This window comes from Clostridium sp. LIBA-8841, assembly GCF_057782475.1.
On sequence record NZ_CM173488.1, the window covers coordinates 2155487 to 2270829 of the forward strand.

The 115343-nt window shown below is 28.5% G+C and carries 80 protein-coding genes, 1 other RNA gene, 4 pseudogenes and 1 riboswitch (1 of these 86 cut by a window edge); of the genes and pseudogenes, 8 read left to right on the plus strand and 77 right to left on the minus strand.

Annotated elements, in window-relative coordinates; translation table 11 throughout:
• Positions 1 to 479 precede the first annotated feature (479 nt).
• Together AC2A4K_RS09400 and AC2A4K_RS09405 are read right to left on the minus strand one after the other, a co-directional pair.
• Entirely contained in the window at positions 480 to 1271 is a 792-nt protein-coding gene (locus tag AC2A4K_RS09400; protein WP_322502229.1) for an Ltp family lipoprotein, read from the minus strand.
• Positions 1272 to 2121: 850 nt separating this feature from the next.
• The gene (locus AC2A4K_RS09405; protein WP_322502230.1) at positions 2122 to 4128 is read right to left on the minus strand and encodes an oxidoreductase; all 2007 of its coding nucleotides are present in this window, start codon (positions 4126 to 4128) and stop codon (positions 2122 to 2124) included.
• A 414-nt stretch (positions 4129 to 4542) separates the two neighbouring features.
• Here AC2A4K_RS09405 and AC2A4K_RS09410 point away from each other — a divergent pair, with 414 nt between their 5' ends.
• A complete protein-coding gene (locus AC2A4K_RS09410; RefSeq protein ID WP_322502231.1) occupies positions 4543 to 5007 on the plus strand; it encodes a GreA/GreB family elongation factor in 465 nt (154 codons plus the stop codon).
• Between the two features lie 288 nt (positions 5008 to 5295).
• A complete protein-coding gene (locus AC2A4K_RS09415) occupies positions 5296 to 6351 on the plus strand; it encodes a transaldolase family protein (protein ID WP_322502232.1) in 1056 nt (351 codons plus the stop codon).
• A gap of 252 nt (positions 6352 to 6603) precedes the next feature.
• Here AC2A4K_RS09415 and AC2A4K_RS09420 read toward each other — a convergent pair whose 3' ends face one another.
• Positions 6604 to 11355: a discoidin domain-containing protein gene (locus AC2A4K_RS09420; RefSeq protein WP_322502233.1), complete on the minus strand. Its 4752-nt coding sequence runs from the start codon at positions 11353 to 11355 to the stop codon at positions 6604 to 6606.
• 1349 nt (positions 11356 to 12704) lie between these two features.
• On the opposite strand from AC2A4K_RS09420, the pseudogene AC2A4K_RS09425 reads away from it, so the two are divergent.
• Positions 12705 to 14657 (plus strand): annotated as a pseudogene (locus AC2A4K_RS09425) (glycoside hydrolase domain-containing protein); the annotation flags it as partial.
• 216 nt (positions 14658 to 14873) lie between these two features.
• Positions 14874 to 15146 (plus strand): annotated as a pseudogene (locus AC2A4K_RS09430) (fibronectin type III domain-containing protein); the annotation flags it as partial.
• A 438-nt stretch (positions 15147 to 15584) separates the two neighbouring features.
• On the opposite strand, the gene AC2A4K_RS09435 reads toward AC2A4K_RS09430, so the two are convergent.
• The 26 genes from AC2A4K_RS09435 to AC2A4K_RS09560 form a co-directional block, all read right to left on the minus strand.
• Positions 15585 to 16355 carry an ABC transporter ATP-binding protein gene (locus AC2A4K_RS09435; protein WP_322502234.1) on the minus strand — a complete coding sequence of 257 codons (771 nt, stop codon included), beginning with the start codon at positions 16353 to 16355 and terminating at the stop codon, positions 15585 to 15587.
• Between the two features lie 11 nt (positions 16356 to 16366).
• Positions 16367 to 17905, minus strand: coding sequence for an ABC transporter permease/substrate-binding protein (locus AC2A4K_RS09440; RefSeq protein ID WP_322502235.1), 1539 nt, complete (start codon positions 17903 to 17905; stop codon positions 16367 to 16369).
• A 283-nt stretch (positions 17906 to 18188) separates the two neighbouring features.
• A complete protein-coding gene (locus AC2A4K_RS09445) occupies positions 18189 to 18902 on the minus strand; it encodes a DUF434 domain-containing protein (RefSeq protein WP_322502236.1) in 714 nt (237 codons plus the stop codon).
• 291 nt (positions 18903 to 19193) lie between these two features.
• Entirely contained in the window at positions 19194 to 19784 is a 591-nt protein-coding gene (locus AC2A4K_RS09450) for a hypothetical protein (protein ID WP_322502237.1), read from the minus strand.
• Between the two features lie 276 nt (positions 19785 to 20060).
• Entirely contained in the window at positions 20061 to 24128 is a 4068-nt protein-coding gene (locus tag AC2A4K_RS09455; RefSeq protein WP_322502238.1) for a glycoside hydrolase family 2 TIM barrel-domain containing protein, read from the minus strand.
• Positions 24129 to 24726: 598 nt separating this feature from the next.
• Positions 24727 to 25077, minus strand: coding sequence for a hypothetical protein (locus tag AC2A4K_RS09460; protein WP_322502239.1), 351 nt, complete (start codon positions 25075 to 25077; stop codon positions 24727 to 24729).
• A gap of 381 nt (positions 25078 to 25458) precedes the next feature.
• On the minus strand, positions 25459 to 26793 hold the full coding sequence (locus tag AC2A4K_RS09465; protein WP_322502240.1) for an amidohydrolase: 1335 nt from the start codon (positions 26791 to 26793) through the stop codon (positions 25459 to 25461).
• 117 nt (positions 26794 to 26910) lie between these two features.
• A complete protein-coding gene (locus AC2A4K_RS09470) occupies positions 26911 to 28617 on the minus strand; it encodes an adenine deaminase C-terminal domain-containing protein (RefSeq protein WP_322502241.1) in 1707 nt (568 codons plus the stop codon).
• A 15-nt stretch (positions 28618 to 28632) separates the two neighbouring features.
• Complete coding sequence (locus AC2A4K_RS09475; RefSeq protein WP_322502242.1) at positions 28633 to 29679, minus strand: ABC transporter substrate-binding protein; 1047 nt, start codon at positions 29677 to 29679, stop codon at positions 28633 to 28635.
• 40 nt (positions 29680 to 29719) lie between these two features.
• Positions 29720 to 30751, minus strand: a complete 1032-nt coding sequence (locus AC2A4K_RS09480; protein ID WP_322502243.1) for an ABC transporter ATP-binding protein — start codon at positions 30749 to 30751, stop codon at positions 29720 to 29722.
• Positions 30752 to 30785: 34 nt separating this feature from the next.
• Positions 30786 to 31568 (minus strand): ABC transporter permease, encoded by a 783-nt coding sequence (locus AC2A4K_RS09485; protein ID WP_322502244.1) that lies wholly within the window; start codon positions 31566 to 31568, stop codon positions 30786 to 30788.
• A 1-nt stretch (position 31569) separates the two neighbouring features.
• On the minus strand, positions 31570 to 32340 hold the full coding sequence (locus AC2A4K_RS09490; protein ID WP_488458828.1) for an ABC transporter permease: 771 nt from the start codon (positions 32338 to 32340) through the stop codon (positions 31570 to 31572).
• A gap of 551 nt (positions 32341 to 32891) precedes the next feature.
• Entirely contained in the window at positions 32892 to 34040 is a 1149-nt protein-coding gene (gene fliB / locus AC2A4K_RS09495) for a flagellin lysine-N-methylase (protein ID WP_322502246.1), read from the minus strand.
• A 473-nt stretch (positions 34041 to 34513) separates the two neighbouring features.
• A complete protein-coding gene (locus AC2A4K_RS09500; RefSeq protein WP_322502247.1) occupies positions 34514 to 35479 on the minus strand; it encodes a tRNA dihydrouridine synthase in 966 nt (321 codons plus the stop codon).
• A gap of 111 nt (positions 35480 to 35590) precedes the next feature.
• Positions 35591 to 36961: an MATE family efflux transporter gene (locus AC2A4K_RS09505; RefSeq protein WP_322502248.1), complete on the minus strand. Its 1371-nt coding sequence runs from the start codon at positions 36959 to 36961 to the stop codon at positions 35591 to 35593.
• A 480-nt stretch (positions 36962 to 37441) separates the two neighbouring features.
• Positions 37442 to 38764 (minus strand): FAD-dependent oxidoreductase, encoded by a 1323-nt coding sequence (locus AC2A4K_RS09510; protein ID WP_322502249.1) that lies wholly within the window; start codon positions 38762 to 38764, stop codon positions 37442 to 37444.
• A 217-nt stretch (positions 38765 to 38981) separates the two neighbouring features.
• Complete coding sequence (cypC, locus tag AC2A4K_RS09515; RefSeq protein ID WP_322502250.1) at positions 38982 to 40241, minus strand: CYP152 family fatty-acid peroxygenase CypC; 1260 nt, start codon at positions 40239 to 40241, stop codon at positions 38982 to 38984.
• A gap of 492 nt (positions 40242 to 40733) precedes the next feature.
• Positions 40734 to 41213 carry a hypothetical protein gene (locus tag AC2A4K_RS09520; RefSeq protein WP_488458829.1) on the minus strand — a complete coding sequence of 160 codons (480 nt, stop codon included), beginning with the start codon at positions 41211 to 41213 and terminating at the stop codon, positions 40734 to 40736.
• Positions 41214 to 41707: 494 nt separating this feature from the next.
• Positions 41708 to 42355, minus strand: coding sequence for a cupin domain-containing protein (locus AC2A4K_RS09525; protein ID WP_322502252.1), 648 nt, complete (start codon positions 42353 to 42355; stop codon positions 41708 to 41710).
• 301 nt (positions 42356 to 42656) lie between these two features.
• A complete protein-coding gene (locus AC2A4K_RS09530; RefSeq protein ID WP_322502253.1) occupies positions 42657 to 43838 on the minus strand; it encodes a NupC/NupG family nucleoside CNT transporter in 1182 nt (393 codons plus the stop codon).
• A 543-nt stretch (positions 43839 to 44381) separates the two neighbouring features.
• Positions 44382 to 44723: a PqqD family peptide modification chaperone gene (locus AC2A4K_RS09535; protein ID WP_322502254.1), complete on the minus strand. Its 342-nt coding sequence runs from the start codon at positions 44721 to 44723 to the stop codon at positions 44382 to 44384.
• Positions 44716 to 46638: an OPT family oligopeptide transporter gene (locus AC2A4K_RS09540; protein ID WP_322502255.1), complete on the minus strand. Its 1923-nt coding sequence runs from the start codon at positions 46636 to 46638 to the stop codon at positions 44716 to 44718. Before AC2A4K_RS09540 ends, AC2A4K_RS09535 begins: the two co-directional genes overlap by 8 nt.
• A 788-nt stretch (positions 46639 to 47426) precedes the next feature.
• Positions 47427 to 50972 (minus strand): beta-N-acetylglucosaminidase domain-containing protein, encoded by a 3546-nt coding sequence (locus AC2A4K_RS09545; RefSeq protein ID WP_322502256.1) that lies wholly within the window; start codon positions 50970 to 50972, stop codon positions 47427 to 47429.
• A 367-nt stretch (positions 50973 to 51339) separates the two neighbouring features.
• Complete coding sequence (locus tag AC2A4K_RS09550) at positions 51340 to 52434, minus strand: S41 family peptidase (RefSeq protein WP_322502257.1); 1095 nt, start codon at positions 52432 to 52434, stop codon at positions 51340 to 51342.
• Positions 52435 to 52566: 132 nt separating this feature from the next.
• Positions 52567 to 52719 (minus strand): hypothetical protein, encoded by a 153-nt coding sequence (locus tag AC2A4K_RS09555; protein ID WP_322502258.1) that lies wholly within the window; start codon positions 52717 to 52719, stop codon positions 52567 to 52569.
• A gap of 227 nt (positions 52720 to 52946) precedes the next feature.
• Positions 52947 to 54338, minus strand: coding sequence for an MFS transporter (locus AC2A4K_RS09560; RefSeq protein WP_322502259.1), 1392 nt, complete (start codon positions 54336 to 54338; stop codon positions 52947 to 52949).
• 407 nt (positions 54339 to 54745) lie between these two features.
• On the opposite strand from AC2A4K_RS09560, the gene AC2A4K_RS09565 reads away from it, so the two are divergent.
• Positions 54746 to 55495 carry a GntR family transcriptional regulator gene (locus AC2A4K_RS09565; RefSeq protein ID WP_322502260.1) on the plus strand — a complete coding sequence of 250 codons (750 nt, stop codon included), beginning with the start codon at positions 54746 to 54748 and terminating at the stop codon, positions 55493 to 55495.
• A gap of 171 nt (positions 55496 to 55666) precedes the next feature.
• Here AC2A4K_RS09565 and AC2A4K_RS09570 read toward each other — a convergent pair whose 3' ends face one another.
• From AC2A4K_RS09570 to AC2A4K_RS09595, 6 genes are all read right to left on the minus strand, one after another.
• Positions 55667 to 56311: a helix-turn-helix transcriptional regulator gene (locus AC2A4K_RS09570; protein WP_322502261.1), complete on the minus strand. Its 645-nt coding sequence runs from the start codon at positions 56309 to 56311 to the stop codon at positions 55667 to 55669.
• Between the two features lie 168 nt (positions 56312 to 56479).
• Entirely contained in the window at positions 56480 to 57667 is a 1188-nt protein-coding gene (locus AC2A4K_RS09575; protein ID WP_322502262.1) for a M20 metallopeptidase family protein, read from the minus strand.
• Between the two features lie 454 nt (positions 57668 to 58121).
• Complete coding sequence (locus AC2A4K_RS09580; RefSeq protein ID WP_322502263.1) at positions 58122 to 60020, minus strand: FUSC family protein; 1899 nt, start codon at positions 60018 to 60020, stop codon at positions 58122 to 58124.
• A gap of 47 nt (positions 60021 to 60067) precedes the next feature.
• Positions 60068 to 60475 (minus strand): MarR family winged helix-turn-helix transcriptional regulator, encoded by a 408-nt coding sequence (locus tag AC2A4K_RS09585; RefSeq protein ID WP_322502264.1) that lies wholly within the window; start codon positions 60473 to 60475, stop codon positions 60068 to 60070.
• A gap of 206 nt (positions 60476 to 60681) precedes the next feature.
• Positions 60682 to 62514, minus strand: a complete 1833-nt coding sequence (locus AC2A4K_RS09590) for an ABC transporter ATP-binding protein (RefSeq protein WP_322502265.1) — start codon at positions 62512 to 62514, stop codon at positions 60682 to 60684.
• Positions 62515 to 62517: 3 nt separating this feature from the next.
• Positions 62518 to 64236, minus strand: a complete 1719-nt coding sequence (locus tag AC2A4K_RS09595; protein WP_322502266.1) for an ABC transporter ATP-binding protein — start codon at positions 64234 to 64236, stop codon at positions 62518 to 62520.
• Between the two features lie 426 nt (positions 64237 to 64662).
• Here AC2A4K_RS09595 and AC2A4K_RS09600 point away from each other — a divergent pair, with 426 nt between their 5' ends.
• The gene (locus AC2A4K_RS09600) at positions 64663 to 65130 is read left to right on the plus strand and encodes a DUF1097 domain-containing protein (protein ID WP_322502267.1); all 468 of its coding nucleotides are present in this window, start codon (positions 64663 to 64665) and stop codon (positions 65128 to 65130) included.
• A 191-nt stretch (positions 65131 to 65321) separates the two neighbouring features.
• Here AC2A4K_RS09600 and AC2A4K_RS09605 read toward each other — a convergent pair whose 3' ends face one another.
• The 9 genes and pseudogenes from AC2A4K_RS09605 to AC2A4K_RS09645 all read right to left on the minus strand — a co-directional run bounded on the left by AC2A4K_RS09605 (position 65322) and on the right by AC2A4K_RS09645 (position 75525).
• Positions 65322 to 66527 (minus strand): class I SAM-dependent rRNA methyltransferase, encoded by a 1206-nt coding sequence (locus AC2A4K_RS09605; protein ID WP_322502268.1) that lies wholly within the window; start codon positions 66525 to 66527, stop codon positions 65322 to 65324.
• A 229-nt stretch (positions 66528 to 66756) separates the two neighbouring features.
• A complete protein-coding gene (locus AC2A4K_RS09610) occupies positions 66757 to 67587 on the minus strand; it encodes a hypothetical protein (RefSeq protein WP_322502269.1) in 831 nt (276 codons plus the stop codon).
• Positions 67588 to 67661: 74 nt separating this feature from the next.
• Positions 67662 to 68225 carry a TRM11 family methyltransferase gene (locus AC2A4K_RS09615; protein ID WP_322502270.1) on the minus strand — a complete coding sequence of 188 codons (564 nt, stop codon included), beginning with the start codon at positions 68223 to 68225 and terminating at the stop codon, positions 67662 to 67664.
• Between the two features lie 303 nt (positions 68226 to 68528).
• Positions 68529 to 68884: pseudogene (tnpA, locus tag AC2A4K_RS09620) on the minus strand (IS200/IS605 family transposase); the annotation flags it as partial.
• 143 nt (positions 68885 to 69027) lie between these two features.
• On the minus strand, positions 69028 to 70923 hold the full coding sequence (locus AC2A4K_RS09625) for a DUF262 domain-containing protein (protein WP_322502271.1): 1896 nt from the start codon (positions 70921 to 70923) through the stop codon (positions 69028 to 69030).
• Between the two features lie 523 nt (positions 70924 to 71446).
• Positions 71447 to 73123 carry a hypothetical protein gene (locus AC2A4K_RS09630; RefSeq protein WP_322502272.1) on the minus strand — a complete coding sequence of 559 codons (1677 nt, stop codon included), beginning with the start codon at positions 73121 to 73123 and terminating at the stop codon, positions 71447 to 71449.
• Positions 73124 to 73727: 604 nt separating this feature from the next.
• Positions 73728 to 74194 (minus strand): annotated as a pseudogene (tnpA, locus tag AC2A4K_RS09635) (IS200/IS605 family transposase).
• Between the two features lie 72 nt (positions 74195 to 74266).
• Positions 74267 to 74627: a transfer-messenger RNA gene (gene ssrA, locus AC2A4K_RS09640) on the minus strand.
• 319 nt (positions 74628 to 74946) lie between these two features.
• Positions 74947 to 75525: a xanthine phosphoribosyltransferase gene (locus AC2A4K_RS09645; RefSeq protein ID WP_322502273.1), complete on the minus strand. Its 579-nt coding sequence runs from the start codon at positions 75523 to 75525 to the stop codon at positions 74947 to 74949.
• Positions 75526 to 75697: 172 nt separating this feature from the next.
• On the opposite strand from AC2A4K_RS09645, the gene AC2A4K_RS09650 reads away from it, so the two are divergent.
• A complete protein-coding gene (locus AC2A4K_RS09650; protein ID WP_322502274.1) occupies positions 75698 to 76678 on the plus strand; it encodes a tetratricopeptide repeat protein in 981 nt (326 codons plus the stop codon).
• Between the two features lie 84 nt (positions 76679 to 76762).
• On the opposite strand, the gene AC2A4K_RS09655 is transcribed toward AC2A4K_RS09650, so the two are convergent.
• The 29 genes from AC2A4K_RS09655 to AC2A4K_RS09795 all read right to left on the minus strand — a co-directional run bounded on the left by AC2A4K_RS09655 (position 76763) and on the right by AC2A4K_RS09795 (position 111231).
• A complete protein-coding gene (locus tag AC2A4K_RS09655) occupies positions 76763 to 77356 on the minus strand; it encodes a hypothetical protein (RefSeq protein ID WP_322502275.1) in 594 nt (197 codons plus the stop codon).
• Positions 77357 to 77596: 240 nt separating this feature from the next.
• Complete coding sequence (gene smpB / locus AC2A4K_RS09660) at positions 77597 to 78067, minus strand: SsrA-binding protein SmpB (RefSeq protein WP_322502276.1); 471 nt, start codon at positions 78065 to 78067, stop codon at positions 77597 to 77599.
• Between the two features lie 680 nt (positions 78068 to 78747).
• Positions 78748 to 81006, minus strand: coding sequence for a ribonuclease R (rnr, locus tag AC2A4K_RS09665; protein WP_322502277.1), 2259 nt, complete (start codon positions 81004 to 81006; stop codon positions 78748 to 78750).
• Positions 81007 to 81253: 247 nt separating this feature from the next.
• A complete protein-coding gene (gene secG, locus AC2A4K_RS09670; RefSeq protein WP_322502278.1) occupies positions 81254 to 81484 on the minus strand; it encodes a preprotein translocase subunit SecG in 231 nt (76 codons plus the stop codon).
• Between the two features lie 138 nt (positions 81485 to 81622).
• Positions 81623 to 82180, minus strand: a complete 558-nt coding sequence (locus AC2A4K_RS09675) for a tryptophan transporter (RefSeq protein WP_322502279.1) — start codon at positions 82178 to 82180, stop codon at positions 81623 to 81625.
• 1000 nt (positions 82181 to 83180) lie between these two features.
• On the minus strand, positions 83181 to 83486 hold the full coding sequence (locus AC2A4K_RS09680) for a hypothetical protein (protein ID WP_322502280.1): 306 nt from the start codon (positions 83484 to 83486) through the stop codon (positions 83181 to 83183).
• Positions 83487 to 83717: 231 nt separating this feature from the next.
• Complete coding sequence (eno, locus tag AC2A4K_RS09685; protein WP_322502281.1) at positions 83718 to 85013, minus strand: phosphopyruvate hydratase; 1296 nt, start codon at positions 85011 to 85013, stop codon at positions 83718 to 83720.
• A gap of 311 nt (positions 85014 to 85324) precedes the next feature.
• Positions 85325 to 85465: a hypothetical protein gene (locus tag AC2A4K_RS09690; protein ID WP_322502282.1), complete on the minus strand. Its 141-nt coding sequence runs from the start codon at positions 85463 to 85465 to the stop codon at positions 85325 to 85327.
• Positions 85466 to 85706: 241 nt separating this feature from the next.
• Positions 85707 to 87164, minus strand: a complete 1458-nt coding sequence (gene gadC / locus AC2A4K_RS09695) for a glutamate/gamma-aminobutyrate antiporter (protein WP_322502283.1) — start codon at positions 87162 to 87164, stop codon at positions 85707 to 85709.
• Between the two features lie 375 nt (positions 87165 to 87539).
• On the minus strand, positions 87540 to 88694 hold the full coding sequence (locus tag AC2A4K_RS09700; protein WP_322502284.1) for a DHHW family protein: 1155 nt from the start codon (positions 88692 to 88694) through the stop codon (positions 87540 to 87542).
• Between the two features lie 17 nt (positions 88695 to 88711).
• Positions 88712 to 90118: an MBOAT family O-acyltransferase gene (locus AC2A4K_RS09705; protein WP_322502285.1), complete on the minus strand. Its 1407-nt coding sequence runs from the start codon at positions 90116 to 90118 to the stop codon at positions 88712 to 88714.
• 14 nt (positions 90119 to 90132) lie between these two features.
• A complete protein-coding gene (locus tag AC2A4K_RS09710; protein ID WP_322502286.1) occupies positions 90133 to 90609 on the minus strand; it encodes a DUF4358 domain-containing protein in 477 nt (158 codons plus the stop codon).
• Between the two features lie 172 nt (positions 90610 to 90781).
• Positions 90782 to 91549, minus strand: coding sequence for a GDSL-type esterase/lipase family protein (locus AC2A4K_RS09715; protein ID WP_322502287.1), 768 nt, complete (start codon positions 91547 to 91549; stop codon positions 90782 to 90784).
• A 233-nt stretch (positions 91550 to 91782) separates the two neighbouring features.
• Positions 91783 to 93321 (minus strand): 2,3-bisphosphoglycerate-independent phosphoglycerate mutase, encoded by a 1539-nt coding sequence (gene gpmI / locus AC2A4K_RS09720; RefSeq protein WP_322502288.1) that lies wholly within the window; start codon positions 93319 to 93321, stop codon positions 91783 to 91785.
• A 125-nt stretch (positions 93322 to 93446) separates the two neighbouring features.
• Positions 93447 to 94193 carry a triose-phosphate isomerase gene (gene tpiA, locus AC2A4K_RS09725; RefSeq protein WP_322502289.1) on the minus strand — a complete coding sequence of 249 codons (747 nt, stop codon included), beginning with the start codon at positions 94191 to 94193 and terminating at the stop codon, positions 93447 to 93449.
• A 239-nt stretch (positions 94194 to 94432) separates the two neighbouring features.
• The gene (locus tag AC2A4K_RS09730) at positions 94433 to 95626 is read right to left on the minus strand and encodes a phosphoglycerate kinase (protein WP_322502290.1); all 1194 of its coding nucleotides are present in this window, start codon (positions 95624 to 95626) and stop codon (positions 94433 to 94435) included.
• Between the two features lie 111 nt (positions 95627 to 95737).
• The gene (gene gap / locus AC2A4K_RS09735; protein ID WP_322502291.1) at positions 95738 to 96739 is read right to left on the minus strand and encodes a type I glyceraldehyde-3-phosphate dehydrogenase; all 1002 of its coding nucleotides are present in this window, start codon (positions 96737 to 96739) and stop codon (positions 95738 to 95740) included.
• Between the two features lie 91 nt (positions 96740 to 96830).
• On the minus strand, positions 96831 to 97865 hold the full coding sequence (locus AC2A4K_RS09740) for a sugar-binding transcriptional regulator (protein ID WP_322502292.1): 1035 nt from the start codon (positions 97863 to 97865) through the stop codon (positions 96831 to 96833).
• A gap of 227 nt (positions 97866 to 98092) precedes the next feature.
• A complete protein-coding gene (gene rpoN / locus AC2A4K_RS09745) occupies positions 98093 to 99478 on the minus strand; it encodes an RNA polymerase factor sigma-54 (RefSeq protein WP_322502293.1) in 1386 nt (461 codons plus the stop codon).
• Positions 99479 to 99677: 199 nt separating this feature from the next.
• A complete protein-coding gene (locus tag AC2A4K_RS09750) occupies positions 99678 to 100451 on the minus strand; it encodes a hypothetical protein (RefSeq protein ID WP_322502294.1) in 774 nt (257 codons plus the stop codon).
• Complete coding sequence (locus AC2A4K_RS09755; protein WP_322502295.1) at positions 100438 to 100947, minus strand: ECF transporter S component; 510 nt, start codon at positions 100945 to 100947, stop codon at positions 100438 to 100440. Before AC2A4K_RS09755 ends, AC2A4K_RS09750 begins: the two co-directional genes overlap by 14 nt.
• A 411-nt stretch (positions 100948 to 101358) precedes the next feature.
• A riboswitch (cobalamin riboswitch) is annotated at positions 101359 to 101530 on the minus strand.
• A gap of 58 nt (positions 101531 to 101588) precedes the next feature.
• A complete protein-coding gene (locus AC2A4K_RS09760) occupies positions 101589 to 102656 on the minus strand; it encodes a BMP family lipoprotein (protein ID WP_322502296.1) in 1068 nt (355 codons plus the stop codon).
• A 103-nt stretch (positions 102657 to 102759) separates the two neighbouring features.
• Positions 102760 to 103599 carry a DegV family protein gene (locus AC2A4K_RS09765; RefSeq protein ID WP_322502297.1) on the minus strand — a complete coding sequence of 280 codons (840 nt, stop codon included), beginning with the start codon at positions 103597 to 103599 and terminating at the stop codon, positions 102760 to 102762.
• A gap of 14 nt (positions 103600 to 103613) precedes the next feature.
• Positions 103614 to 104075, minus strand: a complete 462-nt coding sequence (locus tag AC2A4K_RS09770) for a tRNA (cytidine(34)-2'-O)-methyltransferase (protein ID WP_322502298.1) — start codon at positions 104073 to 104075, stop codon at positions 103614 to 103616.
• Positions 104076 to 104163: 88 nt separating this feature from the next.
• Positions 104164 to 104997 carry a Cof-type HAD-IIB family hydrolase gene (locus AC2A4K_RS09775; RefSeq protein WP_322502299.1) on the minus strand — a complete coding sequence of 278 codons (834 nt, stop codon included), beginning with the start codon at positions 104995 to 104997 and terminating at the stop codon, positions 104164 to 104166.
• A gap of 146 nt (positions 104998 to 105143) precedes the next feature.
• Positions 105144 to 106634 (minus strand): VanW family protein, encoded by a 1491-nt coding sequence (locus tag AC2A4K_RS09780; protein ID WP_322502300.1) that lies wholly within the window; start codon positions 106632 to 106634, stop codon positions 105144 to 105146.
• 168 nt (positions 106635 to 106802) lie between these two features.
• Positions 106803 to 107768, minus strand: a complete 966-nt coding sequence (locus tag AC2A4K_RS09785) for a glycoside hydrolase family 25 protein (RefSeq protein WP_322502301.1) — start codon at positions 107766 to 107768, stop codon at positions 106803 to 106805.
• Between the two features lie 72 nt (positions 107769 to 107840).
• The gene (locus tag AC2A4K_RS09790; protein WP_322502302.1) at positions 107841 to 108746 is read right to left on the minus strand and encodes a D-alanine--D-alanine ligase; all 906 of its coding nucleotides are present in this window, start codon (positions 108744 to 108746) and stop codon (positions 107841 to 107843) included.
• A gap of 121 nt (positions 108747 to 108867) precedes the next feature.
• Complete coding sequence (locus AC2A4K_RS09795; protein WP_322502303.1) at positions 108868 to 111231, minus strand: sensor histidine kinase; 2364 nt, start codon at positions 111229 to 111231, stop codon at positions 108868 to 108870.
• Positions 111232 to 111422: 191 nt separating this feature from the next.
• Here AC2A4K_RS09795 and AC2A4K_RS09800 point away from each other — a divergent pair, with 191 nt between their 5' ends.
• Positions 111423 to 112286, plus strand: a complete 864-nt coding sequence (locus AC2A4K_RS09800; protein WP_322502304.1) for a DMT family transporter — start codon at positions 111423 to 111425, stop codon at positions 112284 to 112286.
• Between the two features lie 28 nt (positions 112287 to 112314).
• Here the strand turns inward: AC2A4K_RS09800 and nth are convergent, their stop codons facing one another.
• The 4 genes from nth to epsC all read right to left on the minus strand — a co-directional run.
• The gene (gene nth, locus AC2A4K_RS09805) at positions 112315 to 112944 is read right to left on the minus strand and encodes an endonuclease III (protein ID WP_322502305.1); all 630 of its coding nucleotides are present in this window, start codon (positions 112942 to 112944) and stop codon (positions 112315 to 112317) included.
• Positions 112945 to 112955: 11 nt separating this feature from the next.
• The gene (locus AC2A4K_RS09810; RefSeq protein ID WP_322502306.1) at positions 112956 to 113660 is read right to left on the minus strand and encodes a lysophospholipid acyltransferase family protein; all 705 of its coding nucleotides are present in this window, start codon (positions 113658 to 113660) and stop codon (positions 112956 to 112958) included.
• A 37-nt stretch (positions 113661 to 113697) separates the two neighbouring features.
• Positions 113698 to 114690 (minus strand): tRNA epoxyqueuosine(34) reductase QueG, encoded by a 993-nt coding sequence (queG, locus tag AC2A4K_RS09815; protein WP_322502307.1) that lies wholly within the window; start codon positions 114688 to 114690, stop codon positions 113698 to 113700.
• Between the two features lie 155 nt (positions 114691 to 114845).
• Positions 114846 to 115343 carry the 3' portion of a serine O-acetyltransferase EpsC gene (epsC, locus tag AC2A4K_RS09820; RefSeq protein WP_322502308.1) on the minus strand. The gene runs 12 nt beyond the window's last position, so the window shows 498 of its 510 coding nt (coding positions 13-510); its start codon lies off the right edge, out of view; its stop codon occupies positions 114846 to 114848.

Below are 115343 nucleotides of genomic sequence, written 5' to 3' on the forward strand. Positions count from 1 at the left end.
ACCAAAACTAATATGATGTAAAACTTATAAATAGTATGAAGAGAATATCTGGATGAACTTTAGAATTTAAGCTATTACGTAGAAGATTTTACGTTTAAAAGCGAAACTGTTTGACCGAAGGAAGTTTTTCGCTTTAGTAAAATCTTCGAAGTAATTGCTATAAATAAGGACTACAATGTAACTAACGTTCCATTGTATAAGTTCAAGCAACCAAATTAAAATTTGGACTTTCACTTAAAATCCAGTAATTCTCGGAATATATTTATAAGTTTTACATGTGAGTTTTGGTACAACCCTTTTGATCTATAATTTTATATTAATTTTTTATAAGTTTATAATGAAACCTATCCTATAATAATGATTTTATCTTCAATTAGTTGATTTAAATATTCCATTATTTCAATTATTAATATAAATCCTTTTCTACAAGCATTTAGTTTTATATAAAACTAATAGCTACTATTTAAATTAATAATAGCTTAGTCTAAGTTGTCCACAGCATATTGTGCTTCTTCTGCTGTAAATTTTTCTCCGTGCTCTGATACTAATTGATCATAGACTGCACTTGGAGACATTGCCATAGTCTCTTGATATGTTTTTGCTTTTTTTAATGCATTCTCTTTCCAATCTGCTTCTACATTATCTACTGCATATTGAGCTTCTTCCGCTGTAAATTTTTCTCCATGCTCTGATATTAATTGATCATATAAACCTGCTTTAGACATACTCATAGTCTTACTATATGTTTTTGCTTTTTTTAATGCATTTTTGTTCCAATCGGCATCTACATTATCTATAGCATATTGAGCTGCTTCTTCTGAAAACTTCTCTCCGTACTCTGATGTTAACTGATCGTATAATCCTGCTTTAGACATATTCATTGTATTGCTATATGTTTTTACTTTTTTTAATGCAGATTTATGTTCTGTTGGAACATTTTCATCACTCTTCTTTTCGGCTAAAACATCTTTTTCTGTATCTTGCTCATTGCTAGTTTCTTTTTCTTGATTCTCTCTATTTTCTGTTTCTTGCTTCTGATTAGGTTCTGTATTTTGATTTTGGCTAACTTCCTGTCCAGCTTCATTACTTGGTGTATTGGAATCCTCACTACCTGCTGCACCTATTGATCCAAGTACTATAAAGACTGCTACCACTATAAACCACGGTCTTTTGTATATTGCCTTTTTATTTTTTTCTCCACATTCTGGACAAGCCTTAGCATTAGGTGATATTTCTTTAGAACATTTTTTACATTTTGTCATTTTCGCCATTACACAATTCTCCCTTATTATAATTAATTTTCTATATTTTATAGGCATTTTACTCTTTACTTAAAACTTAATATTGCTCATTCATTTTTTTATGTGCTTTAGATTTTTATTTTCTTTATTGTTTCCCCTAACTAAACCTTAATAAAGTTTTTAACCTATAGATACCTGTTCCCCTATAAATATCTAATTTTAAAATACTAGCTATTACTCTCACAGATACTATTAAGTTTATAAATAAAAAATATTATCCCTATTAATTTAGAATTTTTTTAACAATTTAAAGTTTTTTCTTTAATAAAATATTAACATTAAAATTCCATTTCCATCTTTTTACTAGTACATATTTACATATTTATATTTATAAGTCAATCAACTTCAAATTAAGTTTAAATTCTATTAATAATGTTCAAAATTAAAGTATATATATTCAAATTTTACTATATTGAGTTATATTTTTTCACTAAATTTTCATTTTTTATATAGTATTTTTTCTTTTTTCATTATACTCATTTACGATGAACTCATTTAATAGTAATATCTTTATTTTCTCTTCTTAAAAATCTCTTTCCATTGAAAAACTTCATCCTCTAATATATTTCTAACTTTTCATTACTAATCATTATTATTCGTTTTTATATTTAGCTATACTTAAATGTAATTCTTATATTAAGAAAAATTTAATAAAAAAAGTAGAGATATATCAATTTAATAATATACCTCTACTTTTTTGTAATATTAATTTTGATAATTAACATTGCTTATTATGCTAATACCAATAACTCTTTATACTGAGTTATTGATTAATCATTCTCTCTTTAAGTATGATTTCTACTGCTATTTTTTCTAATTTTTAAATACTTCTTGCTACTTCGTAAGCATCCCATATAGCATACATAATATTATGGACCTCTCTAGCATCTCCAAGAAGATATATATCTTCGAAATTCATCTTCAATTCATTATATAACTTTCTATCTGGCTTATATCCTATTGCAAGAATTACAGTATCTGATTTTATTTCTTCTATATTGCCTTCTTTAGTTTTTACAATGGCAATATTTTCTTTTATTTCTTCAATTGATGTTTCAGTTTTAATTTCAACATTTTCAAAGGCTAATAAATCCTTAAGCATATCATAGTTCATGAAAGGCATGCTATGTTCTCCCCCTAAGATTTCCTTTGAAACTTCAACTATCTTAACCTTTTTACCCATCTTAGTTAAATATAAAGCTGTTTCGCATCCTACTAATCCTGCTCCTACAACAGTTACCTCTTCTCCTGCTAGCTCTGGATTTAATAATACCTTATCAGCTGTTACTACATTTTCACTATTAACTCCAGGAATATTTAGTATTATTGGTGTTGAACCAGTTGCAATTACCACAACATCGTAATTATTTCTATTTATATTTTCTTTCTTTATTTCAGAGTTCATAAATATTCTAACACCAGCATCTTTTATTGCTTTTTCATACCATTTAACTAACTTGTGATCATTTCTTTTGAAGTTAGGTGCTCCTCCTGGTATTAAATTTCCTCCTAATTTATCTAATTTTTCATATAAATCAACCTTATGGCCTCTTAATGCACTTACTCTTGCAAACTCAAGTCCTGCTACTCCGCCTCCAATAATTAAAACTTTCTTTGAATTTTCTGCTTTACTTATTCCATAAGTAACTTCTCTTCCACATGCCGGATTAACAGCACAGGATATTGATCCTACCTTTGCTATTCTTCCCATACATCCTTCATGACAGGATAAACAAGGTCTTATATCATCTATTTTATTAAGTCTTATTTTCTTAACAATATACGGATCTGCAAGAAGTGGTCTTCCTAAACTTATGCTATCTGCTTCCTCATTTTCTAAAGCACTTAAAGCTATATCTGGATCATCCATTCTACCTGCAAGTATTATAGGAACATCTATAACTTCTTTAATCATTTTACCAAACTTTCTATATAATCCCTCTTCAAAATACATTGGTGGGTGATTCCAATACCATGAATCATAAGTTCCTACATCCACATTTAAAGAATCATATCCTGCTTCAACTAATAATTTAGCAGCTTCTAATCCTTCTTCATAATCACGTCCTAATTCAACAAAGTCTTCTCCTGGAAGAGCTCCCTGTCTTAATCCCTTAATCATACTCTTTAGAGAATATCTTAAGGAAACTGGGAAACCTTCTCCACAAGCCTTTTTTATTCCCTTAATAATTTCTGTAGGGAATCTTAATCTATTTTCTAAACTTCCTCCAAATTCATCCTTACGTTTATTATAAAAAGCTATTGTAAATTGATCTAATAAATATCCTTCATGGACAGCATGTATTTCAACTCCATCAAAACCTGCTTTTTTAGCAATTTCTGCTGATTCTATAAATTTTTCTATATAAGTTTTAATCTCTTCAATAGTCAATTCTCTATGTATTAAATTAGGGTCCCATCTATTTTCCTGTTCTGATGGTGCAACAGCCTTACCTGCTATTAAATTTGGTATTCCAGCACGTCCAAAACCAGCTGTTAACTGTAAAAATATTTTGCTTCCATAAGCATGTACCCTTTCTGTTAAAACAGTAGCGCTTTGAATAAAATGAAATGGACTCATTGTTACACAAGGTATGCATGGTCTTTTTAATGGCTCAATTTCATTTTCAACATTACATATTCCTGTTATTATAAGCCCTGTGCCACCTCTAGCCCTTTCGACATAATAGTCTATTCCAGCTTGATTAAATGCCCCTTCCTCAGTAGCAAAACCAACTGGCCCCATAGGTGCCATGGAATATCTATTAGGTATCTCTACCTTTCCTATTTTCAACGGCTCAAATAACTTGCTATAATTCTTATTCATAACAAACACTTCCCTTACTATAAATTTTAAAAGTATAGCTATATCGACCATAATTTGACATTATCATTATGTAAACGTTTTGTCAAATAAGCTACATATGACCAAAATATAAAAATCTTATTGTGAAGATTTTATTTTATAAATATATTAAAAAAACTATTCAATCTATTAAACATATTCCTTTCTTCTTATTTAAAATTAAATTTAACTTTAGTAAATCAATATTCTTTTAGAATTTGCTTATTGGTAAGTAAAATTTTTTCTAATATATATTTTTAAATAAAATCCCCCAAACTTTTATTTTCACTTCTTAAAACTTTATAAAATTCAATATTACTTATATAATATCTTTAAAATTTATGTAAATGTTGTATAATGATAAAATAAAGTATTTCATTTAAGGGAGATTTTACTATGAACAATTATTTGACAGAAGAAAACGTTAAAAAGTTAAGAGAAGAATTAGACTATAGAATGTCCGTAGTTAGGGCAAAAATTGCAAAAGAGAAACTTGAGGCTGCTGCCCATGGTGATAGATCAGAAAACGCTGAGTATAAAGAGGCATGTAGAAACTATAGAGAAAATGATAATAGAATACAATATCTTTTAACAATGATTTCAACTGCTATTATAGTTGAGGATGAATCAGTTGATAAATCAGTATTAGGACTTAATAGTAAAGCCAGAATAAAGTTCATTGAAGATGATGATGAAGATATAGTTACTTTAGTAACTACATTAGATTTAGACTTAGAAAATATGTGTATAAGCATTGAGTCAGATTTAGGCAAAGCTTTAATGGGTAAAAAAGTTGGAGATATAGTTGAAGTTGAAGCACCTGGTGGAAACTATACTGTAGAAGTATTAGAAATATTATAATTAATAAAAAATCTAGTGAATAATATTATTTACTAGATTTTTTTACTATATAAAACCTTATATAAAAAATTCAACACCCAAAATATAAATATCTGGCTTCTATTAAAGTTACTCAACAGCACCCAAAAGTTACCCATATTTTCGTTAAATTATAGTGTTATTATGGGTATTTGTTGTATTTTAATATTGATTTTAATTATATTAAATTTTAAAATATACTTGTATAATTATTTTTATTATACAAATATCCTAATTAAATAATATATAAATAAAAAGGGTGGATGAATTATGGGAAAACTATTAGAAGTAACAAAAACTTTTTATCAAACTGAATTTTGGAACGATTCTTGTTCCTATGAAGAATTAAGACAAGCAGTTGAAAATGGTGCTTCAGGTGCCACAACTAATCCTGTCATAGTTCTAAATGTATTAAAAAAAGAATTAAATGACTGGGATGCCACTATAAAAGAAGTGGTATCAAACAATCCTACTGCTACTGAGGATGAAATTGCATGGATCATAATAAAATTATTAGGTGAAAAAGCTGGTTCACTTTTATATCCTCAATTTAAAGAAAGCAATGGACAACGTGGTCGTATTTCATTTCAAACTAATGCAAAATTTTACAGAAATAAAGAAAAAATGATAACTCAAGGACTTGAACTCTCAAATGTTATAGAAAATTCCCAAATAAAACTTCCAGCATCTAAAGCTGGAATAGAAGCCTTTGAAGAATTAACATACCTTGGCGTAAGTATCAATGCAACCGTTTCCTTTACTTGTCCTCAAGCTATTGCAGTAGCAGAAGCTGTTGAGCGTGGATTAAATCGTCGTCTTGAAGAAGGACTTTCAATTGATCACATGCATCCGGTTTGTACAATTATGGTTGGTCGTTTAGACGATTATTTAAAGGATTATACTAAAGAACACAATATAGATATTGATCCTGAAATTCTAGGTTTAGCTGGAGTTACTACTTGTAAAAATACTTATAAACTATATAAGGAAAGAGGATACCACACTAAACTATTAGTTGCAGCCTTCCGTAATAATTATCATTTTACAGAATTTATAGGTGGAGATATTGTTTTAACAATAACTACTAAGTACCAAAATATTTTTAATGAATTAGATATTAAAGTGGATAATTACATGGATAAGGATGTAGCTCCTGAAGTTTTAAATGAACTTTTAAAGTTGGAAGAATTTAGAAAAGCTTATTATGAAGATGGCTTAAAACCTGAAGAATTCGAGCATTATGGTGCTTTTTTAAGAACTATGAACCAATTCTTAAATGGATATGATGAGCTTGTAAAATTAATTCGTACTTATATAGTTAAGTAAGTTTCCTTAAAGACTTTCAGTAATTATTTTGAACTTACAACTTTTCATTTCATTCAAAGGTATAACTTCAAAATACAAAATTGAAAATTTTGATTTTCACTTAAAATTAAGCTAAGTCTGAAGGACTAGCTAAAAATCAACATTTACCTAAAACTGAGCCAAAAGTAAAAGAGTCACTACACTTTTAGGTGTGGTGACTCTTCCTATATACCTAATTAAATTTTATCTTTTAAAATCTAATTAACCATCTTATTATCTAGCAGTTCTTAATGTTATACTCTCTTTGCTTGAAAGCTCTCCATTAGAATATTTAGCAGCAATCTTGAAATTGTAGATTGTATGTCTACTTAACCCGCTAAAATTATATGATATTTCTTCAGATCCTATTTCAGCAACCTTTTTACCATCTCTATAAAGAACATATCCTTCTAATCCTTTAGTTGATTCAGGAACATCCCAAGTAGCAACTACGTTTTTCTTGTTAATTTCAGAAGAATCAAAGTTTCTAACTGGTTTAACTACTATCTCTTCTCCTCCAACAGTTTCAAGAGCTTCCATAGCCGCTTTTAGATTTATTGTAATCTCATCAACTTGTTCCTTAGTAGTCTCTATATCATTGTTTAATGCCTTTGCATTATTTAATACTTCTTCAAAGGCAGTCCAACTTTCAACTGTGTAATCACTAGATACTAATTTAGAAGCTTCAACTAATAATTCATTTAACTCTCTAGCTTCAACTAATCCAGCCTGTGCTTCTTCAAGTTTATTTCTTAATACACTTAATTGTGAGAAGTTTATTACATCTAAAGCACTAACTTTATTAGCTACATTATTATATCTTTCTGAAGAAGCTTTTGTATAATCTGCTTCATTGATATCCTCTACTAAAGCCTTTAATTCATTGATTTCCTCAGTAGTAGCAGCTCTATCCTTCTTAGTAACACTTATTTCTTTTATAGCTGCAAAGTTTTGTCCATTAAATGTAGACATGGCTGTTAATCTAATTCCATTAGCTTTTATTGCCTCATCTAATTCTATTTTTTCTCTAACTCCATCAGTGAACTCGCCTTCTTTAACAACAGTCCATTCTCCACCTATATTAGCTTCTAATTTATAGCCTTTGATTGAACCATTTGTTCCTTTTCCACGAGATAATACATTTACAGTATCAAACTCTATTTCTTCTCCAAAGTCAACAGAAAGCCAGTGTTTTCCACTATGATTATCAGCTCCACGATAATTTGTATGCCATAAAGTAGCCTCATTTCCATCAATAGCATATGATGCAGGACCATCATTACCACTTGGTGGATTCATTTCTGAACAAGCACTTGCTTCCCAATTCTCTTTGTTATATTCTATAACATCTGATCCTTCATATGAGTTCGCTATTTCTCTTGCTTCATCATAATAAACAGAGCTATTTCTTAATTGAATATCTCCTATAATTCCATTAAAGTTATTATCACTAACCTTAATAGTTCCACCGCTTATTTCTTGATTTATAATTGATTTGTCATATACAGAATTTATTAATTCTCCATCAATATAAATCTTAAGCATTCCATTAACTTCTCTAACAGCTGAAATATGGTGTAATTCTCCATCATTAACTTTACCAACAAAAGTTGATTCTGTTGAAGTTGGAACATATTGGTCTGTTCCAAAAGTTCCATGTGCTTTTTCAACCACAGTAGTTACCTCTGACTTAGAGTTAACATTTAAATCTTTAACTTTAAAGTTTACATATCCATCTTCATCAATTGATAACTTAATGTCATCCCCTTGACTTAATAAATTTACATTAGTTGATGTAGTATCAACTGCCATAGTCACTGCAAAGTCAGTTGTTCCTTCAAAGCTATTAATTGTATCAACTTCATATTCCTTATTCATGTCTAAGAAATAAGTATCTGAGTTTCCATTGTATTTTTTATTTATATTTTCTCCGCCAATTAATTCATCACCATTTACTATTGATGCAACATTTCCATTTTGGTAAACAGGAATTGTTAAGCTTGTTGTTAATGAATTACCTAAAGCATCTCTCTCTCCATTAACATTTAAAGTTACTTCTTTATCTAAAGCTTCATTAGTAGTTATAACAATAGTTCTATAATCATCTAATAACTTAGATTCGGCCACTTCTGCTCCTTCAACAGAGTAAACTCCCTCACTATTTTCAACACGATCATTGTATTTTATAGTGATTTCACTTTCTCCTGTTACCTTTGCAGAAACTATTTCTGCCTCTTCATTATCTACTTTACCATATTGAAGTATTCTAGTTTCATATGGTTTTAAAGTTACTGTTATGCTATCTCCATAAGATACTGTACCAGCATCTCCAACAACATATGGTAATACTTGATTTCCTTTTAAGTTTGAAACTGATTTTGGAACTCCAACTATATCAGTTAATTCTAAAGTATATTCTTTAGTCTCTCCAGTTGGGTTTCTAAATGAAACTATTCCTTCATTTCCATTCCATGCAGAATATCCATAAACCCCTTCAGTTGCTCTATTACCAAACAATTTTGCTTTTTCTAAAATATGAGCATTACTCTCAGCAAAATCTAAAGCATCAGCATTTACTTGCCATTTCTCATCATCCATTATTGAAGGTGAATAATATAATTCCCAGAATGCTGTTCCACGAACTGCATTTGCAAATAAGAAGTCTCTAAAATCCTCTGTAGTTGCTGAACTACTATCTGATACTCCATATATTGGATCATGGTTATATATATTTTTTGCTGGGAATTGAACTTGGTTTGACTTATAAAGATTGTAATAAACATTATCTCTATAAGTTATTTTTTGTTGATGTCTTGAACCAGTTCCAGCATGACCAGTATCACCTGAATCTTGTACCCATACAGTATTTACCCATTGAAGTAACCATGGACTTAAGTTAACATAGCAAGTTGCATTTATAAATAATCCTTTTCCTTCTTCGGCTCTACTTGCACGCATTGTATCCCAAGCATCAGTCCATTTTTCCCATAAATCTGTTGTATAATACATATTGTTATGTCCGCCAGTCATATGGTCGTGATTTGAATTTGTACAAGGTCTAAGTGCAAATCCATCTAATTTCCAATAGTCTATATCAAATCTTTTTTGATAATCTAAGAATAGACTTGTTAAATTCTTTACATACTTATCTGAACCTACACAAACATTAGTCCAGTAATCATTTTGGGCATATCCAGTTCCCATTTTTTCTAGATATCTTGCAAAACCACTAAAGTAGTTATATCCACCTTGAGGTCCAAGCCATAATCCAAACTTAGATTGGAATTTATTTGTTAACTCTGTAGATGTATATAACTCATTTGGGAATTTATCATTGAACTCCCAGAAATCAGTTCTGTTCATACTATTTCCAGCTTCTGCTGTTGATATATTAGGATTAAACTCTGGATCTCTATAGTTATGCCATCCATCATCAACAACATAAGAATCAACTGGCTCTACTCCATTTTCAGTTAATCCTTTTTCAGAACCATAGAAAGACTTCGAAATACTCTCATCTGTAATTGTAAGCATGTTATCATACCATGAGTTATATTGTTTTCTGAACTCAGTTGGTGTAGCTATTTCTGAAATATACTCAAAGAAGTCTGTTTGTACAACATCTGTATCTACTCCCTCTGCTGCCCCAACAACATTTTGCCATGATACAAATTTCCCATCTGTAGTTAACTGGTTATCTCTTTCTAATTGTTCAAAAGTCTTACCACTATAATATCTTATTTGCATTTCATCATTTACTACATCTGTATCTGCTGCTGGGAATTCTGAACCAAAGAACATACCATTTGCATAAATAGGTTGTCCAAGCATTAACTCATTCTTACCAATCCACATTGAAGATACATCTTTTAAATCTGGATGTGACCAAACTGTGTCTTTTATACTATCATCTAGTACAAAGTTATCTAAATCAATATAATCAATTTGTGCTTCTTCATTATCAGTTATAATCTCAAGGAATGATCTCATATAATGATCATCACCTTCAAGAACTGTTACCATATCAATGTTATATTCTGTTCCAAAAATCTCATATGGCTCATATGAAATAGTAAGCTTTTTACCATTTTCAATGTCTTCTATCTTTGTAGTAGATACATCTATTGTTAAATCACTAGACTTGATTTCTGTTTTTGAAGTTTCTGGAATAACATATTTATCAGAATATAAGTTTATTTCTGCTCCTGAAAATTCTTGAGTATTTCCTAAAGCATCTGATAATTGATCGATTCTTATATATCTTGTTTCATAGGTTTTATCAAAATTTCCATAAACCACATCACCTACATTGTGTAGATTTCCTTCTTGATGTAGATTATAATCCTCTGCAGTAAATTCACCTTCACCTGCCTCTGTCCAATTTACCCCATCTTCACTTACATAAAGCTTGTATGCTCCCATTGTTCCATTCTTACCATAATTAGCATCAGTATATCCTGGACGTTTTAAGTATGAAAAAGAAGATATTGTTTGAACTTCACCTAAATCAATTTTCAATGATGTTGGGTATCCAGTTATTCTATAACTATCGATGTAAGTATTTTTGTCTCCATCAAATAGCTTAGTAATATCTGTTTGAGGATACTCAGTTCCATTTTGAACAGAAAGTGTTCCTTTCCAATTATCTCTTTGTAAAACCTCTGTAGGTAAAGTAGGCTCTGGATTTTCTAGTTCAGGTTTTATTGTGTTTATAACAAAGTCTTCTGAGCCAGCCTGTGGAATTATATTAGTATTGGCTCTACTATTTTCTATTTCCCTTGTTAATACCTTTCCATCAACAATTGAAAACTCTCTTGAAATGAATTCGTTTCCAATGAATAGTTTATCATTACTCTTACTAGCAACAACATCGCCATTATTTTCATTTCCTTCTGCTAGTACTGCCATTGGTGCAATATTAGTTAAAGCAACACTAAGCCCTAAGGTTAAGGATAAAGTTTTTTTTGAAAATTTTTTACCCGGCATTTCTTTTTTCTCCCCCTTTTAATTTTAGAAAAATATTTTTAATATACTTTCCTATTAATAAGTAGCCTAAGATTTATTTCCTCAAATATATCTTACTTTCTAAAATACTTTATTGAATTTTACACCCCCTTTTAAAATTCACCGCCCTATTTCCATTTATTGGTAATAATACTGTAATTATATCATTACCACTTTTTCAATTCAACTATTATAAAATTTTTAATAAGTAATTTTAAATATTAATTACTATACCATTCTTAATTAATCTAAATACAAAATTCATGATTATATTTTATAAAAAATAATTATATGTAATATTTTACAAATTATATAATAACTGTTTTATTATCTATAATATTATCTTATAATATTTTGTAAATAGATTTTAAAAGAAAGGAGGATAAATCAAAATCAGTTAAAAGACTATTTTTAAGCTTACTAAGTTCTAAGAAAACTTTATTTTTTACAACTCTTAGAATTTATATTTCTAAAAATACTTAAGTAAGGGGTTTATTATGATGAAATTTAAAAACAAATTCACTAGGCTGTTAAGTAATTCATTGACACTTATTATGTGTTGTTCTCTACTTCCAATTGGAACTTTACAAACTCAAGCTAAAGAAAAAAATACTTCTTTAGATACTGAAGAAGTAACAACTATTATTGATGACTCTGAAAAAGGTACTGGCTTAAATCAATTTAACTTTTCAGAAGGTTGGGTAGCTGATAGAGCTTCTATTGATTATAACGGAACTGAACATTGGACAAATAAAAATAGATGGGTAAATGGAGAAGCTCCTTCTTTTGAATTAAGGTTTAAAGGAACTAAAATAGAGCTTTATGGTAAAAAAGATAATGATTTAGGTATTTATGCCATAAGTATTGATGGTAATGAACCTATAGAAGTAGATGCCTATAATCTTAATGCTCAAAATCAAGAAAAATTATTTGAAGCTTCTAATTTAACTAATGAAGAACATACTCTAAAATTTCAAATTTTAGATAAAAGAAATCCTATGGCAAGCAATTCAAAACCTTTAGGTGCTCAAATAGATTTCGCTAAGGTCTACTCTACTGAAATTGTAGATCCTAATAAAGAATATGTAACACCAGTAAACGATCACACCATTGGTGATGATTTATTCCAATTTACTTATTCAAGTGGTTGGAGCGAAAGTACTGGCATAGGTTCTTTCTATAATGGTGATGAATTCTGGACTTTAGCTACTGCTGATTTTCAGCCTAGTTATACCCTAAAGTTTTATGGGAACAAAGTAGAATTATACGGTGTTAAAGAACCTTCTTCTGCTATATGTGAAGTTACTATAGATGGTGGTGAACCTGAGGAAATGGATCCATACAACCCAACTAGATTAGTTGGTCAAAAGTTATATGAAAAAGAGGGATTATCAGATGGTGAACACACTCTTACTGTAAAAGTTACTCATAGAAAAAATCCTTCTTCAAGTAGCTATAATGGAGAAATAGATTATGCAAAGGTTTATCATAAACAAATTCCTGCTACTGGAATAACTTTTAATACAGAGGGTATTCAAATTGAAAATGGTATGAGTGATTCAGTAAACGCAACAGTCATTCCTTCATACTCAACTCAGAAGACAATAAACTATTCGATAGAAGATGAAAATATAGCTTCTATTGATGAGAATGGTGAAATAACTACTAAAAATGAAGGAGAAACTAATATAATTGCTACTGTTAAAGGAACTAATATTTCTAAAACTATACCATTAAAAGTTACTAAGGCAGGAGCTCTTCTTGGCGTCGCTGTTGGTTCCACAGATTTTCATTACCTTCAAAAAAATTATAATGATATAAAAAATTTAAATTCAAATACATGGAATGATGTAGCTTGGATAGGAGATGAGCTTAATTCTAAAATTGTTACTTGGACAAAGTCATCCCCTGTTAATAATGTTGCAGTAACTTCAAGTGATTTTATAAATGAAAATGGAAATACAATTTCTTCAGATAATGTTGAAATATCTTGGCTTAAGGAAACTTTAGCAAATATAGGTCGTGGTAACCCATCTGCTCCTGTTGAGCTATTTCCAGATATAATCCATAAATCTGGTTCATTAAATATAGAAGCAAATAAAGTTACTTCTGCATGGGTTAATATTTCAATTCCTAGAGATACAAAACCTGGAGTTTATACCGGTTCTTTAACTGTAAATGCAGATGAATTAGAGAAACCATATGTTTTTGATTATTCCTTTGAAGTTTTAGATTTAGTACAACCTCTTCCAAAGGAAACAAATACTCAAATTGAATTATGGCAGCATCCTTACACTACAGCGAGATATTACGGTATAACTGAAGAGGATTTATTTACAGAAAAGCATTTTAAATATTTAAGAGAAAACCTTGAAGAGTATAGAGACATGGGTGGTCGTGGTGTTATAGCTAATATAGTTGAAGAGGCTTGGAACCACCAATCCTATGATAGTGATCCTTCAATGATTAAGTGGAAAAAGAAAGCTGATGGTACTTTTGAATTTGATTACTCTCACTTTGATAAGTGGATTCAATTTAACGTAGATTTAGGAATTCTAGATCCTGAAAATGGTTTTGGACAAATAAAATGTTATAGTATAGTTCCTTGGAACAATAGAATACAATACTTTAACGAAGCTACGAATAAAAATGAATCAATAAGTCCTAAACCTGGTAGTGAACTTTGGATAAATACCTGGACTCAATTTTTAACTTCATTTATGTCTCACCTTGAAGAAAAAGGTTGGTTTGATATAACATACATTTCAATGGATGAAAGAAGTATGGATGACTTAAGAGCCTCTGTTGATTTAATTGAAAGTATTACAAATAATAATGGCGATCACTTTAAAATATCCTCTGCTATGAATTATCAAAGTGGAAATGATTATTCTTTCTTAGATAGAATAGATGATATATCAATTGGCTTATCTCATATAAATCATAATTCTGATGATATGAAAAACATGGCTGCACATAGAGAAGACCTTGGATTATTGACTACAATATATACTTGTACTGGAGATTATCCAAATAGTTTCACCATAAGTGATACGGCAGAAAGCGCTTGGACTATGTGGTATTCATTAGCTCAAAATACTGATGGATTTATGCGTTGGTCATGGGATGGATGGGTTGAAAATCCATTAGAAAATGTATCATATAAATATTGGGAGCCTGGTGACCCTTGGTTTATATACCCAGCTGAAAAAGATAGCACTACTAATACCTTCTACTCTACTCCTAGATTTGAAAGATTAAAGGAAGGTATAAGGGATATAAATAAAGCTAAATATCTAATGGAAAATGCTCCAGAATTAAAGGATGATATAGATGCTTTAGTTAAATCACTTAAAAGACCTAAGCAAGGTGGAAATGGATATGGCTCTGCAGTAGCTGCTTCTCAAGCTGATAAAGATTTAACTATTTTAGAAGTGAACAGAATGAAAGAAGGAATAAATGATTTTGCAAGAGAATTTATCTCATCACAAGATGAAAATATAATAGTTAATCCTGTTAGAAACTTTGAAGCACTAGAAATTAATAAGAATAATGTTTCTGTCACTTGGGAAGCTCCTGAAACTACTAAGGGTTTAGAGGGCTATATTCTTTATAAGGACGGTAAAAAAGTGGTAGAATTAAAACCTGAAGAAACTACTTATAAATTTACCAATTTAAATAGACACACTATTTATAACTTTAAAATAGCAGCTAAATATAGCAATGGTGAAATATCCAATAAAGAATCTATTACCTTAAGAACTACAAGATAAAAACTTAATAAAAAAGGGGCTGTATCAAAATAACTCATCAATAAAACTTATAAATAATATGAAGAGAATATCTGAATGAACTTTAGAATTTAAGCTATTACGTAGAATAATTTGCGTTAAGAAGCGAAGCTGTTTTACCAGCGGGAGTTCTGAGCTTTAGCAAATTATTCGGAGTAATTGCTATAAATAATGACTCCAATGTAACTAAAGTTCCATTGGATAAGTTCAAGAATCCAAATTAAAATTTGGACTTTCACTTAAAATTCAGTAATTCTCGGAATATATTTATAAGTTTTATATACGAGTTTTGATACATCCCCTTTTGTATTGTTTATAATATAATTTAGAACTTTATAAAATATATTTGGTATTATACAAATAATATACTATAAACATTTTTTGATTTATATAATTCTCCAATAAACCAATGAATCCTAACTATATTTCTTCTACTTTATTTTGTAAAAAATCATGTAATTTCTTTTCTCTTGCAACTAGTTTTTCTACAAATTCTGTTTTTGGGTTATTTAATATTTCTCTTGGTTTTCCATATTGTTCTATTTTCCCATCATTCATAACAAGAATCTTTGTTCCAAGTTTAATTGCCTCTGAAATATCATGAGTTACAAAAATAATAGTTATACCAGTTTGCTTATGGATTCTAATTATTTCCTCTTGTAATTGCCCCCTAGTAATTTCATCTACAGCTCCAAAAGGTTCATCCATTAAAAGTAAGTCTGGTGATGTTGATAAGGCCCTTGCAATTCCCACCCTTTGTTGTTGTCCTCCAGAAAGCTCATCTGGATACCTACCTAAAAGTTCTTCATCTAACCCTACAATATCCATCCACTTCTTCACTGCATTCCTTGTTTTCTCTTTATTTTTTTTATTTAATAAATTAGGAACATAGGCAATATTTTTTTCTATGGTCATATGAGGGAAAAGAACGCTCCCCTGTATGGAATAACCTATATTTCTACGAAGTGATATAATATCTTCCTCTTCAATATTTTTATTCCTAACTAGTATGGTTCCTTCCTCTGGTTTTATAAGACCATTTATCATCTTTAAAATCGTTGTTTTACCGCATCCTGAACTTCCTATTACAGTTAGGAACTCTCCTTGTTCAATATCAAGATTAAAATTCTCTATAACGGTGTTTTCCCCATAAGTTTTCTTTATATTTTGGAATTTAATAATTGCACTCATTTATTCTCCCCCTATTTAAGAATTCCCTTTTCTATCAAGAATTCACGAGCAACAACTTCAGCGTCAACTCCTTCCGTCTCTACCCTATAATTTAAGTATGCCATCTTTTCATCATCTAAAATTCCTTCAAGCTTCTTGAAAACATCATTTAATTCAGGATAATCTTCTAAGATTTCATCCCTTACTACCATAGCTGCCATAGCTGAAGAAAAGAAATTTTTATCATCCTTTAAGACTACAACCTCAGCAACTGCAAGCTGTCCATCCGTAGTGAATATATCCATAACATCAACTTTACCTTCATTCATAGCCTGATATTTTAATCCAATATCTAAATCAATGGTTTCTTTAAAATTGAATCCATATGTTGAACAAAATGCCTCATATCCATCTGGTCTCTCATAAAAATCATACTCTGCACCAAATACCAGCTTGTCAGATATTTTTGCAAGATCAGAATAGGTCTTAAGGTTATATTCTTCTGCTATATCTTTTCTTACTGCAAGTCCATAAGTATCATTAAATCCAACTACTCCTGTCCAAGTTAAATGATATTTTTCTGCATATTCTTTCTTTAACTCTTCATACATGGTTTCATCATAAAATCCCTTATGATTTAATACCATATTCCATCCAGTAGAAGTATACTCTGGATACATATCAAACTCTCCACTTTCCATACCTGGCATAATATTAGATGTACCTCCACCAACACCTTGAGTTAATTTAACTTCTAAATCCGTGTCTTGTTCAATTACATCTTTTAGCATAGCTCCTATTATATACTGTTCAGTCATAGGTTTTGTAGCAATATTTATAGTATCAATATTACCTTCTTTTGTTAATACTCTTCCAAATATTAATGCACAAATTATAATTAAAATAATTCCTGCTATTCCTCTTTTCTTTCCTATATTTCTTCTCTTCCTTTTTCCTATACTCTCAACTTTACTAAGAATAAAATCTACCACTATGGCTAATAAAGCTATAAGTAAACTTCCCGCTAAAGTCATGGCAGAATTATTAGTAGTTATTCCTCTATAAATAGCGACACCTAATCCCCCTGCACCTATAAAAGAAGCTATACCAGCAAGAGCAATTGTCATAGTAGCCATATTTCTTACTCCAGCCATAATGACTGGCATTGCAAGGGGAAGTTTTATCTTATATAAAATTTGAAATTTTGTGCTTCCCATGCCCTCGGCAGCTTCTAAAATTCTACTATCAATATTGGTAATTCCAGTATGAGTATTTCGAACCATTGGTAAAAGTGCATATATAGTCAATGCTATAATTGCAGTAGTATTTCCAATACCTGATAAAGGAATTAAAAAACCTAATAGTGATATTGATGGAATAGTATAGACAAAATTTATAATTGCAAGAATTGCCTTAGAACTTTTCTTATATTCACTAATTAAAATTCCTATTAATAGCCCAATAATGCAAGCTATAATAATAGCAAGGAGTGAAATTTGCAAATGCTCAAGTAAAAGATTCAAATAGAATTCCTTCTTTTCTGTTAATTGCACAAATATATCACTAATCACCTTTTCCTGTCCCCCTTTATAATTTTTAAAATAACTTTCTACAAATAACTAATTAAGTAAAACACGCTCTTTTTTACTATTTTATAATTAGGAATCACTATTTATTCCTTTAAATATTTTTATATGAATTAATCACAAATAACTTAAAATATATTTCAAATCAAAAGACTTGAGTAAGAAAATTAAAAACACCCTATATTTAAACTTTTAAATATAGGATGTTTTATAAATAGAATCACAATCATTTTATAATTCAAAGTTTACACCTTTTTATATTATTAAACTATTTTTCCAAATCTATTATAATAGTCTCTTCTATATAATTTTCAATTATCTCTCGCGCCATATTAAAGTAATTTACACACTTATCAATTATTACTGCATCAGTACTTACAACTCTATCTAATTTTTCTAAAATTACATCAGCATTATTAACTAAATTAACCTCTACATTTATATTCCATTCCTTAGAATACTCTAATATTTTATGCTTTAAATTACCTGAATTAGAAACAGGAGAATCCAAATAAAAAATAACATTTTTACAATTATACTTATTCAAAAATTCTCCAATTATTTTTAGAGCTTTATCTGTTTTATCAATAATTTTATAAGTCCCTCTAAGTCCTGCTAAATCTCTAATACAACCATCACTTCCTATAATTAAAGTTCCTCCTGATAGAGCAACTTCAAGGGTTATTAATAAATTGAAGCCATCTATATGTATAGCTCCTTCTCTTAAACATTCTAAAGGAAGTCTTTTTTCTCTTCTTATCTTCTTACTTTCTTCAGAACAGACTCCTCTTTTTAAAGCATCTCTCTGTCTTAGAGAAAATTGATATCTATCTCCAACAAATTTAATAACATGCTCCATTTTATAATCTCTACTTATTAACCATTCAATTTCTTCTTTTGCTTTTTGTAATCTTTCTTGTTCCTTATTATAAAACCATCTCTTATCACTTTCGTCAAATCCTCTTTTAGTTACCTTGCTCATTCTTATCCTCACTTTATAGTATTAAAATTATTTTTCATTAAGTAAATACTTCTCTATTTTACTTTGTACAACTTTAACATTCCTTCTAACTTTCTATCAATAATCTAAATAAACTTTTTCTTCTACAAAACAGTCAGAAGAGACTCTATTTAATTCAACATCTAATTATAGTATTTCTTAATAGTTCCCACTTATGATTTTTAATATATTTATGTATAAGTTTACTTTTAATTATATACTATTAAAAAGTAAAAAATCCACGATATAATATCATGGATTTTTTATTCGCAATTATTTATAATAGTTTGTCCACTCTTCACATTTATCTAGTGTCATATTAATAAATTTTTGATATTTAGCTAATTCATCATTTTTAAACTCTTTTTCAATTTTCTTTTTATTGTCTATCCATTTCTTTTGAACTTTTGTTATTTTTTTAAAATCTTCTTGAGATAAATTTTCTTTAAATTCTCTATACATATTATTTAATAACTCATCACTTAACTCATAAACAACTTTTGCATTTTCTACGTTGCTTACATCATAAGATCTTAAAGTTGTTATTAAAGCATTATAGTACCTAAAAAATCCTTGACCCTTTGGAAGTAATTCTTCTGCACTTAAACTTTTGTTTTTAAAGTCTTCCCTTATATCTTCATTTACTTCTTTACTACTATTTGCATCTTCATTTTTTGCAACATATTCATGTGTGTCATTAGAGGTAATATTAGTATTTTCTTCTTTAGTGCTAACTTTCTCATTAGTTGGCTCAGACTTATATTTAACCTCTATTAAAAGATATGCTATACCGCCAAGTAATATAGAGATTATTACTACCACTGAAACATATTTTAAAATACTACTTTTATTATTTTTCTCCATTTAACCTTCTCCTTCGTTAAAATTTCATTAATTGGTATGGATGTCTTTATGATTCCAGTAATAAATTATACCTATTAAAATAATAATGCTCAACTAATTTACATATTTTCAGTCATATAATAAACTTCTTCATATAGTACACTCCTTTAATAAACTCCTTTTTTTCTCTATATTCTCTATATTCTTTATATAATAAAAACACAAGGCATTTTATATGGTGCCTTGTGTTTTTACATAAATTAATTTTTATTTAAGAAAATATTATATTCAGTAAAACTATTCTCCTAAAATGCTATTCATTACTATTTGAATGTCAGCTGTATCTACTATACCATCTCTATTTATATCAGATTTCTCACTTAGAGAATTACCTGGTATAACATCACCTTGATATTTAGATACTATTGACAAGTCTCCTACGTTTATAACTCCATCACCATTGACATCAGCTGAAATCTCATCCTCTTCTAATGCATAATTTAGAGTATAAACATTCTTAGAACCAGATTCTGAACGAACAACTATTGTTGATTTATTTTTATAAACCGGTAAAATAGTTATTGCTGCATTCTCATCTGCTAAAGCTTCTACAGTTGTAGGTAATGTTTCTAAATTAACTGTATACTCAGTGGTATTAGGATCAAAACCTTCTAAAGCTTTTCCATCTAATTTAATTTCAGATAAAGTATTATTTGTATTAGCATTCATTTGTGGTATATACTCATAAACAGCAACTTCTGATAATCCAATACACTTTCCTACTTCAGGTTGTTGCATGTATATACGTATGCTATCAGTATTTATTACTTCATCTAAGAAATAAGTTGTCTCTCCAGCAAGGTATGATACCTCTGTTGTATTTGAATGAGGAGCAACAACATATTCACCAGCTTCATTTTTATAACTTATTTCAACCTTCTTAGGAATTCTTCCATATACATTATCAGTAAATAACCATAAATCTAGTCTATCTACATCATATTTATTTTCCCAATCTAATTGAACATATGCCCCTTTAGGTTCTCCATTTACTGTTAAGTTACGCTCATTCCAGTTTGTCCAACGCTCTCTTGTATCTAAGCTATTATTAGTTATTCCATTATTAATAGCATTTAAATTATCTGATTGAGAAATACAACTTTGACTTAAAGTAGGAATATCTTCATTAGAAGAATTATTTATAGCAAGATTAGAAGCTGCTTTTAAAGCCTCAACTACACGCACTGTTGAAGTTACAGTATATCTCTTACCTAATAAAGAAACCTCTCCTTCAACAGCAACTGTTGTATTAGGTTCACTAAAATCTACTTCTTCTAAATTCCAATCTACTTTAAATTCTTCACATTCTCCTCCATCTGCCAAATATCCTTTTACTGTCTTAGGAAGTGTAGGAGCTTGTCCAGCATATGTGAATGTCGAATAGTTTTCCATTGAAACAACATCACCAATTACGTGAACATTAACATTTACAGCAACATCTGTTCCTTCTAATTTACCATTCACCTTAAAGATCTGTGGAGTATCTAATTCTGACTCATCATATTCATTCCATAAGATATTAAAATTCTCAGTTGTTCCATCGCTATATCTTCCCTCTACAGTTGATGGTAATTCTGGCTTTTCACTTAAATTAACATAATAGTCTTTAACAATTTCATAAGACTCTAAGAATTTATCATCTCCAGCATTGTTTACAGTATTAATTTCTATAGATTGAGATTGTAAACCCTCTCCAGAAACATTTAATGTCATAGCACCTGCATCCTTAGTTGATTGTACTATTACTAAGGCTTTACCACTTAATGCCTTTCTAGTGGCAGTTGTATCACTTGTAGGTTTATAAGATTCTGTATCAGTTTGATCTCCATTATCAACACCTACAATCTTACCATTACCCTCTAATTCAAAGTTTAATCTATTAGATGCACCTGGAACTATATTTCCATCCTCATCTACTATATCTACAGTAATATAAGATAAATCATATCCATCAGAATCAATAGTATCTCTATCTGCACTTAGTTTTACAGTAGTAGGGTCACCTGTTGTTGTAACTGACTTTCTACCTTCTGTATTTGTAATTTCATTTCCATCCTTGTCATATGCCTTAGCAGTTAAAGTACCTTCTTCATAAGGAACGTTAAATACTGGATATAATGAATCATTTCCAAAAGTATAGTATTTATAACCAGCCTCAGTTGTATGCTCAGTTGAAGTTTGCTCTCCAACCTTTTCATCATTTAGATATAATTCTACTTTATGAGCATCAGTAAATACATTTACCTCAACATTTCTATTTTCTATAACTATATCTTCTCTATTCCATGTTGGAAGTACATGTAATGTATTTACATCATCATTCCATTGACTTTGATATAAATAATATATATCTTTTTCAAAACCTGCAGTATCAACTATACCAAAGTAACTTGATTTTGGAGATGGACCATTTCCACCACCAACACTACCACTACCAGTACCATTCCAAGGAGTAGGCTCACCTATATAGTCAAAGCCTGTCCATACAAATTCTCCTGCATTATAGTCATTCTTTATAACGAACTTCCAAGCGTCACTAGCTGAGTGTCCCCAACCAACTCTTGTAGTATCATTGTCGTACTCTGAAATACGATGATTTCCATAATCTATTCCTTTTGTTTTATAATATCCTCTAGTATGAACTGCACTACTAGTTTCAGAAGCATATAATGTCCAATCTGGATGTCTTTCTCTTTGTTGTGCAACTTGTCTCTCATTAGCATAGTTAAATCCAACTAGTCCACCATTATCATCAACTACTTCTGAAATAGCCTCTGCCGTTCTATCACCATTTTTAGTTCTGTTATCACCTATAGTAACAGGTCTTGTTGCATCTTCTGCCTCAATCCAATCAATTATATCTTGAGCTACATTAGTATAGTTAGATGCACTTCCACTAATTCCTTCTAATACCTCGTTACCTATTGACCACATTATTATTGATGGGCTATTCTTAGAATTTTTGACCATAGATCTAGCTTCAAACTCTCCCCATGTCATTCCTGATGTTCCATTTATAATCTCATTTTCCTCTTCTATTACTTCATTAAAGTACTTAGAAAAGTCATTTACGTTTCCGTTCTTAGGATTTGTCCATGTATCAAAAGCTTCATTTATAACCAATAGTCCTAAACGGTCACAAATTTCTAGTAACATGTCACTTGCTGGATTATGAGAAACACGTATTGCATTAACTCCCATTTCCTTCATTATTTCCATTTGACGCTCTACAGCACGGTAGTAAGAAGCAGCTCCTAAGGCTCCTTGGTCGTGGTGCATACAAACACCTTTTAATTTCATCATTTCTCCATTTAATGAGAATCCAGTATCTTTATCAAAGTTATAATATCTGAATCCAAAGTCTGTGAAATAAGTATCCACTACTTTACCATCTATTAAAACTTCACTTTTCACTTTATACATATTAGGATTGTCAACTGACCATAAATCTGGTTTATTGACAATACCAGTTTGATTGAAAGTTACACTCTCATTAGCAGCTATAATTTGTTCACTTATTACTGGTTCACTAACTTCCTCTCCATTAGCATCTAATATAGTACTTTTAACTGTAACATTAGATTCTTCTATGGATTCGTTTTCAACAATAGTCTCAATAGCTACGTCTACATTACCATCTTTTTGTTCTTCAATATTTGGAGTTGTAACTGTCGTTCCTAAATGAGAAACATGGATAGAATCTGTAACACTTAATGTTACATCACGATAAATCCCACTTCCTGAATACCATCTACTAGTTGGCACAGGATTAGATACCTTAACAGCAATTATATTTTCTGTTTGTCCATCACATACTAATGCATCAGTAATATCAAAGGCAAAAGCAGTATAACCATAATTATGTTCACCTATCTTTTTACCGTTTACATAGACTTCTGCATTCATATACACACCATCAAAATTTAATGTAAAGTCTTTACCATCATACTTTTCAGGAACTACAAAGCTTTTACGATACCATCCAGTCCCTCCTAATAAAAATCCACTTTCAGCTTCTCCTTGTACAGTAAAGTCTCCTTCAATACTCCAGTCATGAGGTAAATTTAATCCTCTCCAAGAAGAATCATCAAAATCTACAGCCCCTGCACCTGATGGATCACCCTTAAAGAACTTCCAATTGTCATTAAAGATAGTTGACCGTTCTCCATCCTTAATAAATCCAACATGTACTGTTTCAGATTCTGGAACTTGTCTTGTTTCAGCCATTACTAAAGTAGGTGACAAAGTTAAAGCAAAAGCTAATGCTACCCCTAGAGCAGAGCTTTTTTTGTGAAATGGTTTCATGTTACTATTCCCCCTTTTAATTAGCATAGGTTAAAGTTAATAAAACTATAAATTATAGAAGTGTTAATTTCTTATAATTAATTTAAGCCATCAACCTATATTACTTTTATTAACTATTATGTATAATAATAACATTTTATTAGTGAACAGTAAAGTATTAACAATTTTTATATAAATACTTTTTCTTTATCATTTTAATTAGTTGATAATTCTAATTTATTATTCTAAAAAAGATATATTACAATGTTTAATGATAATACATCTTAATATTAATAAAGCTAATTTTTAACTAAAATCATCCATTTATTTATGTATATCATAAGTTTCAGAAATATAAATATTTTAATATCCTTAACAAAAAACACATTGAAAATAAATTCAATGTGCTTTTTTTATATAATACTATTCTTCATACAAAATACTGTATAAATTTTCATATTGTTGATATTCCTATTTATTATATCTTTTCTAGAACTATTTAAGGTTATCTTATGTTATAAGATTTTAATTTAAATTATCTTTTTATTTCTTAAATATTATATGAAATAAATTAATAAAATATTGTTATAACTACTGTAACAAATGTAAATTTATTATTCTAAAATCCTGGAAAAAAAGGAAATGGAGGTACAAAAAATGGATATCCTAATAATCCTATTCTATGAATGTTACGCATTGGAAATTTTCTTCTTCTAAAGCGTCTATGCCTTCTTCTTCTTCGAGGTCGATAACCAAAGGATTCTTGTCTATCCATTAGGTCTTCCATATCATCCGTTATTACATCTTCACCAACTAATACAGTAGCATTATCAGCATCTACATCATCCATAATACCATCAAATGTACTTCCATCTCTCATTACTATGACAACATGATATGTCATACAGTTTTTGCATTGATCATATAGAGTACTTTGATCTCTATAATAATCCATAAATTCTAATGACATTTTATACCAACTCCTTTCCATATCATGCTATTCACTTGTACTATTATTGGTGTCATTCTTTTTAAAATTTTTATAGCTAATATAATTAATTCATATCTATTTTCAAAGAATACCCGCACACCTATTAAATTTAAATGTGCGGTTAAAAATTTATCCTACTAAATAATATTTACTTAATTAGACTCAGTTAATCTTTTATTTAATTATTTAATATCTTATTGTTTATATTCACAAGTCCAATATCAAATACTTTTTCTCCATATATGTGAACTTCAAAAGTTACTGCTGCTCCAGAATTTTCTTGGTCTGGTCTTGCATATGCTTCAAAATATTTATAATCACTATAATTATTCCAAATATAAATATAATAAAGAACAAAAATTAAAATTCTCTAGCAACTTTTTTTATTTTATCTTGTAAATTTAATAAGCTTTTTCTGATCTCAGAAAAATTTCCACTTAATAACCTCTTATTTTTAACAACAATCTTACCATCAACCACTACTAACTCTACATTACTTACATTAGCTGAATATACTATAGCCGCATAATAATCATATATCGGTTGCATGTTGACTGATTTTGTTTCTATTAAGGTTAAGTCTGCTTTTTTTCCTTCTTCTATGGATCCAACTTCTTTATCTATACCTAATACTCTAGCTCCACCTATAGTTCCCATTTCTACTAACTCTACTGATGGCAATACTGTTCTATCATTATTGAATAATTTATGGATTTTTCCTACCTGTGACATTTGAGTTAATATATCTAAAGTGTTTCCACTCATAGGACCATCAGTTCCAAGCCCCACATTTATTCCTGATTCTTTAAACTTTAATATAGGAGCTACTCCTTTTGCTCCCTTAGCATTTGCCCCAATATTATGAGATACTTTAGCACCATTTTTCTTTAAAATCTCTATATCATAATCATTAACTAAAACTGCATGAGCTGCTATAAAATTAGAGTCTAAAACTCCAAGCTTATCTAAATATCCAACAGGAGTAAGATTATATTTTTCTATACACTCCTTTAACTCATAATCCATTTCTGATAAATGCATAGTAATAGGAACATTATATTTTTTACTGATTCTATAAGCCTCTTTTAAGGATGCATCCGTATTAGTGTATGGTGCATGAGGCGCTATTCCTGGAGTTATTAAATCATCATCTTTCCATTTTTCTATGAAATCTATTGAATAATCTAAACCACCAAAAGCCTCTTTAGAATCTGGTGAAGGAAAATCTACTATTGTTTCACATAGTATACCTCTCATATTTAATTCTTTTGCGGCCTTAGCTACCTCATCCTCAAAATAATACATATCACAAAAAGTGGTTACTCCTCCTAATAGCATTTCTGCTATGGCATATTTAGCTCCTATATAAGTTAATTCTTCATCAACTAATCTTTGTTCTAAAGGAAATAAATATCTCTTTAATCTATCCTTACAATCATCAGCTAAACTTCTAAAAGGTACCATAGAGCCATGAGTATGACAATTTATCATACCAGGCATTAAGATTCCCTCTTCTCCATCTATTACTTCAACTTTATATCCATCTCTTTTAAATATTTCCTCTTTACTTACATCATCTCCAACATATATTATTCTATTTCCTTCAAAAGCAACTATCCCATTCTCTATAATTTCTTTATTTTCATTCATAGTAAGAACCGTAATATTTTTTACCAAAGTTACTCTTTTATCCATATTTTATCCTCCAAACATTTACTAAAAATAAATTAAAAATAAGAGGCTGTATCCCCCTATGATACACCCCCTTACTTTATTTTTATCCTAATTTCCTATACTTCAAAGCAGAGTTTTTTATTTAAATAAAGAAACAATACTACACTTTTTAACGTCTATTAATCCCTTATCTGTTATCTTTAAAGCAGGGCTTACTGGTAACGACAAGGTACTAAATGACATAATTTCATTCATATGATTATATCCTAAATCTCTCATAGCATTTCTAACTTCCCCTAGTTTTTCTCCTATGATTTCAATAGGCTCATCACTAACTATTCCGCCTATTGGCAGTTCTAATTTAGCAATTACTTCATTATTATTTGAGACTACATATCCCCCCTTAGAATATATAACCTCATTAGCTGCTATAACCATATCCTTAATATTTCTACCCATCACCATAAGATTGTGATGATCATGAGCCCAAGTAGTTGCTATTGCTCCTTCTTTTATAATTTCCCCTTCTACTAATCCAAAAGCTATATTGTTACTTTTACCATATCTTTCAAAAACAGCAATCAACGCACATTTACTATTTTCCCACTGTAAAAGATTATTATGAATATCTAAAGTTACTTCTCCCTCTTCTGTAAAAGTAGTATTTTTCGCTACCTTCATAGTCCTACAAGTTACTTTATTTTCATAATTCTTCGGTACTTTAACTAACAAGCTTTCTCTAGTAACTTGACTTAATTCTAAACTATTATAAAATCTATAATCTAAAGTACTTTTCTCCTTAAAAAACTCTTCTTTTAACCCCTTATCTCTATTAAAAACCATTTCCCCATTTTTATAAACTTCATATATATTAAAATCTTCTATATTATCTAGTAATATAAAATCTGCCACCTTTCCCGGTGCTATTGCTCCCCTATCCAAAAGATTCATTCTTCGAGCTGGTGTATATGTAGCTACATATATTGCATTTTCTATTGACATTCCGAGCTTTACAGCCTCTTTTACCAATTCATTCAGATGCCCCTTAATTAATTTATCTGCCATTACATCATCTGTTGCCAAAGCAAAATGCTCATATAAATTATTTTCAACTAAAAACTTTATATTATCAGCCGTCATTGATTTGTGTTGCATTTCTATAAACATACCATCTTGTATTTTTTCTTCAAGAGAGGCTAGTGTTTGTTGAGTATGATCTCCATTAACTCCTCTATAAATATAAAGAGATAAATCCACCCCTTGAATTTTTGGACAATGACCCTCTAAAGGTACATTCTTCTTTTTGCTTACGTTTATTATTTGATTTATATTAGAATCCTCATCTTCTATTAAATCCTTAAAGTTCATTACCTCTCCAAGACAAAGAATATTATCATATTCTAATAATTTCTCTACCTCATTAGGAGTTATTTCTCCACCTGTTGTCTCTAAGGAACTTGAAGTTGAAGGAACCGAACTAGGTATGCCATAAAATATATCTAACTTTTCCTTAGACTTAATAAATTCTTCTATACCATGAACACCAAAAACATTAGCTATTTCATGAGGATCAGCTACTACTGTAGTGACCCCATGTTTTATTGCAGCCTTAGAAAATTCACTTGGAATAGTCATTGAACTCTCTATATGCATGTGTATATCTATTAAACCTGGAATAATATATTTTCCATCTCCATCTATTATATTTTTAGATGTTAATCTATCCTCATATTCTTTTCCTATATGAATAAATTTCCCCTTATTTATTAAAACATCACCTTTTATAAACTTTTTGAAATAGCTATTATACACATTTAAGTTTTTAATAATTAATTCTGCTTCCATTCTATTACCTATAAACTAGTTCATTATTCTGTTCCAGTTATTAACCCATTCATTCATTACTGAGTTAACGAATTTAAAGTCTATTACTTTTGCATTATCAAGTACTGGTCCATATGTTAAGTTCTTAGTTTCCTCTTCTGTTAACTTAACTTCCTTGTTAACTGGTGATTCATTTAAAGCCTTAGCAGTTCTTTCTTGAACATATTTACTTAGAGCGTAGTTAATAAATTCATAAGCTAAACCTTTATTTTTTGAATTTTTATTTATGTTTATTGTATTAAAGTTTAAGTAAGTTCCTGACTCTGGTATTACATTTATAACCTCTGGTTTAGCTTTTGAAATTGTTCCATAAGCAAAATCTGATGCTACTGCAGCTACTATTTCACCATTTGAAAACATATTTGCTAAATCTGAAGATTTACTATAAGTTTTAACAACATTTGGCTTTAAAGCTTCTAACTCTTTAAATGCAGCTTCTCCATTATCAGTTTTTACATCTACTCCAGCTTTCTCTGCAGCTATTTCTACCATTGCAGGCCCATTAGTTGTTGTAATATCTGGTATAGCTATCTTATTTTTAAGCTCTGGCTTCCATAAATCTTCCCAAGAATTTATTTCAATTCCTGCTGAAGGATCTACAATTATTCCTATACTGTTTAATGTGTATGCTGGTCCATAGCCTGCCTCTACTGTAGCTTTAGCTTTTTCATTCATTTCATTTGCATTAGGAATCTTTGAATAATCTAATTCATCAAATATTCCTGCTTCAATTCCTTGTTCAGCATAAGACTCAGCTAAATAAGTTACGTCAATTTGTGAGTTGGGATTATTTTTCATTTTAGTTAATCTCTCTGAGTTATTACCCACTTCTAAAACTATTTCCACTCCATGTTCTTTAGCAAATGGATCAAATACTGTCTCTTTTAATACATCTTCATTTAGTCCCCAAGTTGAAACAACTAATTTCTTTCCTGCTTCTGCTCCCTCTGTCTTTCCACATCCAACCAAGGCTGTTCCTAATACTAATCCTGTTAATAACGTTGCTAAAATTTTCTTTTTCATAAGCTACTCCTTTATAAACATATTTTTTTATATTTAAATTTTATAAAACTACTATTTTATCTGCTGGCAATTGAAGTTTTATCTTTTGCCCTTTTTCATATACAATGCTGTTTTCACTGTTTACAATTAAATTTCCCATATCAGTTTTAACATCATATTGATATGCTTTTCCTAAGAAAGTTCTTATTTCTATAACACCCTCTACTGTATTTTCTAAATCCTCATTTACAATTTTTATATCATCTGGTCTTATAGTTGCTTTTACTTCATTTTTATCTTTCACTTTATTAACTCTTAACTTAATTCCAACCTCACTTTTATAAGTGTCCTCTGATATCTTAGTTAAATCTATAAAATTTTCAAAACCTACAAATCTTGCAACGAACTCTGTTGCTGGATTTGAATAAATATTTTCTGGAGTATCAAATTGCTCTATTACTCCCTTATTAAGAACTGCTACTCTATCTGAAATTGAAAAACATTCTTCTTGGTCATGAGTTACGAATAATGTTGTTATTCCAAGCTTTTGTTGAAGCTTTCTTATTTCAACTCTCATTTTTAGTCTTAATTTAGCATCTAAATTACTTAGAGGCTCATCTAATAATAAAAGGCTTGGCTCTATTACTAAGGCTCTTGCTATTGCAACCCTTTGTCTTTGTCCACCAGATAACTCTTTTGGATATCTCTTTGCTAAGTGGCTCATATCAACAACTTTTAATATTTCATCAACCTTTGTTTTTATTTCTTCTTTATTCATCTTCTTCATTTTTAGTCCGAAAGCTACATTTTCCTCTACTGTTAAGTGTGGAAATAATGCATAGCTTTGAAATACTAATCCAAAGTTTCTATTATGAACAGGTATATTTGTATAATCTTCATCTCCTAATAAAAACTTTCCTGCTGTTGGCTCTATAAAGCCAGCTACAACTCTTAATGTTGTTGTTTTTCCACATCCACTTGGTCCTAAAAGAGATACTAACTCTCCTTTTTTAACCTTTAAATTTAAATTTTCTAATATGTTATTTTTCTTATCATAAGAAACATTTATATTCTGTAGGTTTATTAAATCCATATCTTTGTCCTCCAAATAAATTTTTAGCTAGATTTTATCCTGCAAAATTATTTAATCCTAATGTTTTTTCTAATATATACATAATTCCAATAGTTAATATCATTAATATCACTGATAAAGCCGATACTGTTGGATCGTAATTATATTCAACGTAATTCATCATTGTTGTAGGTAATGTGCTTACTCCTGGTCCAGTTAAGAATATGGATACTGGAACATTATTAAATGAATTTATGAAGGCTAAGATAAATGCTGCCATTACTCCTGATGTTATATTAGGTAAAACTACCTTAAAGAAAGTTTTTGATTTCTTGCATCCTAAACTCATAGCTGCTTCTTCTATGGAATAATCAAAGCCTTCTAAGCTTGATCCTACAACTCTTATAATGTAAGGAATTATTATCAATGTATGTCCAATAAATAAACTAGCATATACTGAAAGATTCATTTTTACTAATAAGAATTGGAATAATGAGAATCCAACTACTATTCCTGGGACTATTAATGGTGAAAAGAAAAAGCTTTTAACTATACTCTTTCCTTTAAAGTTATATCTACTTAATCCGTAAGCTGCAGGCATTCCTATAACTAGCGCCGCTAATGTAGCCACTGTAGATATCAGGAAGCTTGTCCCCATACTCTTTATAAATGATTCTGATTTAAATACCGTAGCAAACCATTGCAAGCTAAATCCCTTTGGTGGAAATGCTATATAGTTTTCCGTTCCTATACTTGTCATAGCAATAATTACTAGTGGTGCAAATAGAAATATATAAACTAAAACGACGAAGGCTGTTAGAACTTTACTCTTTTTCACTTTAAGAAACCCCTCTCTTATCTAATCTTGATGCTAGGAAGTTAATTCCCTTTATTACTATTAAAGTAACTATAATCATTATTGTTGCTACAACTGCAGCCCCTTGCCAATCTCCTAATGTCATAGTCTTTTGGTATATTAAAGTTGCTAAAACCGTATTTTTATTTCCTCCTAATAATTGAGGTGTTGTATACGCTGTTAAAGAACCTGTGAATACTAAAACTGTTCCAACAATTAAACCTGGTAAGCTAAGTGGAAATACAACTTTAAAGAAAGCTTTTAACCTATTAGCTCCTAAGCTTTCAGCTGCTTCTAATAAGTCATTATCTATATTTTCCATAACTCCTACTAAGGAAATGATCATTAGTGGTAAGAAAATATAAATTGTACCAACTATAATAGCTCCTTCTGTATATAAAAGGGATAGCGGTTCTTGTATTAAGTTAAACTTCATTAACAAAGTATTGATTATTCCATTTTTCCCTAAGATACTCATCCAAGCGAATGAACGAACAACTGAATTTGTTAATATTGGGAATACTGTTAAGGCTATAAGTAAGCCTCTTACCTTTTTAGAAACTCTTGATATGTAATAAGAAACTGGTACACCTATGAACATACAAATTATAGATGATACTAAAGATATCTTAATTGTTCTCCAAAATATTGACATCATATAAGAATCCGTAAAAAACTCCTTATATGCACTAAACATGCCACCATTGCTATTAGTAAAAGTAGGAATTATTACATCTAATAGTGGAACTATCATAAAATATGCTACTAATACTATGCAGGGTATAAATAATAAATAATGACTTATTTTCCTCATGCTTTTCCTCCATTTTAAGTAATATGTCTTGAATCATATTTAAATTTTTCTACATAATGTAATTTTATTCTACTTATTACTACGTATATTGTCAATTTATTCTTTTGTATTTTTCGTGTTTTTTCTCTTTAAAACCTTTTATTTTTGATTAAATTTAAAAAAATATTCACATTTCCATTTATTCACGAACAATATTAAAACTCTTAAAAAATTTTATTTTTATATAGAAATTATCTGAAGTCACGCAAAAAAAAGACAATAGTAAGTTGTTTAAATCCTCTTAACTATTGCCTCAATTTTATTTATTATGGTAAGATATTTTAAATTATTGTTAATTCAAAGATAAATAAATTATTTTTAACTACCAAACGATTTTTTATTAAGTTTTATTTATAATTCGGAAAATTACCACTCTCTTTTAAATCAAAAAATCTATTAAAGTATTCCATCATCAACATTATTTGTAGAATATTTAATATTATAATTTATTCCTAAAATAAAGCTATAAAACATAAATACCCTATTTCTAAAATAGTATCCTCAAAACCATCACTTAAAAAGTCTAAAACTGCTTCAGTGTTATTTCCAATAATTCTTGAAAAAGCTACAATATAATCTTTTACTTCTTCAATATTTATTTCCTCCTCATTAATACAATATTTTAGAAATAGTGCATATCTTATTAAGAGATATTCTAATATAATCATCTGAAAAGCAAGTACCATTTCCTCAATATCATCACTAACACAATTACTTAAAATTTTAGATATAATGCACTTTTCAATTAATTTATCATATTCTTTAAACTTCTCTTTATAAGTGCTCCATTTATTCTGAAGACTTTTAACCTCAACATTTTCTGCAAAATTAGAAATCTGTTCTAAAATACATTTAAAACTAGAAACCTCTTTGTAGTTCTGTATGATATCTAAAAACAAATAATTTATTTCCTCAATTGAATCTGTTTTGTTTAATTCTATTTCACTATAAACATTTATAACTTCTTCTATGTACTCTCTATCACTATATTTTTCTAACTCTTCTAACAAATTTTCCTCATTTGTATAAATTTCATTCTCTAAGATATTTAGCAACATTTCAAAGCCTATAATTAACCTTTCTTCTAAAGAAAGTCTCTCCTCATAAATTATATCTATTAAGGTTTCTCTTATTCTAAGCTCTAACAAATTTTCTTCTTCATAAATACTCTTTTCTGAAATCATCTCTACTTTGCCCTTAAGATTATTTAAAATTTCTACTACCTCTGGACATGCACATGATAATGAAAGTTCCTTTTTATTTTCAAATACATTCTCTAGTCTAGGAAATGTATGACATGTTAAAGATAGATACTCTTCCCCATGACTTTTAACTATATTACATAATCCTTGTCCATCTAAAAAAGCACATGCTTCATAGATTTCCTTATTTATAAAATACTCCGTTTTCTCATTACATTTTTTAATTTTCACATTATTTAAAAGATACTCAGAATCTTTCTTATCTCTTTTCCATTTATCATAGGTATTATTATCTACGTTAATATCCCATCCCTCACAGCATGTAAACTTACATTTATCCGCTATACACTTAAACTTATCATAATTCGTAATTTTTAATATATTTATATCCTTATTCATATATAAATAGCTCCAATCTTCTTAATATATTTAAATCTAAAACTCTCATAAAGACTATATTTTAATTCTAACATTAAAAACATCTTTTCATAATCATAACTTTTTTAATATGTAATATTTATAGTAAAAAACACTGAAATCTAAACTTAAAATATATAAATCTATTCTTATAATATGTAGCTATATAATAGACTTCTTTTCTATTCTTATTAAATCCTAATATCTACTCTTATTTTAGGTTTAAGTCTATAAATTGTAAAATTATAGAATGAATCCTTTAATAAATTTCTATAAATAAAAAAATCGTATTGCTAATAAACAATACGATTTTTTAAACATATTAGTTTAAAATTAACTTTAACCTTTAAATGCAAATCAAAAGTTCCCATATCTTTTAATAATTAATTTTAAAGGTTTAGTTGAGATACACTATATTCCCAAAGCAGAGCCTTCAATTAAAATATAACTTATATTTACTCTTGATTATTAAATAGTCCGGCTCCCTTTATTATTTCCTGCTCAGCAAAAAGACTTGTAACAGCTTGGTTATAATCAATTATTTTCTGAGCTTTTTTTATCTTCTTAGCATATTTTTTGTTATTGGAGAACATATAAATCATATATCCCCATAATTCTTTCATTCTAAACATTGCATTTCTATCTTCATTAAATACTTCTTTATATTTATTAAAAATTTCATCATGAAATTCTTTTAAAATCCTTTTATCTATGAACTTATCATCCTTTATCTCATTCATCAACCCAGGATTAGCTAAAACTCCTCTTCCTAGCATTATTTTATTAACTTCAGGAAAGATTTCAATTAATTTATTATTATCTTCTACAGTAAAAATATCACCATTATAACAAATCGGATTCTTACTTAAAGAGATTGCATCCTTAAATACCTCTAAATTAGGTTTATTTCCATAGAAGTCCTGTCTTGTTCTAGGATGAATAATAAGTTCTTCCATAGGATACTTATTATAAATTTTAATAAGCTCATAAAACTCTTCTGGCTTGTCCATTCCTAATCTAGTTTTTATGGAAAGCTTCATATCATCTATTTTAAATATCTCTTTTAAAAACTTGTCTAGTTCATCTCTATGAGCTAAAAATCCTGATCCTCTTTTCTTACCAACAACAGTTCCAGAAGGACATCCTAAATTCAAATTAATTTCATTATAACCTAATTGTTGTAACTTTCTAGCAGTATTAATAAAACCTTCTGAATCATTAGTAAGTATTTGAGGAACTATATTCATTCCTGTATTATTTTCAGGTAAAACATCTCTTAGCTCCTTAGTTTTAAGACTTTTGCTGCTATTTGGAACAACAAAAGGTGCAAAATATTTATCAATACCTCCAAAAAACTTTTCATAAGAATTTCTATATATAAATCCAGTAATACCTTCCATTGGTGCTAAATAATACTTCATTTGTTTACTCCTTTTTTAAAAGATTCTAAAAAATATTATATCAGCCTTTCTTTCTTTTATCTACTTAACTATATAAAACTAATTTTTTATACAAAAAATTTATTTAATTAACTAAGTTCTTTGTACTCTACAAATTAAGTCATCAGTATCTCTTATGTAAAATTCTTTTATTAAAAATACACCTATTATTATAGTAGCGCCAATATCTGCTACTGGTTGTGAAACCCACACTCCATTTAATCCGTATACTCTGGGTAGTATAAGTATAGTAGGTATAAATATTATAACTTGTCTTAATAAACTTAATATAACTGACTTCTTAACATTTCCTATAGACTGGAAATATACCGCTCCCAATATTGAAATTCCTAAGGTTGGCAAAGTAAAAGAGTATATTTTTAGTCCATTAATTGCTATATTTATTAGCTTATTATCCTTTGTAAATATATTAATAAACGTCATTGGAAATATTCTAATAAGTATAAATCCTATAGTTAAAATAATTGTTGCTAATATTATAGTCATGAACAATGTCTTTTTGGCACGATTATATTCCTTTGCTCCATAATTATATGCTACTATGGTTTGCATCCCTTGACTCAATCCAAAAACGGGCATCAAAAATACTAAGTATATAGAGGTTATCGAAGTCATTGCTCCTATTGCCAAATCTCCACCATAGTTTTTTAACACTCTATTTGTTATTAAATGTATAAATCCTGATGCAAGCTCCATGAAAAATGGAGTTAAAGCAATTAATATTATTAATTTTAAAATTTTCTTATTTAATATGGTGTCTTTAACTTTTAACTTTAAATTAGATTTTCCTAATGTAAAATAATATACTGCCCAAAGAAAAACTATTAATTGACAAATTATAGTGCCTAAAGCAGCGCCTTTTATACCCATATTAAATAAAAATATAAATATTGGATCTAAAATTAAATTTAAAACACAACTTATTATCATCATTTTAGCAGCCAATCTTGGATTTCCCTCAGCTCTTATTGCATTATTTAGGGCAAATCCTGGAAAATTAAACCATGAACCTACAATTATTAAACTTATATAATCTTTTGCATATATAATAGTGTCATTGCTTGCGCCAAAAAAATATAGTATTTCTTCTAGAAAGAAGAATCCTCCTATCATAATTATTAAAGCAACAACTATTGATAGGATAAAAGTATTTCCTAATATTTTTTCAGCCTCTTCTCTATTTTCCTCTCCTAGCTTTATTGATATATTGGTACTTCCTCCTATAGCAATTGCCACACAGAAAGCACCCAGTATCGTAAATAATGGCATAGTTACCCCTAACCCAGATATGGCCAATGCTCCTATATCTTTAATAGAACCTATAAAGGCTCTATCTACAGTATTATATAATGAAGTTACCATCATTGATGATATAGCCGGTGCTGAATATTTTAAAAGTAATCTACCTATTTTTTCATTTCTTAGTTCATCTTGATTTTTCATAATAATATACCTATTCCATAATGTCATATATTTTATTTGATGAATAATCATTTCATTTGTTATTAATAATTATTATCAAATCCTGTTTATTATATCATCTCACTAAACTTAGTCAATATTTTTTTTATATATAGTTTTAAAAATATTAAATATTTCTAGTTTTAAATTAAAAAACTTAATAACTATCAAAATAACTGTACTCTTTACAACTAAGAAAGTTTCTATTTTAATCTATTGATATAAAATATTACCTCTATTTACTCATCAAGAAGTTCACATTTTAATCAAACAAAGAAATTATCTAACTTTTTAAATCAAAAAAGAGATGCCTATTAGACATCTCAATAATTACTTTTAATTATTAAAAATCAATTTCTCATTTATGCACTCATCACTGTAACAAAAAATTAAATTGCTGTTATCACTCCTAATGGAGTCATTACACATTTTTATTTCTTACTCCTATAAATAGCATTCATATTATAAATTTATTCCTTGAGGATAGTAAAATAAGTTATATGGATCATATTTTTCTTTTACAATTTTTAACCAAGATACATTATTACCAAAATAATTATATAAATAATTAGGTATATTAATATCACAATAATTAAGGTATCCAAAGTTTGCATATGGAATTAAGGATTCTCTTAAATTATTTACCCATCTAACTGTATTATTAGCATACATACTATACTGAGGAGTCCATTCTGCATCAATTTGTACTAATACTTTAGCATCTCTATGAGGATAAGCGCTAGGTAAACTTTCATTTTCTGCAATCTTTCCTCCTAATAGAAGGAATCCAATATCTATAGGTGGCTTTATAGGCGGGGAATTATCTAAATAGTCAAATAATATTTGACAAGGTGCTTTTCCTAATGGATTGTATGCCAATAATCCTGTAATCTTAAATCCTGTTGGCTTAGACACAAAATCTTGATATTTCTGCATATATTCCTTAAGACCAATCTGCTTTGTTGTATAATTCGTTTTATTAGGTATTTTTAATAAAACACTCAAAGCTTGTTCCATTTCTTTTTCTGTACTTCTTAATCCTACTCCATACAATTCAATAGCATCTTTAGTCATAGAAACCTTAATAGTGTACCTATTATCTAAATGTTCGCCTACTCTTTGAAATACTTGAATTACTTCATATCGCCTATCTTTAGGCCATTCAGCAGTTAATACTGTTACTTTATCAATGGGATATACTTTAAAAGTAAGTGACACCACTACTCCAAAATTATTACTACCCGCTCCTCTTAATGCAGCAAATAAATCTTGGTTTTGATGTGAATTAGCAGTTATTATCCTACCAAAGGCATCTACTATTTGTGCTTCTACTAAGTTATCGCATACTAGACCATATTCTCTTTGTAAAAATCCAACACCTCCTCCTAAGGTAATTCCTGAAACACCAATAGATCCACAACTCCCTCCAACAAATGCAAATCCATATTTAGCTATCTTAGGATAAAGTTGTCCTAGAGCATACCCTGGCCCTATTCTTACATAGCCTTCTTTAGTATCTATTTTAAAATCAATTAAATTAGAAACATCTATTACAACAGCATCATTTGCCACAGAAAATGATTCATAGTTATGACCAGCACTTCTACAACGTATATTTAATCCTTGCTTTCTTGCCCAATTTACTGCATTAATTACATCTGTTATGTTATTAGGATATATTATTACCTTTGGATAATAACTAAAATATAAATTTTTATTTCTGCGAACAATATTATAACTTTTATCTTCTTTAGTTATAACAAGTCCTGTTAACCCCTCTATCATATTAAATTCCTCCAAATTTATTAACCATATATTATAACATGACATGTACTGTTATAATATATGGTTAATTACTTAGAAGCTATTCTTAATATTATAATATTACCTATGAATGTTTCACTAAACTCCCTGTTTATATCTGAAAATGAATTAGTTAAATTTTCAGTAAGTAGTTTTTTGTGAACACTATCTCTTAAAAAACCATTAATTCAACTATTTGTTATCTCTTTTCTCTTATGTTACTAATTATAAATCTACTTTCAGGTAATGTAGGTATCTTTGCCATACTATATCTTAAGTCTTGATTTGGTACATCATACTCAATCTTATTAACAAGAAAATCCAGGCTAGCTTTCATTATTTCTATAGTTATACCTTCTCCTGGACATCTGTGTCCTTTGGAAGGATCATCTCCGCCTTGTGGTATAAAATCAAATAGGTTATCCTTTCGTTCCTTGAAACGCGCTGGCCAGAATTTATCAGGATTCTTCCATATCTTCGCATCATGATTAATACCATAAACATCAAGCAATACAAGCATTCCTTCTTTGAATTCATTTTTATTCCAGATAAAATCTTTTCGAACTCTTGCACCTAAAAAAGGGGTAAATGGATAGTACCGTCGAACTTCCTGTACGAAGAACTCCAGCTCATCCCTATCCCCTGTTGAAAATTTTTCTTTACATTCTGGATATTCAAACAGTGCTAAGGCCTGGAAGGTAATAAAGGTTGAAATAGCAACAACAGGACGTAGCACATTAATAAGCTCTATCCCAGCTATATTACTATCTAATTGATTACCATCTAAATCTTTATAAAAAGCTATAGAATGAAGTGCAGTTTCTTCTTTAGCTTTAATATTACCAGAACGAGCATCTTCTATGATTCCCGTTATCCATTCTTCCGCCCTAATTCTAGCTCTTCTTCCCTTCCAGTGTCTAGGTCCAACTGCACCAAAGGCATCAACCATGGAACTAAAGTCTTCAGCTCGTCCTTTTACCTCAGATTCCTTCAATGGAACTCCAGCCCACTGGCACACTACTCTACATAAGATTTCATTCATTTCATCAAAAAGAATAATCTGTTCTTCATCTTCCCATTTTTTAATAGAACTTTGCAACTTCTCCATTACAAGTTTTGCAAGTTGATTTTGATATGAGGAAGTCATTAATGACATAAATAACTTCTTTCTATGAATATGTGCTTTACCATCCATAGACTGAATAGCACCAACACCAAATAATGTTTTTTGTACTCGTTTAGGAGTTGCATCCTTTCGATAGAATAATTCTGGATCATAAAAAATTTTTGCAGCCTCTTCTCCACTAATACAAATTACTTTTTCTCCAAGTAAGTGAGTTTCGAATATATCTGATTTATACTTACTAACTCCACTTTTAATAAATAAATAACCTTCCTGCAATAAATCAAGAGTACTGTCTAACCCTTTATCACGTGGAATCTGGCTTTTAAGTGACATACATATTCTCCTTTATTTGATATTTAAAAATATACTTAAAATCTCTTTAGATATTATTTCAATAGGATTGAACTGAAATAATTTTATATTTTATCTTGTAAAGATTTCCTGTATCCCTTTAATTAGTATGTCAATTTTTATTCTTATTTATTACAATAGATAAAATAATATTTAGACTAGGTAAAGAAGTCATTCCATTATTATATATATCAATATCTTTTCCTAAATGTTATGCTCTAAGTATTTTATATATGTAATTAATTTTTTAATAAAAAATACATATACTGTCTACAAAATAAAAAGCCGTATGAGGAAAGACATCCTAAAATACATTGTAGAATATATCTTAACCATACAGCTTAATTGTTTATATTTTCTGCAATAATCCGTTTTTTAGAACGGTTTATTTGACATGCAAAATTTCAAATAAAATATTTTTAATATTTTACTTGACTTTTATTAGCTGATCTTATTTTAACTTAATTTCTATACTTAACGACTTAAATATCTAAATTCTATACTAGTTAAAAGTAATGCACCAGTATAGTCATTATTAACTGGTATACGAGAAACGCTCAACAATGCAAAATCTTCAGCTCTAATAATATCATTTAAGTCAAACTCTAAAACATAATGATTATATTGGAAATTACCTGGTGAGTTTTGAATTGGAATATTGCCGCTATTATTAACAATTATATTAGATGCACTTACTACACCATTAGCTCTAGCGAATAATGATGAAAGTCTAATTGCAAAGGTATTCCCAACTGGTGTATTTGAATTATCAGTTAATAAATGAACAAATACTTTAGCTCTTTGCCATTCATTACGAGCATCTTTTGGCACATTAAAAGTTAATGAAAACTCACTTGTATTATTTTGAGGTATAAGCCACCCCAATATCCTAATATTAGAATTAGCATTTCCAAGTGGTACAGTATTAGGTGTAGTCAAAGCACCATTATTCATGCTTCCAGCGTTGAATACTAATGATCTGAATTCTTCTTGTTCACGCTTTGGACAACAACACCAATCGCGTGATTCATTCCTTGGACACCAACAATCGCGTGATTCATGATTTGGACAACAACAATTTGACATATTGTGTTACCTCCTATTATTCTAAATTTTCTTCATAATATAATATATTACAAATTAATAATTATGTTATTAAATTTTTAATGTTTTTTCAGATAACGCAATGTAAATAAACTCTAATCTTTAATATTGATAATCTAGATAAGCCTAAAACCAATGCAACTTAATCATTACTAAAAATTTATAGGAGCTATCATCCTAAAAATAATTAAGCTAGTACAGATAAATACAAAAAAATACCCTGAAGTTACTATTTCAGGGTACTAAATGATATATTTTGACGGATACATGTATGATAATTTTTCAACCAATAATAAATCTACATAAATTCTCTTTGTAATGATCTTGCATATAGATTATCTTAATTAGTCGCGGTTCTTTTCAGCAGCTTCTGCATCTACTTTAGTTTTATGAATTGTACCCTGTGGATGGTGAGGTGGTGCATAGATAGAATACACTTTAAGTGGTTCATTACCTGTATTTATAATATTGTGCCATGTACCAGCAGGTATCATAATTGCAAAATCATCAGAAACTTTTGCTTGAAAATCCACCCTATCCTTATTACTTCCTGTTTGAACAAGTCCTTCACCTTCTTCAACACGTATAAACTGATCAGTATCTGGATGCATTTCTAAACCTATATCCTCACCAACATCGATACTCATTAAGGTAACTTGTAGATGCTTTCCTGTCCATAAAGCAGTACGAAAAGTTTCATTCTGCTTAGTAACTTCATCGATGTTAACTACAAAGGGTTGTGGACCATAATCCTTTAATTCAATTACCCTATTGCTATTTACTAATTGTGGAGAAACAAACCTTGAACCATACTCGAATTCATCAGTAAAAGGAATATACCTATCATTAAACCTCATAAAATCATCTGAATAATTATAACTTGTTGTATCAACGAAATAAGGACATAAATATGTGTTATACATACCATATGAGTCATACATTGATATATCAGCACAATAAGGACATGTGTACATCCTATAAGTATTATACATATTACTCTCTCCCTTTATAATCTTATAAAATTATAATATGTTCTAAATTTTTGAAGTGTGCTTCTATCATTATATTTCAATAATAGGAAAAATCATAAAAATATACATATATTTTCAAGTCCTAAAATAAAAAGAAAAAAGTAAGATTAGTAATTGAAAAATAAAAATCTGTTATTCCACGAAACGGAAAATACTTTTAATGAAATGCTTAAATCTAAAGATGAATTTTATAAAGATTTATAAATATAAAATAATAAGTAAAACCCACCACAAATCTGTGGTGGGTTTTCATAACATATGTTTATATAATTAATCCAACAATAGTTGCTGTTAACATACTTACTAATGTTGCACCATATAGTAGTTTTAATCCAAAACGTGCAACCACGTTTGCTTGCTCTTCATTAAGTCCTTTTACAGCTCCTGAAATAATTCCAATTGAAGAGAAATTTGCAAAGGAAATTAAGAATACAGAAACAATGCCTATTGATCTTGCTGATAAATGTATACTTCCACCTACTAAGAAATTCATTGCAACAAATTCATTGGATACTAATTTAGTTGCCATTACACTTGCAGCTTGTATTGATTCATTTAAAGGTACGCCCATTAAAAATGCAAATGGAGCGAATACATATCCAAGCGCATCTTGGAAAGTAATACCAAAAATTCCTTTGAATAATATATTAATCATAGCAATTATTGCTACAAATCCGACTAACATAGCCCCTACTATAACAGCTACTTTAAATCCATCCAAAATATATTCACCAAGGACTTCAAAAAAAGTTTGTTTCTTTTCTTCATTAACTTCTAAAATATCTTCTTCTTCTGTTACCGTATATGGATTTATAACTGATGATATAATAAATCCACCAAATAAATTTAAAACAAGTGCTGTTACAACATATCTAGGTTCTAAAAGAACCATATAAGAACCAACTATAGACATAGATACTGTTGACATAGCTGATGCACAAAGAGTATATAATCTATGTTTAGGCAATAAACCAAGTTGTTTTTTTACTGAAATAAATACTTCAGATTGACCAAGTATAGCTGATGCTACTGCATTATAAGATTCTAATTTACCCATTCCATTAATTTTGCTTAAAACTAATCCTATATATTTCACTATAACAGGAAGTATTTTTAAATATTGTAAAATACCAATTAAAGCAGAAATAAAAATTATTGGTAAAAGAACACTAATAAAAAACGAAAACTCATTAGCATTAACTAATCCACCAAATACAAAATTCACTCCTTCTCCGGCACATTTAAGCAATACTTCAAAACCATTTGCTATACCACCTACTAAATAACTTCCTAATTCAGTATTTAGTAAGACAAAGCCAAGTATGAACTGTAAAATAAGCATTATAATGACAGGCTTATATTTTATATTTTTCTTATCACTACTACCAATCCACGCAAGTGCTAAAATAACAACTAATCCTATGACTCCAATAATATATTTCATTTTTATTCTTCTTCTTAAATACGACAAGTTTAATATTATTATGTTCTATATATAGTACAATAAATACACTTTACTTTTAGTAGATTGTTTTTTTATTTTTAGTAACCTTTAGTCCAAATTTGTAATTATATTTTTTAATCTTAGAATAATAAAAATGTGGATAGATATCTTTCACCACAATTACAAACATACTTATTATAAATTCCTTATGAACATTTGTAAAGAAATATTTAAATTTTATTCAAATATCGCTTTTGAAATACTATTCTTACACTCCTTTATTCTACCTGCAACCATAGAAAACAGAACTTGCTAAAGTTAAACTCAACGAATATATAATGCTAAAAGAATAATTTGTGCCTATAAGAATATTATCATTAGTAAAAAAATCAAAATAACCTATATACCATATAATTTTAGAGACTTATGAAATTCTTTAATAAAAAATAATAGAGTGTTGACTTTATTTAAATATCAACACTCTAAAACTAATAAACTTTTATTTAATATAAAAACTTTTTATATTAAAACCCAAAGTAATTTTTACTCTATTTTTTCAATATACTTGCAGTTTAAATATATGTGATTTAAAAAAACTAATAATCTTTCATAAAGTGGTTGTACTTTATCACCAAATTTAGCTTCTAACTCTTCACCAATTTCTTTAACAGTTTTAGTTCCATCAATTTGGCTAAATACCTCACTACTATATTCATCAAAAGTAATTTTTTTATACATAGGAATTTTAACTTTTAACTTTCTAAAAAATCTTTGAATCTTATGATCCTGTTTTTCTAAAACAGTAACTATTCCATTCTCATCCACTTCATATTTAAGATTATCACATATCTTAAATCTCATATTTAAAAGTTCGTCATTATCCATTATCTTTCACCTTAGACCTCATAATAGGTAATACAGTTGATAAAACTAAAAGAATTAGCACAATTATTGCCATTCCATTACTAGCTACAAAACCAGTAGGAGTTCTTGGTGTTATTATTCCTGTTACTTGTAGAACTATTCCTATTAATCCTACAATAGATCCTCCTGCTACAAGTCCTGAAGATAAACTTATACCATTAGAAACCTTAACTTCTTTTTCATGATCACTCTTGCTCATTTTTTCAATAACTACACGTATTAATGCACCTACTAAAATTATAGAAGTTGTTGATATAGGTAAGTAGAATCCAATTGCAACAGTCATTATTGGTAAATCTACTAAGAATAAGAATAAAGCCATAACTACTCCTACAATAATCATAGGCCATGGTAAATTACCTTCCATTATACCTGAAGTTAATGTTGACATTAAGTTAGCTTGTGGTAATGCGAAAGGTGCATCTGCTCCAGTAACTGCTAATTGGCTAGAAAGTACTAATATTGTTGCAGTAACAACAACAACACCAACTATACTTGCAAGTACGAAAGAATTTTGCATTTCTTTTTTGCTACCACCAATTATGTAAGTTACTTTTTGAGATTGGCTGTATCCACCTGCTACTGATATAGCAACAACCATAAATGTAGCAAATAAAAGTAATGTTTTATTATCAGCTTTTCCAGTCCATCCCATTATAACGAATACTAATGTTAATATTACTAATGAAGCTATTGTCATACCTGATACTGGAAGGTTTGATGTTCCTATTGTACCAGTTAGACGACCTGCAACTATTACAAATAATAAAGATAATATTAATGAAACAACTGCTCCAGCTATAGCCATACCAATACTATTAGAAATAAAGAACCCTGCTACGAAAGCTATTACAGCTCCTGCTAAAAGTATTACTATAGCACCACTATTTTTCTCAGTATTTCCCTCATTAGCCGGACTTGCTTTTAATGTTTCTTTTATGGAAACTATTATAGTTGGTATAAGTTTTATAGCACCTATTATACCACCACAAAGCATCATTCCTGCTCCTATGTACTTAACATAACTTCCTGATATTGCGTTTACATCCATTTGATGAATTAATATTGAAGCATCATTCCATGAATGCATACTCTTTTCTGCCATATCACTGAAATATCCTATTAATGGAGCTATTCCAAAGTTAGCTAGTATAGAACCTGCAAACATAGTAAGTGATACTTCCAATCCAACTATAAATCCTATACCAAGTAAAAGTGGGTTTACTTCAGTAGAAAATTTCCACTTATAAAATTTACTTCCTAAATATGTAACAGTATTATTTATTACATTAAAAAATGATCCTGTTAAAACATTTATGATACCACTTATAACAAATCCAATTCCCATAAACTTAATTGAATCTTCGCTTCCTTCTGAAGCAACAAGAGTTTCAGATATTGCCATTGATTCAGGATACATAAGTTTTCCATGTTCTTCAATTATTAGATAGTTGTAAACTAAAGATAGACATCCTACACCAAATAGAACTCCACCTACACCTACAGCTAGACCTTCTAAGAAAGTAATATTACTTCCTATTAATATTATTGCTGGCAGTACAAAGATCATACCACTTGCTATGGATTCTCCCCCACTTGCCATACCTTGAGTTATATTTTTTCCAAGAATACCTTTACTACGTGCAAATATTCCTACAAATACTGAACCTATAATTGCACCAGGTATACCAGCAGCAACAGTTAAACCTGACTTCATTCCTGAATAAGCAGTAGATGCTGCAAAAACAGCAGCTAATATTATACCTATTATTAATACAGGCAGATTAACTCCATTTTTTGATTTACCAGTGAAATATGGAACATAATCCTTTCCACTTACACCGCCATAAGCCTCTTTAGGTAATTTCTTTTTCATATACCTAATCTCTCCTTTCGTTTATTTATACCAATAGAATAATACTGTATCCATTGATATATCCTAATGTTATATTTTCTATAAAATGCACAAATATTATACTATATCCATATAAAACAATAACTGCTTGGCTTTATATAATTTATTTGTACATGTTATATTTAAATTCTTACTTAAAAATTAACTTAAATATAAAAGTCACCTTTTAAGTATATTATTTTGTATAGTAAAACCTATTGTCACTATACTTGTTAATTTTTTCTCTTGAAATTTTATTAACTGTATAAATAAGAAATGTAATCTGAGAAGTATTTTTTAGTTTAAATCAATTGATACCTTACTTAAATTCATCTTTAAGCATTAAAATCTTTTATAACTTTTATTGAATTAAAATATAATAATTATAAATTTTTTATTATATTTATTATGATATCACTTCACCTTTTAAAAATCCATGATATTTTTTCCATATATTCAAATTTATCAAAGAATAATTATACAGCATAATCAAACCAAAAACAATTTAATTATATACATTATAAGTTTCTTGTTATTAGATAAAAACCTCATCAATAATTTATTTAAGGCTTTTTTAATGAATGATTTTAATATGTTTCTTTATATTTATAAGTATAAATATATTGTAACTAGTTCTAGATATTAATTCTTTAAACTCACGAAAAATTTAGATTATTTGTTATTTTAACTTATAAAAAAAACTGCGTAGATTATAAACCTACGCAGTTTTCTTATTACAAATTTCCTTTTTTATCAATCAACAAAAGTTATTACTTTTTCTTTCTCTTTAAAACAAAAGTTCCTGATGCCATCATAGCTAATCCTAATTGTAAGAATACTGATGATGAAGCTCCTCCAGTGTTTGGTAAGCTACCCTCAGGTTTTTCCGGATTTTCTGGTTCTTCAGAATCTCCTGGATTTTCTGGCTTCTCAGGTTCTTCTGGTTGTTCCGGTTTTTCTGGCTCTTCAGGTTCTTCTGGATTTTCTGGCTCTTCAGGTTCTTCTGGATTTTCTGGCTCTTCAGGATCCACAGGACCTTCAGCATCATCTTTTTTAACTAATCCAGTAATTGCTTCACTTAAAGCTTTTACTGTATTATCTACTTCTTCTTGAGTAGCATCCTCTTTACCTAAAACTCCTTTAGCTAAATTTAATTTTTCTTGTAAGTTAGTCCAAGATTCTTTTGTATAATCTTCCTCTTCAAGATCTTCTGCTTCCTTAATTACCTCTTCTAATTTAGACTTATCTACCTGAACCTCTTCTTTAATTGTTGAAAGTCCTATTTCATGAAGAGTTGGTGCAAAACCATCCCACTCAACTTTTATTTCAAATACATTCTCAAATGCTGCTGTACTAAATTCATTAAAGCTCTTATCTAAGCTTCCTACTTCTGCCCATCCATTTTCATTTCTTACAGATACTGTTGCATTAGAAATTGTATTTGGATTTTGTATTATTGTAAAGTTTTTAATATCTGTTCTGTCAGAAAGTCTGTAAGTTAAGTGACCTGTTTTAGGAGCACTTCCTAATGGCTTAAATGCAGTATTTAACTTTCCATCAATTAAATTCTTGGGTTCAAACTTGGCTTCTGCTGTTGGTCTAATATCAAAATTAACATCATTATTTGAATACTCAACTTCTAATTTATTTAAATCAAAAGTTATATCATTATCTGTATTATTTAAAATACGAACATAACGAGCATTTATAACTTCAGATAGATTTTTTATTTCTGTCCATTCTACTCCATTAATTGATGACTCTAATACTAATTCATCATTTTTTGTGAAGTCAGCAGTTATATTAGTAATTTCTCTAAGTTTATTTAACTTAATTCCAATATATTGGCCTTCTGATAATTTAACATCATTTAATTCTACAAGTGAAGCTTTTTCCTCTGATACACTTACTTGGTTTTCTTCTAATTCTTCTACATTAGTATAAGCTTCTAACTTCATATTGCTTTCATCTTTTTTATTAACAGAGAATTCTCTAACAGCTATCCAGTTATTTAATATTTCCTTAGTAGGAATAAATCTTAAATATTTAGCTGTTATGTCTAAATCTTCTACAACAATCTTATGCATCTGTGGTCCATAATCAACACCATCTACATCTGTCCAATTTTCACCATCCATTGAATATTGGAACTTTCCATAGTTAAATGCATCTCCTTCGTCTTGACCTTGCTCAAATATAATACTATTAACCTCAGTTACTTCATTTAATTCTACGGCAACATAGTCTCCCTCTTTAGCTGCATTACGTATCCACATACATGAATATCTAGTATTATCTCCATCAGCTATACTTTGAACATGTCCCCAATATAATGGACTCATATTCGTATAAGGACGAAGTGTTAACTTCTTAGTGTCTGGATTTATAACTTGATCAATATTATCTCCTATAATTTTAGATAAGTCTTTTGCAAAAGGTATTAAATGTCTTGTACCTGGTTCTGGTCTAGATTGTCCATTTAATACTGGTGTTCTATGAGATCTTGAAGCAGTGTACTCATCTTCTCCTAAAACATAATACTTTATAGCTTGCTCATAGTTACCCTTTTCAAAGGCTACAGCAGCATTTATATATGCTATAGTTGATTCTGCTAAATCTCTTAAAGAATCAACCCACCCTTTAATTTCACCTTTTAATAATTCATTCTTAGATTTAGTTGCAAAATTATTAGTTGCATCTAAAATCTCTTGATATTCATCTAAAATAACTTTACTATAGTCTATTATAGACTCATTAGCCCATAACTTTCTTGTAAACTCTTCTATTGTTGGTCTTAATTCTTCAGATTCTTCTAAAGATAACCCATGCCAGTTTGGAGCTGGATCACTCATATGTTTTGCAAATGTATGTAATTCTTCACTTGCATCTGGATCTATATATTTGAAAGAATCTTCCCAACTCTTATCAACATCAAAATCTGCTCTGTTCCAACCATAATCAGCTATAGCGAATAATGATACTTTTGAAGCTTGAGCTTCTTGCATTGGGTTAGTTACAATCCCTTTAAAGTTTGTAACTGTTGGATCTAACATTTCTCCCTTACCCATTAATAAACGCTTGTTGTTTATATCATTTACAGGCCAGTTTAGCCACATAAATGCTTGACGCCCTACAGCTTGTTCAAAGAATTCAAATGTATCTTGAGTTACATATCCAAGTATTACATCACCAGTCCACATGATATCAATACTTTCTGGCATTGTACCAATAGTATTTAAGTATTCGTTATTAACATCTCCACCTGCTGATTCCTTTGTGTAAACTTTAGGAACAAATATGAATTCATATACATCTTTTTTTTCTAAACGCCACTTTTCTAAGTCTTCCATAAGTTGTACTTGATTTGAAGCATCTCCTTCAGCATCATCTGCAAGAACACCAAACTGACGTACTCCAACACTGTATAATTGTTCAAACTTAGCTATTATTTTTTCTAAGTCAGATTTATAATTTTCTTCAGAATCAAAATTCATTCCATCTTTTAAGAAAGGATGTATTGTCCATATAAACTTATTCTTTGTTGCAGCTCCAACTTCAACCATCTCTTCAATTTCAGCTAATTTTTCTGCTGGATATGGTTCTCTCCATTTAAGACTGTGATATTCATCATCCTTTGGAGCAAAGATGTATGCATTCATCTTAAAGTCTCCACCAAATTTCATTAAGTCCATACGGTTTTCATTACTCCAAGGAATTCCATAATATCCCTCAATAAATCCACGCCATTGACCATCTGAATAATCTTTAATAAATAATTCCTTTAATTCATTTCCTTCTAATTGATTAAATATTGCTTTTAAAGATGTAATACCATAAAATGCTGAATCAGTATTTTTACCTAATACGGCAATTACATTTCCCTTAACAGATACCATATGTGCATCATTCTTTTCAAAGTGAGCATCATCTACTAAATTATTTTCTGTAAAGTATTTATCTACAATCTCTTCTGAGTTGTTTATTCCAACTAGGAAGTTTGTTTTATCTTCTTTTATCTCATTACTTACTTCATGATTAATTCCCTTAATTGATAAAACTTCTATTAGTCTATTTTTTGTAGCCTGATCAATTCCCTCTTCAAATATGACATTAGCATCATTCGTTAAATTTACTACACTACTTCCATATTCTATACTTTGAGGAATTGGATAGATTTCATATTCTGAACCCTTTGTTTCCTTCATCTCAGTAGCTAGTACATTTTTAACAGGTAAGCCTGATAATAAAGTTACCATCATGACTAAAGTCATAACTCTACTAACAAGCCAAATTAGTTTGTTACTTTCTTTCCGCATTCTTTTTCCCCCTTAATTTCCCATTTTCAATTTTTAATTATACTTTACATCAAAACCACTTTACCATTTATATACTTTTATGTCAATATATTAATTTAATTGTAGATTTATACTTTCAGGATAATTTCCTAACCTTTAATACGACATAAATTTTATTCACAATAAGGATACTAATACTATTAAAATTCATAAAAAAAGGCTATATCAAAATAACTCACCAATAAAACTTATAGCTAGTATTAAGAGAATCTTTGAATAAACTTTAGAAATTGAATAATTAAAAAAATTCAAATAAAAAAACACACGAAAATCTTAATCTAAGATATTCATGTGTTTATACTTAAATCTATTTCACTAAATTATCTAATTACTTAATGTAGTCTTCTATTGATTCTAAAATAATTTCATCTGGATAAAGAGCCATAACTGAATCATCCTCAATAAGTTTATAAAATCTTGTAGAATAAGTAACTACAAACTTACTATTCGGTAATGTAATTCTTAAAATTTCACCATAACAATTAGGCTTTCCTCCACTAGGCTCCCCAATTATTTTTGCATTGGTGTCATTTTTAAAGCTATAAGCATTTAAAAGAGCTGAAGAAAAGGTTTCTCTTCCTATTACCACTTTTAAATTCTCCTTATTATTTATCTTTTCATTATTCTTTATATAATTTATTAATAGAGTGAGTAGGGTTGAATCTCCACCTAAATTGTTTCTTATATCTACAGTTACTCTTTGTATATTTTTCTCCTCAATTAAAGCTATTATATTCTCAATTTTTTTATCTATACTTTCCTCTCCATACTCCCTACAACTATTATATTTTATATATAACTCTCCACTCTCTAAAATTTCAAACCAAAGATTCTCGGAATCATGTTTAGCATATATAGGGAGTCTCTCATTTGTATAAACTAAGTTTTCAATAGAGCATGTTAAAACCTCATAGTCTCCATCCTCTAAGGTTATTTTTATTTTATCCATATTATCAACAATCAAAAGTCCATACAAAACTTCTGCTATTTGGAGATATTTCATACTTTGTGCCTTAAAGAAATACTCATTTTCAAAGGAAATAATATTAGAAAGCTCCTCTAATGCCTCTTCTATTTTCATACCTTCTATGGCTATAACCTTTTTAAATAGCAGATTTTCATAGTCCTTAGAAGTATTTATAATATATATTCCATCATTGAAATAATAAAATTTTAATGGAATAAATCTTTTAGCAGGAAATATTAGTGAAGTATGCGCATCCTTAAGAGAAGCCACAACTCTTGATATTTCCACCTTCATTTCCTCATAATCCAACTCATTAACTATTTTCTTTAAATCCTCTATTTTCTTATTAAAGACTTCTTCCTCTGTATAAGCAAATAGATTTTTATGTTTTTTCTTAAGTTCTTCCTTTAAATAATCAATGTCCTCTATCCACTTTTTCTCCCATGTACTTTCCATAAATTCTCCTTTATGCTTTAAAAGCTAATTTTCTTTGCTATAAATTTTATCCTTAAATTCTTCTCTATATTATAATAAAAGAAAAACCTCCACAATACATTTTTGTATTGTAGAGGTTTTTATGTATAATTATTAATCCTTTAGAGACTTTGACATCTTATTTCTTACTGGAACAAATTCTGAAGTTGTATCATTAGGATCAATATATTTATAATCTCCATTTTCATCTTTTCTGAGTCCTAAAGATGCCATTTTCTTTTTACTATTTCTATGTTTATTACCCATTTTTCTCACCTCCTATAATATTTATATTTATCATTCAATACTATATTATTCTTAGTGTTATAGCTAAAAATTATATATAAAATTTAAATATTAATTTAAATTTGTTTTTTCCTTGTTATTTATCTTACTAAATCCTCATTCTTCATAAGGGCCACCCAACAATAGTAGATATAAAAGAAGAACCTCAATAATACATCTCTGTACTATTGAGGTTTTATGATAAAAATTTATTTATTTTCAGTCTTCTCTCTTCTTCCAATTAAACTCCAATATAATAAAAATGCTACTGCAGAAATAACTGCTAATGCTAATAATACATTACTATATTGTATAGCTATTGCATTATTGAAAAGACCAGTAATATTTTTTCCTAAAGATTTAGATTCCATAAATACTGCTACATATGTTATACCTATTGAGGCAGCTATGTTTAAACAGAAATTATAAAATCCAATAGCAGTTCCTGTTTTTTCTTTAGGTATTGTTCTTGTTAATGTATCAATCATAGGTGCATACATTAAAGCAAATGAACATGAAAATAGTATCATTACAAAAACAAATACTAATACTGATGTTTCTATGAAGAAGGCTCCTAAAACAAGACTAATTGCTATTCCTATTATAGCCATTTGAATACATTGTTTACTTCCAATTTTCTTTGCAACTTTTCCTGATAAAGCTCCTACAGTAGCTGCTAAAACATATGAAGGAACTAAAAGTAATGAAATTTGATCCAATCTATAGTGATATATAGATTCAACTAAAAATGGGAACATAAATATAAATGCAAGTTGTACGCTATATATAACAAAAGCTACAAATAATACTGATATAAAGTTTCTGTTTGTAAAAAATTTAATACTGATAAAAGCATTTTTATTTTTACTTATGTATGTAAGGAATAATACAAGTGCAATTATAAATCCAACTAAGAATATCCATTGGAATTCTGAAACAAAAAGCATTAGTGTTGCTGCAACTGATGCAACTAATATAAATCCTATAAAATCAATATTCCCAGCTTTAGCTTTTTCTTTAGGAATATACTTTAAAATAAAAGGTAATATTATTAAAGTTAATAGTGGAATTAAAAATAACACTTGCCAACTTAAATATGTTGATATATATCCACCTGTAATAGTACCAATTACTTGTGAAATAGCATAACTACTTGTACTAAATCCTAAATATTTCTTATGTTCACTCTCTTTAAAATATTTTGCTACAAATATTACATATAAGGTTTCTGCACTTCCTAATCCTGCTGATTGAATTATTCTTGAAATAACTATCATTAAAAATGACTTTTGAAAAATAAAACCTAGCAATGAACCAACACATATTAATAAAATTCCTATTGATAATAGTGTTCTAACACTTATTGAATCTGATAAAGAAGCATATACAATTGCTCCAATACCAATGACTAATCCAGCTAAAGTTACTTGCCAACTAACAGTACTAGCTGATATATTAAAAGCCTTAGCTAAATCTGGCGAAATAATTTTAAATGAATTATCAATAACCAACGCAAAAATCATTAAAGACAATACTGCTGGTACCGCTTTTTTAATGTTTACCTCCTCAACATTATTTGACGTATTAAGTGAAACTTCCATTTTGTATCCCTCTCTTTTTCCTTTTCATTTGTGTTTCTGAACAATCGTTTACAAATTAATTTGTTTAAGCTTGTCTATTTTTCTTTAACTTCATCCTTTCCCAATAATCGTTTACAGATTAAACAAAGAAAATCTTGTTTAATCTCAAATAGAACTTGTCTAATTTTTATTAATATTTTAGACAAGTTAATACTAACACATATTGATTTCGATTTCAACACTCTTTTAAATCCTTATTTTAACATAGTTACAATGCTTTACACTGGAAAATATATTTTTTCTAGAATCAACTTGTCTAAAATACTTATATTCACCCTTATATTATCTTTGCTTTATTCAAAGAAATGTGAATATATGATATACTATTTTTATTAAGTATAAATTTTTATAATAAGTAAGGTGTTAAAATGAAAATCACTCCAAAAGATATTAAAAATTCAAAAAAATTACTATATACATTTGTATATGATGAATTATATAAGATGATTATTGGTGGTAAATTCCCTTTAAATTCAAAATTACCATCAGAACCTCAACTAGCAAAAATGTTTGGAGTTAGTCGTATGACTTTACGTCAAGCACTGGCATTATTACAGGATGATGGTCTAGTAAAAAACATACATGGTAAAGGGAATTTTATAACTTCTCCTGAAAAATGTACTCAACAAGATTTTTTAGAGTTAATAGGTAACCCCATATATAAATGTCATAACGAAAAAATTGACGATGTTGAATTGATATTTCGTTTAGAACTTGAAAGTGATTATACAAGACAAGTCTTAGAAAAAGAATCTCCAGCGGTTGTTGCTTGCGAGCGTTATTATAAAGGTAATAACAAAGTTTTAGCTTATGCATTTACCTTTGTATCTGTTGAAACAATAAAAGAAATGAATATAGATTTAAATGATGAAGCTCAATTATTAGATTTCCTTGAAAATAAGTCTTATGAAGTAGCAGAAAGTTCTATTCTAGAAATAAAACATTCATCCGCTGGTAATCCACCAAATCAAAAATATAAACTTATTGGTGGAGACCAATGTGATCTAATTTTAGAAACATTATATCCTAATGATTATTCTCCACCAATATTATTCAACAAATACTATATTCCTTCTCAATACAGTACTTTTAGAATAAAGGCAAAGAAGAAAGAATAATTTACACTATTAAAAATGTATTGTATAAACTAAGATATAAAAAAGATGATTTCAGAAATTTACTGAAATCATCTTTTTTTGTAGATTTATACCTTGTCTATTACGATAGTTTATGTAATTATTAAGCTTGTCTACAACTATCATGTTTTATTCCCTTACTTTTTCATTTAATTAAGAATAAATTTTTATATTTTCTTCATATTTAATTATAGATCCACTGTAAACTTTTTTACACTCTGAAATATTGGATATAATATCTATTAAAATTAATTTATATTCAATATCATAACAATATAAATATAACCCTTCATTTTTTAAAACATAAGAAATTGGAAAAACCTCAAATATTGATCCATTAATATCTAATACTATAAAGTTTTTATTATCTAAAGCTTTATTAATAATCTCATATCTACTATCTTTAATTTCAAAATTCTCTTTTTTTAAATCTATTATAAATCTATTCTTTACTTCATCTAATACTTCAGTACACTTTTTATTATTAACAAGTTTAAATTTTTCAATAAGATCTGCTTTCTTTAAATTTTGTATTATATTTTCAGAAATATATAATGATAATATTAAATTTTTATAATCACTTTCTGTAAGAATATACTTAGCTATTATATAATTTTCGTCTAATTTTATTCCTCCATTTACTCCTCTATATGTAATTATAGGAATACCTAAAATAGATAGCTTGTCTAAATCCCTTTGTATAGTCTTAGGTGATACTTCAAACATTGTTGCTAATTCTTTTATTGTAACTTTAGAATTACTTTTTAATAAGAAAAATAATATTTCTAATATCCTCATTTGTATATTACCTCACTATAAATTATTATCTAGTTAATTTCTTTTAAATCAATTAACCAATGTACAAATAATTATATTAATGTGCACATTGGTTAATCTTAAAACAAAACTTTATAACTATTTTTATTATAGTTTATTTATCTTATATTTTATCTATTGAAAAGATTATTACTTATTATTTTTTAACCACATAATTGCGCTATATGCATAAATAGCTGCACCAGTAACTAATATATCTTCATTAAATGTAACTTTATCATTATGCATTGGTAACCCATATAATTCATTTTCTTCTTTTGTACCTGCCCCTAGCATAAAGTAAGCACTAGGTACTTTATATGAATAAGATGCAAAATCTTCTGATCCCATTCCACCACCTTCAAAAGAAATAATAGAGTTTTCACCAACTATATCTTTTATGTAGCTCCCAAGTTCAGTAGCTAGAGTTGTATTATTTTCTAAAGGTGGCACTGATGATAATTCAATCAATTTAGCTTCACCTCTAAACATTTTTGCCGTTGATATTACTATATCATTCATTCTATCAAAAATAAATTTACTTAATTCTTTATTTAAACTTCTTATCGTACCTTCCATGATCACTTCTTCAGGTATTATATTTGGTGCATCTCCACCAGCAAACTTTCCAATTGTTAATACTGCTGGTTCAGTAGCAGATGTCTCCCTAGCTAAAATTTCTTGTAAAGATATGTATATATGTGCAGCTATGTTTATAGGATCTACTCCTGTTTCTGGCATTGCTCCATGGCATCCTTTTCCTTTTACAACTATTCTAAACCTATTGCATCCAGCTATACTAGGTCCTCCTAGACCATATAACACTACATTTGAAGGTGTTCCTGAGTGAACATGCATGGCCATTGCCACATTAACCTTAGGATTTTCAAGTACTCCCGCTTTTATCATTTTTTTAGCCCCAGTGAATCCTTCCTCATCTGGTTGAAATACTAATTTAATACTACCTTCAATTTTATCCTGATTTTCTTTAAGCAATTTAGCAGCTCCTAAAAGCATAGTAGTATGCATATCATGTCCACAAGAATGCATACAACCGTTAACTGATTTAAAATCACATTCAGTAGATTCTTTCATAGGTAATGCATCCATGTCTGCTCTTAATAAAAATGTTTTCCCAGGATTATTTCCTTCTATAGTTGCCACTATTCCGCTTTCACAAATTTCTTTTGGTTCATACCCGAACTCTTTTAATTTATTAATTACATAAGCTTTAGTTTTAGGCAATTCTGAACCGACCTCTGGATTTCTATGTATTGTTCTTCTATACTCTATTAAGTCTTCTTTTATTTGTTCAGCTTGTTTTAAAAAACTATTCATTTCTACACTCCTTCCTTAACTTAATTATTGATTTATAAATACATAAAACAATAATATTATGTATTCATTTCATATATTAAACTCTAAACTAGTCATATATAGTCTTATTTTATATTTATGAACCTTAATTTTTTTTACAACAATTATATTTTATCCTCAATATATTCATATATTCTATATACACTTCTTTATGATCTACAAATATATAGACTTAACTATTTATGTTTTTAATAAACTATCCTTTTATCATTTTTAAATTTTTAACTTAATTACCTACTTACAAAACAAAAAAATTCACAATAAGATTATTGTGAATTTTAGACTTCATATATTTTTATTTTTTTATCTTTCCTATTTGACTCATTACCATCTCATAATAATATACATTCAAATTAAAAACACAGTATAATTTTCTTTAATAAGAGCACTATATTTTACATAAACTTATATTCTTCTAGTAGCCACTTTTTATAGTCAGTGCTTCTTGAACTGCATTAAATTCTTCACAAATTTGAGATATTTCTTCTATATTAGAAACTTTTTTAGGTTTTATATCTATTCTCTGTTCAATAGATATTGCTATTTTCTCTAATACAAGTAACATTTGTGATAATTCCTCATCAGCTAGGCTTAAATATCCCTTGGTTGTGCAATATTGGTCAAGTAAGTAACTAATATGCTCTAATGAAAAAAATACAGGCCACATCATTTCAAGCATTTCCTCATTACGAGGTATCTCACCTAATGCGGTATTATATGCAACCTTAAGATTCATAAGGTCTAATCCCATTTTTTCTTTCATATCTTTTGTCATATCATTCTTACTTTCTTTATTATTAGTTGATAAAAGAACTAGTAATTTCTTCTGACTATCTATTAATTTTACTATTAAATCTGGTAATCTACTAGAAGCTGAACGACGTCCAATAATATAAGTACCAATTAATCCAATAGCAGATCCAACTAATATATCCGTAATACGTGCTGTTGCAAAATAAGTAACATTATGTATTTGAGTTGATGCTTCTGCTATAAGTAAAGCATTTGGCGTGACAAACATTACTGCTATGCCATAATTTTTCACAATAAAAAGCTCTATTAGTGCTGTTAAAAGCATATTAATTATAGCTATCATAAAGCCTTCTGGTTGAATTTTCAAAATAATAATAGCTATGATTAATCCAATAATCGTACCAAAGGATCTCTGGATAGATTTATGAAAGGTTGATATAACAGTTGAACCTGACATGACGGCAGCACAGGATAGAGGTATCCAGTAAGGTCTTGAAAATGGTAAGCTAAATGCTATTATGCCTGATATGGAAAGAACAGCTCCATATCTAACTGCATTAATAAATACTATTGAATCCTTATTGCAAGCTCTCGTAAATTTCCTAATTATTGAAGTTTTTGAAATCTTAATACCTCTTCCAATGTATGTTAATGGTAGATTAATAATAGCTTCAGTATCATAGATTATTTGTAAAAATTTATCATAATCCTTATCTAAATTCTTATAAGGAACTATTTTAACTTTTTCTTCATCCTTAAAATCAATTGCCATAGATAATTTTCTTATCATATCACTAAATTCTTTTGGTAATTTCTTATTTTTATTGACATGTAACTCAAGCATTTCTAAAAATAATTTATTTGCCTCTTCATTTAAAAGAGATAATCGATTAAATAAGAATGAATTCTTCCATGGAATATATCCTGTTAAAAGAATTTCTTCTGCTTCCTTTAAAGCATTTACAGTTCTATTTCGCATATCATTAATATTTTCACTACCAATAGCTTCGCTAAAATCTGCTAAGGTTAAATAAAGTTTTTTAATCACTTTTATTTCAGGACCATGTGGATTTAAAAAATATCCTTTCATACTCATTAACCATGAAAAAAGCCCACCCATAAGTACTACAGAAAATCGTATAAAGACTTCTGATTGATTAATAGGCATTCCTGTTGATACTAAAAAACTTAATACAAAAAACATTGCAGAAGGACCTTGTATTTTAAGAACACCAAATATAAAAATTGCAATTCCTCCAATAAAACCTACCATTAAGATAATAAGTATTGGATATGGTGCTAATAAAGTTCCTAATGCAACTGACAAGCTAATACCAAGAGCACAAAAAAATATTTTTTTTGCACGCCGAGCATATGGTTCATTTATAACGTATAAATATGAAAAACTTCCTATTCCAGCCAATAACCCTAAGTGAATTTGATTTATCAAAACACCTATAATTACTGGAAATCCTGCACATATTCCAGCATTTATTGCTCTTTGCCAAGGAAAAGGAGTTTTATTAATTTTAAACAATTGTTTTATTATAGTTTTATCCATGTACACTCCTTTTTTATTAATTTATAATTTCTATTAAATTCATATTATTAATCTAAGTTATTCATCATTTTCTCTAAAACACTATTAAAAGTCTCTAGTTCTTCTTTATCAATATTATTTATAGCCTCTATTTCTATATTCTTAGCTTCTTCATTCCATTTAGGAAACATTTCATAAGCTTTTTCTGTTAACTTTATAATTCTTTCACGCTTATCCTTTCCTTCATTTCGGATTACTAATCCCATTTCCTCCATTCTAGTTAATGTCCTAGTAATTGTTGGAGCCTCTACCCCAAGATATTGACACAGTTCAATTTGGGTACACTGATTTTTTTCATGTAAGTATAATATAATACCCCACTGTGATGAATATAGACCAAGAGGAGCAATCTTTTCATTTAGTTTCTTTGTAAAATTTCTAGCTAACTGATTTACTTTATGTCCGTACAAATCCATTTTTATTCCACCTTTCATTTAATTACCTAGGTAATAATTACCTAGGTAATTATATCACCTAAATTTATAATAATCAAATTCTAGCCCTATGAATCTCTATATTGCTTATAATATGCCTATAAATCTTTATAAATAAAAAAAACACATGAATGTATCTTAGATTAAGATATATTCATGCATTTATAATTTATCTTTTCATGATTCATCTAATTTCCCATTTGGCTTATTACCATCTCATAATAATATCCCTTTTTATCCATTAAACTCTTATGGTTTCCACTTTCAAGAATCTTTCCATCTCCAACAACCATAATATTATCAGCATCTCTAATAGTAGAAAGTCTATGAGCAATTAAAAAGCTCGTTCTATTTTTCATTAATTTAACTAAAGCATTTTGAATATCCTTCTCTGTTTTAGTATCCACACTACTAGTTGCTTCATCTAAAATAAGTATAGGACTATCACATAAAACAGCTCTTGCAATAGCTATAAGTTGACGTTGTCCTTGGCTCAAATTATCATTAGATCCTGAAACCATAGTGTAATACCCCTTTGGTAATTTACTTATGAATTCATGAGCATGAGCTATTTTTGATGCTTTAATTACATCCTCATCAGAAGCAGAACTTTGAGAATATCTTATATTATCCATAATTGTTCCTGTAAATAAACATGTGTCTTGAAGCACTACAGAAAAGCATTTTCTAAGACTATTTCTCTTTAACTTTCTTATAGATTTATTATCTATAAGAATATCCCCACTATCTGCATCATAAAAACGTGTAAGAAGATTAACAATAGTAGTTTTTCCTGCTCCTGTTTCTCCAACTAAGGCAATTACCTCACCTGGCTTAACATCAAAACTTATATCATTTAATATTGGTTTTGATTTATCATAAGAAAAACTTACATTTTTAAACTCTACATTTCCCTGTGCTGATTGTAATTCTACTGCATCTTCTACATCCTTTATCTCTTCTGCAGTATCTAAAATTTCAAAAACCCTTTCAGCTCCAGCCAGTGCAGATTGAATTGTATTAAACATTCCTGCTAAGGAGTTTAAAGGTCTAGAAAACTGTTTTGAATAGCTTAAAAAACTTACAACTGTTCCTACCTCTAATCCAAATGCTACTGATAAAACTCCTCCTACAATGGCAACTACAGCAAATATAAAGTTGTTGATAACATTCATTAAAGGCATCATAAACCCTGACCATATTTGTGCCTTACTACTACTTTTATATAACTTTTCATTAATTGCTTTAAAATCTTCTAATACATCCTCTTGCTTTCCAAAGGCTTTAACCATTTTTAATCCTGAAATATTTTCTTCAATAACTCCATTTAAAGTACCAAGACTTCTTTGTTGAGATAAAAAGTAAGCTTTACTTTTAGAGGCTATTATTTTAGTTAATAAAATTACTAAAGGAATACATAAAAGTACAACTAATGTAAGATAAAAATTTAAGTTTATCATTACTAAAAATGATCCAATCAAGATTAAAGCACTTGATATAAGTTGTGTAGTAGTTTGAGCTAAAGTAGAACTAATATTATCTACATCATTAGTAATTCTACTCATAGTATCACCATGAGACCTCTTATCATAAAAATCTAAAGGAAGATGCTGCATTTTACGAAAGAACTCTGTTCTCAAAGCATGTACCAACTTTTGAGATACTTTTAACATAATTATTTCATTAACACTTGATATTATAAAGTTAGATAAATAAAGAGCTACTATAATAATTAAAATCCACATAATTATTTTGGTATTTACAGTTCTTGTACTTATATCAAAATAATTAAATGTTTTACCAACAAAATAAGGAATACTTACTGTTATAATTGATGAAATAACAGTTAAAAATATAGCTAAAAATATAGTTTTTCCCCATCTCATATATATTTTAATTATTCTAAGTAAAGTTCCTTTAGCATTTTTAGGCTTAGCTTTAGGAGCAAACCTATTAGGACCTCCACCACCTTTTCCCATAGAAGGCATTTTTGCTTGTGATTTGTTATATGTTTCTCCCATAATTTATGCCTCCTTGCTACTTTCTATTTGAGTTCTATAAATGTCTCTATAAATATCACAGCTTTTCATCAGTTCACTATGAGTTCCAAATCCAACATTTTCTCCATTATCCATAACTAAAATTTTATCTGAAGCCATAGCTGTTCCACATCTTTGAGTAATAGTAATAACAGTTTCATCCTTCATATAGGAATTAATATTATCTCTAACTTTACTCTCCGTAACTGCATCTAAAGCACTAGTGGCATCATCTAAAATAAGTATCTTGGCATTTTTAATAATTCCACGTGCTATAGAAATTCTCTGTTTTTGTCCTCCAGATAAATTAACTCCTCCACTACCTAAGGTAGATTGAAATTCTTCTGGCATATTATAAATAAAAGATGCCTCAGCTTTTTTTGCTGATTCTTTTATTTCCTCTTCTGAAGCATTTTTATCTCCCCATTTGATATTATCACTAATAGACCCTGAAAATAACATTGGCTTTTGAGGCACAATAGAAATGCTTCTTCTAAGAAGGTCTACCTCCTTGTCTTTTATATTCTTTCCATCAATTAAGATTTCTCCTTTATTTACATCATAAAATTTTAATAATAACCAAACTATTGTGGACTTTCCACTTCCTGTTGGTCCTATAATAGCTAATTTTTCTCCAGCATTTAAAGAAAAGCTTAAATCATTAATAGCCGGTATTCCACTTCCATTAGGATAAGAAAAAGTAACATTTTTAAATTCTATTTTTCCTTTTAACTCTGAAACTTTTCCCTTTTCAGTAAAATCATCCTCACAATTAAATATTTCTTTAATACGTGCAGTAGATGCCTTTGTTCTAACAAAAGTATTAAATATGTTAGTTATCATTATTAAAGAGGTAAGAATTTGTGCCATATATATTGTAAAAGCTGTTATATCTCCTGGATTTGCAAGATTTAAAGAGAAAAGCTTACTTCCAATCCATATTACAATTACTGTTCCTATTCCAACGGTGAAAGTAATAAGAGGGGATACTATTGTTATAATCATCTGAGAAGAAACGCTATTTTTCATTAATGTATTATTAGCCTCTCCAAATTTCTCTTCTTCCTTATTATAAGTTGAAAATGCCTTAACTAACCTAACTCCTATTAAGTATTCTTGAACTACAGAGTTAACCTTATCTATTGATTTTTGTAACTTATAAAATCGTGGGTAACTAAGTTTCATACTAACTACTATAAGTCCCACAACTATGATTACAACTCCATAAATAATTAAAGAAAGCCTGAAATTAAGTATTGTTGCAAGAACAATACTTCCTATACAAGTTATAGGAGCTTTTAGAAATATACGCATAATTCCATTTATAAATTGTACAATCTGCGAAGTATCATTTGTCATACGTGTAATAAGAGAACCACTTTCTATTTTATCTGATCCATTTTCCGAAAAATATAATATTTTTCTAAATAAATCATACCTTAAATCTGCACCAACTCTTTGAGAAACCTTAGAAGCTAATATATTACGAGTTATAGCAAAACAGGCACCAAGCCCCGTAACTATAAGCATTAATCCTCCCCAGTAATAAACACTTGAAAGGTTTGCTCCATCTATTCCTAAATTAATTATGTTAGACATAAGAGTCGGTCCAAGTAAATCACATATAGCTTCCATAGTTACACAAATTATAGCAGTTAAAAAAGGAAGCTTATATCTCTTAAAATATTTGCTATAAAAACTCACTTTTCCCTCTCCTTTTCTTTATTTCTTTTCCACTTATCTATATTTTAAATAAATATTGATTATATATATCTAAAATAAATATTAGTTTAAAATATAGTCTTTTTTTTATATTAACTAATATTATTTATTAATAACTTATTAATCTTATTACTATATAATTCTTGCATATTTTTAAGCTTTGTGCCAGTAAAATATATATTTTCTCTATCACTACTAATTGCTTATGGCCTTTATTCATTATAATAGTTTTAAAAAAAATTAATAGCTAGTTTAATATTACTTTTTAATAATTTCCAATAAAATTATATATTAAGCTTTTGTAAATTAATTAGTTGATTAAAGGTTTACTTTTGGATAAAATATTAAGGTATGATAAAAAACACTAGGATTAAAGTTTAGGAGATACTAACAGGAGGATAAAGTTTTATGGACGTACTTTTTTTCGTAGCAATTAGCGTTGGAGTACTATCTGGAGTTTGGGCATGGATGGCAGCAGTATTTGGAATGGTAAGTTGGACTGGATTTGTTGGGTGGACTAGTTACTATTCATCAGGTGGAATGGCTAAAGGTCTTTTTAGATCTCTTTGCTCAAATGCAACAGGTATTATTTACGCTTTACTTATTATAAAGGGATCATCTATTTTCCCAAATGAATATTGGTCTTATTTTTTAACAGCATTCTTTTCTTTTATGATGGTAATACAAGCAAAGCTTAAGAAATTCGAATTTATATCAGGAGCATTTTGTGGTTGTTTCTCAACCTTTGGATTAAACGGAAATTGGCAAGCAGTTGTACCAGCATTGCTTTGTGGTAATGTGTTAGGATATATATCACAAAAGATAGGAATATACTGTCATGATGTATTTAGTAAAAATCCTAAAAGATCTAAATAAATAATACTAAAAACCTCAGCATTAAATTATATTAATACTGAGGTTTTAAAATTTATGTTTATTAATTACTTTTTACTTCCACATTATCTCAATACCTTCATAAAATGTACAGTTAACACTATATACTCAAACGAATTTTTTAAATTTCTCCAACTCAATACTTACTCTATATTAAAGTATCTAGTATTCTATTAAAAGTGACCCCTGATTTTCTTAATAAATACAACCTTAAGATAATCACTTTCTTCATATTCCTTTGAAATTCTAAAATCTGATGGTAATGAGTACTCTTCTAAAATTTTGTAAGTACCATACATTTCTCTAAATGCAGTAGCTATAAATTCTTTGAATCTTTTCATATTAAAATTACTACAATTTGTAGAAGCCACTATTACTCCATTATCTTCTGTTATAGCAATTGCTTCTTTAAGAAGATCCTTATAATTATGAGCCGCGCTAAATTGGAATTTCTTTGACTTAGCAAAACTAGGTGGATCAAGTATAACTAAATCATATTTTACTCCTTGCTTAACAGCATATTTAAAGTAATTAAATACATCTTCTACGACTATATCCTGAGCTTCATAATCTATTCCATTTATACTGAATTGTTCGATTGTTTTTGGTAAACTTCTATTTGCAAGGTCAACACTTGTTGTCTTTTTTGCACCCCCTAAAGCTGCATACACAGAGAATGCTCCTGTATAAGAAAATGTATTTAAAACATTCTTTCCTCTTGAATATTTATCTCTAATAGTTCTTCTTACATTTCTTTGATCTAAGAATACTCCAACCATTGCACCTTCATCTAGGTATATGGCAAAATTAACTCCATTTTCTTTTACTATAATCGGGAAATTTCCTCTTTCCCCCATTATAAATCCATCTTCTTCTATGTAAGCACCATTCTCATCAAATCTCTTCTTCTGATAAATAGCCTTAAATTCAACTATTCTCTTTAATGAATTTAACACCTCATCTCTAAACTTATAAATACCTCTACTATACCAGTTTATTAAGTAATAGCCATCAAAGTAATCAATAGTTAAACCGCCTATACCATCTCCTTCTCCATTAAACACTCTAAATGCGTTTGTATCCTTACTTCTATAAAGCCCCGCTCTCTTATTTAATGCAGATATTATCTTTCTCTCAAAGAAACTTATATCTATCTTTGTATTTTCTTTAGTACTAAGAATCCATCCATAGCCTTTATTTTGCTTTCCATGATATCCTCTTGCAACGAATCTGTTTTTTTCATCTACTAATTTAACTAGCTCTCCTTCTTTATTAAAAGCATCAAAATTTATTATGGCTTCCTTGAAAATTAATGGATATCCACTTTTAAATTTATCTACATATCTTGATTTCACTTTTATGGTAATTTCTTTTTTCATCTTTTCCATCCAATCTTTTGTTTTTTATTTTTCATTTTTTCTTAATGTAATAAACTTAATTTTTATAAAAAATCTATTTCTTAAATATTATATCATTAGTAATATCATTTTAGTATTTTAATAAATTCTCACTCTATCCTAAATATATTAAAATAAAAAAACCACGATTTTATATCATGGTTTATATGGTGGAGGCGAGGCGTTACTATTAGTATCCTCGACCATCTTTTTATTTACATCTTGCCCAACTTTTATTATTTAGTTTATAATCTGATATCTTAAAATAAGGTTCATTAGCTCCATTTTCTAAAAAACTTGCAAATGCTCTAATAGAGTGAGATTCTATCTTTTTTTTAATATCCCAATATCTAGGTTTTATTACCTCATATTTAAACATATTCCACCCTGGTATTTCTTTTCTCTTTGGTTTAACTCTTTTTCCTAATTCATCACAACACCCTATATATATTTCCTTATTATTATCATCTAATAAATAATACACTATATTTTTTACTTCTTTATGCTTAAATAATTCATCTATTGGTATCCATTCTGATGAATACTGAATAATATCTTCAACAGCTTCATTAGTTTCACTTTGTTCTAAATCTAATACATTCCATTGTATTATCTTTTTAAAAAACTCATCATATTCTGTTTTAATTTTTAAAAATGGTATTATCTCAATTACACCGTTTTTGTTAGACTTTAATTGTAGCACTTCTCTATTGATTCCATCAGTAGTTATATAATAATTACTATTCTCATCATATGGTATTTCTTCTGTTTTAATCGCTAAAAAGGTATGGATAAATTCTTTTTTTAATGCTTTATTCAAATCTTTATAATAAGATAATTGATAGTATGGATTACCTTTTTTTCTACCCCTATAAGATATTTTACCATCATATATATTATTATTAAATTTCAATTTAACTTCTTCAACATGACCTATTTTCCATTTAGAAATATCAATTAATGCATCTATCTCATCATTAGCTATTGTTATCTTTCCACTTTCTAACATAGTTTTATTTATTTTTACACAATATGTTCCCATAACTCCTCCATAAAACTAATTTTATCTTTAGTATCTATCAAACTATAAACTTATATACAATATTAGTATCCTTTTTACTTACATTCTTTATCATAAATCCAGTTTATTACAGGTTGTCCTACGTATCCTTTTTCCCATACAAACCAAGCATATGCAGTTGTTCCGCTATTCTTAGGTTTTTCTTCATTTTCTGGATACATAGTAACTCTTGAAGAAAAAACATATATTGACTTTAACGGTAACGATGATAATAACTCTCGCCTTCCTTCACCTTCTAAGAATGTTAATCTCAATAATAAAGCCATCTTTTTTACATATATCGTTGATAAATGCTCTACTATTTTATTTAGTATATTTCTATTATACGGAGGATTAGTAATTATATTATCACTTACCTTATTTATTAGTAATACATCTATTCCTTTTTCTCCATAAATATTATCTTCAGCTGCAATATCTGATGACTTAACTTTATAACCATATTCCTCTAAAACCTTGCTTATAGCACCTTTTCCACAACATGGTTCTAAAATCATACCATCAAATCCTTCTCTCTTTAATAAAGCTTCTATTGCCCATTTTGGAGTTTCATAAAAATCTCCTTGTTTTTTTCTTTTTGTACTAGAATCTCCTACCATAATATCCTCATAAATTAAATGTTATATAATTTAATCAATATGACACAATTAATTATTATATGAATTAAATTTATATAAAATACTATAGATATTTACATAACTCCTTTATTAAAATCCACTAATCCAAGCACTTTCAATTTTCAATTATATAGCTTTGTTCTTTCAATCTTAGTTATCAGTAAAATATTATCTTTAATAAAAATCCACCATCTTAGTTGGTGGTATTTACTTAGCCCTATAAGGGCATAGCTACCTCCATTGCGTCTTAAGATGCTTAAATTGGACTACCAACCGCATACTTCTTTACTTACTACTCTTAAAAGTATCAATATATTCCTTTATACTAATTTGATTAGCTATCATATCTTCTTGTTCTTGATTATATATATTCTTCAATTGCCTTCTTATTTTTTCCGACAGTATAAACGTAAAATCCCCTGCACCAGAAATGCATATTTATATTTTAAATTTGCAAGTTTCTCAAAAATCATAAGACTACTATTACCTTTTAAAAATCCAACAAAGCTTGAAACACTCATTTTAGGTGGTATTTCAACAAGCATTTATATGTGGTCTATGTAAACGTGCGCTTTTACTATTTTAACGCCTCTCCATCCACAAAGCTATCTTAATATCTTACCTATTTCTTGTTTTTTCTTACACCACTAAAGCTCATATGAACACACTCGCATAACGAGTGATTTTCATTAACCAAAAAAAATCCACGATATTCGTATCGTGGATTTATAATTAAGGCAAATCATGACATTTGAAATCTATCGTTAGACTTATTTAATTATTTCTATTCTATGCTTTTGCAACAATTATGAACTTTATGGTCGTGTATATTGCCATCAATAAATCCCCCGCAAATTGAACATCTTGGTACTGTTGCTATAAATAATTCGTAATTTTTTTCAAGAGTCTTTTCTTTTGCTGTTTTAGCTTTTTTCTTTTCAAAATCTAAATAATAATATTTTTCTTTTAATTCTAATAAATCTTTACTTTCGCATGATTGTAAAACAACTTTATAATAATTTCCTACTTCTTCATATGCATTTTTAGCTTGTCTTTTTTTACGAGCTATTATTTGAATATTTCTTTCATTATTAACTAAAAATTCTTCAAATTCCATTCTATTTTTTATGAATAAACGTTTTAAATTTTCATTTTTACTTAATTCTAACATAAAGTATATTAATCCATAAAATGAATTAGTTTTGAATTTCTTAGTAGCACCATAAAAATAGATTTTTTGACTAATATTTAATTCATCTTGTATTAACATTAAAATATCTAAAACTTTTTCTTGCAATTGCTCAATATTAAAACTGTTTCTATCATCAATAATTTTAACAGCATTATAAATTTTAGAAATTACAAAGTCCTCATTTAATGAACCCGCTAACGGATAATTATTTAATTGATGTGATAGATATGGTGTAAAAAATCTTTCAAATATTAATTTAGTCTTTGATGATTGATTTTTTGATACTTGTCCTAATCCATGAGCTAAAATAGCACGACTTAATTTTGATGTAGGCAATTGATCGTTTTCAATTAATTCTTTTTCATCTTGTGATATAACTACTCCTTGTTCATTTATTCTTATAAATGATTCTTTTGCTTTTTCATAGTCTCCAGTTACCCACTGTACTGCAATAGATCTTTTAGCAATAATTTGTTTTGACTTTTTATATTTTATATCTTTTGACTTTTTTATTTCATCATAACTACCAATTTGAAAATTAATATATTCTTCTATAGCCTCATGATGACTATCATTCAATTCGTTTTCTTTTCCATAATCTGAATTTACCCAAGCTATTAAAGAGCTTAATCTGTGAGCTCCATCTATAATATAAATATCACCATCTGAATTTTCCCATAAAATAACTGCTGGGATTAAACCATCTTCTAAAAAAGTACCAATTAATTTTTCAACCCTAGCTACCGTCCATTGATTTGTATCTCTTTGAAAAAATGGTTTTCTAAGTGATTGATAAAAAAATTGTTCTTTTTCCAAATCCGTTAAATTTATACTACTCCTTCTATCGGTTTGAGCAACCCCTACAAAATTATCGTTGTTATCTATATCACCTCTAGGTATTAAATGCTCTAGATTACATTTTACACTTTTATTAAACACTTTTCTTTTCACCTCATAATATATAATATGTCTAAATTCTTCCTCAGTAATATTCTTTTCCAAATATAGAATTTGTGCATCTTGTATTATTATTATATCTTTAATATAGAATGTAGTAAATTTATGTAATAAATCTATAAATAAATTTAAAGCTGTACGCTTATTTCCATCATCAAATGCATGAATATTATGATGCGAAATAAATAGACTCACAATAAACTCTAATTCAGAATTAAAATATACCTTTTTAGCAAATGATGCTTCATAACTATTAGCTTCTACATATATTCCAGGATTAAAATCAGCATGTCTCATGTTTAATAGTTTAGCATAATTTATATACATATTAACTTCATCTTGTGTAATATACAGTTCACTACTTCTACACTTGACTGGTTTTAAATTGTATCCTAAAATTTCTTTTATTTTTTTATAATTCTTTATATTATATATTCCACCATCATATTCTTTTAAATTCTTATAAGCTTGTTTTTCAGATGGTGTAATAACTCTATTAAATACAGTTCCTTTTAAATGACTTTCATCCAATTATACATTCTCCTCTATTTTTAGAATATTTTACATATATTTTATCATTATATTACATATATGTATATATTTCATTTAAAATACACTTATATAAAAATTCCCACTATTCCTTTCAAATAAATCTTACCTCGTAATGCTACTTGCAATCTCAATTAATACTTCTCTATTTTTAAGAAAAGAAAAAACCACATTGAATGTTACTTCAATGTGGTCTTTAAACACTAATATTTCTTTTAAAAATCTATTATTAACTTCTTACACTCTGGTATATTTCTACTTATTACATATTCACTAAAATCTGATAATAAATTTCTTACATCAGCTCTGTAATAACCTTATTAGCTTCTCTTGATTATATTTAATTTTAAATATTACACTGCTCCATAACAATAAAAAAACACAACTATCTGTAAGTAGCTATTTAAGCTACTTACAAGTAGTCGTGTTTTTTGGTGTAGGCGAATCACGACCTTTAAAATCCACCATGTTATACATATAAATGTAATAAGCTACATATATAATACTAGTTGTGAATACCCAATACATTTAAAATAGGAATACCTAGTGTAACTACATCAGCTGCAATAGCTAATGCTTTTAGTCCACCATCACTTAACTTACTTCTTAATTCATTCCAATTGATTATACTTTTTTGAGTTCTTGATTCATCATTTGTTTCTTTTGCCTCTATTATCTCCGATATTGAGCCAACTATCTTAAATTTTTCCGAATCGTTTATTAGTATCTCTTTATTATTTAATATACATTCTTTAAAGTCCTTCAATTTCTTTAAATCTTCATTACTCAAATTTTGTTTATTATCAAAATTACCATAATTAATTGTATTATCGTGTAGATGATTATTTCCTCCTGTAATCACTGTTCCATTAATTGTTCCATTAAACGTATTATTCACTATATTACCCTCCTGTTTATTATTTTTATACTTAAGTAATATATTGACTCTGGCTTCAGATGCAATATAAATTCCCTTATTTACTATATCATTAAAAGATTTGTTTTCTCTTATTTTTTGTACTACACCTGTTATTACATTTATTATATCATTATTATCAAGTTCCTTTAATGATATAATTTTATGATTTTTTATACTTTTTCTCCAAATCACTAAACAGGGCATTTTTTCAAAATCTATCTTATTTAACTCTTCTATCTTATTAATAACCGCATATCCAGTTACATTTTTTTTCAAATCATCTTTACTATAATAAATATCTAAATAATTTTGTGTCATATCATCTAGTAGCTTCCAATTTCCATCCATAAAGTTCATAAATCCATCTTCATTACTAAACAATAATAATGCATGCACTTTTACTTCATTATATCTTTTATATGTAAGCATATGAATGTTTTTAAATAATGTTAATTTTAGTTGAAGCTTAGTTATCCAGTTACTTTCATAATTTAAAGCTTTTTTTATACTTTTTCCAAGTATCTTATTTCCTTTGGAAAAATCATTAATTAGCATATCTAAATCTTCTTTTTGTATTTCTTCTTGTGCATAATCTTCTATAAAATTAATTAAATTTTTAAAATTCAATTCATCATTAGGCCTATTAACAATAGATCCATATATGTTATTATCCTTGTTAGATAAATAATCATTAGTTGAATTTACAAGCCTATCTATTTTTTCATCTAAGCATTCATATTTATTACTTATTAATGAACTTGTTTCATACTCATACTTTAAATTACTTGCACTTCTATAGTAGTCTTCAAATGTTCCTAATAATTCCATTCTATGCTTTGTTATATATTCTTTTATATATAACTCTATTTCATTATCATGTCTCCTAGTATTCCGAGAATATTTTAGTTTATTTAAAAATTTATATTTGCTTTGATTAATATTTATGAATTGAATATACATAGATAGCCGTTTACTTAGTCTTACGTCATGATATATAACATTATCTCTTAAAACTGCTCTTAAACATAGTTTACATCTAAGAATATGTATAATATTTTCAATTACATCTCCTTGTTCATTCTTCAGATGTGATTGAAAAACAGATAACATAAGCTTAATCATATCATCTAAATTATTTAAGTTATCTAACTGATATATATATTCTTTTGCCAAATTTTCTATATTGTCGCTTTTTCTTTCATAATTCATATCATTAATCCATTCTAAAAAAGCTATTATTTCATATTCTGGAACTCTAATCATTATTTCTCTCCTACTCTTCACTAAGTAATATCTTTCTTTATGTTACCATTATTGTCTTTCTTATTTTTACTTGTAAAAATTACATTATATAGCACCAATAGCTACTGTGCCTACCACATCAAAAAACATTTATTTTATGTGTTCATCTACTACTCTGATTCCCTTTTTGAAGGTAAGCTAATATTTAATAATTCAAACCATATAATTATATTCTACACAAATTTGAATTTTCCTACAAAAACACTTAAAATTTTTCTCATATTAAAGCTAATATAAATTTTTCTTTTACAAGTATGCTAAACATAACTCTAACGTATTTCACAAGTTATTCACTAGGACTTAACCTATCTATTCATATATTATTATACTTTTTAAATGAAGCATTTACTAAGAAACATTTATATAAAAACTATTACCATATCTTTCATATAATCGATTCCTTTTAATTTTACTTACAACTTCTATCTCCCCACTATTTTTGAACAAAGAATAAAAATCCACCAGATTAGCTGGTGGTATTTCCTCAGCTCTATTATATAAGTGCACACTACCTGCGTTGCGCCTTAAGACGCTTAAATCTGTCTGTCAGCCGCCGTATACTTCTTTACTTTCTACTACCCTTAAAAGGGTCCATATATTCTTTTAAACTAATTTGATCAGCTAACATATCTTCTTGTTCTTGATTTCTTATATATTCTTCAATTGCCTTCTTATTTTTCCCGACAGTATCAATGTAAAATCCCCTGCACCAGAAATGCCTATTTCCATATTTAAATTTGCAAATTTCTCAAAAATCATAAGACTACTCTTACCTTTTAGAAATCCAACGAAACTTGAAACACTCTTTTTAGGTGGTATTTCAACAAGCATGTGTATGTGGTCTACGCAAGCGTGCGTTTCGACTATCTTAACTCCTTTCCATTCACAAAGCTGTCTTAATATCTTATCTATCTCTTATTTTTTCTCTCCATATATTTCTTTCCTTCTGTATTTTTGTGCAAAAACTATATGATATTTACAATTCCATTTTGTATGTGCTAAACTGTTTTTTCTTACATCGCTAAAGCTCATCTGAACACACTCGCATAGCGAGTGGTTTTCATTAAACAAAAAAATCCACGATATTTCTATCGTGGATTTATATGGTGGAGGCGACGGGTGTCGAACCCGTGTCCGAAAGCAGACCAGTAAGACTTTCTACGAGTGTAGTCTTGTGTTTTAAAATTCCCTCAGAAGACGTCCACAGACAAACTTCCTCTTTGGTAAGCTTCATAAATTCCGTTCCTAGCTCAAAGCTTTGCTAAGCTCGGTTCCCCACTTTAAAATGACACCCTTGATCTCAACCGTGGGCAATTGAGGAAGGATGAGCAGCGCTAAATTAAGCTGCTAATGCAAAATTATCTTCTGCGTTTATCTTTAATGCATACTTGATTAACGAGGGACCATGCTTTCCTCGACCCGCTTATCAAACCCATCTTACCCCCGTCGAAGCCAAAACGCCCCCATGTATGAGATAATAATATGGTCTAAACGCTAATTCCATATTCAATTTTTAAATTCAAAAGTTTTTAATCAAACTTATGTTCTCATTATATATCAATTAATTAATTTAGTCAAGGGACATATATGTTTGTGTTTGTAAGAGATGAATTCCTTGACTAATTAATTAACTTTTAACATTCTAAAATAGACAATTTATATAATACATAATTCTATTCAAAATATCAATGGTTATTTTTACCTAAATCAAAACTTTTTATCTTTTGTGCTAATTAAGTTTAAAATACTACTTATTATTGCTCTCTAACTTTTTAAATTATTATTTATTTAAAGTAAACTTCTCCGTTTTCTATCTTATCTAAAGTAACTAAAGACTCAACTCTTATTCCTTTATCTTCTAAGTGAGTTCTTCCACTTTGGAATCCTTTTTCTATAACTATTCCTACTCCAACAACTTCAGCACCTGCTTGTTTAACAATATCTATTAATCCAAAAACAGCACATGCATTTGCTAAGAAATCATCAACTATAAGAATTTTTTCTCCTGGTTTTATGAATTTCTTATCAACAACAACATTGTATATTGTTTTTTTAGTAAATGAATAAACCTCTGAGTTAAATACGTCATCTCTTTTGTTTCTTGGTAATCTTTCTATTTTCTTACCAAAAACAACTGGTACATTATCAAAGTACTGAGCTGTTATTATTCCAAGACCTATTCCTGTTGATTCTATTGTAAGTATTTTATCTACTTGATCGTTTTTAAATCTATCTTTAAATTCTTTTCCTACTTCGTTGAAAAATTCTACATCCATTTGGTGATTTAAAAAAGAATCAACCATTAAGATATTATCTTCTGTAACTCTGCCTTCTTTTTTTATCTTATCTTTTAATAGTTCCATTTGGTTACATCCTTTCTTACTATTAATTTATAGTATTAATTTCCTATATTATATCATAATAGAAAAACTTATTGCTATCTAATTTTATTATACAGTATTCTTATTATTCATGTAATCCTTTTGAAATATTTCTTATATAATAATAGTAGAAAAATATTTTGGAGAGATGAATATGAAACCACTTCACTCACTCATAATAATACTCATATGTATTTTATCCATAATAATAATTTTATATTTAATAGAATCTGATAATTTTTTACCAGAAAAACAGATCAGAAAATATGTCTCTCTAGGAAAGTTTGAACGGGCTCTTTATCTTTTAAATAAATATGCAGAAAAATTAGACCCTTTATTTTTCTATAATAATAAAATTCTAGTACTCTCAAAACAAAAAAAATTTAATGCAGCCTATGAACTTTCCATAGAGGCAATGAAAAACATTAAAGAACCAAACTATCAACTTTACAATAATATTGCATTTGTATATTATAATTTAAGACTTTATAACAGAGCTATAGATTTTTCTGAAAGAGCTCTTAATTTAAATCCTATAGACCTCTACGCTTTAAACAATAAAGGTTTCTCTCATATTGAAACAGGTGAACTTTCTAAAGCTGAAGAAGCCTTTGATAAAGCTTTAGAATTTAATCCTTATTTCAAAAATGCTTTATCTGGAAAAGCACATTGTGCTTATGAAAAAGGAGACTACCTTCTTGCTTCTAAATATCTTGAAGATTTTATATCAATAGATAAAAGTGAAGCTTCAGCCTATAAAAAATTAGGAGAATGTTACTTCTTCTTAAATGATTTGAAAAATAGTTCTAAAATGTATGAAAAATCCTTAGAATTAAACTCAGAAAGTGATACTTGCTATTGTGAATATGCTAATGTACTAATCTACTTAGGCTTATATGACAAGGCTTTAGAAAACCTAAATAAAGCCCTATCACTATCCCCTTTTAACTTCATAGCATTTTACTATAAAGCTAGAGCCTATGCCTTAAAGAAAGATTTTGACAATGCATTTTACTATTTAGAAAGAGCCTTGCATTACTGTGTTTGCCTAAAAGAAATAGCTTTAGAAGATGATATGCTAAACAACTTAAAGTTCTACTCTAAATTTAGAGAACTTCTTAATTTAGATGAATAATATTTATTTTAATAAACTCTATTATAAAAGATAAGGTTGTCCAATCTTACAACCTTATCTTAATTATTTCATAAAAAATAAATTTTAAAATTCCTTTAAACTTAACTTAAGAAAAATATTAACCTCATTATTTTTTAATATTTCATTTAGTATATTTGAATCAGTATTCATACCAAGTACACTATTCTGGATATATTCTCCGGAATTTGCATGATAAATATACACACTTTTCCCTTCTTCTAAAGTTATATCATTAGTGAAATATGCCTGAACATACTCCCAAAGATTTTCCTCTATATCATGACTAGCAGTACTATATGTTCCTTCGTCTCCTAAAACACATCTTATTTTATTACCATCTTTAAAATTTATTCCTAAAGTCTTTTCTTTTGATTCTTCATGTCCCTCTTCACTAATACTCCCCATGATAATTTCCTCTTTTATTTTCTTACCCTCTCTATATACTTCATAAATCAAATTAATCTCATAGCTTTTATCTTTTGGAATATTCTCTATTTTATACGTTAAAATTTTGTTATCTGTTAAGTTTAATAAATACTCTTCTTTTTGAGAAAGTTTTTCGTAAACCAATTTAGTCTCATTTTTTTCTATTGATTCACAACCTACTAAAAATAATAAAGGTATTAAACTAAACACTATTCCCCTTAATTTTTTCATCCCCTAATTCCCTTTCACATAATCTTGATTTAATATTTTTATATATTATATATTTTCTCAAAATATTATTCCATCTAAAACCAGTTAAAAACTTGTAAAAATATTAAAAGCTAAACAAAAAAAATTTATAAATAGAGCAAAAAGAACCATGGAACAATTGATATAAACTCTTAATACATTTCCGTAATTCTCAACATCTATTTATAAATTTCTTAATTTAGTCTTTAATCTACTTACAACCTAATATCTATTTCTTTCCTTAAGCTGTCTATCCATTTCTCTCTTATGAGCTTTTTCAAGCATTGTATCTCTCTTATCGTAGTTCTTCTTACCTCTACAAACACCTAAGTTAACCTTAACTCTTCCATTCTTTAAGTATAAAGAAAGTGGTATTAACGCAATACCCTGTTGTTGAACTATTCCAATCAATCTTTGTATTTCGCTTTTATGAAGAAGTAACTTTCTCTTTCTTAATGGATCAACATTAAATATGTTTCCTTGTTCATAAGGACTTATATGCATATTGTTAATATAGATTTCTCCATTATATATATCTGCATAACAATCCTTTAAATTAACTCTTCCATTTCTAATAGATTTAACCTCTGTTCCAACTAAAGCTATACCTGCTTCCATAGCTTCATCAACAAAGTAATCATGTCTAGCTTTTCTGTTCTCTGCTAATGTTTTATTGTCTTTTCTCTTTGCCATACTTCTCACCTACTATGGTTATATTGAAAGCATATCCATTCTAAAAGAACGATACACCTTTTATTTCTTCTTTTTTTACTATTTTAACATATTTACTATTTAAATGTAAATTCATAAAACTCTACTTGTTAGCACTCTCTATACTTGCCCCTGTAAAAATCTTCAACTCACTTTATCCATTACCTAAATAGCTTTTCAATATACTAATTTCCCCAAATCAATAATTCTAATGTATATTAAGCTAATATATAAAACCTATAAATAAATAGAAAAAATATTGGTATGAATTTTTAGAATTTAAGCTATTGTTAAAAAGAATTCCCATAAAAAAAATTGAATTGTTTTTTGAAATAATTAAACCCTACTACACTAAGCACCAAAGCTCTTAATATAATAGGTAGATATTATTAAAACTTATAGATAAGATGCAGCTAATATCTGTATGAGTTTTAGAATTTAAGCACTCATGGAAAGAGGTTTACGTTAAGAAGATTGAATTGTTTTAATCAAGCACCTTTTCGTTCAACTCAAAGGTGTAAGTTCAAGCTTCCAAATTTAAAATTTGGGCTTTCACTTAAGTTTTCAATCTTTAGTAAACCTCTCGTAATGATTGCTATAAATTCTTAATGAGATACAGTAATTATCAAAATCCATCTATAAGTTTTTATATCTACCTATTATTACAGTTCTTCCTCAGCAGATGCTTCTCTTGGTTCTATTATTTCAACCTTTCCTTCTGCCTCAAGCTCTTTTTTTACTTCTTCAAGTAAATCTTCTCTTTCTTCTGTTTCTTCTTCTTTTTCTTCAATAGTATACTTATCTTCAACTATTTCGAAGTAAACTTCTCTAGTATCCATTTCTACTTTTGAACAAATAACCTTAACCTTTTCTCCAAGCTTATAAACCTTCTTAGTTCTTTCTCCTATTAATTGAAGATTTTCTTCATCATAGATGTAATAATCGTCTTTAAAGCTTGTTACATGTACAAGACCCTCTATTGTATTTGGAAGTTCAATAAATGCTCCAAAACCAGTAACTGAAGAAATAATACCATCAAAGATTTCTCCAATTCTATCTTTCATGTACTCTGCCTTCTTAAGATCATTTGTCTCTCTTTCAGCTTCTTGAGCTATTCTTTCCATTTCTGATGATTGTTTAGATGCAGAATCAACGATACTTGTTAATCTCTTCTCTCTCTTAGAATCTATCTTTCCATTTATATATTCTTTTATTATTCTATGAATTTGTAAGTCTGGATATCTTCTAATAGGTGAAGTAAAATGGCAATAATACTCAGCAGCTAATCCAAAGTGACCTGCACATTCTGGTGAGTACTTAGCTTGCATCATACTTCTTAAAAGCAATGTATTTATTACCATTTCTTCATTCTTGCCTTTAACCTCTTCAACGATCTTTTGTAACTCTCTAGGTTCAACCTCTTCTCCAAAGTTAAATGAATATCCTAAGCTATATGCAAAGTTCTTAAATCTTTGAAGTTTTTCATTATCTGGTTCCTCATGTATTCTATAAACAAAAGGTATTTCAGCCTTATTCATATATTCTGCTATAGTTTCATTACATACTAGCATGAATTCTTCTATAATTCTGTTTGCTATAGCTCTTTCATATGGTTTAATTTCTATTGGCTTTCCTTTTTCATCTAATATGATTTTACATTCTGTAAACTCAAAGTCAATAGCTCCTCTTCCCATTCTTCTCTTATTTAAGATTTTGCAAAGCTCTTCCATAGCTTTAAAGTCATCTACTAAATCTTTATATCTTTCAATTAACTCTTGATCATTATCTCTTAATATCTTAGTTACATTAGTATAAGTCATTCTCTCATCAGTCTTAATTACACTTTCATGTATTGAATGATTAACTACATTTCCCTTATGATCTATTTCCATAAAGCAAGTTAATGCAAGTCTATTAACCTGTGGATTTAATGAACATATTCCATTTGATAACTTCTTAGGAAGCATAGGAATAACTCTATCAACTAAGTAAACAGAAGTAGCTCTTTGGAATGCTTCTTTATCTAAAGGATTATTTTCCTTAACATAGTGAGTTACGTCCGCAATATGAACTCCTAATTTGTAGTTTCCATTTGGAAGTCTTTCTATAGATACAGCATCATCTAAGTCCTTAGCATCTTCTCCATCTATAGTAACCATTCTTACATCTCTTAAATCTGTTCTTCTCTTAATTTCTGATTCTGGGATTTCCTCTGAGATTTCTTCAGCAAAGGCTAAAACCTTTGGAGGGAATTCTTCTGGAAGGGCATATTTCTTAATTACAGTTATTATATCTAAGCCTAAATCTCCTCTGTTTCCTAGTATTTCTACTACTACTCCTTCTGGATTTTTTCTTTTACCACCATCTGGCCACTTAGTTATTTCAACAACAACAACGTTTCCTTTTTTAGCTCCATTTCCATCCTTCTTAGATATGAATATGTCATTTTGTATTCTTTGATCTTGTGGAAGCACAAATCCAAAGCTCTTATTATCTTCATATATTCCTATAATCTTTGTGTTAACTCTCTCAGTTATTCTAACTATTTCACCTTCACGTCTTTTGCCTTCAGCACTTTCTTTTACAACCTTACCTAATACTCTATCTCCGTTCATAGCACCCTTTAAAGCATTTTTAGGTATAAATACATCTTTCATGCCTTCTTCATCTGGAATAAGGAAACCAAAACCCTTTTGGTGTATTTGAATTTTACCAGCTATTAAGCCAACCTTATCTACTAATCCGAATCTATCTTCCTCATCTCTAGCTATTAGCCCTTCAGCTTCCATATCTTTAAAAACTTTCTTAAACTGTTTATATTCAGCTTTATTTATATTAAATATCTTTGATAATTCTAGCATTGTCATTGGTCTATATGCCTCTTCTTTCATAAGACCTAAAATTATATCTTTTATTTTCATGCTTTTTTCCTCCGTTCTATATATAGATTTTAATGCAACATTTTAATTGATTTATAGGTTATACCAAAGCTCTTTTTTCTTAACTTCCTAATACATAAATAATCTAAAGCACCTAAGACTTTTGCCAAGATATATTAATTTATTCTCTTATTAATATGATATGTCTAAATCGTCTCTTTGATTAAGGAAATTCAATCCAATATAATTCAAAAGCCACCCTAAAGTATATGGGTGGCCAAATAAACAACTATTTAACTAAATTTATAGCTAATGTATTTATAGCAAATAAGACAGATGATATAACAGTAACTTTTATAAGTCTAGCTTCTCTAGTTCTACCCTTGTTTCTTGAAAAGAAACTATCTTGACTTCCTTGAATTAATCCACTTAATGCATCTGCTTTACTTGGTTGCATCATTATTGAAACCAAAATTACTATAGCTAAAATAGTTTCGACCACTATTAAAATTGTATTCATAAGAAAACCTCCTAAGCTTTGTATAGTTGCATAATTCCATGAAATTATCATATCACACCAATGAAAATTTTACAATATTTATATTATTTTGTACACATAATTATAACAACCTACATATTATATAGTTTAACTACTTTCTTATCTCCTTATACTATAAGATGCCCTTCTTAAAGCGCTTTCAATTACTCTATATAATACTAATCCTAAAACTGTATTTAGTGCAATTGAAGGTACCACAACAGTTAAAAATAATATAGAAAAATTAGCTGGTAATCCTACAATTATTTGAGCAGATCCTAAGAATAAAAGTCCACTTATTAATGTTCCTAAAGGTAAAATAATTGTCATTAATATCTTATTTCTTTTTTCTAAAGATAATCTTCCTAATATATTAGATTTTTTTATTAATTCTATAAACATAAATATTATGAAAGCTGTAAAAAATTTATCTATTATATTTGGTAATTGTCCTCCTGGAAACTTAGTTGTCATAGCAGTAAATACTCCCATTAAAGTTCCTGAAATCATTGTAATCTTAAAGTTGTCATTTAATATAATTATTATAAATAACATGGTAAGTGCAAAATCTGGTTGCATAGGCAAGCCTAAAGCAGGTGTTATTTGATGTAATATTACTCCTATTGCTAGTAATAAGGCATTTATTGTTATAATTCTTGTATTATTTCTTATATTCATTTTAAATCCTCCTAATAATATCTCTTAGATAAAGTTTTTTCTAAAAATTATCTTTTAAAATAATATTGCTTTTTATATAGGTTTAAAGTACTACTCTGAAATTAAATTTACTTTAACCACGAACTTATAAACTAGTTCTTCTCCACAAGGGAGCTTCTAACTTTAAAACTTTTTTCTTATTTTCATATTCACTTTTAAAACTTCATTTCATCTTTAAACTCCCTCCTTTAATTTTTTGTAAAATAAAAAAACTCCGTCCTAAAAATAGGACGAAGTTGAATCCGCGATACCACCTAATTTATATTAGTTATTGTATTTTAATTATGATTAAAAATACCTAGCTAGGGTTTAAACTTAAAATACTTACTAATATCTCTCATTTTCAAGTACTAACATACTCTATCTGCTATAAGGTGCAGCCCACCATTCCACTACTTTCTTAAATAGATTTCATTTCATTCCTCCAAGGTCCATTCACTAAACTCTTTCTTGCCAAATTTCCACCATCATTGACTCTCTTTATTGAAGCTAAGTTTACCTACTTACTCCTTTTCAAAGGATTATTGAATATTATCTTTTTTTTTATATTACTTGATTAATGTACTATTTTCAATAATTAAAATTATTTTATCGTTTTTTCTTTATAATTTATATTATTATATTATATCTCCTTAATAAATGTTCATACCTTTTTTTACATATTTTAAGTAAAGCTTATTTTTAACCTACTTTTTATTTCTATCCTATTTTAAGGGCAATTTTTAAAATTAACTATTTCATTTTCATCTTAAAATCAACACTCAACTAAAACATAACCTAAAATTAATATTTATAAAAATACTTATAAAAAACAAAAAGATTTTGTATGAAAACAGAATCATTAAACTTATAAATAACCATTCATTTATAAATCTATTAACCTATTCTCATACAAAATCCTTTTATTAACTTATTTTTTCAAAGTAACACAGATTACCTCTTAGTTCTATAATTTTTAAAGTTATTTACGTCTTTTAAGTACAACCTGTTGAACTGGCACTAGACCCCAATTTAAATTTCTATCAAATAATAAATACTTTTTTCCATCTATTAATAATGTTCTAGAATCAAGAATTTCACATCTTTTACCTTCCGCTCTTAAATGCTCTACTGTAGCATTTCTTAAATCATTTATATTATAGTATCTATAATCCAACTCAAAGACCTTACTATTTTTCTTATAAATTGTTGGAATACCATAATAAGCAGTTACTCTTAATACTACAATTAATAAAAATCCTAATACACCTCCGAATGATCCATCCATAAAGTTCACTTCTTTTATACTACCTATTTACATTATGTTAACATATTTTTCACTTTAATTCAATAATTTGGAATATTTTAAACAAATTTTCTTTTATTGCTTTATTATCATTTACGAGTATATTATTTAAGATATAAATGTATTTTATGAATATAAAAATAAAAGAACCTCTAAGAAAACTTAGAAGTTCTTTGTTTATATAATATCTTATTTATCTTTGCAACATTAAGATTATTTTGAAAGATTGAAGAATGCATTGATTCCTCTGTATTCAGCCACGTCACCTAATTCTTCATTTATTCTGATTAATTGGTTGTATTTAGCTACTCTTTCACTTCTTGCTGGAGCACCAGTTTTTATTTGACCTGCATTAACTGCAACAACTAAGTCTGCTATAGTTGTATCTTCAGTTTCTCCTGATCTATGAGAAACAACAGCTGTGTATCCTGCTCTATTAGCCATTTCTATAGCATTTAAAGTTTCTGTTAATGTTCCTATTTGGTTAAGTTTGATTAAGATTGAGTTAGCAATTCCTTTTTCTATTCCAGTTTTTAATCTTTCTGTGTTTGTAACGAATAGGTCATCACCAACTAATTGAACTCTCTTACCAAGTCTTTCAGTCATAAGTTTCCAACCTTCCCAATCTTCTTCTGCCATACCATCTTCAATTGAGATTATTGGATATTTGTTAACCCAGTCTTCAAAGAAATCAACCATTTCAGAAGCTGATAAAGTTTTTCCTTCATTCTCTAATACATATTTTCCATCTTTATAGTATTCAGATGAAGCTGCATCTATTGCTATGAAGAAGTCTTTTCCTGCTGTGTATCCAGCTTTTTCGATAGCTTCTAAAATAACTTCTATTGCTTCTGCATTTGATTTTAAGTCTGGAGCAAATCCACCTTCATCACCAACACCAGTTGAATATCCTTTTGAATTTAAAGTTTTCTTTAATGCATGATAAACTTCTGAACAAGCTCTTACAGCTTTTTCAAAGCAATCAAATCCTACTGGCATTACCATGAATTCTTGGATGTCTACTGAGTTATCAGCATGACTTCCTCCGTTTATTATATTCATCATTGGAACTGGTAAAACCTTAGCATTTACTCCTCCAATGTATTGATATAAAGGCATTCCTAAATAATTAGCTGCTGCTCTAGCAACTGCTAAAGAAACTCCTAAGATTGCATTAGCTCCTAATTTACCTTTGTTTTTAGTTCCGTCTAATTCTATAAGAGTTTTGTCTATGTGTACTTGATCTAATACATTTAATCCTATAATTTCTTCAGCAATTGTATCATTAACATTTTCTACTGCCTTTTCTACACCTTTTCCTAGGTATTTATCCTTATCGCCATCTCTTAATTCAACAGCTTCATATATACCTGTTGAAGCCCCTGAAGGAACTGCAGCTCTTCCAACTGTTCCATCCTCTAAGTAAACTTCAACCTCTACTGTTGGAAAGCTTCTTGAATCTAAAATTTGTCTTGCTACCACATCAATTATTTCAATATATTGTTTCATCTTTAAATTCCTCCTTAAAAAAATTGAAATTAATCCTCAATTATTTTTATTTTGTGCTTTTCTAATAAATTTTATGCCTTAATTCTAATCTATTTTTTTTAGAAAAAATATGATTCAAATCACATTTATTGAAAATGATTATCAACAGTTCTTTTTTTAGGAAAATATCTCATAAAACCCTATAAAAATTATAATTAATCCATATATTATGTCTAGATATTTACTAAAAATTTTAGCCAGTTTATTTTTCTATTACTTAAAATAAAACAAAATTAAAAGAGGACTATTTAGCCCTCTTAATATACCTTATTCTAAAGTCCTTTTGTATTAGCTATTCCAGCCTGCTTTGCTGTATTACTTGTACTATTAAATCCTGTTTTAGACTTTGAAGATTCAGCATTATGTTGCTTCATACTTTGTTGCATTCCATTTAAGGTTTTTTGCTTGCTCATAATATTCACTCCTTATCATTAGTTATTAATTAAATTCTTTTTTATTATTTGCTTTATTTAAATATTTATAAATGGAAATTTCATATTTTTATAACTTTCATTTTAAATTATGGTCTTATTTAGTATTAAAACAAGCTTATGACTCTATCTAAAAATAGAAATTCTAAAAATTAGTATAAAATAAAAAAGACTCTCCTAAACAAGATGATTTTCTCAACTCTTTAGGACAGCCTTCTTTAAATTAATGTTTATGAACTGCTACTGCATGATGAATATTTCCTTCATGAGAATGCATATATTTTTGACATAATTCATAAATTACAAATGGTAATACTAAGGATATTGCATAACTTATAATAAGCATCCACATATATTCATGTGATTTCATCATGTTTCCTGCAATTGCTGTAGGCGGAACAAAGGATATAAAGAATGCAAATATTGAAGTTGCAAGTCCAACTATTGATACTATAAGTTTAACTGGTTTTCCACCAGGCATTTGGTAAGCACCATTTAAGCCTTTACCTAAAATAGCTTTTATATATCCTACGAAAAATAAAACATATCCACTTAAGTAAATTACAACGGTTAATGACATTGCTGCTAAGAATGAAAGGTTGCTTCCGCCACCTCCAAAAGTTAATACAGCAGCCCATATGCTAACGATTATACCTTGTGCTATAACTAAATAAACTGGTACATCATGTTTATTTGTTTTAGCCCATGATTCTGGAATAGCACCTTCTTCAGCTGCTATAATCATACCTCTTGTTGGTCCAACAACCCATGAACTTACCTCTGCTATTACACCAAAAGCAAGTAATAAGGCTATTATCTTAACTAAGATTGTATTATTTGCTGTGAAATGTCCTAAAAGCACTGCAAAGGTTTGAACTACCCCGGCACTTAAATTTATTTGACCTTGAGGTATAACGGCTGCTATTGCAAGTCCTCCTAATGTACTAACAACTATGGCTACTATAACTAGTAAAAGCATTGCTAATGGGTATTGTTTCTTTGGATTAGCCATTTCATTTGCATGGGTAGCTGATGCTTCTACACCCATATAAGATAAGATAAATGATACAAATACAACCAAAGTATTTACATTTGTAAAGTCTGGAACAAAAGTATCTTTACTTGATATGTATATAGGATTACCTTGAATTATATATACAAGGGCCAAGATAATTAAAATAGCTGCTGGTAAAAGTATTCCTACTACGAAACCTATTTTAGCTATTTTAGCAGTATATTTTGTTCCTCCAAATTGAGATAATGCTAAAATCCAAAAAATTACTAATACACCTATAAATTTTATCATTGGATTACTATTTAGTGCTGGCCAATTAAATACATATGATAAAGCTCCAAGTATGAAATAAATCATTGTTACGAATCCAACTGTTATTTCAAAGAATTCAAAGAATAAGTTTGCAAAACCATATTTCTTACCTAAATTCTTTCCAGTCCAGGTGAAAACACCACCTTTTTGCCATCCATCTACAGTTGCCATTTCAGCTGCACATAAAGCAACTGGAATAAACCATAAAAAGCCTCCTAAAAGTAGATAAAATACTAAGTGCAATTTGGATGTTGCAAATGTAGGATATTCATATACAGCCATAACCATAGATGCTGTCATTGCAAAGAATCCAAAAAGTGTTAATGATTTTTTTGTTGTTCCTTCCTGTTTCATTTAAATTCAACTCCTTTTAAATTATTTGATTAGCCCAAATAAATTAAAAAGTTTGTTGCTTCAAATAGAAGTAATGAACTTTTAAATTTTTGAGTTATAAATATAATTAACATTTTGTTAACACTTTGTTTATATATATTATAACTCTTAAGTTATATTTTGTTAAATATTTTTTGAAAATATTTCAAATTATTATTATATTCTTTTAATATTTAAAAAACAAATAAAATAGAGTGATTATATACTAACTAATGTAAATATAATCACCCTATTTTTAACAATTTTAATTTCTAAATCACTAAAATTTCTCCTAATAATTTGATTTTCCTTTCAACACTGATTTTTAAACTCTCTCTTAATCTTAAATATGAAAAATTATTCATTATTTAAAACCGGTGCTAAATTATTATCAGAGAAAAATGTATTTGCATTATAGAGATATAATAAATCTGTTATTCCCTCTTCAGAAATAAGCTTATCAATATCTTCATAGTAATATCTTGGATCAACAATTACTATCTCATTGAAATAAGGAGTCAAAAATTGAACAAAACTATTAGCATAAGAATCTTTTATAAGAAGTAACTTTTTATTGTTATCAGTTAAAGTATTTATTTTTACTAAAGGATGATTTCCTTCTAAAAATACTTCATATTTATCTTTTTCATTTAGCTTTTCACTATTATAAATACTTCCACTTTTCTTCTTCTCTTCCTCATAGCTTACTACTACTTCATCATTTTCGTCCTTAGGAATATAAACATCTATAGAATCTGGCTCTATTCCTTTAAATCCGCTTTTTGAATATAATGTTCCATAAAATTCATCTGTAACTGTTTCTATATCATAGTAATTTTCCTTAGGAGTTAATCCCATTTCCTTAGCTGCATCTAAAAAAGCATAATAAGCGCCTAAAGTAGTCCAATGATGATCTGTTCTATAATAAATATATTCATCCTTATGACTTTCTAAAGTATTATAAATATCTATAAACTTTATATTACTATTTAAACTACTCTTCAATTCTTCTATGTAGGCTTTTTGATCTTCTACAGGCGCATTTTTAGGTAATTTATCCTTTAATACACTTACTGAATTAGGAGCTATTAAAGCATATTGATTTATTCCTTTATACTTTTCACTAAAGTTATTCATAGCCTTAATAGTTTCTTGTAAATTCTTTTCTTCTGGCTTTTTAAAGTCTTCTATTAAATAATCATCTTTCCCAAGAAAAACCCCATTTTCTTCTTTTTTTCCTAAAAACCTATCCACAGTAGATTTAATTCCAATCCATGAATTTCTAAGAGTAAATTGATCCTCTACGTATTTTTCATATTTCTCTGTATATCTACCTTCTACAAGTCTATCTATAGAAAATTTAGGTTTTTTAGCTAGCATTCTATTTTCTTCTTCCGAAAAATTTTTATCTTTACTAAACATATTCATGAAGAAAATACCAAAAATTGAAATTATGAAAACTAAAGCTAAAATTCTAGTATATATTTTTTTATGTTTATTCATATTACTCATTGCTCTTTTCTCCTTTGTTAAAATCTAAAATATAAAAATGGATTATATGTTGAGGTCACAATATAAGCTATTGATAAAACTAATATTATAACTTGAATTCCTCCAGCTATTAATATTCCTCTTACACCCATATCATATTTTAGTTTTCTAAAAAGTTTATACATTATAGGAGTTGAGCATAAAAGAGCTATGACTAAAATTATTAAGCTTGTGCTTAAATAATAAAAAGATGCTCCATTTACTAACGAGTTATTTCCTATTCCAAACATAACTTTTACGTAATTAATTCCAAATTTTAGACTGTCATTGGAAAAGAATACCCATCCAACCATAACTAGTATCATTGTATATAAATGATTTACAAACTTAGGTGTTTTATTTAATACCTTAAGCAGGAATACTTTTTCAATTAATAAAAGCACTCCGTAATAAATCCCCCACATTATGAAATTCCAACTTGCTCCATGCCATATTCCTGTTAAAAACCAAACTATAAATATGTTCCTTAATTGAATTTTTAATCCTCTTCTATTTCCTCCTAGAGGTATGTAAACATATTCCCTAAACCAAGTTCCTAAAGATATATGCCATCTTCTCCAAAACTCAGTTATATTCTTAGATATATATGGATAGTTGAAGTTCTCACAAAAATCGAAGCCAAACATTTTTCCAAGACCAATAGCCATATCTGAGTATCCACTAAAGTCAAAGTATATTTGAAGTGTGTAAGCTATAATGCCTATCCAAGATGTTAAAATAGATATTTTACCTAAATCACTTCCTTGAATGCTTGTCCATAATAGACCCACATTATTTGCAATAAGAACTTTCTTTCCTAATCCGAAAATAAATCTTTCTACGCCTTCTCCAAACTTCTCTAAACTTTCCTTTCTACTAGTAAGTTCCCTAGCTATATCTGAATACTTAACTATAGGTCCTGCTACAAGTTGAGGAAACATAGTAACATATAAGGAAAAAGATAATAAGCTCTTTTGAACTTTAACTTTTCCCCAATATACATCTATTATGTATGATAAGGTTTGAAAAGTATAAAATGATATTCCTATAGGTAATGGTATATCATTTATAGGTATATTGATATTAAAAAGGGCATTTATATTTGATATAAGGAAATCGTAATACTTAAAATATCCTAAAATTAATAAGTTTAAAGCTACAGTAACCAAAAGTATCATTCTGGCCTTATTCTTATTCTTCCTATTTTTATTTATTAAAAGCCCCGCAAAAAAATCTATAATAGTAGTAAACAACATTAAAAATATATACGTGGGTTCCCCCCAAGCATAAAAAACTAAACTTGCTAAAAGTAATATTGTATTTTTTAATTTTCTCGGAGAAATATAATATAAAATTAACGTTATTGGCAAGAAAGTAAAAATAAAAATTATACTGCTAAAAACCATGATGCCACCTCTTCCTAATTCACTACAGCCTTAAAGCTGTCTGCTATATCCGCTGCATTTTTTCCTACACAAAAGAAAACATAATTCCCTATTGTCTTTAGTTCATAGTCATTTAAAAGAGCACATTGTTCAGCACCATATCCATTAAAACTTTCTAACTGATTATTTACCCTATTTTCTATGGCACTTTCTACTGTATCAGTCTGAGACTTATTCTTTACTTTAACAATAAGCATTTCTTCTACATTCATACTTGAACTAGGAAGATATAATAAAAATTCTTGAAAATCATTTGAATTTAACTTATAAAATCTTTTTAATTCCTTTTCTCCTCCACTCTTCATATTGGATGTTACAACGTCCTTACTCTCTATTTCACTTAGTACCGTACTTAGTGGCATATCCTTAACTCCTCCACAGGCAACTAATGAAAATGTAAACATAATAACTCCAATTAAAGATAAGCTTCTCTTAAAAATCTTGCTATTCACAATTTACACTCCTTTTCTTTGTCTTTTTCTTTTGTTAATTTATCAAAAACATATTTTCATTCTTCTTTTGAATATACTTTAATAACTAGTTAAATAACTTTTATAAACTCTTAAAACTCACCATAAAACTAAAGCATATAAAAATTTAAAATAAACTATATATTTTTTTATTTTATAAATCTATTTCTTTTCTAATCACTTGAAGCCAAGGAGTATAAAATTCTGCTTTTAAATGAATTCCATCTGGCTCGTACATATTTTCTTTTACCATAGAAGTAGTGTCTATAAACTTTACTCCTGTAGTATTGCACATTTCTTTCAATGCATTATTAAAATCATTTACTTTACTAAATTCTTTTTGTTTCGCAATAGCCTTACTTGAAACTGGAAATATTGAATTAACGTATATTTCAGCATTAGGCACTTCCTTTTTTATTTCATTTATTAGATTCTCATAATTTTTTATAAAATCTTTTGAATTACTAAATAGAAGTAAATCATTCATTCCATACATCATTACTATTTTTTTAGGATTTAAACTATTTAAAGTCCCAAGATCCTCTTTTTTAGCCTTTATAACATCTCTTCCTTTTATCCCTATAACAGAATCTTCATCTAATATATTATAGAAACTAAGTGGTTCAGTTAATGAATCTCCCATAAATACTGTATCCTTAAAAATTTCTTTTAAGTTACTACTATCTATAGTACTTTCATTAACACTATTTTTACTATTCATATCTTTTATTTTATTTTCTATTTCTGCTACATCTTTTTTTTCTAAGGATTGAAGAATACTAACTCCCATTGCTACTTTTTCATCTTTAGCCTTATCTATTTCATGATCTTTTATTATTTTACATCCTGCTCCTAATAAAGTTCCCCCTATTAAGAGTCCTAAAACAATTACACTTATTCGTTTTCTTCTTTTGTACTTCATTTCATTCATCCTTTATAATTTTATACATTAATTTTACATAAGTTTCATTTGTTCTTAGTAAAAATTTAAGTACTTTAAAATTACATTTTGTTAACAAAATGCCAATATTAATGACTAATTAGCAATTTTAGGTATAAAAAAGTAATAAATCCAAATATTGATTTTATTGTAAACAAAAATAGTATTCTCCTCTTTGAAGAATACTATTTTAAAATATATAATTAACTATTATATTACTTGTTTAAAAGGCAATTTCCAGTCATTTCTTCTGGTACTTCTAATCCCATAACAGTTAACATAGTTGGAGCTATATCAGCTAATTTTCCACCGTCTTTTAATGACTTTCCTTCAGCATCTTTTGAAATCCATAAGAATGGAACTGGATCTGAAGTGTGAGCAGTCATTGGTTTACCAGTTGAGTAATCTATCATTACTTCTGCATTACCATGGTCAGCAGTTATGAATACAGTACCGTCTTTTTCTAATACTTTATTAACTACTTTTCCTAAGCACTCATCAACAGTTTCTATAGCTTTAACAGCGGCTTCTTGAACTCCAGTATGTCCAACCATATCTGGATTAGCATAGTTTAAGATTATCATATCATATTTATCTTGATCTAATCTGTTTATTAATTCATCAGTTACTTCATAAGCACTCATTTCTGGTTTAAGATCATATGTAGCAACCTTTGGTGAAGCTATTAATGCTCTATCTTCATTATTATTTGGTTTTTCTACTCCACCATTGAAGAAGAATGTTACGTGAGCATATTTTTCAGTCTCAGCTATTCTTAATTGGTTTAATCCTTTATCAGCAACATACTCTCCTAAAGTGTTTGTGTAACTTTCTGGTCTGTAAGCAACATCTACACACTCTAAAGTCTTGTCATATTGAGTCATACAAACAAAGTTAACATGTAATTGCTTTCTTTCGAATCCTTTGAATTCTGGATCAACTATAGCTCTAGTTATTTCTCTTGCTCTATCTGGTCTAAAGTTGAAGAATATTACTGAATCTCCATCTTTAATTCTAGCAACTGGGTGTCCATCTTCTTCTATTACTGTAGGTAAAACGAACTCGTCAGTTTTGTTATCATGGTAAGATTTTTCTATAGCTTCAACAGCTGAAGAAGCTTTTTCACCGTCTCCTAAAGCCATAGCATTGTAAGCTAATTGTACTCTTTCCCATCTGTTATCTCTATCCATTGCATAGTATCTACCACTTATAGTAGCTATTTCACCAACACCGATTTCTTTCATAGCATTTTCTAATTCAACTATGAATTCTTTACCTGATGATGGAGCAACGTCTCTACCATCCATGAAAGCATGAACGTAAACTTTTTGAAGTCCTTTTTTCTTAGCTAACTCTAAAAGACCTTTTAAGTGATCAATGTGAGAGTGAACTCCTCCGTTTGATAGTAATCCCATTAAGTGTAATGAAGTATTGTTTTCTTTAGCTTCATCCATAGCTTTAACTAAAGCTTTATTTGTGAAGAAAGTTCCTTCTTTTATTTCTTTAGTTATTCTAGTTAACTCTTGGTATATTACTCTACCAGCACCTATATTTAAATGACCAACTTCTGAGTTACCCATTTGTCCTTCTGGAAGACCAACTTCTAATCCTGAAGCTTGTAACTCAGTATGTGGATATTTAGCAAATAATTTATCATAATTTGGCTTATTAGCAGCAGCTACTGCATTACCTTCTTTGTTTGGAGATATTCCAAATCCGTCTAATATCATTAACATTACAGGTTTTTTACTCATAATAACCCTCCAAAAACTAAATTTCTATTTATACATTTATTATAATGTGTACCTAATTAAAAAACAATAGCAATAGACAATTGGTATTACTTGCCTATTGCTACTATTTAATTACTAATATTATCTTAGTAGTTTACGATTTGAGCAAAGTCAGCTGCAACTAAGCTAGCTCCACCAACTAAAGCACCATCGATGTCTGATTTAGCCATTTGTTCAGCTATTGTGTTAGGCTTAACTGATCCACCGTATTGGATTCTTACTTTATCAGCAACTTCTTGTCCGAACATTTCAGCAACCATAGCTCTTATAGCAGCTATTGTTTCATTAGCTTGATCTGAAGTAGCAGTTTTTCCTGTTCCTATAGCCCAGATTGGTTCGTAAGCTATAACAACTTTCTCAGCTTGCTCTTTAGTTAATCCTTCTAAATCAGCAGTGATTTGAGCTTTTATAACATCGTTAGTAGTTCCGTTTTCTCTTTGCTCTAAAGTTTCTCCACAACAAAGGATTGGAACTAAGTTATGAGCGAAAGCAGCTTTAACTTTTTTATTACAAGTTTCGTCTGTTTCGTTGAAGTATTCTCTTCTTTCACTATGTCCAATTACAACGTAATCTATGTTCATAGCTTCTAACATTCTTGGAGCGATTTCTCCAGTGAATGCTCCTTTTTCTTCAAAGTGCATGTTTTGAGCACCTACTTTTATGTTTGTTCCTTCAACAGCCTTTTTAACTGCGTCTAAACAAACGAAAGTTGGGCAAACTACAACTTCACATTTAGCATCTTTAACTAATGGCTTTAATTCTTCAACTAATTTAACAGCCTCGTCTATTGTATAGTGCATTTTCCAGTTTCCTGCGATTATTGGAGTTCTCATCTATATTCACCTCTATTAATATTTTAAATATTAAATAATATATGGTAGGTTAATCCATCATACATTATTCATCTAAAAACTCTGAAAATATTAAATAATAATCCTAATATTTTCTTAGCTTTTAGTAAAACAAGGCTAAGATTCAATGAAAGATATTCTTCCATTGAATCTAGTCTTATTTTTTTATAAAACAACAATCTTTATACTTCAATCTAATTACTACTTTAAGGTTTATAATATTATTTATCGTTTAAAGCAGCTATTCCTGGTAATACTTTTCCTTCTAAGAATTCTAATGAAGCTCCACCACCAGTTGAGATGTGAGACATTTTATCTCCGAATCCTAATATGTTAACAGCAGCAGCTGAATCTCCACCACCTATTATAGTAGTAGCATCTGCTTCAGCCATAGCTTTAGCAACAGCTATTGTTCCTTTGTTGAAGTTTTCGAATTCAAATACTCCCATTGGTCCGTTCCAGATAACTGTTTTAGCATCTTTTATTGCATCAGCATATAATTTTTCAGTTTTTGGTCCGATATCTAATCCCATAAATCCTTCTGGAATGTTTTGATCTTCTGTAACTACAGCTTCAACATCTTTGAATTCTTTAGCTATTCTGTGGTCTACAGGTAATAATAATTTAACACCTTTTTCTTCAGCTTTAGCTAACATTTCTTTAGCGTATTCAACTTTGTCTTCTTCTACTAATGAACTTCCTACAGTATATCCTTGAGCTTTTAAGAATGTGTAAGCCATTCCTCCACCGATTATTAAAGTATCAACTTTTTCTAAAAGGTTGTTTATAACGTTTATCTTATCTGAAACTTTAGCTCCACCTAAGATAGCAACGAATGGTCTTTCTGGAGTTTCTACAGCATCTCCTAAGAATTTAAGCTCTTTTTGGATTAAGTATCCACAAACTGCTGGCTTTAAGTACTCAGTTACTCCAACTGTTGAACAGTGAGCTCTGTGAGCTGTTCCGAATGCATCGTTAACAAACATTTCAGCTAGGCTAGCTAATTCTTTTGATAACTCTTCTCCGTTTTTAGTTTCTTCTTTTCTGTATCTTGTATTTTGAAGTAAAACTACGTCTCCGTCTTTCATTTCATCTACAGCTTTTTTAGCATTTTCTCCAACAACGTTGTCGTCAGCAGCAAATACTACTTCTTTACCAAGCATTTCGCTTAATTTTTTAGCAACTGGTGCTAATGAGAATTCTGGTTTAGCTTCTCCCTTTGGTTTACCCATATGTGAGCAAAGGATTACTTTTGCGCCATTATCAACTAAGTATTTTATAGTAGGCATAGCTCCGTTTAATCTATTTATATCAGTTATAACACCATCTTTTAATGGAACGTTAAAGTCGCATCTTACTAATACTTTTTTACCTTTTACTTGAACGTCTTCTATAGTCTTTTTATTGAAGTTCATTATATTCACCTCTTAAATAAATTTAAATTTGAAAATAGTCTGGCCTTATAGCCTTATACTACAAAACCAGACTTATAAAACTTTTTTATAAAATACTATCTAATTAATAGATTACTTTAAGTTAGCGAAGTATCCTAAAGTTCTGATTAATTGGTTAGTGTATGACATTTCATTGTCGTACCATGAAGCAACTTTAACTAATTGTTGTCCGTTAACTTCCATGATTTTTGTTTGAGTTGCATCGAATAATGATCCGAAGCTTATTCCGATTACGTCTGATGATACTATTGGATCTTCAGTGTATCCGTATGATTCGTTAGCAGCAGCTTTCATAGCAGCATTTATTTCTTCAACTGTAGTGTTTTTGTCTAATACACAAACTAACTCAGTTAATGAACCAGTTATTACAGGTACTCTTTGAGCGTTTCCGTCTAATTTACCAGCTAGTTCTGGGATAACTAATCCGATTGCTTTAGCAGCACCAGTTGAGTTTGGTACGATTGAAGCAGCAGCAGCTCTAGCTCTTCTTAAATCTCCTTTAGCGTGAGGAGCATCTAATGTATTTTGATCGTTTGTGTAAGCGTGGATTGTAGTCATGAATCCTTCTTTTAATCCAAATTGATCGTTTAATACTTTAGCCATTGGAGCTAAACAGTTAGTTGTACATGAAGCACCTGATATAACTGTATCGCTAGCTTTTAATATATCGTTGTTTATGTTGTAAACTACTGTTGGAAGGTCGTTTCCAGCTGGAGCTGATATAACAACTTTCTTAGCACCTGCTTCTAAGTGAGCTGAAGCTTTTTCTTTTGAAGCGAAGAATCCAGTACACTCTAAAACGATGTCTACGTTTAATTCTCCCCATGGTAAGTTTTTAGGGTCTCTTTCTGCAGTAACTTTTATTTCTTTTCCGTTTACTACGAAAGCACCATCTTTAACTTCGATTTCTCCATCGAATCTTCCTTGTGCTGAGTCATATTTGAATAAGTGTGCTAAAGTTTTAGCATCTGTTAAGTCGTTAATTCCAACAACGTTGAACTCTGGGTTGTTGATCATTAATCTTAATGCTAATCTTCCTATTCTTCCAAATCCGTTAATTGCTACATTTACCATATTGTAAATACCTCCTAAAAGATGTTGTTTATATATATAAAATATTAAAAAATATTTTAACCAAAGTTATTTTTAGAGATTTTATATTATTTTATTCGTCTCCATTTAAAAAATTTAGTATTTCATTGGCTGCTCCCTCATCTGTAACAAGAACAGCATTTTTGTTTCCATAGATAGTAGTTAAAATAGCTTCTGCCTTATTTTTACCACCAGCTACAGCAATGTGATTTTTTATTTTTCTAAGATCATTTATTGTAACTCCTAAAGTTGGCATTACATAAACAACTTCCGACTTATCATTAAAGTAGCATCCTAAAGCTTCTCCAACAGCGCCTAATTCTAATAACCTTATTAGTTCTTCCTTAGGAACGCCTCTTTTATTAGCCATTTTTTTCGCTTGGCCTATACCATATATTAGCATATCTGCATTTTTAATATTTTGTATAAGTTCTTTCATGTCTTCCTGTTTCATTAAAGCATCCATTACTTCCTTGCTTATATTATCAGGAACATGAAGCATTTTATAGGTTCCATTTAACTTTTTAGCTAAATTCGCAGCTAATGTATTTGACTGCGTCTCAACCTTCTTACCCATACCACCTCTTGCAGGCACAACTAACACATCACGTAGGTTTGCCATTTCTGGTAATTCATCTATAACTTCTTTTACAGTGGTTCCCCCAGTAACAGCAATTGTATAGCCATCTTTAATGACATTCTTAGAATAATTTGCAGCGGCTTTTCCAAGCTCTTTTATAGTGCTTTCTTCTTCCCCGCAATCTCCTGGAATAACAATTACATCTCTAACATTAAGCAAATCACATAATTGTTTTTCAAGATTAGATAGCCCTTTTATTTCATGTATGAATCCTTTTAAGGATTCTAACATAAACTCTCCTTCTTGGGTTACAGACATACCTGGAGTGTTTATTTGTATAAGGTTTTGAGATTTTAAAAAACCTATTTCTGTTCTTACAATTCTTTCACCTAAATTTAAATTGTTTGCCAAAGCTCTTCTGCCTATTGGCTGATTATAATAAATTGTTCTGATTATATTGTATCTTTTTACTAATAGTTCTACCATTTCAGGAACTATTATTTTTTGCAATTTTAAAATCTCTAGCAAATTTAACAACTCCTTTGGACATTCAAAGTCCCACTTGCTTCTTAAATGTCCCGCATGTTTATTATAAAACATATTAAGAAAAAATTAAAGGGTTTTTAGAAAATTTTTTCTTATTTTTTTAGAAAATATAAAAAAATATAGAGAGATTACCCAATCTCTCTATATTTTTCACTCAAATCAAACACTTTAGTTTCTTTATTTACCATAAAATCAAATTTAATACTATTTTAAAATCTTTTTCTCTTACTAGATGATTTTATTCCTAATTCTTCTCTATATTTTGCTACAGTTCTTCTTGAAATAGTCATTCCTTTTTCTTTTAGCATTTCACTTATGCCTTGGTCCGATAATGGCTTTGCTTTGTTCTCCGCTTTAATAATTTCTTCTAAAGCTTTTTTTATGTTTATAACTGTAACATCATCTTCTCCATTTTCTGTTTCTTTATTGCTTATTGAGTTTACAAAGAGATCCTTTATCTTTATTGTACCCATAGAAGTTAAAATATACTTATCTCTTATGGCTCTTGAAATAGTTGATTCGTGCATCTCTAATTGCTCCGCTATTTCCTTAAGAGTCATAGGTTTTAAATATTTATCTCCCTTTTCAAAATACTCTTTTTGCTTTTCTAGTATTTTTTCAAGAACTTTATATAAAGTACTTTTTCTTTGCTCTATACTTTTAATAAGAAACATGGCCTTACTCATTTTTTCCTTTACATACTCTGTAGCCTCTTTATCATTACTACTATCTTTTAATATAGAAGTATATAAAGGGTTAACTGAAAGCATAGGTAAGACTCCATCATTCATTATTATGAAAAATTCTCCATCTATCTTTCTAATTTCAGCATCAGGAATTATGAAACTTACTTCATCCCCAGTATAAAATCCCCTTGAAGGTTTTGGCTCTAAAGTTTTTATTAAATCTCCATAGTCTTGTGCTTTTTTAGGAGTTATGCCTAAATCCTTAGCAATAACTTGATATTTGTTATCTGCTAAATCATCTAAATGATTCTCTATTATACTTTTTACTATTTTGTCATACTCCCCTTTTCTTTCTAATTGTATCTTTAGACATTCTTTTAAGTCCCTTGCTCCTATACCTGCTGGCTCTAAATTATGGAGAACTATTAAAGCTCTATTGAATGTTACTTCTGAACAATGTAATTCATTCATTAATTCTTCTTTTTTTATATCTAAATATCCTTTATGATCTAAACATTCAACCATATAGCTGCATACACTTCTCATATATTCATCTATTGGCAGCTCTAATATTTGAGACTCTAGATAGTCCATTAAAGATTCTGGTTTACTTATAAATGTAAAAGGAGAAATTCCTTCTTGATCATACTCACCATAACTTTGAGAACCATAGTTATCTGACTCTAAATATTTCACTAATTCTTTATAATCTAATCTATCCTGTTCATTAACTATTTCATTATTATCTTCATATTGAGCTTCTAAAACAGGATTTTCTGAAAATTCTTTCTCTATATATTCTCTTAAATCATATGTTGACATTTGCAAAAGTTTTATTGAAAGTTGCATTTGCTGTGTCATGATAAGCTTTTGCTCTTGGGTTAAATTTAAATTAAAATCCATTAACATATATATCACCTAAAACTATTTAATTTTAAATCATAACTTTTCTCTATTAACCTTTCTTATTTAATTATCCATCAAATAAAGACATTTTTCAACATTATAACATCTTTAATACTTTTTAATATATTAATATTATATTAAAAAGTACTTATGTTAATTCTAAAATAACCACAATAGAGAAAATTCTCTATTGTGGTTAAGATTAAATAATTTCACCAATTTTAATGATTGGTACACTTATTTTATTTTTAAATTCTTCTAAAGAGTCTTTTTTACATATAAATAAAATAGCTGTTGCTGGTCCTGCAGATTTTCTTAAATAAGTTCCATTATATGATAGATTTATTTTTATATTATTACTACCTTCAAGTTCCTTTGCTTCATGTATAATACCTTTTGAACCAATAGGTATTATATCCTTAACAGACTCACTTTCTACTAAGAGCTTTAACTCCTTAAAACCAGCAATTTCCCCTATATTATTATTTATATCATCTAAAACTTCTTCCCCCACTTTGGGAATTCCTAATAAGAAGACCTCATCTTCACTTTCAAAACTAATCTCAGTGCTTATCTTTTTTTCTCCTATTATTGTTAATCCTAAAAAAGTTTGAAGAGTTTTAAAATTATCCTCAGTACTTCCTGTTATACATTCTTCTAATTTAAAGTTATTTTCAAAAAAGCCTTCAGAATTATATTCTTTTATTGCTCTATTAATTCCTTTTATTATACTCTCTCCACCACACTTCATAGTCATTCCTAAATTATTTACTATTACTAGTGGATTAGCTTTAAATGCTATAAGCTCAAAAAGACAAACTCTAGCTGAAAAATATCCTACAATCTCATTACTAGCATTAACAAAGTCATCTTCTCTCTCTCCAATGCCACAACAACTATCACAAGCTATTACCATTTCCTCTTTATGGGATTCTTTTTTAATTATAGTTAAATCTCTAAATTTATATATTTGCATTTTTAAGTCCCTTAGCTACTAAAAATGCTATTACTATATTAACTAAGCTTGCTAAAGTAAGTGGTAATCCCATAAGTTTTAAGAAGTCTATTGGATTCATTCCTCCTAATACAAAATACATAAAAGCTCCTGTTATTAAAGTAAAAATGATTCCATTTAAAAGAGTTCCTATTATTCCTGCTAAAATTACTTTACCCATATTAAATATTTTTGATGTTATATAAACAACTAGAAACATCTCTAACGCTATTAAAATATGTACTGGTAATGTAAATGGAAATCCTGTTCTTAAAGCAACAAATAAATGTGCTAAAAGACCTATAACACCTCCAACTACTGGAGAAATTAAAATACCACCAACAAAGGCTGGCATAGAATCTAATGCTATACTAGCAAAAATCGGGAAATTGGCTAATATAACACTTAAAGCTATTAACATCGCTGCAAAACATAGATTTTTTACATTTAAATTCTTTTTTTCCTTAGTAAAATTCATAATTATTTTACCCTCCTATTAATATTTATTTTTTCTCTCTAAACATAAGCAACTCTTAACTTAACATGTACACCTTTAATATTAAATCAATTTCTATACCCAATAAGATTTTTAATAAAAATATAATTTCAAATTTTTCACAAATATACTTTAATCTAGATTTAACTTCTTATGTGTAAATTAAATTTAAAATTTGACTAACTATTAGAGCTAAATAGACTAAGTTGTTTAGAAACTTTTATACATCTTTTCCAAAACAACTTATTTAGGAAAGCTTGTACATAAATTCTTTTCTCGTAAATAATTATTTTTATAATTAAAAATAAAAAACTGGTGCGGTTAACCTTCCCCACCAGTTAAAAATAATTTACATACTTTATTAAAACTTATATACTGTTTCCCACCGAAACAATAAGCAATTTATACTAGGTAGGTCTCCTGGCTAATAAATCATCCTCCAACAATCCTTTCCATAACTTAAGTTACAGTGGTTTCTTGCTTTCGTCCTTATCAACAGTAGCGGGGGCTGCAGTTTTTAACTTTCCCTATTAAGTTAGATAACACCTAATATACTTATTTTATTTTCATCTTATGATTGCATATTTATTTACTCTTTGTCAACATTATTTTTAACATTAATTTTACTTAACATTAAAATTTTCCACTTCATCTAATGTTTTTGGAACATTAATTTCTCCATTTATTATGCCCTCTCTATATTTCTCTACTTTATCTAAAACTTCTTTAGGTACTAGTCTACTTGTAGATTGGGCCACATCTATACCATTATCCTTAAGCCCAACTTCCATTACATTCTTTGGTCCTGTTTTAAAATCACCATTTATAACTTCCTTTGCAGTCTTATAAACCGCATCATCTAATTTTTTTATCATAGATGAGAGAATATTATCGGCATAGTCTGGGAAAACTGTGGCAGCATCAACATCAACACCAATAGCGTAATTTCCAGTTTCTTTAGCTGCCTGATAAATACCTACACCAGCTTCTCCAGCTACATTGAATATTATATCTGCTCCTTGATTATACATTTCCTTAGCTATTTTATTTGCCTGCTCTTTATTTATAAAACCACCAACATATTGAATTAAGTTTCCTTCTTTTATATTCTTATAAGCTTCCTCATTAGAAACCTTTAATCCAGAGAGATATCCAGCTAGAAAGTTATCTATAAGCTCGTTTTTAACTCCGCCTATAAATCCTACTTTATTAGTTTTACTCATGTTCCCAGCTATTATACCCATTAAAAAGGCACCTTGTTCATTCCTAAAATTTATAGATTTTACATTTGGAAGCTCTGACACTGTATCAATAATAGCAAAATTTTTATCTGGATAATCCTTAGCTACATTATTTAAACTCTCTAAAAACTTAAATGTTGAAGCAAAAGTCAAATCATTATTTTGAGCAGCCTCTCTAAGCCTCTTTTCATAATCTTCTGGAGAATTAGTATCAAAAATCTCTATTTTTGCACCATATTCCTTTTTTATTCTATTTAATCCTTCTATAGCTAAATTAGCAAAATGATTTTCTTCATTAGCAAAATCATCCTTAACTAAAGCGAAATTATAAACTTTTTTTTCTATAAAATCAATTTTTCTTAATGCTGATGAATTTTTCGAACCGCATCCTAACATAGAAGTTAAACTTAATATAAGACCTAAAGATGTAATAATCCTCTTAAAACGCATTTCTAATACTCCTCCTTTTTGATATCAAAATTATTATTTCTTTAATTAGGAGAATTTATGTAAATTAAAATAAAAAAAGAAACTCCTTTTTAGGAGCTTCTTTCTAATATTCCTCTACATAGAATAATGCACAAACCTTAGGACCTGAATGTATAGCCACTGAACATCCTAAAGGAAGTTTTATATATTCTATATCGTTACTTTCTAAATATTCCTTTATAGGCAAATAAATATCCTCATTTTCAAGTTCAACTAATATTATTGGCTCCCCTTGTTTTTTAGGAATTGAACTAAACTGTTCAATCATAGACTTAGTCATCTTCTTAGTTCCTCTTATTTTTCCTTGAACATTCATCTCACCATCTAATACATTAAGCATAAGCTTTATTCCTAAAGCATTAACAAATAACGCTTTTCCTTTTGAAAGTCTTCCACCTCTTACTAAGTTATCTAAACTTTCAAAAGCTATAGTACTTTTAATATGATTCCTATATTCTAAAATTTCTTTTTCTAAATCTTCTAAAGTTATTCCTTCTTCTATAAGTCTAGCTGCTTTTAATATAATAAGTCCAAGCCCAACAGTAACATTTCTTGAATCTATTACAACTATATCATCACTTTCTAATTCAGCTTTAGCTAAACATGCTGATTGATAAGTACCACTCATATTTGATGATATGTGTATTGATATAACTTTGTATCCATCCTCTAAGTAGCTTTTATATTTCTCTATAAATCTTGTTGGAACTATTTGAGCTGTAGTTGGAAGAGCATCTTCTCTCTCTATTCTCTCCATCATAGCATCTACTTTTATTTCAACACCATCTAAATAGCTCTCTTCACCAAAATTTATTAGCATAGGCATTACATCTATGTCATATTTCTCTATAATCTCCTTAGATAAGTCACAGGTACTATCTGTTATAATCTTTATTTTCTCCAAAATATATTTCCCCCTTATTTCATGCTTGGAAATCCAATTTGTCTTAGAGCTTCATAAGCTATAATTGCTACTGTATTTGATAAATTCAAACTTCTAGTAGTTGTATTTATCATTGGAACCTTTATTCCATGATGAGCATTATGAACTTCTTCTGGAACTCCTGCTGATTCTCTTCCAAACATTATGAAAGCACCTTCTTCGTACTTTACTTCATCATAATGATCATCAGCATGAGTTGTTGATAAGTAAATTTTCTTATCCCCATACTTTTTCATAAAGTCTTCATAGCTTTCATGGATTTCAAGATCTAATTGACTCCAATAATCTAATCCAGCTCTTTTTAAATGTTTATCATCTATAACAAAGCCCATAGGTTTTATTATGTGAAGCTTTGAATTTGTCAAAACACATGTTCTTGCTATGTTACCAGTGTTTTGTGGTATTTCTGGTTGATATAATACTATATTAAGATTCACCTTTGTCCCTCCAAATAAATGTAAAAATTTATAAATTTTTATGTTAAGTCACAAGTATATGATATTATCTAATGAAATAAAATGCAAGTTAATCCTTTTTTAACACAAATTCATATATGACTTTTGCAACCCCATTTTTATCATTACTTTCAGTTACATAATCTGCTTTTTTCTTTAAAGAATCTATTGAATTTCCCATAGCTACACCTAAACCTGCATAGCTAATCATAGATAAGTCATTCTCATTATCTCCTATGCAAATTATCTCATCTTGCTTTATGTTATATTCATCTGCTAAAACTTTTACAGCTTTCCCCTTAGAAACTCCTTTATTGTTTACTTCTAAAGCATATCTTCCTGACTGAGTAATTTCAAAACTTCCATTTTTAATAAGTTCTTCTCTTATTTTTTTTAGTTTACCTGTATTCAATTCAATTATTATGCATTTGCCAATACTATCATTTTTAAAAATTTCATTCCACTTACTTTTGTCATTAACATAAACATTTTCTACTCTATGCTTATGTGGTATTTTTTTATTTAAAATTAAATCGCAAAGATATTTTCTTATTTTTGATGGCCAATAAACCTTATCTCTTGAATGAAAACTAGGAACACCTTTATAAACTTTGCAAAGTCTCATAATTTCTTTACACTGTTCTCCACTTAAAACATCTTTAGAAATTAAAGCATCTTTATCTTCATCAATTACCCATGCACCATTATTAGCAATTACTGCACAGTTAACTCCTAAGAATTCTGAAAAATAAACAGCATTCTTAGCATTTCTGCCAGTGCATATTATTATATGAACTCCTTTTTCATAAGCCTTTTTTAAAGCAATTTTATTTTCCTCACTTATTCTTTTTTTTGAATTTAATAATGTTCCATCCATATCTATACATATCATTTTATAACTCATAAATTCTCCTCCTAAATTAAAAGGAGAGATTAAAAACTTAACCTCTCCCTTTTAAGCATATTAATATTTTACTAAATAATAAGATTATATATGATTTATACTAATCTTAATTAAAGCAAAGATTCTCCTAATCATGTCTAATTTAATTAAGAATGATTAGCAGCTTGTCCTGTAGCTCCTGGATTTTCCGGTGTTGCAGGAGTTTGAGGTGTTGTTTGTGCTGGTGGTGCCGCTGGTTGTTCGGCTTTCTTAGTTCCAACCTTTATTATTTCATCCTTTTGCTTATAAACATCATGACCTATTAATTTCTTATCTATCTCTTTTCCATTTTGATATGTTACTAAATATCCTGTTGATTTATACCCTGTAACTGGGTTTTGTTCTACAACTCTTTGTCCTGCTGGCAAGTTAGGATCTTCTATTGTTTTAACTGATGGTTTTAAAGTTTCATTTACAACAGTTTGTAGTTCATATGTTTTTCCATCCATAGCTTGAACATTTCCATATATATTGAAAGTAACATGCTTATTACTTGTGTATCCTTGAATGTATATTGGGAAATCATAAGGATTTTTAAATTGATAATCTAAAGACCCCCAAGCAACTGTAGCATCCTCACTTGGACCTGAATAAGTTGTAGTCATACTATGATTATGTCTTTCAGTTGGCATTATTCCTGCTTTTAACACAGCTCTATATAAAGTGGTAGAAACTTGACAAATTCCTCCACCTGTAACCATTACAACCTTGTTACCTACATAAGCGGCTCCATCTCTATATCCTTTATCTGTAGTTCTTTCTCCTAAAGTATTGTTGTAGCTAAAAGTTTCACCTGGCATAAGTACTGTTCCATTAACTGTTTTAGCTGCAATTTCAACATTAGCACTTCTATTAGCATCAGAGCTTGTATAACTTGATGTAAAACTTCCCATAACTCCATCTATCTTTGAAAGCATTTCCTTAGTTATTTTAGGCTTTGTAATCTCCACAGGTACTTCAACCACTGTATTAGCTTCTGGATTAGCATTTACAGCATCTTTTACTAATGCAACCATTTTATCCTTTTCTATAGCTCGTCCATCTTGTCCTTCTGTTACACTTACATTGCTACCATTTATGCTTATAGTGGCATCCTTAGCTTTTTGATTAACCATTTCAGTTAATTTATTTTCATACTCATTTAATTTAGCTTCATTGTATTTAAAGTCTAAATTAAATTCTTTTTTATCTTTTCCATTTATTAAATCATTTTTACCAAAAAGATTTAAATCTTTTCCATACATCATAGCTTCGTTAACTGTTTCGTCTATATTGTATTCTGGTGATAAATCAGAATACTTTATTTCTATACTTTGGTCAGCAGCCTTTACTGTTATGGTTTTATTTTGAATCGGCTCTTTTATCTCTTTATTTAAAGCCTCTATAGCCTCTTCTTTAGTCATTCCTGATAAATTGACATTTTCAACATATACATTTGGATATATCTTATTGTCCCATTTTTCAGTTTTCTTTTGAATACTTACTATATATGCAAAAATAGAACCTATTATAATTGCTAATATAACAACCACTGATATTATTATCTTTTTCTTACTCTTATGTAAGCTTTTACTTGTTTTTTTATTTTCTTCGTTCACAGTTATTCTCCTCTCTACAATCTTCCTAAAAAAACTATAAGCTAAATTTCACAAAAAATTATTACAATATAATAACATTTCTTATTATAACAAAATTTTCATAACTTTTGGAAAAAAATTAAATAGAGCTAAAATTTTTAACTCTATTTAATACTAACAAAAATACTTTTAACCTAAAAAATATTCTTCACTATCTATAATATATTCAGTTCTTTCTTTTGAAAAATCTCCAGTAATATCAAATGCTTCTATGGATACTTTTATTGGCTTTCCTTTTGGTAGATAAAACTTACTCTTATCTACAACAAACTTAGTAGCTTTTCTAGGTAAAGTTCCTGCATAGTTGTCATTGATAAATACATTGTATCCATTTAAATCGTCTTCTTTATTAGCATTCCAAAAAATATTTATCTTTCCAGCATCCTCATATGCCGTTAAACCAGTAACATTAGCTGGTGGCATTAGCCTAGCTATACTATTAGGTCCCCAGTTTAAATCTACTGGACTTCCAATCCCATCTAGTTTACCCTCATCTGTAAATTGCCATATAGTCCACCTTGTCCATCCACCAATATTTGGAGGAAATGGTGGATTAGTAGGAACTCTTGTATACATAGCTAACCATAAAGGCATATCACTTAAAGGATATCCTCTTCCTGGAACCTCAAAATTATCATATAACTCTATAAAGAATAATCCTGTATATAACATTAATCTTCTTCTAGTTTTTTCCTCAAACCTATCTCTAAACCTATCTATCCAATTCACAAGTTGTGTTGTTGTTAGTGATCTATCTGTAGGTGCCTCTACATCAACTACAGGAAACAGATCACCATAGTCTCCTTGTCCAAAGCCTTGTTGAAGAACATCAATAAATTCATCTGCCTGCGTTACTGCTGTCTGTAAATCACTAGATGGTTTTGCATAATGATATGCACCACATGGAATACCATATCTTCTGCATTCTCTTGCAAACTCTAAAAACTTTCTATCAATTCTTAACTGACCCGTTCCAGAACCTGAAGATCTTAAGTAAATAAAATCTGAATTTTTAGCTAATGTTTGAAAATTAACATTCTGAGTAAACTCATTTATATCTGGCCCAAATGTACTTAGTGGATTTTTATCTTGCATTAATACTCTCCCCGTAAATTAATACTTACTATATAAAATATAAATTTACAGAGGAAGTTGTTACTAAATAAATTACTCTCTATTAACTTTTAAAGATTTTTCTATTATTGTATCTAAAAGTTTTTCAAAACTCATATTTATTCCAGCTGCACTCTTAGGGAATAAACTGTTTTTTGTCATTCCTGGTAGTGTATTTACTTCTAATATATAAGGAATATTATCTTTTACAAGCATATCAACTCTAGCATACACATCACATTTTAATAACTTGTAAGTTTCTAAAGCCATATGTTCAACTTCTTTGTGAATATCTTCATTTAACTTAACAATAAACTCATCTGCTCCACCATCTTCATATTTTGATGCTATATCAAAGAATTTTCCTTTTGGTTTTATAGCTAATACTGGTAACATTTTACCATCTATTATAGGACAAGTTATTTCATCACCTTTTATGTATTCTTCAATCATTACTTCTGTATCATATTTTAAAGCTTCTAATACAGCCTCTTCAACACCTTCTTTAGATTCAACTAAAGTTGTTGCAACTGATGATCCACCGTTGTTAGGTTTTATGAATACTGGATAACCTAATTCTTCTATATTTTCATAATCTATTTCATCTATTGATGATACCATTAACCATTTTGCTGTTCTAACATTTCCAAAAGCTAAAATTCTTTTTGTCATATCCTTGTCCATACATATAGCACTACTTAAAGGACCACAACCTGAAAAAGGTATTCCTAAAGTTTTAAGAACAGCTTGAACAGTTCCATCTTCTCCAAATTTTCCATGTAAAGCTAAAAGAGCAAAATCTATTCCTTTAACTTTTTCTATTAAATCCTCTTTTTCATTTAATACTATAGGAATAGCTTCATATTTATCTTTATCTAAGGCATCTACTACAGCATTACCACTTTGTATTGATATCTCTCTTTCTGAAGAAATGCCTCCCATTATTACTCCAACTTTCATATATTTACCTCCAAAATAGAAATAATTAAGGACTTGTTATTTTTTTGAACAAGCCCCTAATATTATAGCACTATATTTTTAAAATAGAAAGTTAGTGAAAACATTTATATATGAAATATATTTAATATATTTCATATATATCAGCAAACTCTATTGATATTTTTTCTACTTCAGTTTTATAATCTAAACTCCCACTTTCTTCCACGCAATTTTCAAATTTTATGTTAGGTAGTAAAATTGAAAATTCACTTCCATTTTCACTACTTTCCCTTAAGAAAACTTTTCCTTCATGAAGCTCTACTAAAGATTTAACTAAGGATAACCCTATTCCACTTCCTTCTTTATTTCTATTTAAAGACTTATCGTTTTGTATGAATCTTTCAAAAATGAATTCCTTCATATGAGATGGAATTCCTATTCCTGTATCCTTAACTCTTATATCAACCCAGCTTTCATCATTTATAACATTAACCTCTATCTTTCCGCCTGCCTCTGTAAATTTTATTGCATTAGATAAAATATTCAAAATTATTCTTTCAATTTTATCTGGATCACATTTTATTTCTAACTCTTCACAATCAGTATCAAATATTATATCAATATTTTTAGACTCAACATAAGGTATTACAGACATGGTTATGTCTTCTGTAAGTTTTATTATGTCATAATTAACAAAGTCCATCTTTATAAAGCCAGAATCTATTTTTGTTATATCTATAAGATTGTTTACAAGTCGTAACATTCTAAAACAATTTTGTTTTAAGGTCTTTTCATACTTTTCATAGAAATTAGAAAATCCAACTTCATTTTTTTTATTATTATTTAAAAGTTGTATGCAAGAGTATATTATGTTAATAGGCGTTCTAAGTTCATGAGATAAGTTTGCAAAAAACTCATTTTTAACCTTATCATATTGTTTTATTTCCTCAAATTTATTCTTTAATACCTCTATTTCCTTAACATCCTCAACATTCCTAGCAACTCTTACCCATCCTAATGTATTGTTTTTACTATCCTTAATTCTACTTGATATGGATTCTAATTCAACCACTCCATTTTTTGATTTTACTTTATCTATAGTTAACACTTTGTCCTTATCAAAATATTTACTATCTATCATTTTAAGATTGGATTCAAGCAAAAGAAAATCATAATAAACTTTTCCTATAAGCTCTTCTTCATCATATTCTAAGACATCAATTACAGCTTTATTTATATAGGTTATTTTTCCTTCCACATCAATTGTAAATATTAAATCCTTTATGTTTTCAGTAACCCCTCTAAGTCTTTGCTCATCTAACTTCAAGTTTTTCTCCATCATATATTCTTCTGTTATGTCATTTAACCTTAAAACATAATAAAGATGTTTTTTCTTTCTTATTCTCTGAAGATTTACTCTTATTACTTCTCGCTCTCCATTTAACTTTAATATTCCTTTCCATTCTTTAGAATTTCTAAGAACACTTTCTATACTAATTACGTTTTTACTATATAGGAACTCTTTTATCTGTTTTTCTAATTCATAATAATTTTCATCAATGCCTGCTCCATTGCAAATTCTTTTTTTTCTACATTTTTCATTTGCATATATTACATTTAGATTATTACTTAGTAAGATTATCTCACTATTACAATCGAATTCTATTAGATTAAAAAATGCACTTAATTCCTCTTGCATAAAATTTTTATTCGTAATAACTTGCAGAGAATCAAAAAACATTCCAAAAACAAAACTCATAAAAGATAGGAATATAAAGAAAATAATATTTATCTTTATAAGATCATTATTAGTAATCGTTAAGGAAATTCCATAAACCAACTTTAATAACATAAGAGCTCCACTTATCATTATTACTAAATATGTTATTTCCCTATATTTCAGGCACTTTACAAAACAAATTGCAATACAAGCTATATATATTAAAACAATTATTACTAATGTTAAATTTAGTATGAAGGTATCATTATAAATACCTAAATCATACTTCATATTTAAAACCTGTAGAATAAATGTTGCTCCAATTACAGTTAATAAAGTTATTTTCTTATATTTACGTATAAATTCTTCGAACTTTTTCATAGCTAAAATAGCTAAAAGCATTAATATTCCTCTAAACATTATACTAAACAAATTTAAATCATAAACTTGATTTCTAACTATTTTACCCATAAGTAACATAGCTATCATTTCAGTAATTAAACTTACATATATAAGTGAAATCCCAAAAAAGTTTTTTCTCTTAAACCCTCTATAATATATAAAGCATATTACTAATATCATGAAACAAAGAAGTGCTTGGGTCATAACTATAACTTCTTCAATAGCACAATTTATGCTTAAATCATTAAACTGTTCTCCATTTAACCCTATAATAATATCTAAACTTTTTATAAAAAATAAAACTAATAAGACTATTGTAACTACAGCTATTCTTTTTATGTTTTTTCCTTTAATATTTAAATTATTAAAAAGTCCAATTAACATACCTAATTTATCCCCATTCTTAATTAGAATAATACTTTCATTATATATTAAATAAATCTTTTAAAAAGTTAAATTTGTATTTTTTTCAAAAAGTTATCTTTTTCTTCATAATTTTACCATATATTATTTATATTGACCTATTTATTTATAAGAACTACAATGTTAATATAAAAATTTTATAGGAGGATTAAATGAATAATAAAACAAAAGGGATAATTTTAATAACCATATCAGCTTTTAGTTTTGCTCTTATGAGTACCTTTGTTAAATTATCCGGAGATTTACCATCAATAGAAAAAAGTTTCTTTAGAAACTTAGTTAGCTGTTTTGTGGCATTTTATTTAGTAAAAAAAGATAATGCATTGCTTTTTGGTCATAAAGAAAATAGACTTGCTCTAATAGGACGTTCTGCTTTAGGAACTTTAGGAATTTGGGCTAATTACTATGCAATCGATAGATTAATGCTATCAGATGCTACTATTCTTAACAAATTAAGTCCATTTTTTGTTATTATATTTTCTTATTTATTCTTAAAAGAAAAATTAAAACCAATTCATATAATATCTCTTTTAGTTGCCTTCTCAGGGGTTTTATTTATAGTTAGACCATCTGGAAGCTTAGCAAGTAACTTTATACCTGCTATAATAGGACTTTGCTCAGCAGCCTTTGCTGGTGGTGCATACACTTTCGTAAGGTATCTAGGTGGGAAGGAAAAAGGAGCTACCATTGTTTTCTTCTTTTCTTTCTTCTCAATAGTAACAACTTTCCCTATTATGTTGTTCCAATTTAAATTTTTTACTTTAGAACAATTTGCATTTTTAATACTTGCAGGTGTTGCAGCCTCTTGCGCTCAATTTGCTTTAACTGCTGCTTACAAATATGCTCCTGCTAGAGATATATCTATTTATGATTATACTCAGGTTATATTCTCAGCCTTAATTGGCTTTACACTTTTTGGAGATCTTCCTGATAAAATTTCTTTAATAGGTTATGTTTTAATTTTATTAGCATCACTTGCTATATTTTTATACAACAAAAAAGAAGCAACAAAATAAAAGAAGCTACATTAAAATGTAGCTTCTTTTATTTATTATTTTTAAAATAATCACAATACTTATTTATTTTACAAATATCACATTTAGGCTTTCTAGCTGTACAACATCTTCTTCCATGAAAAATCAAAAGATGATGAGCTAAAGACCATTCTTTCTTAGGCAATTCTTTCTGAAGTTGTTTTTCAGTTTCCAAAACATTATCTGAGTGCGCTAATCCAATTCTATTAGAAACTCTAAACACATGAGTATCTACAGCAATAGATGGAACTCCAAAGGCATTTGATAAAACTACATTGGCAGTTTTTCTTCCCGCTCCTGCTAAAGAAGTTATTCCTTCCATAGTCTTAGGAACTTCTCCGTTGAAGTTTTCTTTTAACTGATGTACCATCATGATTAAGTTTTTCGCTTTATTTCTATAAAGTCCAATTTGCTTTATTCTCTCTTCTAACTCTTCTTGACTTATTTTTAAAAAGGCATCTACATCAGGATAATCCCTAAATAAAGTTTTAGTTACTTCATTTACCTTTTTATCTGTAGTTTGTGCCGATAAAATAGTTGCAACTAAAAGTTGAAAAGGAGTTTCATAATTTAATTCACACTTAGCGTCTGGATATTCTTCTTTTAAAATTTCTAATACCTCTTTAGTTCTCTTTTTCATAATACATACCCCTAGTCTTTATATACACCTCTATAACTTTCTGGTAAAAGATTTGCTATACTTTTCATAAGGTGATTTAAAGATCTTTCTTCATATTCATGTTTGTCCTCACCTTTTTCTTTCTTAGGTAATTCTATAGGTTTGCCAAATTTTATATTAACTTCAGAATGGTGAAATTTCTCAGCTCCCATGTTTTCATCATTTATTGGCATAAGTTTTTCCGTTCCTGTCATTCCAAAAGGAATAATTTTAGCCTTTGTTAATCTAGCTATAAGTAGAACTCCTTTTTTAGCCTCTATCATTCCACCATTTCTACTTCTAGTTCCTTCTGGAAAAATAACTATATTTTCTCCATTCTTCACAGAATTAACTATTTTATTAAGTGATTCTCTATCTGCTGAGTTAGGTTTTATTTTTATATTCTTAACTAATCTAGTTCCTATATTAGTTAAAGCTTCTTCATTAAGCTTTACTCCTGCTATGAAATATGGATCATAATCCTTTCTTAAAACTTTATCTAAAATTAAACCATCTGCATTGCTTAAGTGATTTCCTATAAATATAAAAGGTCCTTTTTCTTTTTTTAATTCATCAAGCCCTTCAACTTTTAAGTCAGCATATTTATTTAAACATCTTCCGATTAAACTTCCCGCTATTGGTTTAAACATACTATCTGGTAGTCTAACTAAAACATTAGCCCCTATACGAGTAAACATTCAATTACCTCCTGAATTAAATTTTAACAATATATTATTATACATCATAAAAATTTAAAAGTCTATTTTTAAAATCCTTAAGATTATCTGAATTAAGTTGATATTTTGATATATCAGCCTTCTCAACCAATGCTTTTTTTACCATTATATTTCTTAATATTGTATTTTTTCCTCTCCATCCACAAGAGGTTTTTTTGAAAGTTTCATTAAATTCTTTTTTGCTCATTTTATCAATATCATCAAAGGAATTCTTTTGCATAAAATCAAATGGCTTAAAATCCTCTATATTGGTGTATGAAATTTCTTTATTATATGGACATTCTTTTTGGCAACTATCACATCCAAATATTCTTCCCTTCATAAGCTTAAAATATTTATCTTCTATATCCTTTTTTTGAGTTATATATGATATACATGAGTTAGTATTTTTTATTCCACTTCTATTTAAAACTTTAGTTGGACAATTTTTATAACATATCTCACAAGTTCCGCACTCTTTAAAAGTTCTAAGCTCCTCTAAAGTATTCTCTTCCTCACAGTCAATATCTAGATTAGTTATTATTTCTCCTAAAAATACATAAGAACCATACTTTTTAGTAATTAACATATTATTTTTACCAATAAACCCTATGCCACCTAAATAAGCAATATACCTTTCTGGCAAAGAATTACTATCAACTAAAGCTACTGACTTTCCACCTAATTCTTCTATGTATTTACCTATCTTCTTTAAATAAGAACCTACAACATAATGATAATCTTTTCCTCTTGTGTAAACTGAAAAACCATTATCAACATATTCTTCATTATATAAATAAGGAAAAGCAATTGTTATTATAGTTCTTCCATCTTCCATGTAAACTTTAGGATTAACTCTTTTTTCAATATCTTTTTCTTCAAATTCATTTTCAAACTTTTTTTCTTTTCTTATATTGTACACCTCTTCAAGTTCTGAAAATCTTCTACACTTTACAAAACCAACATTATCTAACCCTAAAGATTTACAATACTCCAAAATCTTTTCCTTCAAATATTATCACCTCAAATTATATAAACAAAAGACTATACTAAATCTCTTTTTAGTAATTCAAAACAAATTTTAAAACTTTTGTTTTTAATTGCTAAAAATAATTTTAGATATAGTCTTATTATAAATCAAATACTAATAATAGGAATGTTTATAAGCTAATTTTTAAAAACCGCCGGAATCCCTACAGCAGTTTTCCCTTGCGGAACATCCTTTAATACTACGGCGTTAGCTCCTATTTTAGCTCCATCTCCTATATTTATTGGCCCTAAGACTTTAGCTCCACATCCAATTATAACATTGTTTCCAACCGTCGGATGCCTTTTCCCTTTTTCTTTTCCAGTTCCTCCAAGGGTAACACCATGATATATTGTTACATTATCTCCTATCTCTGCAGTTTCCCCTATTACAACACCCATTCCATGGTCTATAAAAAGACCTTTACCTATTTTAGCTCCTGGATGGATTTCTATACCTGTAAAAAATCTTCCTAACTGAGAAATTAACCTTGCTAGAAAAAATAATTTAAATCTATATAACCTGTTAGCAATTCTATAAAAAATCAAAACATGAATACTTTGATAAAGTAAAAGAACTTCTATCTTTGATCTAGCTGCAGGATCATTTTTCATAACACTTTCTATATCATATCTTAG

Bases quoted from the DNA above. Each gene is read 5' to 3' on its own strand.
- AC2A4K_RS09400 (WP_322502229.1), bottom strand. From the start codon at position 1,271: ATGGCGAAAATGACAAAATGTAAAAAATGTTCTAAAGAAATATCACCT.
- AC2A4K_RS09405 (WP_322502230.1), bottom strand. From the start codon at position 4,128: ATGAATAAGAATTATAGCAAGTTATTTGAGCCGTTGAAAATAGGAAAG.
- AC2A4K_RS09410 (WP_322502231.1), top strand. From the start codon at position 4,543: ATGAACAATTATTTGACAGAAGAAAACGTTAAAAAGTTAAGAGAAGAA.
- AC2A4K_RS09415 (WP_322502232.1), top strand. From the start codon at position 5,296: ATGGGAAAACTATTAGAAGTAACAAAAACTTTTTATCAAACTGAATTT.
- AC2A4K_RS09420 (WP_322502233.1), bottom strand. From the start codon at position 11,355: ATGCCGGGTAAAAAATTTTCAAAAAAAACTTTATCCTTAACCTTAGGG.
- AC2A4K_RS09435 (WP_322502234.1), bottom strand. From the start codon at position 16,355: ATGAGTGCAATTATTAAATTCCAAAATATAAAGAAAACTTATGGGGAA.
- AC2A4K_RS09445 (WP_322502236.1), bottom strand. From the start codon at position 18,902: ATGAGCAAGGTAACTAAAAGAGGATTTGACGAAAGTGATAAGAGATGG.
- AC2A4K_RS09450 (WP_322502237.1), bottom strand. From the start codon at position 19,784: ATGGAGAAAAATAATAAAAGTAGTATTTTAAAATATGTTTCAGTGGTA.
- AC2A4K_RS09455 (WP_322502238.1), bottom strand. From the start codon at position 24,128: ATGAAACCATTTCACAAAAAAAGCTCTGCTCTAGGGGTAGCATTAGCT.
- AC2A4K_RS09460 (WP_322502239.1), bottom strand. From the start codon at position 25,077: ATGTCATTAGAATTTATGGATTATTATAGAGATCAAAGTACTCTATAT.
- AC2A4K_RS09465 (WP_322502240.1), bottom strand. From the start codon at position 26,793: ATGGATAAAAGAGTAACTTTGGTAAAAAATATTACGGTTCTTACTATG.
- AC2A4K_RS09470 (WP_322502241.1), bottom strand. From the start codon at position 28,617: ATGGAAGCAGAATTAATTATTAAAAACTTAAATGTGTATAATAGCTAT.
- AC2A4K_RS09475 (WP_322502242.1), bottom strand. From the start codon at position 29,679: ATGAAAAAGAAAATTTTAGCAACGTTATTAACAGGATTAGTATTAGGA.
- AC2A4K_RS09480 (WP_322502243.1), bottom strand. From the start codon at position 30,751: ATGGATTTAATAAACCTACAGAATATAAATGTTTCTTATGATAAGAAA.
- AC2A4K_RS09490 (WP_488458828.1), bottom strand. From the start codon at position 32,340: ATGATAGTTCCACTATTAGATGTAATAATTCCTACTTTTACTAATAGC.
- fliB (WP_322502246.1), bottom strand. From the start codon at position 34,040: ATGAATAAGGATATAAATATATTAAAAATTACGAATTATGATAAGTTT.
- AC2A4K_RS09500 (WP_322502247.1), bottom strand. From the start codon at position 35,479: ATGAAGTATTATTTAGCACCAATGGAAGGTATTACTGGATTTATATAT.
- AC2A4K_RS09505 (WP_322502248.1), bottom strand. From the start codon at position 36,961: ATGAAAAATCAAGATGAACTAAGAAATGAAAAAATAGGTAGATTACTT.
- AC2A4K_RS09510 (WP_322502249.1), bottom strand. From the start codon at position 38,764: ATGATAGAGGGGTTAACAGGACTTGTTATAACTAAAGAAGATAAAAGT.
- cypC (WP_322502250.1), bottom strand. From the start codon at position 40,241: ATGTCACTTAAAAGCCAGATTCCACGTGATAAAGGGTTAGACAGTACT.
- AC2A4K_RS09520 (WP_488458829.1), bottom strand. From the start codon at position 41,213: ATGAATAATGGTGCTTTGACTACACCTAATACTGTACCACTTGGAAAT.
- AC2A4K_RS09525 (WP_322502252.1), bottom strand. From the start codon at position 42,355: ATGTATAATACTTATAGGATGTACACATGTCCTTATTGTGCTGATATA.
- AC2A4K_RS09530 (WP_322502253.1), bottom strand. From the start codon at position 43,838: ATGAAATATATTATTGGAGTCATAGGATTAGTTGTTATTTTAGCACTT.
- AC2A4K_RS09535 (WP_322502254.1), bottom strand. From the start codon at position 44,723: ATGGATAATGACGAACTTTTAAATATGAGATTTAAGATATGTGATAAT.
- AC2A4K_RS09540 (WP_322502255.1), bottom strand. From the start codon at position 46,638: ATGAAAAAGAAATTACCTAAAGAGGCTTATGGCGGTGTAAGTGGAAAG.
- AC2A4K_RS09545 (WP_322502256.1), bottom strand. From the start codon at position 50,972: ATGCGGAAAGAAAGTAACAAACTAATTTGGCTTGTTAGTAGAGTTATG.
- AC2A4K_RS09550 (WP_322502257.1), bottom strand. From the start codon at position 52,434: ATGGAAAGTACATGGGAGAAAAAGTGGATAGAGGACATTGATTATTTA.
- AC2A4K_RS09555 (WP_322502258.1), bottom strand. From the start codon at position 52,719: ATGGGTAATAAACATAGAAATAGTAAAAAGAAAATGGCATCTTTAGGA.
- AC2A4K_RS09560 (WP_322502259.1), bottom strand. From the start codon at position 54,338: ATGGAAGTTTCACTTAATACGTCAAATAATGTTGAGGAGGTAAACATT.
- AC2A4K_RS09565 (WP_322502260.1), top strand. From the start codon at position 54,746: ATGAAAATCACTCCAAAAGATATTAAAAATTCAAAAAAATTACTATAT.
- AC2A4K_RS09570 (WP_322502261.1), bottom strand. From the start codon at position 56,311: ATGAGGATATTAGAAATATTATTTTTCTTATTAAAAAGTAATTCTAAA.
- AC2A4K_RS09575 (WP_322502262.1), bottom strand. From the start codon at position 57,667: ATGAATAGTTTTTTAAAACAAGCTGAACAAATAAAAGAAGACTTAATA.
- AC2A4K_RS09580 (WP_322502263.1), bottom strand. From the start codon at position 60,020: ATGGATAAAACTATAATAAAACAATTGTTTAAAATTAATAAAACTCCT.
- AC2A4K_RS09585 (WP_322502264.1), bottom strand. From the start codon at position 60,475: ATGGATTTGTACGGACATAAAGTAAATCAGTTAGCTAGAAATTTTACA.
- AC2A4K_RS09590 (WP_322502265.1), bottom strand. From the start codon at position 62,514: ATGGGAGAAACATATAACAAATCACAAGCAAAAATGCCTTCTATGGGA.
- AC2A4K_RS09600 (WP_322502267.1), top strand. From the start codon at position 64,663: ATGGACGTACTTTTTTTCGTAGCAATTAGCGTTGGAGTACTATCTGGA.
- AC2A4K_RS09605 (WP_322502268.1), bottom strand. From the start codon at position 66,527: ATGAAAAAAGAAATTACCATAAAAGTGAAATCAAGATATGTAGATAAA.
- AC2A4K_RS09610 (WP_322502269.1), bottom strand. From the start codon at position 67,587: ATGGGAACATATTGTGTAAAAATAAATAAAACTATGTTAGAAAGTGGA.
- AC2A4K_RS09615 (WP_322502270.1), bottom strand. From the start codon at position 68,225: ATGGTAGGAGATTCTAGTACAAAAAGAAAAAAACAAGGAGATTTTTAT.
- AC2A4K_RS09630 (WP_322502272.1), bottom strand. From the start codon at position 73,123: ATGATTAGAGTTCCAGAATATGAAATAATAGCTTTTTTAGAATGGATT.
- AC2A4K_RS09645 (WP_322502273.1), bottom strand. From the start codon at position 75,525: ATGGAACTATTAAAAGATAAGATAAAAAAAGAAGGCAGAGTTACAGAA.
- AC2A4K_RS09650 (WP_322502274.1), top strand. From the start codon at position 75,698: ATGAAACCACTTCACTCACTCATAATAATACTCATATGTATTTTATCC.
- AC2A4K_RS09655 (WP_322502275.1), bottom strand. From the start codon at position 77,356: ATGAAAAAATTAAGGGGAATAGTGTTTAGTTTAATACCTTTATTATTT.
- smpB (WP_322502276.1), bottom strand. From the start codon at position 78,067: ATGGCAAAGAGAAAAGACAATAAAACATTAGCAGAGAACAGAAAAGCT.
- rnr (WP_322502277.1), bottom strand. From the start codon at position 81,006: ATGAAAATAAAAGATATAATTTTAGGTCTTATGAAAGAAGAGGCATAT.
- secG (WP_322502278.1), bottom strand. From the start codon at position 81,484: ATGAATACAATTTTAATAGTGGTCGAAACTATTTTAGCTATAGTAATT.
- AC2A4K_RS09675 (WP_322502279.1), bottom strand. From the start codon at position 82,180: ATGAATATAAGAAATAATACAAGAATTATAACAATAAATGCCTTATTA.
- AC2A4K_RS09680 (WP_322502280.1), bottom strand. From the start codon at position 83,486: ATGGATGGATCATTCGGAGGTGTATTAGGATTTTTATTAATTGTAGTA.
- eno (WP_322502281.1), bottom strand. From the start codon at position 85,013: ATGAAACAATATATTGAAATAATTGATGTGGTAGCAAGACAAATTTTA.
- AC2A4K_RS09690 (WP_322502282.1), bottom strand. From the start codon at position 85,465: ATGAGCAAGCAAAAAACCTTAAATGGAATGCAACAAAGTATGAAGCAA.
- gadC (WP_322502283.1), bottom strand. From the start codon at position 87,164: ATGAAACAGGAAGGAACAACAAAAAAATCATTAACACTTTTTGGATTC.
- AC2A4K_RS09700 (WP_322502284.1), bottom strand. From the start codon at position 88,694: ATGAGTAATATGAATAAACATAAAAAAATATATACTAGAATTTTAGCT.
- AC2A4K_RS09705 (WP_322502285.1), bottom strand. From the start codon at position 90,118: ATGGTTTTTAGCAGTATAATTTTTATTTTTACTTTCTTGCCAATAACG.
- AC2A4K_RS09715 (WP_322502287.1), bottom strand. From the start codon at position 91,549: ATGAAGTACAAAAGAAGAAAACGAATAAGTGTAATTGTTTTAGGACTC.
- gpmI (WP_322502288.1), bottom strand. From the start codon at position 93,321: ATGAGTAAAAAACCTGTAATGTTAATGATATTAGACGGATTTGGAATA.
- tpiA (WP_322502289.1), bottom strand. From the start codon at position 94,193: ATGAGAACTCCAATAATCGCAGGAAACTGGAAAATGCACTATACAATA.
- AC2A4K_RS09730 (WP_322502290.1), bottom strand. From the start codon at position 95,626: ATGAACTTCAATAAAAAGACTATAGAAGACGTTCAAGTAAAAGGTAAA.
- gap (WP_322502291.1), bottom strand. From the start codon at position 96,739: ATGGTAAATGTAGCAATTAACGGATTTGGAAGAATAGGAAGATTAGCA.
- rpoN (WP_322502293.1), bottom strand. From the start codon at position 99,478: ATGTTAATGGATTTTAATTTAAATTTAACCCAAGAGCAAAAGCTTATC.
- AC2A4K_RS09750 (WP_322502294.1), bottom strand. From the start codon at position 100,451: ATGCAAATATATAAATTTAGAGATTTAACTATAATTAAAAAAGAATCC.
- AC2A4K_RS09755 (WP_322502295.1), bottom strand. From the start codon at position 100,947: ATGAATTTTACTAAGGAAAAAAAGAATTTAAATGTAAAAAATCTATGT.
- AC2A4K_RS09760 (WP_322502296.1), bottom strand. From the start codon at position 102,656: ATGCGTTTTAAGAGGATTATTACATCTTTAGGTCTTATATTAAGTTTA.
- AC2A4K_RS09775 (WP_322502299.1), bottom strand. From the start codon at position 104,997: ATGAGTTATAAAATGATATGTATAGATATGGATGGAACATTATTAAAT.
- AC2A4K_RS09785 (WP_322502301.1), bottom strand. From the start codon at position 107,768: ATGCAAGATAAAAATCCACTAAGTACATTTGGGCCAGATATAAATGAG.
- AC2A4K_RS09790 (WP_322502302.1), bottom strand. From the start codon at position 108,746: ATGAAAGTTGGAGTAATAATGGGAGGCATTTCTTCAGAAAGAGAGATA.
- AC2A4K_RS09795 (WP_322502303.1), bottom strand. From the start codon at position 111,231: ATGTTAATTGGACTTTTTAATAATTTAAATATTAAAGGAAAAAACATA.
- AC2A4K_RS09800 (WP_322502304.1), top strand. From the start codon at position 111,423: ATGAATAATAAAACAAAAGGGATAATTTTAATAACCATATCAGCTTTT.
- nth (WP_322502305.1), bottom strand. From the start codon at position 112,944: ATGAAAAAGAGAACTAAAGAGGTATTAGAAATTTTAAAAGAAGAATAT.
- AC2A4K_RS09810 (WP_322502306.1), bottom strand. From the start codon at position 113,660: ATGTTTACTCGTATAGGGGCTAATGTTTTAGTTAGACTACCAGATAGT.